This window comes from Enterococcus sp. M-BR2, assembly GCF_056612775.1.
Window position 1 is genome coordinate 1,570,172 of record NZ_CM152743.1, and the last position, 115,343, is coordinate 1,685,514.

Here is a 115,343-nt window from a genome sequence, read left to right on the forward strand (position 1 = left end):
GACCAAATAATCGGTGCGCATTTGACCATGTTTGGGCAGCCACTTCTTCTGTTGGCAGATTCCGAAGTTCAGCAATCTTTTCTACTGTATAACGAGTATAGCCTGGTTCATTTCGCTTTCCTCTAAAAGGAACTGGTGCCAGATAAGGGGCATCTGTTTCCACAAGTAATCGTTCGATTGGTACATTTGTTGCAGCCTCTTGGACGTCTAATGCTTTTTTGAAAGTGACGACACCGCTAAATGATATATGCATCCCTAAGTCAAGAAATCGTTTTGCCCATTCATAATCACCGCTGAAACTATGCATGATTCCACCAATATCTCGAACATCTTCTTCTTTTAGGATTTGATACGTGTCTTCAAGTGCTTCTCTAGTATGGATACTGATTGGAAGGTTCATTTCTTTTGCGATAGCAATCTGTCTGCGAAATACTTTATCTTGGACTTCTTTCGGGTCTTCCATCCAATGATAATCCAAGCCAATTTCCCCTAATGCTACAACCTTTGGCAAAGTCAATTGTTCTTGTAATTTATTTTCGATTTCTTTCGTATAACTGCCAGCCTCTGTCGGATGCCAGCCGATAATACTGTAAATATTTGGATAGTCATGGCTTAATTGCAAAGACTTTTCAATCGTTGGCGTATCGAAGCCCACGACCGCCATTTTCGTTACCCCCATTTCTTGTGCTCGCTGAATCGTTTCTGGAATATCTTCATTGAACTGCTCAGCATTTAAATGGGTATGAGAATCAAATATCATGTTTATCTCTCCTTTTCATTCTTACTTTAGCACATAAGCACTGCTTGCAGAAGTAGCAAAAATCAAAATAGAAGAACTTGTTTTGTTGAAATAGAAAAAGCACGAAGATCCAGAGAACTTAGTTCGTACTTTTTCTGTCTGTTGTTGAAATATTTTACTCTTCTGAGCGTTTTTTCTTTTTTTGATAATAGACTGGAATACCAATCAAGGTAACACCTATACCGATCAATGCTAATTTCGTTTGCGTCATCATCGTCATACCTAAAATGAAAATAGCACCGAGAATCGCAATAATCGGAACGATTGGATAAAGTGGTACTTTATATGGGCGTGGCAATTCCGGCGCTTTTTTTCTTAAAATAAAGACACCGATAAAAATCAGTAAACTGAATAGCCACATCACAAAAATCAACATGTCGGTTAAAAAGTCGAAAGAACCAAGGCTCATCATAATACAAGCTACTGCTAACTGGAAAATCGCAGGAACATAAGGTACCGTAAATTTCTTTGAAAGCTTTGTCAGCTGTTTGCTGAAAGGTAGCTCGTCTTCCAAAGCCATCGCATAAGGCACACGAATCCCAGTTAAGGTATACCCATTCAATGCCCCGTATACCGAAATCAAAATCCCAATAGTGACCAGTTTTCCGCCGATTTCTCCAAAAATGACGTCTGATGCTTCAGAAGCTGCGTTCAAATTACCGGCAAGATGATCAATCGGCAGAGTTTTCAAGAAAACAAAATTGATCAATAAATAAACGACAGTGACAAAACTCAGCCCTAGTATAATCGCTTTAGGCAAATCTTTTTCCGGCCGTTTCATTTCACCAGCCATTGCGCCGACGCCTAACCAGCCGTCATAAGCAAACAATGTTGCTAGCAACGCACTGCTCAAGCCTTCGACAAAAGTAACCTCTTTTCCAGCTTCGATTGGAAATAGCTGAACAGTTCCTTGTCCTGGTGTCAATAATCCCCATACGACAATCACGGCAATTGGTATCAATTTAACAATCAGCGTCACTGATTGTACAGACGCACCGACTTTTGTTCCTAATAAATTCAATCCTGTCACAGAAACAGCGGTAATCACTGCAATCAACAAAAGATAGTCGGTAGATAATTGTAATAAGTTCGTCAATTGTGTCGCAAAGATAATCGATAATGCAGCAATATTAGCGGGGAAATAAATCAAGCTTTGCGCCCACCCTAATAAAAAGCTGGGCAGCTTTCCATAAGCTGCTTCAATATATTTGACAGCTCCACCAGTTTCTGGGATCGCTGTAGCTAATTCAGCCACTGTCAATCCAGCACAGATCGTTAAGAAACCACCCAAAAGCCAAGCTAGTAATGTCAAACTTGTAGACTGCGTGCTTGCAGTAACAGCAGCGGTTTTAAAGAAGACCCCTGCGCCGATCACGGTTCCCATAACGGTAGCTAATGCGCCAAACAGATTGATTTCTCGTTTTAGTTTGCCTTTCATTCCCATCCTCTTTCTTCTTTGAAATTTGGTATAATTTTCAGTATAACTGAGAATATTTTAATTTACCATTCTTTTTTCTCCACTTTCAATGAAAAACTCCCTCTTAAGACGGATGTATTTCCTCTTTATTTTGCGTATACTAAACCTACCTTTTCCACGAAGGAGGAACAGTTTATGGATTTTAAGCGTTCTTATCCGAAATTAGCAGATTATTTATCCAACCGAATCGATTTTTCTCGTAAAGAACAGCAGCAGTCCCGTTGGCATTGGTTCACGTTGATTTTATTTGGATTATTGACCATTGCGACATTATCACAAAAATTGATATTGCTGACGGTGTTCATCGCAATTGTTGCATTGATCAAAGGTCCCGTGATGATTTTGTGGGGGATGTTGTATTCCTTTCTAGTGGGGCTATTCCCACCTATCGGTATTTTGCTTTCAGCGATTTTCTTTTTGTTGAACATTGGAACATTTACAAAGAATTGGCGGATGACCTTAGTAGGAATCTATTTTTATTTTTATCCCTTCGGAGTGATGGCACTTCGTGAAATCATGCATTGGAATAATCATTGGTTTTCAGCTGGTGCCTTGCTTTTAGGATTGATCTTGCTTCATGTGATGTTGACGAAACTGTATCAGCGTTATGGTATTGGAAGAACGATTTTCTGGTACGTCTTTTCGATTCCATTTGCACTGCTTACTGCTCTCTTGCCAAGCCGTTTGAAGACAAAAATAAAAGGTTATCATAAAATCAAATAATAGGATTTTTACAAAATAAAGAAAACAATCATCGATTTTGACCTCGATGATTGTTTTCTTTATTTTGAATACTATTAGTAGATGTAAACAAATTATTGCTTTCAAAATCCTTGGATGTAAGAGACAATAAAATAAAAAGGAGTACCCAGATGAATCAATTAAAAACCGCCCGTCCACTTATCATTATGTTGCTTCTTTCTGTCTTTACGATTCCTATTAGCCTTTTTCTTAATTGGCAGACAGATGAAAGAATCACAAATATTTTATTCAACTATTCGCAGCCACTTTTTCTTTTGTTTTTAGGAAGCTGCAGATTCCATCGGTGGGTAAAGCTCGTCCTTCTTTTTATAGGATACATTTTATATGGTTATATGTGTCTTTATTATATGATTGGCTTCCATAATCACCATTGGGGCAATTGACAGGAATAAAAAAAACTCGCAAGCAGCATTGTCTTGCGAGTTTTTCTTATGATTTTATGCGATCTCTGAGCCATTCGGCATGGATTTTGGTGCTTCAATCACTTGTAAAGAGCCATCTGGTGCTTCTGCGGAAAGGATCATTCCTTGACTGATCTGTCCACGCATCTTTCGTGGTTTCAGATTTGCGACGATCACTACTTTTTTCCCAATCAGTTCGCTTGGATCAGGATAGAATTCAGCGATTCCTGACAAAATTTGACGATCTTGGCTGTCTCCAGCATCTAGTCGGAATTGCAACAACTTATCTGCCCCTTCTACTTTTTGGCAGTTGATGACTTCTGCTACTTTTAGTTCTACTTTTTCAAATACATCAAATTTGATTTGTTTTTCTTTCGTTGAAACAAGTTCTGTTTCTTCTGGATCCCATTTGACTGTATCTTCGTTTGTTTGAGTACCTTCAGACATTTTTTCTTGGATAAAAGCAACTTCTTCTTCCATATCCAAACGTGGGAAGATTGGTGTACCTTTTGCAACTACTTTTGTTCCTGAAGGGAATTCGCCAAAATGCAATCCTTCAAGATTCATCGTTTCAGAGTCCAATCCTAGTTGATTGAAGATCTTCTCTGGCGTTTCTGTCATGATTGGTTGAAGTAAAATCGCGGCGATACGCAAGGATTCAGCTAAATGGATCATGACACTATTCAATTCAGCTTTCTTTTCTTCGTCTTTTGCTAATACCCATGGTTCTGTTTCGTCAATGTATTTGTTTGCACGAGAAATCAGCACCCAGATTTCAGCTAACGCTGTATTGAATTCCATTTTTTCCATTGCATCATGGTAACGTCCGACAACGTTAGCAGCCGTCGTAGACAGTTCACTGTCAAATGGAGTGACAAGTGAGGCATAATCAGGAACGAGACCATCACAATATTTGTTGATCATAGCAATCGTACGATTCAATAAGTTCCCTAGATCATTTGCCAGATCATAATTGACACGAGAAACAAAATCTTCTGGTGTAAAGACGCCATCTGACCCAAATGGCACAGCACGAAGCAAATAATAACGGAGTGCATCTAAACCATAACGTTCCACAAGCATTTCAGGATAAACGACATTTCCTTTTGATTTAGACATTTTTCCATCTTTCATCAATAACCAGCCATGACCAAATACTTTTTTAGGTAGAGGCAAATCAAGAGCCATCAGCATGATTGGCCAATAAATCGTATGGAAGCGAACGATTTCTTTACCGACCATCTGAACATCTGCAGGCCAGTATTTTTCGAATAGACTTTCATCCTCGGACCCGTAGCCTAGTGCAGTGATGTAATTGGACAATGCATCGATCCATACGTACACCACATGTTTCGGATCACTCTTGACTGGTACCCCCCAAGTAAAGGTTGTTCGTGAAACTGCAAGATCTTCTAATCCTGGTTTGATAAAGTTGTTGATCATTTCATTTTTACGAGATTCTGGTTGGATGAATTCGGGATGTTCTTCATAGTATTCCAACAGACGATCTGCGTATTTGCTCATGCGGAAGAAGTAAGATTCTTCTTTTACCAATTCTACTTCGTGTCCGCTTGGCGCTTTACCGCCGATCACATTACCTTCATCATCTTTGTACACTTCTGCAAGTTGTGTTTCTGTAAAGAATTCTTCGTCAGAAACAGAGTACCAGCCTTCATATTCACCTAAGTAAATATCTCCCTGTTCTAATAAACGATCAAATATTTTTTGAACAGCTGCTTTATGGTAATCATCTGTCGTACGAATGAATTTGTCATAACTGATATCAAGCGTTTTCCATAATTTTTTGACATCAGCCGCCATTTTATCTACGTATTCTTGCGGTTTTACACCTAATTCTTCTGCTTTTGTTTCGATTTTTTGACCATGTTCATCCACTCCAGTGAGATAAAACACATCAAAGCCCATCAACCGTTTATAACGAGCAATTGCGTCACATGCAATCGTAGTATATGAGTTGCCGATATGAAGTTTGCCGCTTGGATAATAGATTGGCGTAGTGATATAAAAAGTTTCCTTTTCTGCCACGGGGCTCTTCCTCCTTTATCGCATGATGCGAATTCGTTTCCTTGCTAGTATACCATAAAAAAAGCATGCTGTTAGCTTTTTTTCAAAATGAAAAAGTCTGGATAAATGACTTGTTCTCTACGATGACTCCCTCCTTCAAAAGGAAGGACAGAGGGAATAAATGCTATTTTTCATCTTGTTTCATGTTTAGTCGGAAACGGCTTTTTATTTCTTTCCTGACTCGTGGTATAATAAAGACTATCTATTTTAGTAAGGGACTGGAACGATCATGCAGAAGAAACATCTTTTTTTTACACTTAGTATTGCTTTTCTTTCATTAGCACATTTGATATTCAGCTATTTTTATATTCGTATGTATGGTTATTTTAACCTTCATGGGCATTTGAACAGTTTCATGACAGTCGCATGGCTTTTACGTTTTGTCATTGACGCATATATCGTTATTTGCGGCTTCTTTGCCGTTCGTGAAGAGCGGTATAAAGTATTGCCGTTTTATCTGCTTTTCTTTTTATTCAATCTAGTACTTCCATTTATTTTTCATATTTAAGGAAGAACCAAGGATTTTTCAAGTAAATCCTTGGTTTTTTTTCAGAGTCTGCTACAATAAGGTAAAAAGTACTTTTAATGTCAACGGAGGTGGTCTGATGAACCGATTTGCTTCTAAAGAAGAAGAAAAATTATATTATGAACATGAAGCAAGTGAAGAAGATTTTCTTAACTGGTATCAAAAACAGGAACGTCCAGAATATGACAAGCCCTCTTTGACTGTTGATATCGTACTGATGTGCTATAACAAAGAAGAAGATCAGCTGAAAGTATTGCTGATCCAAAGAAAAGGGCATCCTTATCGAAATTCATGGGCATTACCTGGTGGTTTTGTTCAAAAGGATGAGTCAACTGGAGAAAGTGTCTTAAGAGAAACAAAGGAAGAAACTGGTGTAGTTATCTCTAAAGAAAACATTGAACAACTGCATACATTCAGCACGCCTAATCGAGATCCGCGCGGTTGGGTCGTCACAGTCAGCTACTTAGCTTTCATTGGAGAAGAACCGCTGATTGCCGGAGATGATGCTAAGGAAGTACGCTGGTTCACATTGGAACGTCACGGCAACAAGATCAATTTATCGAGCGGAGAAGTGGCTATCTCACTTGACTTAGTCACTGGAGAGTCTTCTGGCAAAGATACTTTAGCTTTTGACCATAGTCAAATCATTTTGAAAGCATTCAACCGTGTAGTCAATAAAATGGAACACGAACCGCAAGTTTTGCAAGTTTTAGGTAAAGATTTCACGATTACAGAAGCTCGAAAAGTATTTGCAAAGTTCTTAGGAATCGATTATAAAACGATCGATCATTCCAATTTTAAGAAAGCTATGCTCCAATATTTCGACGAGATTGGCGAACGTCCTGTAGGAATCGGTCGCCCTTCAAAAATCTATCAGCTCAAGCCGGGACATCATGAGTAAGGATTGTGAAGAAAGGGCTCCGTTCTGAACACTCAAGATAAATGGAAAGCCGCTCTTTGTGTTTTGCGTTTTTCGCTCCATACTTTGGCATATCAGTAAAATTCTTCGAATAAAAAAATAACAATAGCAGAAAAAACTCGTACGAATTTTTTCTGCTATTGTTTTATTGGTTTGTCATAATTAGTGAGCTTTTCTTCAAAAGAAAATTCCTAGAAACAAAAGTCAATCAGACTTTTTATTAACAAGGCGAACCCTAACGCTCCTGTCAGTTTCATTCATTTTTTATTCCTTAATGACCGAATGCCTGCCTAGTTGTTCTAACACTTGGCTCTTTCTTACAAAATTGCTTTCTTCTGCTCCGTCGGTATTGATCAAAAGAAATTTTTTATTATACCATTGGGACTTATAACGCAATTTTGTTATTAATTTATGCCAGTCATGAATAGAAAAATCAGCATGTGCATCTTCTTTTGGAAAAGATTCTACAAATAAGTAGTCATATTGTTTGACCAATTTCCCAGATAATTGTTCAAGATAATCTTCTCGCTGGTTCTTTTGTTTCAGATAAAGATCCATTACTTTTCTCTTTTGTTTCTGATAATTGCTTGCCTGATCTAACCTGGTCTTTCTATGGTGAGCGGAGCGGACTTTTACGCTTAATTTCCGCTGTGCATGCTGAAGTTTTTCTTCTGTCTGGTCAAATTTTGGTAAAGTTACTTCTATGGGATGCGATGTTTCGATCAATGTTTTTGGATGATAGGCAATCCCAATCCATTTAGCTGACGATTCTTTTTTTATTGATGAAACATCACAAAGTAGTGCGACATAGAACTCTTCATTATATCGAGCAGAAATCGTAGCGGAACGAATCGTGCCTTCGACTGGACGGTGCTGGTTTATCTTGATTAGTTCTTTTTGTTTTGGTAATTTTAAGTGGCCGTTTTTCAGATAGACCGTATGAGTTTGATTATTCGTCGTATAAGATTGCCACATACTTTTTTTCGTTTTAAGCTTTGGGAAGCTGGCACGTCCCTTGAAATAATTGCGAAAAGCTCGGTCCAAATTAAGCTGTGCATTTGCTAAAGCAAGACTGTCTACCTCTTTTAAGAATGGGTATTCTTTTTTTAACGTAGCAGGCGTGAGCGAAAAATCGACCACTCCTGTTTGTTGCCAACTTTTCTGCCGTTCTTTCAGCAAATGGTTATAGGTAAATCGAACACAGCCAAAAGTACGGATCAATTGCTGTTTTTGTTCTTCTGTCGGATACATACGGAATTTAAAAGCTTTTAGCATCTATGTTCCTCCTAGTTAGCAACCAGAAGAGATTCCTTTTGTCGTTTTAATTTTTTTGCATAATATGGGACTTCCTGCTCAGTTGCATAGACAAAATGTTCTGGTGCGATTTCACGAAGCTGACGTACTTGTCCGTCATCTGGTTCGGGTTGATATTTGATTCTTCTGCGCTTTCTCTCATGATCTGGATCTGGCAGAGGAATAGCAGATAACAAACTTTCTGTATAAGGATGGACACCGTGATTATAGATTTCATCACTTTTTCCCATTTCTAATAACAAACCGTTATGCATTACACCGATTCGGTCGCTGATATGTTTAACCATTGATAAATCATGCGCAATAAATAGATAGGTCAATTGATGTTCTCGTTGGAGATCTTGCAATAAATTGACAACTTGGGCTTGGATGGAAACATCTAATGCAGAAATCGGTTCATCGCAAATGATAAATCGCGGTTTTACTGCTAATGCTCGTGCAATACCAATACGCTGGCGCTGTCCGCCTGAAAATTCATGGGGATAACGAGTGCCGTGGCTCGGATTCAATCCAACGGTTCTTAATAGATCATCGACTTTTTTGGCACGTTCCTCTGGTGATTTAGCTAACCCATTGACATCAATTCCTTCCGCAATGATATCTCTGACTTTCATCCGAGGATTCAACGAAGCGTATGGATCTTGAAAGATCATCTGAACATCATGTCGGAATTTCGTCAATCCTTTTTTGTCTTTGATCTTCGTTACATCTTGACCGTCGAATAATATCTCACCGTCAGTAGGTTCATTCAAACGAATGATCGTTCGGCCAGTAGTGGATTTTCCGCTTCCAGATTCGCCTACTAAACCAAATGTTTCTCCTTCATAGATGTGAAAGCTGATGTCATTTACAGCATGTACTTCATTCTTTTTTCCTACATTGAAATACTGTTTCAGTCCTTTAACTTCAAGTAGTTTATTTGGCATCAGCAATTCCTCCTTGACCATAAGTATGTTTTTGTTTCTCTTTAAAAATAGCCCAGCGACGTTGGATTTCTCCTGGCGGCGTCACTTTAGGCGCTTGTGGAGCAAGTAGCCAAGTTGCTGCCTTGTGTGTTTTTGATAGTTCAAAAAATGGCGGTTCTTGTTCTGCATCGATTTTCATCGCGAATTCATTTCTTGGGTAGAATGCGTCTCCTTTTGGTGGATTCAGTAAATCCGGTGGAGAACCAGGAATGGCATACAATCGGTCGTTCGCACTGTCTAATGTCGGCATTGACCCAAGCAGTCCCCAAGTATAGGGATGTTGCGGGTTGTAGAAAATTTCTTCGGATGTTCCAACTTCAACGATTCTTCCCCCATACATAACAGCTACACGGTCAGCAACGTTCGCTACTACACCAAGGTCATGAGTGATAAAGATGATTGATGTATCGATTTTTGTCTGAATTTCTTTCAGTAGTTCCAATATTTGTGCTTGGATAGTCACATCAAGTGCTGTTGTAGGTTCATCAGCAATCAGAATTTCCGGATAACATACCAGTGCGATCGCAATCACGATCCGTTGGCGTTGACCTCCTGAAAACTGATGGGGATAACTATTGATACGTTTCTCAGCTTCAGGTATACCAACTAATTTAAGCAGTTCTAACGCAGCTTTTTGTCCCCTTTTTTCGAAACTTTATTATGCTTTCTAAGTGACTCAGCAACTTGTTTCCCAATAGGCATCGTTGGATCTAAAGAGGTCATTGGATCTTGGAAAATCATTGCTATTTCTTTTCCGCGGATTTTTTGCATCTCTCTTTCTGTCTTTTCAACGATGTCTTTACCTTTAAAAAGGATTTGCCCAGCATCTATATTGGCATTGCTCGACAGCAAGCGCATGATGCTTCTGGTTGTCACTGATTTTCCGCTTCCAGATTCCCCAACGATCGCCAATGTTTCTCCTTTATTTAAATGAAAATTGACACCGCGAATCGCTCGTACCTTTCCAGCATACGTATCAAAAGAGATTTCTAAGTCTTTCACTTCTAAAATTTTCGTCATCGTCCTCACTCTTTCATTTTAGGATCAAAGGCATCACGCAATCCATCAGCAAGTAAGTTAAAGCCAATCATGATAACCGATAAAGTTACTGCCGGAATCCATAATAGATAAGGCAGATACAGGAATGTCTTGTACCCTTCGCTCAACATCGTTCCTAATGAAGCTGACGGAGGCGTAAGACCTAAACCGATAAAACTTAAAAAGGCTTCGAAGAAAATAGCAGATGGGATGCTAAACATCATTTGAATAATAATGACACTGGAGATATTCGGCAAAATATGTTTGAATGCAATTTTCATTCTTGACTCACCTAATGTCAATCCAGCTAGAACATATTCTTGATCTTTTAATTTCATTGTTTGTGCACGAACGATACGTGCCATTGGTATCCAGTTTGTGATGGCCATAGCAGCCACGATGGAAAAAATTCCTGGTTCGAAGACGACCAACATCAAAATCATGACAACGAGGTTTGGAATTCCTGACAAGATTTCCAAAAAACGTTGCATCGCATTATCGACACGTCCGCCTAACAAACCAGATATTAACCCGTAAGCTACCCCAATCGTTACATCTAGTAATGCAGCAATAAATGCGATCAGCAACGAGATTCTCGTTCCCATAAATAAACGGCTTAATACATCACGGCCCAAACCGTCTGTTCCTAAAAAGAAACTTACGTTTGAAGGAACGTTTGCTTGAGCATATTTATCAACCAGTTCTCCGCCGACCATTGCTTTTCCATTCAATCCATCGATATTGATTCCCGGAATACGAGGAGGCAAATTGATATAAGCCACGTTTTGGGCAGTTGGATCATGTGGCGAAACAAAGATCGTGACCACAGAGATCAAAATGATGACCAACAGTAAAAACATTGAAATAACGGCAGCTTTGTTTTTCTTTAAACGGCGCCATGAATCTTGGATAAAATTCAAAGAAGGTGCAGTAATCTGCTCACGTTCTTCTTCGGTATTTTTTTGTAATGGAAGAAACTCATCCGCAGGAATATCTGCGACTGTTTCATAACGCTTGGGTGTCATTTCCATTTATCCTCGGCTCCCTTCTGAAACACGAATTCTTGGATCAACTAGACCGTACAGCAGATCAACGATCAAAATAACAAAAATCAACATAAATGAGTAAAGAATCGTTACAGCCATGATCGTAGGATAATCATTTGTTGTGATCGACTTAACGAATTGTTCACCGATACCAGGAATAGCAAAGATATTTTCTACCACCAGTGATCCGGTCATCAATGCGACAGCCAAGGGTCCTAATAAAGTCATCAATGGGATCAAACTATTTCGAAGACCATGTTTAAAGGCGATTTCCCAACGGCTCAATCCTTTTGCTTTTGCTAATTCCACGTAATCACTATGCAGTACTTCCACCATTTCCGTCCGGATAAATCGAGCAGAATCAGCAAGCGGCGACATGGCCAATGCAATTGTCGGCAAGATCGTGTACACAAATCCATCCCATTTTGCGATTGGTAAAACTTGTAATTTGATTGCAAAGATATATTGTAGTAAAACAGCAAATACAAAGTTTGGAATGGAACGACCTAATATTGCTACAAGTGTAGAAGATGTATCTGCCCATGTATTTTGCTTCATGGCAGAAATCGTTCCTAAAATCGTTCCTAGGACTGTTCCAAAGATAATTGCCTGTAACCCTAATTGCAAAGACGGTCCGATTCTTCCAGCTAACAAATGTGCGACTGGCTGGTTTTTAAATTGGAAGGAAATTCCAAAATCTCCTTGAAGCAAATTAGAAAGATAAATCCCATATTGTACGATAACTGGTTTATCCAAACCGACTTGTTTATTTAGCATCTCGATTGTTTCAGGACTCAAACGTTCCTGATTCGTATATGGCGTGCCCGGCAGCAATTGCATCAAGAAAAAGGTGATTGTTGCAATTAACCAAAGCGTGATGATCATGAAAAAGACACGTTTTAATACATATTTGATATAACTATTCACTAATGTTTCCCCCTAGCTTTTGACTTCTGACAGATGTTTCGCTACATTATTAGATAATGAACCAAAAATAAAGGAGCAATCAAATGAAAAAAAAATCTATCCCCTACGCAGTAGCTTTTCTACTGATTCTGGTTATTTTAATAAAAAACGTCATCAACCATGCCTTTACACTCATTCAATTATCTAATGATCTATTCTTATGGTCATTGCCGTTTCTGATTATCGGCGGTTTTTTATGGGTCTTTTCTTCGGGTTTCTTCGATCATTTTCAGCGATCGGTCCATCTTGCACGAACAAGGAACCGAAAGAAAAAACCAGAATTTTCCTCGCTCTCGTCTGCCAGCTACGGTATGTACAGCTTTTGGCTGATCATTGCCGGAATACTAATTGCTCTTTCTGCTATTTTCATGCTTTTTTCTTTGTTAGGATAAGTGAATATGAGAACGAGGTTGCGACATTTGCCGCAGCCTCGTTTTTTCTCATGCTCACGGTATTAACGATTATTCTTCAACGTATGTCCATTTGTAATCCCATGAAGCGCCTGCAGCATGGTGAACGATACCTTTGATTTTTTCATTCACTAGGTGACCTTCTGCTTTTTGGTACACCGGAACGACACCCATATCATCAGAGATGATCTTGATTGCTTTTTGGAAATCATCCCAACGGGCTTGTTCATCGCCAGCATCTGTTGATGAAGCTGCTTTAACTGCTTCGTCATATTCTGCATTGCTCCAACGACCACGGTTGTATGAATTACCTGTGACAAACAAATCAGTAAAGCTGCTTGGGTCTGCATAGTCAGCAGCCCATCCGCCTAGTACTGCGTCAAAGTCACCCGAAGTTGAGCGGTCAAGACGCACAGAGAATGGAACAGGTGTTGGTTTGACTGTTACGCCATCCAAGTTTTCTTGGATTGAGTTTTGAACATATTCGATTACTTTTTTCGATGAATCATCATCAGAAGCCATCAAATCAAATTCTAAAGAATCAACGCCCAATTCTTTTTTCGCTTTTTCCCAATATTCTTTTGCCTTATCTTTGTCATAAGAAACTAATTTTCCAGCTTCTTTTGCAAAGTCTTCGTTCGTTGTTGGACTTTTTACCATATCTGATGGGATCAATCCTGTAGAGACAACTGATCCGTCACCTAGTACTTGTTTTACTAAAGCTTCACGATCGATTGAATAAGAAATAGCTTTTCTTAGGTTCACATTGTTGAATGGTGAATTCTTTTCACGTTGGTTGAATTCGATATAGCTTGTCCGTGCTTCTTTAACAGAAGTATAAGCTGGATCGTTTGCGTTTTGCTGTGCTAATTCACCAGACAAGATCACATCATCTGCTTGGCCATCTTTGAATAAGTTCAACGCAGTAGAAGATTCTTTTACTACACTGACTTTGATTTCAGAAAGTTTTACTGTGTCTTTGTCCCAGTAATGGTCATTTTTCTTATAAGTCCATTCTGTATCTGTTCCTGGTCCATCGAAATCTTCTAATGTGAATGGTCCATTATAAACAGCTTTATCACTTGCAGATGCATAGGCATCCCCATTTTCTTCCACTACGGATTGTTTTTGTGGGAAAAATGATGGGAAAGCAAGCAGGTATTGGAAATATGGTGTTTGTTTCGTCAATTTGATTTCTAATTCATAGTCGCCAACTGCTTTGATCCCTAGTTCTGATTTATCTTTCTTTCCAGCTGTGATGTCTTCTGCGTTTTCAACTGGCGCATACAGGTAAGCATATTCAGAAGCTGTAGCTGGGTCTACTGTTCGTTGCCAGCCATAAACATAATCCGCTGCTGTAACAGGATCACCGTTTGACCATTTTGCATCTTCTCGTAATTTGATTTTGTAAGTTAATCCGTCTTCACTGACTTCTGCCAACTCGCTAGCTCCTGCCGGCTGTGGTTTGCTGTCTTCATCAAGACGGTAAATTCCTTCATAAACGTTATTCAATGCTGTAAAACTGATTGTATCTGTTGCAACTGATAAGTCAGCTGTAGGCATTTCTTGAGGCACGACTAAGTTAAATACGCCTCCTCCATCTGCAGAACCGCTTTTTGCTGAACTACTGCTTGTGGCTGAACTGCCGCCATAACATCCAGCAAGTACAAGGCCGCATACCGCAACCAAACCAAATGTAAATTTCTTTTTCATTTTACGTACCCCTTTATTGGAATTTTCAGAATAATTAATATTTTCTGAAGTTGTTTAAGAGTTTAATGAATAATTATTAAAAAATCAACACTTTTTTTTGTCTTTTACATAAAATAATGATTTTTTCGTGAGGTTTCAAGGAATTTTTCAGAAAAAATAGCTTTGTACAAGGTTTTCTATTGCCTTCCAGTAACCATTAAATAATTTTTGTTATATTGTCTATTATTGCCATACAAAGATAAAAAAGAATAAAAAAAAGGAACTGTGACAAAAGTCTTTTCACAGTTCCTTATCCGAATAAACGGTGTTCTCCTGCCAACTCCTCGGTCACAAGTCACAATAGTCATCAAACATGAGAAGCTGTTTTTTGAAATTACTCCTTGTGACTCAGAGTGAAACGGCAAGTTCCCGACCTCTGGGTAAACGGTGTTCAATCAGCTGACCCTCGGTATTAGCTCAACAAATGGCAAAATATGAGGAACTATTTTTCCATTTGTTTCTCTAATACTCAGGTCAAACCGCTGATTTCGCAACCTCTTTCTTAAACGGTGTTCAAAAGCTTGCATCTCCGGCAATAAGCCCAACCAAATGAAAAATAGGAGGAGCTATTTTTGTTTGGCTGCTCTTATTACTTGATGCAGGACAGCTTTTTCACAACCTCTCCACTAAACGGTGTTCAATCAGCTGACCCTCGATATTCGCTCAACAAACGGCAAAATATGAAGAACTATTTTTCCGTTTGTTGAGCTAATACTCAGGTCAGGACGCTGATTTCACAACCTCTTTTTATTATTGAGAATCTGGTCGAGGAATAATCGTTTTTGCCATCCAAATATCCGGTTTGTCCCAACCATTTGCATTTGGTAAGACACCTACGATTTTATAACCTAATTTTTCATAGAACTCATACGGATGTTCACGAAGGTTCTGGATGGAAGCCACTTTATCAAACGTATGCTCATACAGGTCCGTTTGACTTAACGTTGTTCCATGGTCTAAATCATCCGTACCTAAATAAATCGTTATTCCTCCTCTGGAAGCTACTTCTTTTTCTAAGTAATTGACTAATCGAGTACCTATTTGGTTCTTTCGTCGAGAGCTTTCTACAACTAATGGATGCAATTCCCAACCTGTGATACCGTATTGAGGGATTGCACCAATAAATCCTACTAACTCATCTTGGTCTACCGCTGCTACCGCGATTCGTTCTGGATTCATCATTTCTTCTACTTCTTCTGCCGAGCTGTCTCCATATTCTTCCGGCCAAGTCAGTCTCAGTAAATCAGAAAGCTGGTCTTTCAATACTGGATTATTACGGTCAAATTCACTGATTATCATACGTCTTCCCCCTTGTTCTTGCTTATTCTAACAGTCCTTTTGAAAAAACGAAATGTTCTCGCTCAAATTCTTTAGCAGTCAATTATTTCTCTAGCAAACTAATCGGCTGCCCTGCTTATAAAGCAAAAAAAACTCCAGAAATACTATTTCTGCTAAGGTACACATATTCTATTGCAGTACGACCTCTAAAAAAAATGGAGGGATACCTTCACGGAGCATCTGTCAGTTATGGTGTACTGACCTTATTGATGATGGATCAGCAGTTCGATTTGTTTGATAAAATCTATGTGTTTATGAAAAAAACAACTTCCAGTATCGTTAACCGACATGAATCTCAATATCACGACCGATTTAGAAGCAATCTTAGATAAAGCCATGACCACAAATGATATCAAACACGTGCCTTATGAAATCTCCCGAGAAAAATTTAAACAGGCCATTCTTGACGTAGAAACTTATCATGCTACACAAGAAAGCCAGCAAGGATATAAGAAAATCAGTTAAATAATTGCTAAAACCCCCATCAAGCAGGCTGTCATCAAATTGACGACATTTCTTTGCTTGATGAGGGCTTTTCTTGTCAAAAAACGCTTTATAACTTTCGCTATAGAATCTTTTCACTTATTTAAGTTGGACAGTTCCTTAATTAATAAAACTGCTCCTTTTATGGTAATTGAAAAAACAAAGCAGGCTACGATTATTTGGCAGCTGTTTTTTTCATTTGCTTGCTTCGCAATTGTCCGCAAGCTGCATCAATATCTGTACCATGTTCTTTACGTATCACACAGTTTACGCCGTTTTTATTCAATACATCATAAAATCTCAATACATCAGCTTTTGGACTGCGAGAATATTGATCATGTTCACTGACTGGATTATATGGAATCAAGTTGACATATGCTAACTTTTTCTTATCTTTTAATAGATCTGCTAATTGTTGCGCATGCTCTGGTCTATCATTTACTTGATTCAACATGATATATTCAAACGTGATTCGACGGTTTGTTTTCTCTAAATACTCATCCACAGCTTCCATCAATTTCTCAATTGGGAAACTTCGATTGATCCGCATAATCGATGTTCGCACCTCATTATTCGGCGCGTGCAAGGAAATAGCCAGATTTACTTGCAAGCCGTTATTAGCGAATTCCTTGATTTTGTGTGCTAAGCCACTAGTAGAAACTGTAATATGTCGCGCACCAATCGCCAATCCTTTGGCATCATTAATAATATGCAAAAAGTCCATTACATTGTCGTAATTATCAAATGGCTCACCGATTCCCATTACGACGACATGGGAAACACGTTCGCCAAGATTGCGCTCATCAAAATAATGTTGAACCATCATGATCTGCGCGACGATTTCTCCAGCGGTCAAATCACGGTTCTTTTTAAGCAACCCGCTTGCACAAAATGTACAGCCGATATTACATCCTACTTGTGTGGTCACGCAAACGGACAAGCCGTATTCTTGTCTCATTAGTACGGTCTCGATCATATTTTTATCAGGAAGTTCAAACAAATATTTTACTGTACCGTCCGAAGCTTCTTGGACGACCATTTGTTTCAGAGGATTGATGATAAAATGTGCCGATAATTTTTCTATCAATTGTTTTGATAGATTCGTCATTTCTGTGAAGTTACTTACACGTTTTTGATACAACCATTCCCAAACTTGGGCAGCTCGGAATTTTTTCTCACCGTTTTCTATAAACCAATTGATTAATTCTTCATTCGTCAAGCCATAGATGGATTGTTTTTCCAAAGTATTTTCCCTCTTTTTCTCAAAGTTTCGCTACATACTATACATGATTCGTTTAGTTAATGCAATACTTCACAAATAAATCGAATAGAACTTTCATCTCATAAAAATCAAAAAAGACAAAACATCGTACCGTATTAGAAAAGATGGGAAAAAAGCCATTTTTTCTCTTGGTATCATCATGTCTTGTCTTTTTTATATAGTTATTCGTTTTTCAACCGTTCATTGAACAAGTTTTACATATCATTATCTTCCGGCAGTGGTTCTGATGTTTCCTCTTGATCAATGAATACTTTCCGAGGCTTACTTCCTTCTGATGGGCCAACAACTCCATGAGCTTCCAGTTCATCTACGAGTCGAGCGGCTCGGTTGTAACCGATTCGAAATCTTCTTTGGAGAAGGGAGATACTTGCTGTTTGCATTTCAACAACAAGTGCTTTTGCTTCCTCAAACAGCTCATCTTGTGGCTGTTCTGGGGCACCTGCCGTTTCAACTTCATCTGTCGGCATCATTTTCTCTTCATAATGAGCTTCTTGCTGATCTGTAACAAATTGAACGATCCGCTCCACTTCATGGTCAGAGATGAACGCTCCTTGCACACGGATAGGTTTATTCTCACCCATTGGCAAGAACAGCATATCTCCTCGCCCTAAGAGCTTTTCTGCTCCATTAGAGTCGATGATCGTCCGAGAATCTGTACCACTTGATACAGCAAATGCCATTCTAGAAGGTACATTTGCTTTGATGATCCCTGTGATAACATCCACACTTGGACGTTGAGTAGCTAGGATCATGTGGATGCCCGCTGCCCGAGCCATTTGCGCTAAACGAATAATCGCATCTTCGACTTCGTTGCTAGCTACCATCATCAAGTCAGCTAATTCATCTACGATTACTACGATGAATGGTAAGGTTGGATGTTTCGTTCCGTTTTCTAAGTTTTTCTGCTGAACAAATTCATTGTAACCAGAAATATTTCTTACACCAGTTGCCGCAAATTTTTCATATCGTTCTTCCATTTCTTGTACTACTTTTTGTAAGGCTTGTGCCGCTTTTCTAGGGTTCGTTACGACCGGCGTCAACAGATGAGGTATCCCGTTGTACATATTTAATTCAACCATTTTCGGATCGATCATCATCAGTTTTACTTCATGGGGCTTAGCACGCATCAATATACTTGTAATGATCCCATTGATTGCTACTGACTTCCCACTACCAGTCGAACCAGCTACAAGTAAGTGAGGCATTTTCGAAAGATCAGCCGTTTGTACTCGTCCAGAAACATCACGTCCTAAGGGTACTTCCAGTAATTTATCTGGATGGTTTGGCTGAGCTTCGATGATTTCTCTAAAGGAAACCATACTGATCTTTCCATTTGGTACTTCAATACCAATCAGTGATTTACCTGGGATCGGCGCTTCCATCCGAACATCTTTCGCTGCTAAAGCAAGTGCGATATCATCTGTTAAGTTCACGATTTTACTTACTTTTACCCCTACAGCTGGTTGGACTTCGAATTTTGTGACGGATGGGCCTAAACTAGCTTTGACGACCTTAGCATCCACACCGAAACTTTGGAAAGTTTGTTCCAATACACCGATATTTTTTTCAATTTTTTTATACTCATCACTTTGATCCACAGTTGGTATAGAATCAAGCAAGTCAACTGTCGGCAATTCATAATCTTGATTTTCCTGTTCTGCTTCGATCTCAAATTCTAATGAGGTACCGTCATCCTCTGGCAACTCATTAGCATAACCTTCTGCTGTATTGGTCTGTTTTGGTGTATCTGGGACTGGTTTTTCTAGATTCGCAGGATGGATATTTTCTTGAAAACTGTCAATTGGAACAAAACTTAACTGCTCAGGTTCGGCATTTTCTTGTTCCTGCCATTCATCAGGAGTATTTTTCCTTTGCTGGTTCACAGCTTTTTTCTTCTCATATTCTACTGCTTCTTTTTCTGCTGCTTCTTGTGCCGCTAAGCGTCTCGCTTCTTTCGCTTCTGCACGCTGTTTCATTCTTTCTTCCTTTGCCGCTTGCTTTTGAGCTTGCTTGGCAGGATCACCTTCCAATAATTCCTGTACCCGTTCTCCAATTGATTGGATACCATTCAGCAGCTGATAGCCTTCCAAATTACTGAACAAGAATGCTCCACCCGCCAGTAATAGAATGGCTACTAAATAACTTCCAGGCTGTGCAATCAAGAAATAAGTGAAATGATAAAGAATTGCTCCGATCATCCCTCCGCCAACGTTATTATCTACTTGACTTTGTTTTATATCGCTAGCCAATAAGTCCCATGTCGTCCCCATGATATTTGGTTCCCCAGTATGGAGTTTGCCGAATAAATGGGCATGTAGCAATAATAAGATACCGAAATAAAAGAGTATACCGCCAAACCAGCGTCGGTTTTTGCCAATTGAAAACTCTGTATTCTTAATGACAATCCAAAATCCTAATACGGCTAATAAAAGACAGAGGATTTGGTAAGTATTTCCTGCAATGATCCGAAAGCCGTTTGCAATCAATATTCCTAAAAAACCTAATTTTAAAAAGCCGAATACAGCAAATAGAACCAAGGCAAATCCAACACCAATCGTCAGCATTTTTTCTTGCTGCTGTTTTTGCTTTTTCGTTTTTTTCGTCTTTTTCCTTTTCTTAGTAGGCCGTTTCTTTTGTGCCATTTATTATCCCTCATTTCATCAAGTTTCATTATACAAAAAAAAGCAAGGGAACTAAAGTTTTGTTTGAAAGAACTGACGCTTTCTTTCATTTTTCAGCTTATTTTACAGTTTTTCTTAATTTCTAAATGATTTTATCAAAAAAAGGCACGGCCATATCCAGCCGTACCTTCTTGTTTTAAGCATGAGAACTAAAGGTTCTCTCCATTTTCTTCAATCAGTTTTTGGTACCAGTAATAACTGTCTTTCTTATATCGTTCCAAAGATCCTTCTTGTGTTTCATCTTGATCGACATATACAAATCCATATCGCTTTTGATAACCGTTCAGCCAACTCAGCAAATCTGTATAAGACCATGTACAATAGCCTAATACTTCTGCGCCATCCGAAATTGCTTCTTTGATTGCTTTGACATGGCTTTGTAAGTAATGGATTCGATAGTCGTCATGGATTTGTTTGTCTTCTGTCAACTTGTCATATTCTCCTAAGCCATTTTCCGTGATCAGTACCGGCATGCGGTAACGGCTTGTGATACGACGCAATCCGATCCTTAAGCCTTCTGGGTCGATCTCCCAGTCCCAATTTGTTCGTTCGACAAATGGATTCTCAACTTTTTTATACATTCCAGGAACCCCTGTTTCTTCTGATGAACCTTTTTTCCCAGTCGTATTCATTTTTCCTGCTCCAACTCCATCTAATGGATTGAATGCATTCGTCGCTGTTTGATAGTAATTGATCCCAAGGAAATCTGGCTTGGCTGATTCTAGCAATTCTGCATCGCCAGCTACAATCGTTGGCGCCCATCCTTTTTCTTCTAAGAATCTCATAGCAGCAATAGGATATTTACCCCACATGTAGACATCCATCCAATAATTGGCCATCAGATCTTCTGCATTTTCGGCTGCCAGAACATTTTCAGGATTACTGTCGATTGGATAATTTGGCGTATACGCAAAGCTTGGTCCGATTTTTCCAGGCATTTCTAACTCATGGAATTTGTTGATGACAGATGCATTTGCTAGATTTGCGATATGGTTGACTTCATACATTCGTTTTGGATCCGTCACGCCTGGCGGATGTGCTGCTAATAAATAGCCTAATGAAGTAAAGATATTTTGTTCATTCAAACTAATCCAGTAATGGACTTTCCCACGGAATGCCTCAAATAATGTTTCTGCATAATTAGTGAAATCTTCAATGATTTGACGTGATTCCCAACCATTATATTCATCTTGCAATGCTTGTGGAAGATCCCAATGATACAAAGTCAACATAGGCTCGATACCGTTTTCGATCAATTCGTCGATCAATCTCTCATAAAAAGCGAGCCCTGCTTGATTGACTTCTCCTCTTCCATTAGGAAAAATCCGTGTCCAAGCTACAGAGAAGCGGTAAGCTTTCAGACCTTGTTCTTTCATTAAAGCAATATCTTCTTTATAACGATGATAGTGGTCTACTGCCAGATCACCGTTTGTTCCTTTAAATGTCTTTCCTGGAATCCGAACAAATCGATCCCAGACTGATTCGCCTTTCCCATCTTCTTGCCAAGCTCCTTCTACTTGATACGCTGCAGATGCAGAGCCCCACAGAAAATCTTTTGGAAATGAGGTAAGTTCTTTGTGTTCCATTCATCTCTTCCTTTCCTATAACCTTCAATCGTTCCTCTTTTAGAATAACACGAAACCCCTTCCACAACAAAATAAAATTATGTAAAGGAAGTTGTGAAAGAAGTGGTCAGCTTCAAGAAATAAGAAGGAATTTACGAAAATTGCTTCTCAAATTTTTGTGAAATTTCGGCTTATTTTTCGAAGAAGGTACTTCTGGAACACCGTGTATAAGAGGTTGTGAAATCAGCGCTTTGTCCTGAGTATTAGAGAAACAAACGGAAAAATAGTTCCTCATATTTTGCCGTTTGTTGAGCTAATGCCGAGGGTCAGCTGATTGAACACCGTTTAAGAAAAAGGTTGTGAAAAAGTCGCTTAGTTTCGAGTATTAAGAAAAATTTTGTGGAAATGGCTTTCTACATTTTTGCATAAATTTGGCTTAATACCGAGAAACTGGCTTTTGAACACCGTTTAAGGAAGAGGTTGTGAAATCAGCGCTTTGTCCTGAGTATTAGAGAAACAAACGGAAAAATAGTTCCTCATATTTTGCCGTTTGTTGAGCTAATACCGAGGGTCAGCTGATTGAACACCGTTTAAGAAAGAGGTTGTGAAAAAGTCGCTTAGTTTCGAGTATTAAGAAAAATTTTGTGGAAATGGCTTTCTACATTTTTGCATAAATTGGACTTAATACCGAGAAACTGGCTTTTGAACACCGTTTAAGGAAGAGGTTGTGAGCCTGCCGTTCAGCTCCGAGTCACAAGGAGCAATTTCGAAAAACAGTTTCTCATGTTTGTTGAATATCGTGACTTGTGACCGAAGAGTTGGCAGGAGAACACTGTTTATTCGGAAAAAGGAACTGGGACACGTCTTTTGTCACAGTCCCCTATTTGTTAATTTCTCGGCGTGACATCTTCACCAAACCATTTATTGGAGATTTTTTGGAATTCCCCTGTTTTTTCTAATCGATCAAATGCTTCATTTATTTTCTTCACTAACGTATCATCTGACTTACGCACACCAACCGCAAAATCCTCACTTTCGTAAGAGCCTTTTGTCATGTTGAAGTCTTCTAGTTCGTTTCTTTGTTTCAAATAATAGTCCGCATATACTTTATCCATCAGCAAACCATCAATCCGTCCGCTTTTCAGATCAATCAGTGCTTCATTAAAACTATCGTACAAAACAGCATCTTGGTTTTTGACTCTCTCTTTTAACACTTCTGGTTGTTTCGTAAATACATCATAACCAGATGACCCATTTTGCGCACCTAATCTCTTATTTTTCATTTGCTCAAAGCTTGTGATTCCTGATTCTTTAGGTGTGATCAGCACTTGATCATTTTCCATATAAGGTTTTGTAAACTGCACTTTCTTTTCTCTTGCCGGTGTCTTGGAATAGCCATTCCAGATCAAGTCGATTGTTCCATTGTTCAGTTCAAATTCCTTCATCGACCAGTCAATAGGCTGAAAGTCTACCGTAATCCCATATTGTTCAAAGACTGCTTTGGCTAAATCAATATCGAATCCTGTAAGCTTCCCATCTTTATCTCTAAATCCCATAGGAACAAATGTATCGTCCAAACCTATAACGATTTTTTTCTCTTCGTTGATAGCCGCCCAATTATCTGCTGAAGCCTTTTTATTCGAACAGCCTGCAAAAAGAAGAAGACCTACGAGCAAAGCGAATAGAAAACTGATTTTTTTCATCTCTATCTTCTTCCTTTCTTAATGAATTGGGGAAACTTTTAATAGTTGATCACCGACATTTTCTGCAAATACGAGATCATGGGTGACAATGATTTGGGTTACCCCGTCTTCTTTCAATGATAGGATCAAACGCTCGACTTGCTGACGCAACTCAGGGTCTAAAGCACTCGTTGGTTCATCATAAGCCAATACCCGTGGATTCATGGCCAATGCTCTAGCAATCGCTACCCGTTGTTTTTGTCCGCCAGAAAGCTGATAAGGATAGTTATTCAATAAATCGCTAATCCCTAATGAAGCCGCTAATTCTTCTGCTTTTTTGGTGTATTCTTCTTTTGTCTGTTTCAATACCATTTTCGGTGCTAAAGTAATGTTTTCAAAAATATTCAGATGTGGAAATAGCTGGAAGTCTTGGAATACGACTCCTACAACTTGTTCTTTCATTTTAAGTTCGAATGGATTGAACGGTACACCGTCTAAATAAAATTCTCCGCTATCAGAGCTTTCTAAGCCAGCCAAGATACGTAAAAGTGTGGTTTTACCGCCACCGGAAGGACCTACGATAGCTAATGTTTTCCCATCTGGAATGATTAGATCCAAATCTTTGATTATTTCTTTTTCACCAAATGCTTTGTTCACTTTCTTCAATTCAATCATACTTCTTCCTCCTATCAGTTAGCGGTAATAATTTAATTTTCCTTCAATTTGTTTCATTACGATTGTTAGAATACCAGTCAATGTAAGATAGATGATTGCCACTCCTAGCAAAGGCAGTAAAGTCGCGTCGCGTTCCATCGCGATTTTCCCGGCACGCATTACATCACCCAAACCTAATATATAGATCAAGGAAGAATCTTTGACCAAGTTGATAACTTCATTACCTACAGAAGGTAAAACAATCTTTGTCACTTGCGGGATGACGATTTTCGTTACCGTTTGGAAGGGACTTAATTGCAAAACTTGCGCTGCTTCATATTGACCTTGAGGAATCGATTGTATCCCTCCACGGAAGATCTCTGCAAAATAAGCGGCATAGTTCAAGATAAAAGCAATGAGCGCTGCTTCGAATCGATCAAAAACGATCCCAATCGTCGGCAAACCATAAAAAACAAAAATCAGCTGTAACAATAGTGGCGTTCCCCGCATGATCCATACATATGTTTGAAGAAAGTAGCGTAGCGGCTTAAAATGCAAGGACAATCCTAGTGCTAAAATAATCCCTAATGGCAACGAGCCAATCAAGGTAAATAAAAATAATTTCAATGTTGTGAGTGCTCCTACTAATAATTGCGGCATAACTTCAATTAAATACTCCATCTTCTTTTCCTCCTTTAAAATAAAAAAATCCTCTTGGCAAATGCCAAGAGGACGTATTATACGTGGTTCCACCTCTGTTTATTTTTTCCTTGCAGAAAAAACCTCACACAGTCGTTGCAAATCAGATGAAAACAAAACGTCCTTTGATCCGAAGATCAAAGGACGTTAATCACGTGGTTCCACCTTTTTTTACCGACTCCTCACGGAAAAGCCAGCCTTACCTGGTCATCTAGCAACGACCGCAGCTGTAACGGGCTCCCCGGATTTTCCTACTATACGCTTCAGAAAATCGACTCCAAGATGTGTTTCACGGTTAACTGCTGCCTCTTTCCACCAACCAGAGACTCTCTAAAAACACCTAACTGCTACTCTTCTTTTCGATGTCATTTGTTTTAACTTTACGTGTAATTTACATGATTATTTTTCATTTGTCAACTCTTGTCAACTCTTTTTTATGATACACTAATAAAAAAAGGAGGGTGATGCGCGATGAATCGTGCAACCGAACAAGAAGCTTATGAACTACTAAGAAAACTAGGTATCTCTTTTCAAAAAGTTGATCATCCTGCGATTACGTCAGTCAAAAATATCCCTTTTTCCCTACCTGGTCCGCAAGTAAAAAATCTATTATTGAAATCAAGAAAAGGAAAAAAAATCTATCTTGTCATCTTGCCTGATGAAAAGCATGCCGATTTAAAACAACTAGCTGAACAATTAAAAGAAAAGCGCTTATCTTTTGTTTCTGAAGAACAGCTTCCTGACCTTCTAGGAATTCCAGCAGGTACAGTGACTCCATTAGCATTGATGCACGACACAGAGAAAAAAATCCAAGTCGTGATCGATTCTGCTATTGATCGTCAAGATACCGTAGGCTTTCATCCAAATATCAATACCACTACGTTGATCATGGATTTTTCCGACTTTGAAAAGATACTTGTTTACTTAGAACATCTGCCAGTTTATGAAAATTTGTAATGATAGAGTAGTTTTCTTAATTCCCAATTCAAGCGTCTTTTTCTTTATTTAGCACAAAATATATCAGAAATTCTTTTAGCCAATCAAACAATGTAACAACTAGTATGAACGCTGAAAACTAGAGTATTCTTCCATAGTTAGCCAAATCCATATTTAATGATTCTACGAAAAGAGGCTGGGACAGAAGCGTTTAACTCCAAGAGATAAGAAGAAATTCACGAAAATTGCTTTTCAAATTTTTGTGAATTTCAGCTTATTTCCGAAGGAGTGGCTTCTGCTTCCGCCGTTTATACGTGTTTAGAGCGTGAGACAAAAGTGTTCTTTACTATTGTCCCATGCTCTTTTTGATTATAAAGCGGAATTTTATCCTTTTGCTTTCAGTCATATTTAACAAAAAATATTATATTCTGAATAACAAAAATTATTCTATCTAAACTTTTTTATATTTTTGTAAGAATATCCCTGTACAGATAGTTACTATCAATAAACCAATGATTACAGCAAAACTAGATTTTTTACTACTTGTTTTAGGAAGAATGTTTTTTGATTTATTTGTTATCTGTTTAGGTACAGCTCTCTTACTAATATAATTGGTTCTTTGTTCGCTAGATTCTCCTGTATGAGCAAATATTTGCAATTTTTGAGAGAATAGATTTCTAATTTTCTCTCTCTATGTCTTCTCTGGAAAATTTTTCCACGGTGTTATATGGCTACCTGGTATAGATATATTTGTTTTGCCCGGTGTATAACTGTTTTTGATGTTATACCCGTCAATTGTCGTACTGTATTCTGGTACATTGTCTTCCGTTACAGTATAGATGATTTCTTGCCCGTCTTTGTATTTTGGCAGATTTGTGAAACGATAGTGCCAATCATCTTTTTCACTTACTTCTTTATGTTGGATTGGTTGACCGTCGGCTAATAGATTCACTGTGATCGTTGTCGGTCGTTTACCGTCTTGATTCTCATTGTCTTCCCATGTTTTTTGTCCTGAGACCGAAATGACTTCTCTATTCTCATTTGTAACGACTAGCCCGTTTTCAATTTTTTGATAACCTGAAGGGACGTAATCATTTCCGTTTTGGTCTACTTCTTGCACTTTAAACGTATATTCGTTTCCACTATCATCATACTGTTGGATATCTTCCCAAGTCACTGAAGTTATTCCATTATCTAATCGCTTTGTTTCTGCATCAGGAACTGGTTCCCAATTGTTTGTACTTTCTCTGAATAATTTAAAATAAATACTTGGTCTGGGAGTGGTTCCACCGTTCCAAATTTTAGTTGCTGTGATGTTCGTAACCTTTTTCTTGTTATAAATAGGTAAACTGACTCCCTCTGTATCATTTTCATTTATGGAGAATTTGAGTTCATTTGAACTTAGTGGATCAAAATCAATCCAATTGGGTGCTTCTTTTTCTTTTACAACATAATCTCCTACTTGCAGACCTTTGATACTAACTTCTCCCTGTTCATTCGAAGTCAACAGGATACTAGACTGTCCTTGAATAGGCTGTTCATCTGCTCGTCTTAATTCGAAAGTCACATTTGGGATACCAATCTCTGTGCCATTGATATATTTGAAAATCTTCAATTCGCCTCTAACTGTACCGTTGACTCCACCAGAAGCTGAAATATTTTTAACCGTATGATTGAAACCTTCTCCATCAACAGCAGGTTTATTAACTTCTTTAAACCAAGCTTTCGAATGATTCTCAAAACTTGTTTGTTCTGGGGTTTCTATAATCGTCTTATAACTCACCATTATTTTCCTAAGATTGACAAAGTTTTTTGGTATAGTTATTTCAATGTAATTATCATTTACTGAAAAATCAAATGTAGCACCGGGGAAATCTTGTAAAAATTGTTGGATTCCCTCTTCTCCTCTGTAAACTTTCTGTTCACCTAAGTGTATTTGATTAATTTCAAACGTACTTGGATCTAATCTTTGTCCACTTTGGATTTCATCACTGATTTTAACTGGTTGTTCAACGTAAGTGCCGTCATTGTTAATATTCAAAAACCATCGAATGTGCTCAGTATCTTCAGGAAGCATGTCTCCTGTTTTATAATAAAAAACGCTAGAAGAAGAACCAGAAGCTGGCTTTGTCACATTTACAGTAGCCGTTTTGTCACCACTCATCACGGTGAATGGCCCCGTATTTTCTTCACCAGTATCGGTTACGTTTCTGGCCTGGATCTCAAATTGCCCCCACCCTTCTACTGAGTCTATGTTTTTAATATTTTCATTAAATACAACCTGTGCAGAATCTTTTCTGACCGTTAAAGTTCCAACATTTTTATTTTCAATCATTAATGGGATTTCTTTCTGGAATCCTTCACCGCGAATATTTCCTTCACTTGGCCAATTGATCCAAAGATAATCACCTGGCTGGATATCTTGTTTTTTTTCGTCAAACGAGAATTTTACTTTTATGTTTCCTCCATCTGTAATATTCGTTGGGTCCACGGTCAACGAAGTGACGTTACTGCTGATATCTCTGCCTGCATCCGCATAGACATGAACAGGAATCAGTGATGTTATATTAGTAATAATAAATAACATTGATAAAATAATATTTCTACACTTTTTCATTTTTTCTATCTCCCCTATTCTAACTAAAAATAAAACCTACCATATCATCTCTCGAAAATCCTTTCTTCAATTCCTCCCCTACTCATTTCCAATCTTTTAACTAAAAAATTGATAGGTATTTTACAAATATTTATAAAAAATAAATATGCCAAAAAACTGTTTTTACAAGGTTTTTCCTAATGTAAATTATTTTTTCGCATATATTCATTTTATTTTACTTATTGCTTTCATTTTTTCAATCTATATTTCCAATTTTTAACTTACAAAAATGGAACGTGCATAAATAACTATAGTTGCATAAAATATTCTTTTAATTAGCATTATTATTTTATAACAGCTGTTTTTATATTAAATAAAGAATAAAACACAATATAAAAAATACAGACTTTGTTCAAATAAACGAACCTAGCCTGTATTCTGTGATTGACGCTACTTTTTAATTCATTGAGATGAATAATCCATTTTTATAAATGCCCAAAAGTAATCGATGCCGAAGCCATTCCTCGACCTAATTCTTTTTCAAATTTTCCTATTGTTGATATCTCCATATAAAACGGTGAGACTGCTTTAGACAATTCTCCCTTGATTGCTAACGGACGTAAACTACGTTCCAAATTATTCATGACTTTAGGATAATACTGACCTTTTTCTAAGCCTGTTTTTGCTTCTATCAGAAGTATACGTTCCTTTTCATTGATCTCTGGATTTAAAACGAGATCATATAATTTTAGTACCATGTTTTCTATTTCTTCACTTTTAGACATCACGATTTCCTCCCAGAAATATATTTCTCCCCACTACATTCTATACACAAAGTATACGCCATTTTTAGTGGTTTTTAAATCACACAGACATAAAGAAAAAAGACAGATACCCAACCAGGGTATCTGTCTTTTGCTTTATGCCAGCTATAGGGATCGAACCTACGACCTACGCGTTACGAGTGCGTTGCTCTACCAACTGAGCTAAGCTGGCCTTATCCAAAAGAAATTATATACTCTATTTGGCTGATTGTAAAGAGTTCGATGGAAAATTAGTTTAATTTCATGATATTTTTCATAAAACGTGGTATAATTGATGTGAAAGGCAGGTTTTATGAAAATGGCAACTTTTGGAAAATTTAATACAACTATCGTACCATCGGAAATTGGTGAAAAATTCAAGATCAATACTCACGTAATGTTCACGATTCACGGCAAGCCGCAAACTGGAACGATTTCAAAACAATTGAAAAATTCCGCTGTTGTTGAGATTGATGAAACTGCAGAAAATGCGAACTTGATGACGCAAAGCAAAGGTGTAGTAATCGTTAACTACAAAGAACTTAAAAAGATTTGAATTTGACCATCTCTGCATTTTTGGGATGGTTTTTTTATATACAAACGAAAGCTGTGAAAAAGCTGTTCTGCCTCAAACATTAAAAATGACCAAAAAAGGATGTGACAAAAGTTGTGTCACATCCTTTTTCATTTTACTTATTTTGTACCAAACAAACGGTCACCCGCATCCCCTAGTCCAGGAACGATATAACCATGTTCATTCAATTTTTCATCTAGAGAAGCTGTATAGATATCAATATCAGGATGCGCTTCTTGCAAAGCTTTTACTCCCTCAGGTGCTGCTACCAAACAAACAAATTTGATGTTCGACGCGCCACGTTCTTTCAATGCATCGATTGCCATGATTGCTGATCCACCTGTTGCCAACATTGGATCTACTACGAACAACTGACGTGCATCAATGTCTTCTGGAAGTTTGACGAAATATTCATGTGGCTCAAACGTTTCTTCATCTCGATAAAGACCGATATGGCCCACTTTAGCAGCTGGAATCAATTCCAAGATACCATCAACCATTCCGATACCTGCACGCAAGATTGGAATAATCGCTACTTTTTTACCTGACAACGTTTTTTGTGTTGTTTCAGTGATCGGTGTTTCGATCACGATGTCTTCCAACGGCATATCCCGTGATACTTCATATGCCATCAACATAGCGATTTCATCGACTACTTCACGAAAAACCTTTGTTCCGCAGTTTTTGTCCCGAATAATAGTTAGTTTGTGTTGAATCAATGGATGATCGATCACTTGAAATTTGCCCATTTTTTTTAAGCTCTCCTTTGTTCTGTCGTTTCTTTTTAATTGTAAAACAAAATCAAGTGATTGACTAGTCAAACTCGCCATTTTTCCTAAGAAAATCCTTTTTTGAAAAGAAGTTTTCCTGCTGACAAGCAAAGCTTATTCTTTTTCCATGATCCAAGAAGTAGATAATGCCATTGCTGCACGCGTTGCCTTTGTCTGATCCATAGCATTTACCATGACGAAATCATGGATGATTCCTTGGAAGCGTACTTGTGTAACAGGAACCCCTGCATCACGAAGTTTGCGTGCATAAGCCTCGCCTTCCTCTCTTAATACATCCGCTTCTCCTGTCAAAATCATTGCCGGAGGTAGATCTTTTAGTTCATTCAGTTCTGCTCTCAAAGGCGAAGCTGTGATCTCAGCACGCTCTTCCTCATTCGTCGTGTATTGATCCCAAAACCATCTCATTCCTTCTCTTGTCAAAAAATAGTTTTCTCCGAATTCATGATAGGAATCTGTATCAAAATCAGCGTTGGTAACTGGATAATACAGCAATTGTTTAGATATTGGGAGCCCTTTTCGTTCTTTTGTTAAGATCGTCATGACTGTAGCCATGTTACCACCAACTGAATCTCCTGCAACGATTAGATTCTCGAGATCCAGATTTTTTGACTTGGCTAATTTATTCAGCTGTTGCAACACAGCATAATTTTGTTCAATTGCTATTGGATATTTCGCTTCAGGTGATCGACTATATTCTGGAAAGACAACGACAGAATTCGTGCGGACCGAAAGTTCTCTGATCAATTTATCATGGGTTTGAGTACTGCCAAAGACCCAACCAGCTCCATGGATATAAAAAATAACTGGTAATTTATCTATATTTCCTTCCGGTCGTACAAAACGAATATTGATTTTTCCCCATTCGCCAGTATCTACCATCAAGTCTTCAATATCAACGGAATATTTGTTCACAGGTGATTCTTGTACTTCTTCCAGTAATGCTCTTCCTTCTTCCGGTGCTAGTTCATAGATTCGCGGATGAGGTGCATTTGCATCACTGAATGCTATGGCTTCCTTTTCTAACGAGATACGATCAGTCATGACTTTTCCTCCCTGAGATTTAATGTGAAGACTAAAATTACACCTCATATACTAGAGAGCATCATCAATATTGTCAAAGAATCCGTTTTCCATAAAAAAATAAAATAGAAAAAAACAGAAAAGTCCGGTATTGAACTTTTCTGTATTATTGTATTATATTGAATTTAAATTTTTATTTTTTATGCAATGGAAATTTTTCAGTTAATTCGCGTACACCTGTTTTGACTTCGTCTAATTGAGCATTGTCGCCTTTTGCTTGTAATGCTTTAACAACTAATTCAGCCACTTTTACAGCATCTTCTTCTTTAAGCCCGCGAGTAGTGATTGCTGGTGTACCGATTCGGATGCCGCTTGTTTTGAATGGACTTAGCGTTTCAAAAGGAATCGAGTTTTTATTTACCGTGATATTCACACTGTCCAAAATACTCTCTGCTTCTTTTCCATTTATACCTAACTCACGAACATCGATCAGCATCAGATGATTATCTGTCGCTCCTGAAACGACTCTTGTTCCGATTGCTTGATTGAATACTTTGACCATTGCTTTTGCATTGGCAATGATTTGTTCACTATATTCTTTAAATGCAGGATCTAGTGCTTCTTTGAATGCCGCTGCCTTCCCAGCAATCACATGCTCTAGAGGTCCGCCTTGAATACCAGGGAAGACCGCACTATTGATTTTTTTCGCTAATGTTTCATCGTTTGTCAAAATCATGCCGCCTCGAGGTCCGCGCAATGTTTTGTGAGTGGTAGTCGTTGTGATATCTGCATAAGGAACTGGATTAGGATGAAGTCCTGCTGCTACTAATCCTGCGATATGTGCCATATCTACCATCAGTTTTGCGCCTACTTCATCTGCGATTTCTCTGAATTTCGCAAAGTCGATCGTTCGTCCGTAAGCACTGGCACCTGCTACAATCAATTTTGGTTGATGTTTTCTAGCTAAAATACGTACCACATTATAATCAATAACTTCTGTTGTCGGATCAACACCGTAAGCAACAAAGTGATAGGTTTTGCCACTGAAGTTGACTGGTGATCCATGTGTTAGATGTCCGCCTGCGGAAAGATCCATTCCTAAGATCGTGTCCCCTGGTTCTACCAAAGCGAGATAAGCAGCCGTGTTGGCTTGAGAGCCGGAGTGAGGTTGGACGTTCGCAAATTTCGCTCCGAATAATTCTTTTGCACGGTCAATCGCTAAATTTTCAACGATGTCGACAAATTCACATCCTCCATAATAGCGATGCCCTGGATAACCTTCTGCGTATTTATTTGTCAAAATACTTCCTTGCGCAGCCATCACTGCTTCGGAGACAAAGTTTTCAGAGGCAATCAGCTCCAAATTATGTTCTTGTCTTTCTTCTTCTTTGGCGATCGCAGCCCAAAGATCAGGGTCAAACGTTTTGTAATCTACCACAAACAACAGCTCCTTTTTATTTTCCTACAATTTTATTTTTCCCATCAAAAACAAATTGCCAAATATTCGTATCTCTTCTATTTACACTTCGTTTTTCGTTCACTGATAGAAGATTTACTTGATAGCATTGTATCATACTAAAAGAATGCGGCAATAACCAATTGATCATTTTTCAAAATAATTTTGTCCAGCTGCTTTTTTCAAGCGATTCATATAAGCATTCCCCAATCCAGTTTCTGGATATACTTGTACAAAAATCAAATCTAACCCAAGTGTTGGTTCATCTAATCCTCTTAGACCTGCAAACAATCCTTTAGCCGCCGCTTCTACTGAGTTGTCGTTATACATATAAACAGCTGCAGTATCTGTCCGCACTTGATCCGAAATTTCGGGGCTTGCTATGACACCTACACGGATCTTCTTATTTTTTGCCCATTGAACTGCAGTTGACCAATCGCCCTCTCTGACCATCAGAACACGTGTATCGGGTGAGTAGTGCTTGTATTTCATCCCAGGCGCTTTTGGTGTTTCATTTTCTTTTACAAGATGCTGATCAATAGCAACAGGAGATTCGATGACTGCTTCGATTTGTTCTTTCGTTACTGCACCTGGTCGTAAGATCATAGGCATGGCTGTTGGATCACTTAAATCAAGAACAGTGGATTCTACTCCAATTCGCGTAGCTCCATCATCAATGATCCCGGTAATTTTTCCTTGTAGATCATGGAATACATGATCTGCAGTTGTCGGACTTGGTTTTCCCGACGTATTTGCACTTGGACCGACAAGCGGAACCCCTGAAAGTTCGATTACTTCTAGTGTTTTTTTGTTATCCGGCATACGAAATGCAGCTGTGGATAATCCTCCTGTTACAACTGAGGGCAAGGTATCTTTTTTGATTTTAAATATCAAAGTTAGTGGTCCAGGCCAGAAGTTCTTCACAATCTTCTCTGTTTCTGGATGAAAGTTGTCCACATACTCTTTTACTTGTTCAAAAGAGGCGACATGGACGATCAATGGATTGTCTTGAGGTCTTCCTTTTACAGAAAACACTTTCTTGACAGTATTTGGCAATAGAGCATTGGCGCCCAATCCATACACTGTTTCAGTAGGAAAAGCAACAAGTTCTCCTGCTTTCAGTGCTTTGGCTGCCTCTTTTAATTCAGTTTCATCATAACGTTTCGTTTCCACAGTTTATCCACAACCCCTTTTTCATACGTTCTTGTTTTATCCAACTTTATCCTCAAGTTTTCCACTGACTGTGGATCATTCGTTTGTCAATAGTGGATAAACTTGTTGATAAGCCAAAAAGTCGTTTACATCCTTGTCAAATTAGTGTTTTTTTATAATAAAAAAACAAATAAAAATTTTTTCATCCACAGCTTCAACTGTAGACTTGGATCATTCGTTCATTACCAAAAAGATCCTTTTTTATCGCCACTTTTTTATCTGGAAATGCTTGCTGGAATATTTTTTTTACTGCTTCACCTTGGCGAAATCCGATTTCTAAAAAAATCTTTCCATTTGGTTTTAGTACGCTTGGTGCTTCAACTGCTATTTTTTCATAAACAGCTAATCCATCGTTCTCCGCAAAAAGGGCCATCTTAGGTTCGAATGACCGGACACTTTCATCCATCAGTTCCCATTCATTCCGACTGATGTACGGCGGATTAGAAATAATCACATCAAATCGCCGATCCTGTACTGGTTCCAATGTATTCCCATGGTAAAAACTGATTTTCGTTCCTTCGTGCTGAGCATTTTCTTTCGCGACTTCTAATGCTTCTTCAGAAAGATCTACGGCAGATACATGCCAATTTTTTCTTGCTGCTTTCAAACTAATAGCAATCGCCCCAGTCCCTGTCCCGATATCTATCACTTCCAATGGTACATCAGGCGTCTCGTCTAAACACCACTCCACTAACTCTTCTGTTTCTGGTCGAGGAATCAGTGTTGCTTCGGTTACCTTCAACCGATGATCATAAAAATCTGCATATCCTAGCAAATACTGAGGCGGATGATCTGCAAGCAGAAGTCGCAGATCTGTTTCGATCAACTGTTGTTCTTCTTCTGAAATCTCTTCGTTCATATGAAGGAGCCAATCAAGTTTTTTCCATTGTTTTCGTTCCAAAAATAAAAATTGGATACTGTATGCTTCTTTTCCATGATCCTCTAAAAAAGAAGAAGCCCGTGACAGGACTTCTCGATAGGTCATTTTACCCATTTTGCATAGCTTCCAGTTTTGATGTTTGATCATACATGATCAATGCATCAACGATTTCATCCAATTTCCCTGCTAAAATCTGATCTAATTTTTGGATAGTTAATCCGATACGGTGATCAGTCACGCGATTTTGTGGGAAATTATACGTCCGAATCCGTTCTGAACGATCCCCAGTTCCGACTGCTGATTTTCGATTGGCATCATATTCACTTTGTGCTTCTTGTTGGATCTTATCATACACACGAGCACGCAAGATCTTCATTGCTTTTTCACGGTTCTTGATCTGAGAACGTTCATCCTGCATAGCAACGACGATCCCTGTTGGTAAGTGAGTCAAACGTACCGCAGATGCTGTTTTATTGACGTGCTGTCCGCCAGCACCTGAAGCATGATAGATATCTGTGCGGATATCTTTGTCTTCAATATCGATCTCTACTTCTTCAGCTTCTGGCATCACGACAACTGTCGCTGTGGAAGTATGGATACGCCCTTGCGATTCAGTTGAAGGAACACGTTGGACACGATGTGCACCACTTTCATATTTTAATTTCGAATAAACATTCTCTCCGGTAATCATCATAATCACTTCTTTGTATCCACCGATCCCGGTAACATTTGCTTCCATCACTTCTGTTTTCCAACCTTGTGCTTCAGCATACTTTTGGTACATATTGAAAAGATCACCCGCGAATAAGGCTGCTTCGTCTCCACCTGCTGCTCCGCGGATTTCCATGATGATATTTTTATCGTCATTTGGATCTTTTGGTAAAAGCAAGATCTTGATTTTTTCTTCTAAGACTTCTTTTTCTTTTTTTAACTCAGATAATTCTTCTTTTGCTAGTTCAGCCATTTCATCATCCAGTTTTTCACCAAGCAGTTCTTCTGTATCGGTGATCCCTTGTACTACTTCTTTATAACGACGATAAACTTCGACTGTTTCGCGCGTGTTTGCTTCTTCTTTTGAAAGCTGCATAAAGCGCTTTGTATCAGAAATCACTTCTGGGTCACTTAAAAGTTCTCCAAGCTCTTCATAACGGTCTTCAATTGATTGTAATTGATCGTACATGCTTATTCTCCTTCTGTAATCATTGATGGATGAAAGTAATGTTTTCGACAAACGGGGTAATAAGCTTCATTTCCGCCAATTTGCACTTGATCGCCTTCATAAACAGGTTTCCCATCAATATAATGTAAATTCATGATTGCTTTTTTGTGGCAGAACCAACAGATCGTTTTCATTTCTTCAATCTTGTCTGCGTAAAGCAATAAATATTTTGATCCTTCAAATAACTCGTTTCGAAAATCATTTTTCAAACCAAACGCCATAACCGGAATATCCAATTCATCCACGATTCTCGTAAAAGCAATGACATGTTTCTTTTTTAAGAACTGCGCTTCATCGATCAGCACACAATAGGGTTTGCTTTCCATGTTCTGAATCACGTCAAATACGTCTGTTTCTTCAAATATCGGCATTGCTTCACGTTTCAGTCCGATTCGGCTTGAAACAACGCCTAAACCATCTCTCGTATCAATACCGCTTGTCATCAAGACAACTGGTTTATTTTGTTCTTCATAATTATGTGCGACTTTTAGGATCTCGATTGTCTTGCCGCTATTCATTGCGCCATACTTAAAAAATAGTTGTGCCATGCTCTTTTTCACCTTCCAGTTTGTTCCTATGGTATTATACTTGATTTTCAACATTTTTTACAGTGAGAATTTTCATCAAGCACAGATTATCGTTCAAATCCCTTGCTTACTTTTGTTCCAATTTTTTGACAAGAACTAAATAAGGCGATCCATTTATCTTATCTTTCTAGAAAAATTTCTGTCCTTGAAAATTCTTAGGATTTATAAAAATAAGTACATCTGCTAAATACTTTCTTTTTGAATTGAGTATAGCATGTTTTCTTTCTTTTCACGTGCTATAATAAGTTAAAATTCCAAAGTTTTATGTAAGGAGCTATTTGATGACAAAAAATATTTTTGATTCCATCGCTAATCATTATGATTCCCCTGACCGTCAAGCATTAGCCAAGATTATTCGCGAAGAACTAACAACTTATCTACCGCGCGACAGCCACCAAAAAGTCCTGCTGGATTACGGAGGCGGAACTGGGCTTGTGAGTTTACCGCTTGCGGAAAGATTCAAAGAACTGATCATTGCCGATGCTTCAGAAACTATGTTGAAAATGGTAGAAGAAAAGATCCAAGCAGCAGATCTGAAAAATGTCCGAACGATCCACGCTGATGCTTCTGTCGAATTTCCTGCTATCCAAGCAGATGTGATCCTTCTATCACTCGTACTTTTGCACATTCCTGATACGAAGACTATTCTCATGAAACTTTTCGAACTTTTAGCTCCTGGCGGTCAACTGATTATTGTAGATTTTGACAAGAATGAACAAATCAGTCATCCGAAAGTCCATAATGGCTTTATCCAAGAAGAATTGAACGATCGATTGAAAAAAACTGGCTTTGTCTCTACTGCTAGTCATACTTTTCATCGCGGAGAAAAGCTATTTATGAACAAAAACGCTTCGCTTTTCCTATCCATCAGCCAAAAAGCTTAAAAAGAAGCTGTGACAAAAATATGTCACAGCTTCTTTTTTCGTTTAAACGGTGTTCCAAAAGCAGTTTCTTATTTCTTGAAGCTGACCACTTCTGTCACAACCTCTTCTTTTTATTTTTTCATCAAATGATTTTGATTTCGGAAAGAGGCCAGTAGCGGAAAACAACTTTGCCTTGGATCATATCTTTGTCGACTAACCCAAACATTCGGCTGTCTTTTGAAATCAAACGGTTATCACCCAGAACAAGATACTTTCCTTTTGGCACAGTATATTCAAAATCGCTCGTAAAGGTAGAGGCACTTTCTGCTTGTGCTTGGAACCCTGAACTATAAGCATACTCTCCTTGTAACTTATCTTCTGAAAATTCTTTTTTGAACTTATCTAGATAAGGCTCATCATACTTTTTGCCATTAATGGTCAACTGGTCATTTTCCATCTTAACTGTGTCCCCAGGCATACCAATGATTCGTTTAACGATCATTCGTTCTTCATCCCCTGGTTCCTTCGTAGTAATGATGTCCATTCGTTCATAGTTCGAGATTTTAGATGAAATCAGTCGTTGTCCATCACTTAATGTAGGGTCCATCGAATGTCCGTTTACAGTGACTGGTGTAAACACGTACACTCTAGCTAATAAAATAGCCGCTAATACAAGGATCAGAATCCCCCAATTTTTCAAAAATTCTTTCACAGCTTACCTCCTACTTATATTTCCTCGTTATTTATTACATTTTTTTACGATATTTCATTGTACTCTCTTTATTCTACAATGTTTATAAATGAAAGGAAAGAATAAGTGACGTGTTCGTTCTATTTTTCTCGTTATATAAAAAAGGGGCATGACAAAAGTCATGTCACATCCCCTTATGAATGTCTTCTTCTTTGGCTCCGACTATAAACAACTTGTTCTTCTTGTGATTGTGCTTTTTTTGCAATTAATTTCAGGCGATAAGGCTCATGATAACGCAACCCGTCTTTGACAAAATCACCGCCAACGATGAACAATCCGACAGGTTCTAATGTGTCTTCTGTTGAGCTCAGCCGAATGGTCCCTACTTTTTCCATGTCCGAGTAGCTTCGTCCAATATTTAGAACATACTCTTTCTCTCCTGTTTTCTTGACATAGTAATAAGGATACAACGTATTTCTATCGACAAGAAATCCATCCATGCGACCGAGTTCATTTATTTTGATCTCACCATTTCCAATCAAGTACCGCATATTCTCGGCTAATTTCAATTGGTAATCTTCGTCATAAGAAACCATGACCTCTTGTGTATTAACTTTATCGATCGAATTTCCATTATTGATTGTTTCTTCTGTCTGGATGTTGAACGCTTCATCAGGCAAATACTTCACAAAAAGCTGTGTGACATCGGCTTTCGTGTTTTTATCTAAAAAGTAATAAAATACATTTAAAACAGTAAAATAAACAAGCACTAGAAATGCAAGTCCATATAAGAAAAATTGAAGATAGTTTTGGTTTTGCCAAAGTCCATAAACAATTCTCAATAAATAAAGCGTGGGGATCACACTTAAAATCGTATATCCACGGTTAAGATATTTAGGACTGATGTCTAAATAGCCAAGGAATTTATGCACCCCATTGATAAGGTCTAGTAAAAATGTCATTGAGAATCACCTGCTTGTTGGTTATACGTTTGGGTATTTCCTGAATCTTGGTTTTGCTGTGCTGTACGTGCTGCATCATCATTTTGCGTGTTATCATCTACAGTCGTACTGCTTGGTATCGTTTCGGAGCTAGCACTTGTATCCGGACTTGTACTTGGATTGGTTGAATCCGATGAAGTGCCATCTGGTACCGTATTGCTTGTTTCGCTTGAGCTGTCAGTTGTATATGTCTCATCATACGACGAACTAGTTGTTGTGTCGTCCCATGTACTTGTCGTAGTGGTTTCATTCAAACTTTCCGTTGTTGTTGGTTCAGATGTCGAGACTGAAGTAGTTGGTGTTGTTTCTTCTACAGTACTAGAACTTGAACTGGGTGCACGGTAGCTGGAACTATTCACAATACCTGTAGTAGTCGCGACAATCGTCGAGATTGTTAATACAGCGATTGGCTTCAAAATAGGTGCTACTTTTCGCATCTTATCTCTTCCTTCATTGAAATTTATTCTTGTTTTCTTACTTTACTACGGACAAATTATACAGTCTACCTTATTTCTACCATAAATTCTTTATTTTTTTCTTACGTTTTTCCGAAAGATTTCTTTAATTTTCATCAAAAACTACGGTCGATGTTTTTAAGTAAGCTTTTGCTTCCCGATTGATTTCTTTCAGATCACATCCTTGCTGCTTGGCAGCGAACACGCAACCACAATAACATTGGCGATAGATATCATACTCTTTGCACATTTGCAAAGAGCGTTCATAGCCTTTGTTTTTCTTGAAATCACTTGGCAAATATTGTGTCCCGTAAATCTTTTGGATATCCATTCCGATTTGATTGATCAAGGCTGCATTTTTCTTTGGTGAGATCGTCAGGGCACTTCCAAAGTAATCGTATCCTAGTTCTTGCGCTTTTTGCGCAACAAGATCTAATCGCATATTGAAGCATGCACTGCAGCGAGCACCACCTTCTTTTTCGTCTTCAAGATGGTTTGTTAAAACCATTTTGGTGAATTCACTTGGACGGTATTCATCAACAATCAGCGCTACATGATGGTCAGTTTTCTCATTAAATTGGTCTACAAATCGTTTTTGTTCATGTAACCTCCGCAAATACTCACTTTTAGGATGGATATTCGAATTTGAAAAAAATAACGTGATATCTGCATATTGAGACATGAATTCCAACGTGTGCGTACTGCAAGGAGCACAGCATGTATGTATTAATATCTTAGGCTTTACTTCTTCTTTCTCCCATTGCATGATCATTTTTTTTAGAACTGTATCATAATTTATTTTTTGATTTTTCATTTTTTCTACGATTTGTTGGGCATTGATCAATTTGTTATTCCTCCTCCTTCTTTTTTCTAGGATTTGCTTTATTATAAGCCATTTCTATTTTAATCGAAAGCTGTATTGTTATCTGTTCAATAATTTCTTTGAGTATTCCTGATTCCCCTTGTATACTGGTAGAAACGACTATTGTCAGGAGGATAGTACTGTGCATGTTGATTTATTCTTTCGAAGGCTGCAACAGCGAGGACAGAAGTTTGCTGCTAATCATTTCTCATCGATCCAAATCATCGTTTTTTATTATATATTGATGACGGTCTTATCACTCGTTCTATTTTATCTGCCGATTTTTCGCGAACCAGATAGCCATGTTTCTTTTGTGGACATGCTGTTCATGGCAATCAGTACAGTGAGCGTGACTGGACTATCGACTTTTGATATCAATTCTGTGTTCAATGATAACGGCATTATACTGCTGGAAATATTATTTCAAGTTGGTGGTTTGGGGATCATGATGATTTCTACTGCTTTTGTCATTTTTTCTAAACGACGAATCACATTGAAACAGCGGCAGCTGATCATGACGGATATGAATCAACCGCGTTTGTCTGGTATCGTCCGACTGATCCGGATTACTTTTGCTATTTTAATCTGGTTTCAATTACTTTTTGGGACATTCTTTTCTATTTATTTTTATTACAGAGGCTATTTTGATCGTTGGCGTGATGCCGTTTTTTACGGTTTTTATCAGGCGATATCGGCTGTCACGAACTCTGGATTTGACGTCACTGGGGATTCCATCAAGCCCTTTGCACATGACTATTTTTTCTTAATCCTAATCATGTTTTTGATTTTTGTCGGCGGAATTGGTTTTCCTGTATTGATGGAGTGTCGGGAGTGGCTATTATATAAACGTTCCAGTGCAAAGCTTCCATTTCGTTTTTCCTTGTTTACCAAATTGGCTGTGTTGGCTTTTGTCATCTTGTTTGTTTCGGGAACTATCTTAATTTATCTATTGGAAAAGGACCATTTATTCCAAGATTCCAGTATGAGTGTCAAATGGATCAATTCGATGTTTTATTCGATTACGACTCGTAATGCCGGTCTCCAGATTCACGATTTGGGTGATTTTCAGATTACGACACTGATCATTTTTTCTTTACTGATGTTTATCGGATGCAGTCCTAGTTCTGTAGGAGGCGGGATTCGAACAACTACTGTAGCAATCATCGGTTTGTATCTATACTCCTTCCTCAAGAGTGAAGATAATATCAATATTTTTGGACGGAGAATCGATCAAGATGATGTGCGAAAGTCAGTCGTTGTCTTTATGCTTTCTCTTGGTATGTGTTTCTTTTGTATCGTTTTTTTATCTGCTACAGAGGAACAAACACTGATCTCGATCATCGTCGAAGTAACTTCTGCTTTTGGAACAACTGGTTTGTCCTTAGGGATTACCGGCGACTTGTCTGTTGTAGGGAAAATCACGATTGCTGCCCTGATGTTTATTGGGCGGATTGGAATGCTGTATACATTGATGCTGTTCGTACCAAAAGAAACCCGAGATCTGGGCTATGAATATCCAAGTGAGAAAATCATTATTGGTTAATAATGAAAAGACTGATGAAGAGTAATAATAAAATCACACCAGCTTGAAACAATCATTTTGTTTCAAGCTGTTTTTTTTTAAATCATGCGGTTTTCTCCGATTTCATGCACTTTCAGCCGTAACCTTTTCTTAAGAATAAGAAAAGCAATTTAACCTTTTTTTCAACATATGGTATGATTAGTTGAATTTATTCGTCAGCAAATCGTTTTTGGAGGTTACATAATGGGAATACGCAGTCATTTTGCGATTGCAGTTGGGAAAACGTCGCAATGGGCATTAAAAACTTTTTTTAAAGGCGGATCAAGTTTACCAGGTAAACTAGCGCTGAAAGTCGATCCACATATATTGGATAGCTTGGCAAAAGACTACCAAGTCGTCGTTGTTACCGGAACAAACGGTAAAACATTGACTACCGCTTTAACAGTCAATATTTTGCGCCAGCAATTCGATGAAGTTCTAACCAACCCTACTGGTGCGAATATGGTACAGGGAATTGTATCGACTTTCTTGCAGGCAAAACCAAAAAAAGGACAGAAAAAATTTGCTGTCCTAGAAATAGATGAAGCAAGTTTGAGCAAAGTCACAGAATATATGAAACCAGAACTATTTTTATTTACAAATATTTTCCGTGATCAAATGGATCGGTATGGAGAAATTTATACGACCTATAAAATGATTGTAGACGGTGCCGCAAAGTCACCAAATGCAACGATTATCAGTAACGGTGATTCACCGATCTTCAATTCGATCGAAACAGTTAATCCTAGAAAATATTATGGCTTTGACCATGAAGAAGATCGTGAACAAATGGCGCATTACAATACAGACGGTGTCTTGTGTCCGAATTGTCATCACATCCTGCATTATAAAATGATCACTTATGCAAACTTAGGAAAATATTACTGTCCAAATTGTGACTTCAAACGTCCTGAACTGGATTACCGATTGACTGATATGGTACGGATGGACAATGTTTCAGCAGATTTTGTGATTGATGGTCATGAATATGGAATCGAAGTTGGTGGTATGTATAACGTCTACAACGCTTTAGCAGCTACTGCAGTGGCGGAGTACTTCAATGTCGATCCTGATAAAATCAAACAAGGTTTAGGATATGACGAGAAAGTGTTCGGCCGACAAGAAGTCATCAATATCAATGGAAAGAAATGTACATTAGTACTTGTCAAAAATCCTGTAGGCATCAATCAAGTAATCGATATGATTGGTCTAGCTCCTTATCCATTTTCTTTAGTAGCTTTATTGAATGCCAATTACGCAGATGGAATCGATGTCAGCTGGATTTGGGATGGTAATTTTGAAAACTTTGCCGATATGGATATCCCAGCCGTTATTTCTGGAGGAGATCGTCATACAGATATGACTTTACGTCTGAAAGTTGCCGGGATTCCAGAAAATAAATTGACAGAAACAAAAGAATTACCAGAAGTAATCGAAAAAATCAAAGAATTGCCAACTGAACATGTCTATATCTTAGCTACTTACACTGCTGTATTGCAGCTACGTAAAGAACTAGCGGCTCAAGGATTTATCAAAGGAGGAATGAATCATGGCTAATTATGAACTCAATATCGCCCACCTTTATGGAAATTTGATGAACACATATGGTGATAACGGAAACCTTTTGATGTTGAAATATGTAGCAGAAAAAATGGGGGTTTCTTGCCATACGGAGATCGTTAGTATACATGAACCTTTTGATGCTAATAAATATGACTTGGTTTTCTTTGGCGGTGGTCAAGACTTTGAGCAACTGATCATTTCAAAAGACATCCAGAAAAAGAAAGATTCTTTGATCAACTATATCGAAAATGATGGTGTCATGTTAGCCATTTGCGGTGGTTATCAATTGCTGGGTCACTACTACATGGGAGCCAACGGAGAAAAGATCCAAGGTATCAGTGCCCTGGATCACTACACATTAAGTCAGGAAAACAACCGGTTTATCGGTGACATTGTCATCCATAATGAAGAATTCAATGAAACTTATTATGGATTTGAAAACCACAATGGTCGGACTTTCTTAGGTAAAGGTGAACGGCCTTTGGGGAAAGTGGTACAAGGTCAAGGGAACAATGGGGAAGATCAATCCGAAGGTGTCATTTACCGAAATGTCTTCGGTTCTTATTTCCACGGACCTATCCTTGCAAGAAATGAGAAATTAGCAGCTCGCTTGATTCGCCTAGCTTTAGAACAACGTTACGGTGAAGAGTTGGACCTGCCCTATCTTGAAGGACAAACAGCCTAGTTATTCGAAAAAGGGGAATGTGACAAAAGTTGCGTCACATTCCCCTTTTTCGTATCCTATTTTAAGCGACTTGCTTGGCATAACGGTTCACGTTTTGCTTGATATTCCCGATTGTTTTCGGATCATTGATTCCTGTGACTTCTTGGATCAATTGTTCTAAGTTTTCATGGATCTTCATTTCATGCAGTTGACGGCTTTGTTCATCTTCAGGATCATAATAATTAAAAATAATACCCATTGTTGCCGTCAAATGTGGACAAGTCAAGTTATGTTCTTGCAGTTCTCTCATTGGCCGTGTAAACCGTTCTTGATAACCTAACTTACGTAATGGTGTCCGAGCGACACGTGTGATCGCATCAGAGATATATTTGTTTTGGAAACGATGGATGATTTTTTCAATATACGCATGATGCTGCTCTGAATCAAACCCCCATTTGGCAATCAGCAAACTTCCTGTTTCCTGCAGAACTGATTTTAATTGTGCTACAACTAACGCATCTTGCATTGCTTCATCAATGGTCTGGTAACCTAACAAGGCACCTGTATAAGCGACAGTCGCATGACCAGTATTGACACTAAATAGTTTGCGTTCGATATATGGTTCTAGATCATCTACATATAAAACCCCTTTTAATTGGATTTCTTTATTTTTTCTTTGGCTATCGTCAATGACCCATTCCTTGAAAGGTTCTACTTGGACGAATAAAGGATCTTCATGGTGTTGTAATGGGACGATTCGATCGACTGCTGCATTTGGAAAGCCGATATATTTGTCAGTAAATGATGTTTCTGGAAGATATTTATACACTTCTTTTTCTAGAAATGCTGAACCACCAATCATGTTTTCACAGGCAATGACATCTAAAGGTGTTGCGTTTCCTTCCATTTCTCTTGCTTGGATACCTTTTGCAATCAACTCGGCAATAAAAGGTAAGATATTCGGGCCAATGGCGGTAGTGACTAAATCTGCTTCAGCGATTTCTTGGATTACTTTTTCTGGATTTGTTTGATTGTTGATTCCTTTGACATTTTTCACAGTGATTCTTTCTTTTGATTCATCTGCTAATTCGATTTCGTATTCTTTTCTTTCATTTAAAGCATCAATGATCGTGTGATTCACATCTACGAAAGTAATCTCAAATCCATTAGTTGCCAAAATTTCTCCAATAAATCCTCGACCGATATTTCCTGCACCAAAATGTACTGCTCTCATTTTTCTCTCTCCTTAAGCAATTGCTAGATTTTCCGTTACTTCTTCTTTGCTGAGCGCGTCTGCTAGTTGGACAACATTGTCCATATCACTGCAATAAAGTGCGATTTGCTGTACAAGTTGCAGATGCTCATCGCCGACTCCTGCTATACCGAACAAAACAGTCGCAATCTTTTCTTCTTCTTCCGTACCAAAATTGACACCGTCTGGCACCTGTACGACACAAATGCCGGATTTTTTCACATATTTTTTTGCTTCATCTGTTCCATGAGGAATCGCGATAAAATTCCCCATGTAAACAGATAACATGTTGTCTCTTTCTACCATGGCATCGATATATTCCTCATCAACGCATCCTGCTTCTACAAGCTTTTGACCGCAATAGCGGATCGCTTCTTCTTTGGTTTTAAATGATCGATTGAGTTCGATCATGTCGAATGGCAAACTTTGCATGCTGTTTTCCTCCCTTAAGCTGTCTGTTTCAAATATTGTGCAATTGATTCAAATTTTTGTGGGTTGACCATGCTATTAACCGATAAATGAATGGATTGCGGTGCAGCCATCTGTGCTTTTTCTGCTAAACTTTCTTTGGCTACGATCAGTGAATCAGGCTCCCCTTTTAACTCCTGGATGTTGACTTTTCGTAACGGGATAGTTAAATGGTTCTTGTCTAATATATCTTTGAGCACAGTCATTCCCATTGTTGCTGATCCCGAACGATCATCGTGGACAAGTAGAATCTCTTTGATTTGTTTGATGTTTGCTGAAAGAAACTCTTCTGTTGGCTCGTTCTTAGTTTCAGAAGTTGATGGTTCCTGTTTGCTGCTCAATTCTTGAATGATTTCATCATATCGAGGTGAATTCAAAAAGTTTTCTACTGAAACAAAACGCGCGTTCGGTGCTTTTTGTTTTGCTCTTTCTTGTAGTTCGACCTGAGTAACGATCAATGTATTCGAGTCATCTGTCAGTTGGCTGATTGCTTGGTTAGTCACCGTTTGAGGCAAGTCTGCTTCCTGTACTTTTTTTCTCAAAATCGAAGCGCCCATCGCACTTGATCCCATCCCTGCATCACAAGCAAAAATGATTTTTTGTACGCCAGATAGCGCAGTTCCTTGAGGAATACCTTGGGCACCTTTAGATGCTTGTTTAGCTACTTTTGTCTCTTGCACAGACTTTTCAAAGTCTTCATTTGTATCTTTCGCATCCGCTTTCAAAATCACTGCAGAAATACCGAATGAAACAGCTGCGGCAACAATCACGCCCAAAATAACAGGAAGGTAAGAATTGAACGGTGTCATCGCTAGAATCGCAATGATTGATCCTGGAGAAGCTGGCGCTCTTAGTCCAGCATCCATCAATTGGAAAATGAAACTTCCTGACATTCCTCCGCCTATAACTGATAAGAATAATAACGGTTTCATCATGACGTAAGGAAAATAGATTTCATGGATCCCACCTAAAAAGTGGATGATCATAGCACCTGGTGCTGAAGATTTTGCTGCTCCTTTGCCAAACAAAGTAAAAGCAAGTAATACGCCAAGTCCTGGACCAGGATTTGCTTCAAGCAAGAATAGAATAGATTTTCCTGCATCTGCTACTTGTTCAGTTCCTAATGGTGTCAAAATCCCATGATTGATTGCATTATTCAAAAATAAGATTTTTGCTGGTTCAATAAAAATACTTGTCAATGGAATCAAATGGGCAGATAAAATGATCTCTACACCTTTTGCCATTGCTTGAGTCAATGTATCGACAACTGGACCTATCGCAGAAAAACCTAATAACGCTAATCCAAAACCGATAAGACCTGCTGAAAAATTATTGACCAACATTTCAAAACCGGATTTGATCCGTTTTTGGAACAGCTGATCAAATTTCTTGATAGCATATCCACCAAGAGGTCCCATGATCATCGCACCTAGCATCATTGGAATATCTGTTCCGACAATCACACCCATCGTTGCAATTGCTCCCACAACTGATCCGCGGTCACCAGCAATTACTTTTCCGCCAGTATAGCCGATCAATAAAGGAATCAGATAAGTTAGCATCGGGCTTACCATGGTAGCAAAAGCTTCATTTGGCAAATAACCATCTGGGATAAATAAAGCCGTTAACACACCCCAAGCAATCAGTGCTCCAATGTTTGGCATGACCATGCTTGATAAGGTACTGCCTAATTTTTGTACCCTCGCTTTTAGCGAAATGTTGTTTTTGGGAATCATCCGTTCCATTTTGTCTCTTCCTCTCTCCTTTTGATACTCTAATTGTATTCGCTTACTAAAAAGAGAAATAGTCGTACTTTGGCACGAAACTTTGTGCCAAAGGTTTGAGGATATCAGCAAAATAAAAAAATTTTGGGATCAGCAAACTTTACTTTTAAATAAACATGTTATTTTAACTTTTTTATAATATGTAAATAATAACTTTTGTCAGCATTTTATTTGGATGCTTTTTGTTTTATTATGATATTAAAATTTATATTGGAGACCTATCTATGACATTACTGATCAAAAACATGAACATGAAACGTGGTAAAAAACGTGTGATTCGACAATTGGATCTTTTAGTAGAATCAGGAGAAGTAGCTGCTTTGATTGCCCCGAACGGATTTGGCAAAACAACTTTGCTGAATGGCATTGCCCAACTGCTGCCAACAACTTATGATCAATTGTCCCTTCACAACATCTCTCCTACTGCTTATACAGATTATCGCCGGTCTTTCTTTTTTCTAGAATCAACGAATCAGTTATCCGACTATCTAACGGCTGTTGATTATTTGACTTTGATCAAATACTATTGGCAGAGCAAAGTAGAATGCCAAACTGTTTTCCAACGATTGAAGATGACTGAGTACCTTACTTTGCCGATTGGAAAAATGTCTCTAGGAATGAAACAACATGTCTTGCTTGCTGCTTACTTGATCAGTGATTCATCTGTCATGTTATTCGATGAACCGTTGAACGGGTTAGACCCAGGAAGTATTGATATCTTGAATAGGCTGATCAGACAATGGCAGGAAGAGGGGAAGACGATTCTTCTTTCTTCCCACGCTATCGCGAATATCCAATCGATTTGTTCTAAAGCATGTTTTCTAAAAAATGGAGAAATCGTCACAGAATCCTCAAATATGGAAGAGATTTTAGCTATTTATCGTCAATTGTATGAGGTGTAACTATGACTTTATTTACATTTGAACGCAATCTCTTACTAAAAAACAAAGTAAACTTTTTATTCCCTCTATTGTTGATCGTGCTCTTTGCATTCCCACTTTTTTTTGATCATGAACTTGCTTATACAGAATTCGATGAACTGAATCATAACTATGAAGAGACGCAACGTTTGATTGAAACGTTGAAAGAAGATGAGAATGAGAAAGAATTTGTGGAAAGTTTAGAGAAAAGCAACAAACTGATCGAAGCAATTTTACGTGCAAAAAACACAGGGAATGTCCAGGAAATGGTCGAAGCAACTTATCATTATGAAAAAGATATACTGGGCCGGCTGATTTCTGGTCAAAGACAAGGACTTCCAATCATTGAACAACAAAAACGTGTAGAGTTGCTCCGTTATATGAAAGAACATCAGATCCAAAGATATTCAATTTTTGACTTGCCAGCGCACCTCCCTTTAGCGAATTACTACGAAAATATTTTTTCAGGAATGATTTCTAGTTTTTTGATTTTATGTATAACCGCCTTGTTTCTTTCCTCGATCATCTCTTATGAAAAAAGAAAGCAGGTAATCTCTCTAGTCAATCTATTACCGGATAGTATGGTAAAGAAACATAGCATCCGTTTCACCGTTTATTATGGTGCAGCTATGCTAAGTCTCGTGATTCCATTTTTGTTCGTCTCTATACTAGTAGTAATCAAAAATGGTTTGGGCGACTTCCGTTATCCTGTAGGAACGATCATTGGTCAGGAGATACGAATCCTTCCGATGTATGCATATCTTTTCCAGAGTTTTCTGTTCTTGTTGTTGTGGGTGTTCTTTTTAAGTACGATCAGTTTTCTTCTATCTGCTTTATTTGAACATTCTCTAGTCAATCTTTTAGGTACACTTCTTTGTCTTTTCTTAGCAGAGTATCGCTTGTTTTCTTCGATTGGATGGATAGAATCAATCAGTCATTACTTGCCAACTTCTTATGTTGATTTTCAAAATGTGATCGTAGGAGGAGATATTTTCTCTCCACTAGCTTCAGAACAGGTTACTTTCATGAATGGTATCTTGACACTTGGTACATGGAGTATTGTTCTATTATTCATAGGTATGTGCGCTATCTATATAAAAAAGAGTTATTAAAACACAAAAATAATAGGAGCGGTGACAAAAATCTTGTCACCGTCTCCTATTTTTCACTTGGTTGAAGTTATTACTTGATGCAAGGCATCTTTTTTACTGAGAACATTGGTTATATATGTCCATGTTCAAAAATCATTTGGACTTCTTCAATGGTTTCCGCATCACTGAGTGCCATTACTTGGTCGATGTCTGAACAAAAAAAGGCTAAATCTTGTAGCACAGCTAACTGATGTTCTTTTTTTAAAGCCACTACAAATAAGAGTGTCGCGATTTTTGGTTCCTCTTTTGTTCCAAAGTCCACACCATCAGGTACTTGGACTAAATAGATCCCTTCTTCTACTACTTCTTCATCTTTGTCAGTCCCATGTGGCAAGGCTACGAAATTCCCGATATAGACACTCGCTTTTTCTTGTCTTTCGATCATTGATTGGATATATGCCGGTTTGATTCCCCCTTGTTGGGTCATCCACTGGCCGATCTCGGTCAACGCTTCTTTCCAATTTTGATAGGATTGATCGAGCAATATTTTTTCTGCTGGTAGCTGGATCATCTTTTCACCCTCATTTCTTTATTTCTTCAATCAGGATTTTCGCTAACAATTGATAAACGATTTCTTTATTTCCTGAGCGGAAGATCTCGGTGTTCAAATCGTTCATGATGATTGCTCCACTGATCTTTCCTAAAAGAATCCCGTCTTTTTCTTGGATTGGCGAAGGCGCCAGCATAACTAACATACGGGACAAATCGACTGGCTGTCTATCCATCCCGTCAATTGTCAACGGTTGTTTCAAATTGAAAATACAAAAGATCGGTTTAGAAACCAATGAGCTGGATGTATGGAATAACCCCATATTTGTATGAGGAATTCCGATAGGTGCTTGTCCATATCGCTTAAGCAGTCGGCGATGAACCACCTCTTCATCTGTTACTAGTCCTTCAGGAAAATAAGGAAATAAACTGCGAATCGTTTCAGAGACCGTATTAGGATTATCTAGTTCTTGAATAAAGAAACGATCAAGTAATTGATTGATTTGCTCCATGAAATGCATCGTTTCCTCATAAGTATCTTCTAGCATCCACTCGTTATTGCTGTTATACGTATTCTTTTGCCTTTTTTTCTTCTCAATATGCGAAAAAGCTTCTTTTAGCTGCTTGACTTCATCTTCTAGCAGTAGCGGGGAGACTAAAATATATTTTCCATCATATCCTGGTAGAATAGATGTAGAAATAACAATATCATATTCTTCTTGTAAATCAATTTTTTTCAAATCAGCGATCCGATAGAAATGAATCTGTTGAATGAAAGGAAAATACCGTTTCAAACGCAGTTCCAACATGCTAGTAGAAGCTAAGCCGCTTGGTGAGAATCCTGCGATACTGATATCGCTTTCTTTCGGGCTTCTTTCTAATGAATTTGCAAAATGAAGGACCATATATGCGATCTCTTCTTCTGATAATTTCTTTTCTTGAAAAATCCGCTCTACTGCTTTGCGGATTGCATTGGCAATTTCCTCATATTGAACCATGATTTTTTCTAAAATCGGATTAGTCAGTGTCTCTTCTTGTAAAACGGCTCTTGAAAACACACCAGACAAATGGGTCAAAAGCATTTTGTACAAGGTTTCATCTTCATAAAAATGGACATTCGTCTCTTCACTTACTTCTTGAATCAGTTGTTTTACTAAATAAGCAAGCTGTGTATCGAACGTTTCTTCAAAGAAATTCTGATCAAATGAGTTCGTGAAGTCATTTAATAATCCTGCAAAAAAGACGATCTCATTTACTGGGTAAAGTTGTTTTGTCTCAGAAGCAATCCGTGAGAATAATCGTTTAGCGGTCTGAAGCAATTCTTTGTTTGCCAGACCATTATACGTCTCATTTGTCAGTAAATGATTTTTCGTTACACGATCCATCGTCAATGTCAGCATCAAAACCAAATGTTCAAGTTTTCTATCACTTAGATTAGTCTTTTTTTGGATCAATTCTTCCCCGACTACTTGGCGTGCAAGAGACAGATGTTGCGGATCAACGAATCGAAAAAAGTAATTCAGCGATGAATCAAAAGGAATACTATGAAAAAGTTCATATTCATTGATTTCTAATTCTAATACATTCGCTGTTAGAAGCCGACGGTATTTTTCCGGTCCTACGATCTCATATCCTTGGTTCCGAATGATTTCCAAAGGCAGTTGGCGGATACTTTCTTCCAACTGTTTGATATCTGCATAAAAAGTAGTATTACTGATGCGGTATAATTCCATAAAATGAGCAAGACTCAACGGTTCTGTCGTTAGTAACAACTCGGCTAAAATTGCGTGTTGGCGTTTAGCAGTAGGCAAATCATCGCTTTTCCCCTCTGTATTTTCTTTTAATTGCTCCATTACTTCTTCCGATGCCTCAATGACAAACGAACCTCTTGCTACTTTTTTCAACGAAGCATTTACCGATTTCAATGAGACTTCAAGATTATCTAATTCGCGGTAAATGGTCCGCTTGCTGACTTTCAATAAATTCATCATTTTTTGGATAGTCACAGGTGAGGGACTGCTGAGAAATTCTGCTAATAATTGTTTTTCTCTGGGCGATAAGTACATCTTATTTTTCTCCCTTCACAAGTTTTTCGTATTCATTCGTAGCTACCCAATGTTCCACTAGGACTAGCTGAGGGATCTTTTCTTTTAGCTGTTCATTTACAGCTAGTTCTCTTTGGGCGATATAAATCGTTTCTTCTTGGATTTTGAGCTGTTCGATTGGTTCCTTTAAGATAACAAACTGTTTTTTCTCTTTTTTTGCTAATTGACTTAAAATCGCCATGCCCATGGTTTGTGAACCACGTCTATTATTTTTATACAAAAACACAACGTTGACGGGCGACTTTTTCTGTTCTATTACTTCTACTCTCTCTTTTTTTTCTTTCCAATTTGGTTCGTGGATTGCTTTTTTTATTCGTGACAGCAAGATATCTGTTTCCAAAAAGTGATTCAATACGAAAATTTGACTTTGAGGTACTTTTTCTCTTGCAAGATCCGCTAATTCATGTTGGACGATAACAAGCTGATTTACTTGATTGTTCAATTCATAGACAGAGCTGTATCCAACAGCGAGATCAATTTTTTCCGCTGCTAATTTTTTCTTCAGCAGGGCAGCTCCCATAGCGCTTGATCCCATGCCTGAGTCACACGCAAAAACGACAGAATGAATGGTAGATAGTTCCAAAATTTCTCCCCTTTCTTTGACCGTGTTGTCTCCTTCTTCTTTTTTCGGTAATTTCAATAGCAGCGTTGCACAAATGAAGGTCACAAATGTACTGATTGCTATCCCTATACTTACCCCAGCTAGTTGCGGATAAGGCGTATTGGCAAAAATCACGAGTAGTGACCCGGGCGATACAGGAGTAGCTAATCCCGCATCTAACCATTGGAATATCAACGTGCCACTTGCTCCACCAACCATTACAGCTAAAAATAGATACGGTCGCAGCAAGACAAATGGAAAATAGATTTCGTGAATCCCGCCAATCGCATGGATCATCAATGCTCCACTCGCATTTACTTTTTCCTGTTTTTCTGCAAAACAAAGGATAGCAAGTAAGATCCCTAAACCAGGTCCCGGATTTGCCTCCATCAAAAACAGGTAAGAGTACCCGACTGTTTGTGAGAATTCGATTCCTAAAGGTGTCAACACACCATGGTTGATTGCATTATTAAAAAATAGTACTTTTAGAGGTTCTAGGATCAAACTGACAAGCGGCAACAGATTCATTTTGACTAGCCAAGACACGACGGAGACAAGCAACAGGTGGAAACTATTTAAAGCTGGCTCAATAAAAACGATTCCAATTATACAAATAATACTACCAATCAGCCCTACTAGTAAGTTGCTGACAAGCATTTCATAACCACCTTTGAATTTCGCATGAAATCTAGAAACAAATTGTTCATACGAGATGCCGGCAAGCGGCCCTATAATCATCGCTCCTACGATTTGCGGGGCATCGGAACGAGCAATCAACCCTAAAGAAGCGATTGCGCCCGCGACTGCTCCTTTTTGTCCCCCTACCGATTTTCCGCCTGAATAGCTGATCAAGATTGGTAAAAGCAGTTGAATCATTCAGTGGCATACCTCTTCCAACGTGGCGTGCAAATCGCCAGACACACCTTTCATTACTAATGACAAGATTCCCCAAGCAATAAACAGACTTAGGTTTGGCATGATCATCTCATTCAAGTGGTGTCCGGCTTTTCTCAGTTGTTTCGTAAACACTCGACTGTTGCTGTTTGCTTTCCATTTGTATTCCATCTTTTTCACCATACTTCTATTTATTGATAGACGGATTTTATGTAGAAAAAGCAGCAAACGAAAACCGTCTGCCGCTTTCAGCTATCTGGGAACTATTTGCCTGGTTCAGACGCAATGATTGCTAGTTCACCTTGGACCGTCCACTCAGAAACGCCACTTGGAATGATACAGCTTGTTCCTTTTTCTAATGGATATGTTTTTCCGTCAACAACAAGGTCTCCTGCTCCTTCAATCACTGTCATCAACGTATAAGGGGCTTGTTTTTTGAAAGATGCGATTCCTTTAATATCCCACTCATATACATTGAAAAACTCAGTTTCTAAATAAGTGACGATCGATGAATTCCCTTTTCGAACTTCTTTGATTTGTAGTTCTGGTGTTTTGGCAGGGACAGTTGTTACATCGATCGATTGTTGGATATGCAGCTCTCTTGTTTGTCCTTGCGCATCTTTTCTGTCGTAGTCATACACGCGATAGGTCGTATCGGAGCTTTGTTGTGTTTCTAAAATCATGATCCCTTTACCAATAGCATGGATCGTTCCGCTTGGTACATAAAAGAAATCACCTTTTTTAACTGGTACTTTCTTCAAAAGATCATCCCAGCGCCCATTTTTGATCATCTCAGCTAGTTCTTCTCTTGTCTTTGCATGATGACCGTAGATGATTTCTGCACCAGGTTCAGCATCGATGATATACCAGCACTCAGTTTTTCCTAATTCACCTTCATGTTTCATCCCATAGGCATCATCTGGATGTACTTGTACAGATAGATCATCTTCTGCATCTAAGATCTTGATCAATAATGGAAACACTGGTTCTGAAGGATGGCCAAACAATTCCTTGTGTTCTGACCATAGTTCATCTAATCTTTTCCCTTTGAATTCGCCATTTTCTACTACACTGACACCATGAGGATGCGCACTGATCGCCCAATCTTCTCCGATTTTATCGTTAGGGATATCAAAACCGAAGACTGAACGTAAGCGGCTTCCTCCCCAAATTTTTTCTTGAAAAACTGGTTTTAAAAACATAGGTTCTTGCATAATTCAAACTCCTCTCATTTTTCATAGCTATTATAGCATTATTTCTGTAATACCGCTTTCTCTTTCAAAAAATTTTCAACAATTTCATCTCGACATATGAGATACTCCGCACGATGATCGACAGGATGTACGCGATTAGACAAAAATATCAACGCTTCTTGTGTTTTTATATCAATCAAGAAAAACGTACCTGTATAACCAGTATGAAAAAGAATCGCATGACCGTCTCCTACATCTTTTTTTAAATCCCACCCTAGAGAACGATAGCCATTTCTTTCTGGAGTTTGATCTTGTAGCAAAGAATCAATCGTTTCTTCTTCTAAAAACCGACCATTACTGATTTTTCCCTTGTTCAAATACATTTGGACAAAAGTAATGCTGTCGTTCAAATCGATAAAGAGCCCAGCATTTCCTGCATGTTCAGCTAAAACTCTTGCTTTCGGATCATGAGTTTGTCCACGCAAAACCTCACCCGAAGGCAGTTGTTCTGTGGGAACGATTTTTTTGGAAGGAAAAGGAAGAAATAAGCTGTTCATCATTTCTAATGGTTCCAATACTTGTTCTTGAAAGATTTCCACTGCAGTTTCTTGGTAAATTTTTTCCAGCATCAATCCAAGAAGAATCGTTCCGGCATCTGTATATTTTACTTCTTTTCCTAGTTGCTCACCTGGTTCTAGCTTCAAATAAGCGGCAATCAATTCTTCCTGAGATAGCTCATCTCTGTTTGGTATCCATGTTTTGATATCAGAAGTATGTGTCAGTAAATGACGCAAAGTGATTGTCTGATTTTCGAATTCAGAAAGATATTTATGCAGTGGTTGATCGAGTTCTATTTTTCCATCTTCTAATAGACGCAAAACTAATGAAGTGGTTGCAACGACTTTCGTCAGTGATGCTGCATCAAACAACAGATCTTCTGTCATCGGCTGTTTTTCAGGAACGACTTGGGCAAAGCCAGCTGTAAATGATTCTACTTGATTTTCTTTGATGAAGGCGGCTGCTACACCTGGATAAAATCCTTCTTCCATTTTTTTCAAAATAAGCTGTTTCGTTTGTGGGTACATCTTTTTCTCCTGCTTTTCTGTCAGATTCTTACAGTCCAAGCTTAAAGCTTAATCTATGAGGAATCAACCTTTTTACACAAAAAAACTGCGCGGAAAACCACGCAGTTTCATTCGGTATACTGTTTGCTCTTTCTATCTCTAGAACAAGTGATAGTATGACCGTTCATAAAATGACGAGACATGCGACAATCGTTAAGAAAGAAAAAGTTAAGCGTCGCATCGAATGTCAGTTTTATTCTTTTCTTTTGGCTCACTGACGAACCACCATTCGATTCCTATGGCATCATAGATTGTGAGTACTGTATGCTTTTTGTCCAAGAAGAAATCGACTGATAATTGCTGCAAGTGAGCAATCAGTCCTTCCATGCTTTCAGTATCAATCATGAATTTCAGAAAATCAAGTCCAATCACTTCATCTGTAGGCAAATCGATGGCACCACCACTTGCTTCTGTCAATCCAACATGGAAGTCTCCTTCATTCAATACATGGATGCCCTCTTCTTCATTATGTACCTTCAAACCAAGGACACGATTAAGAAATTGGCGTTCTTTTGCTAAATCAGTAACATTTAAATGGATTTTTTCAAAATAAGATCCTGCTGATAGTTTACTGAATTTTTCTTCAGATTTTCTTAACAACGCTTCTTGATCCATCGTCTCTGGAACTTCTCTTTGGTCATTCTTATTCTCTTCATGGTAAATTTCTAATTCATTCTCTTCTGGGTCTACGAGTAAAATCCCCATACGTCCATGATCTTCTAAAGCTTCTTTGATTGGATAATTCATTTTACGAATACGGCAAAGAATATCTGCCAGTTCTTCTGTGCTAGGGATAATCAATGAGAAACGGTTCAGCTTTTTGATCTTCCCCATGTGATCATTCGCTCTAGGACTTTCTTCCAGCAGCAACATTTCACTTCCAGCTTCTTCTGTTCCTAAAATGGCTAATTCGTTTTCTTCTCTTTTCAAATCAAAGCCAACAACGTTCTTGTAAAAATCAATCATTTTATCTCGGTCTTTCACCCGAATGGCTACACTTTTTAAATAGGTGGCAGCCCCCAATTGAAAATCTCTCATATTTCTTGCTCCCCTCTACGTCAAGCTTTATTTTAACGATGGATTCTTCTTCTTTCAAGCAATAACTTTGTTTTTGTTAAAAAAAGTGTGAGAAACTTCGCATTTTACTTGTTTTTTGTAAATAAATGAGTAAAAAACCACATGAAACTCATTTTCTTGAAATGTGCTTCATGCGGTAAAGAAAAATAATAAATTTGTACGTTTCTATGAAGCTTCTTCTTCAGAAAACTGACTGTTATAAAGATCTGCATAGAATCCGTCTTTTTCCATCAATGTATCGTGGTTTCCAGTTTCTACGATCGAACCATGATTCATCACAATAATGTTGTCTGCATCGCGTATTGTAGACAAGCGGTGAGCGACAACAAAACTTGTTCGGTTTTCCAATAGGCGGTTCATCGCTTTTTGAATCAGTATTTCTGTTCGTGTATCTACACTAGATGTTGCTTCATCAAGGATCAGGACATCCGGATTTGCTAAGAATGCCCGCGCAATAGTGATCAGCTGACGTTGCCCTTGCGAAATATTGCTTGCATCCTCGTTTAATACAGTGTTATATCCTTCTGGCAATTTACGAACAAAATCATCTACGTGAGCGGCTTTAGCAGCTTCAATGACTTGTTCATCTGTTGCATCGTCGTTCCCATATTTGATATTGTCATAGATACTTCCTGTAAACAGCCACGTATCTTGCAGTACCATTGAAAACTGTGCGCGCAATTCATCACGTGAAAGGTCACGGGTATCTACACCATCGTAACGAATACTGCCTCCAGAAACATCGTAGAACCGTTCAAGAAGGTTGATCAGTGTCGTCTTTCCTGCACCGGTTGGCCCTACAATAGCGACCATCTCACCAGGTTTGACATCCAAGTTGAAATCAGTCATTAGCAAGTTATCTGGTGTGTAGCCGAATTGAACATTTTCAAAACGAACTTTGCATGGTGTATCTTTTTCTTCTGGAAGGCCAGATTTTTCATTGGACATCTCTTCTTCATCCAACACTTCAAATACCCGTTCGGCTGAAGCAACCGTTGATTGGATAGTGTTCATCAAACTTGCAAGTTGAGTGATTGGTTGAGAGAACTGTGTCGTATATTGCAAGAATGCTTGAACATCCCCTAATGTCATGTTCCCATTTGCAACTTTTACTCCGCCTAGTACAGCGACGAACACATAGCCTAGATTTTTAACGAAATTCATCAACGGCATGATGATTGCCGAAATAAATTGAGCTTTCCAACCAGCGGCATACAGATTCTGATTTTCTTTTTCAAATACTTCCTGATCTTTTTCAGTATGATTGAATGTTTTAACGATCGTATGACCACCATATGTTTCTTCTACTTGGTTATTCAATAAACCTAAACTTTTTTGCTGATCTGCGAAAAACACTTGTGATCTTGGCGCAACGACCATAACGATGATCAAGCTTAAAGGGATCATCAATAACGCGACTAACGTTAATTGCCAGCTGATTGAAAGCATCATCACGATGACCCCGATCAATGTGACTGCACTAGTTACAAATTGAGTCAAATTTTGTTGCAGCGTGCTTGCGATGTTATCCATATCATTGATTGCTCGAGACATGATATCGCCATTTGTATGTGTATCATAATAGGAAATCGGTACACGATTCATTTTGGCTTCCAAGTCATGACGCAACTCATAAACTGTCCGCTGTGAAACACGTGTCATAATAAACTGCTGTAAAAAGTTGAATACAGCTGAGATCAAATACATCACGATTACTGTTGCAATGATTTGCGCAATTTTATCAAAATCTATCGGAAATTTTGTTACTTGTTGCCCTTGTTGCATCTGTTGCGCGCCAGCCATTACACCTTTGAATATTTCTGTAGTTGCTTTCCCCAAAACTTTTGGTGTTTGGATTTGGAAAATCACGGCTGCTATTGCTAGTACAAATACAGCGATGATTGCAACCATACGTTTAGACATATAGCCAAACAATCGGCGTACTGTTCCCCAGAAATTTTTAGGCTTTTCCCCTTTTACACCGAGATTCCTGCCAGGTCCGCCGTGTCCTGGACCGCCTGCTGGTCCGTGAGAGGGACGTGTGTTTGTTTTACTCATGCTAAGTCCTCCTCTCTTAGTTGTGAATGAACGATTTCTTGATAAGTTTCATTTGTTGCCAATAGTTCTTCATGTGTTCCCTTGCCAACTAGTTTTCCTTCATCTAGCACAAGGATCATATCTGCATCCATTACTGTACTTACTCGTTGAGCAACTAAAACCGTGATACTTTCTTTCATATTCGTTTTCAATGCTTGGCGAAGATTGGCATCCGTTTTGAAATCCAATGCTGAGAAGGAATCATCAAACACATAAATGTCTGCTGTTTTGACTAATGCTCGTGCAATTGCTAGACGCTGTCTTTGTCCGCCGGAGAAGTTTCCTCCTCCTTGTTCCACATGGCTATCTAATCCATCTTCCATCTCTGAAACAAAATCTTTAGCTTGTGCGATTTCTAACGCTTTCCAAATCATTTCATCTGTTGCATCCGGCTTACCATACTGCATATTGTCTCGGATCGTTCCAGAGAAAAGAACTGCTTTTTGAGGAACAAAGCCCATTAGCTCCCGCAAATTATATTGAGTCATTTCACTGATGTCCGTTCCGTTTATTTGGATCGAACCAGATTCGATGTCATATAATCGGGGGATCAAATTGACTAAGGTCGTTTTACCTGAACCAGTTCCTCCTATGATTGCGACGATTTCGCCTGACTTAGCTTGAAAATCAATATCTTCCAATGCAAGTTTTTCTGCTCCATGATATCGATAATTGACATGATTGAAGGCCAATGTTGCTTCTTTTCCAGCAAAAGAAACGGTTTTAGGATTTTCAGGGTCATGGATACCGATTTTTTCATCCAACACCTCATTGATACGATCAGCTGAAGCTTGTGCACGAGGTACCATGATAAAAATAGCGGAAAGCATCATAAAGCTGATCAAGATCTGCATCGCATAAGTCATAAATGCAATCAGATTACCGACTTCCAAGGTCATATCTGCTATGTAGTGTCCACCAAACCAAGTGATTGCTACGTTTGTACCGCTCATGATCAATGTCATCATCGGCATCATCAATGCGACAATCGTATTAACTTTGATTGCTGTATTTGTATAATCTTTATTCGCTAAATCAAAACGATTTTCTTCAAAGCGTGTCTTATCGAATGCGCGGATGACTCTGACACCTGTCAACCCTTCTCGAAATACCAAGTTCAAACGGTCAGTTTTCTTTTGCATGCTTTTGAATAATGGAACAGCAAAATACATGATTCCACCAATCAAAATAATCATTACTGGGATGACGACTAAGAAGATTTTTGTCAACTGATGATCTTTTTGATAAGCAAGTATGCTTGCGCCAATCAACGTGATTGGTGCATTGATCATCATACGTAAAAACATTTGTGTGACCATTTGGATTTGAGTCACATCATTGGTTGTTCTTGTGATCAAAGAGGCCGTTCCATATTTGTCAAACGCATCTTTTGTCAGGCTCTCTGATTTTTTATAGACATCCGTACGCAATTGCTTACCCAGTTTCTGTGATTCTCGAGTAGCAAAAAATGTATTTGCAATAGCAGCTAAGATACTGATCAAAGAAAAACCGATCATCACAAAACCTGTATGCCAAATATAATCGACATCTCCTTGCGCTACCCCTTTATCAATGATATTGGAGGTAAGTGTCGGCAAATATAAATCTGCCAGTACTTGGATCACCATGAAAACTGCAGCTGCAATTGCTGAAGTCAAGGAGATCCGTTTTACGATTTTTAGCATCTAGTTCCCTTCTTTCTATTTATATACTCCGTTTTTCAGCCAAGAAAGTTTCAAATTGAATTCACTGATTGCTTGCTCTACTGAGTAATCTTCAGATGTTGAAAATAAGCGATACGAATGCGCAATTGTTGTAAATACAGTATTCATCACTAATTGGATCAGTAATTCCAATTCATGATCATTTTTTACTTTCAGCTTCGTCCGATCAATCAATTCAAGCAACTCTTTTGCATCTTGTTTGTGTTCTTTATGTGGATCGTGAGGCGATTTTTGGCGACTCGTATGAGGAGCGACTTTTCTTGAGGCACGGTAATCCATGTTCATAAACAAGTTACGATAAAAAGAAGCATTCTCACCTTCCAAAATCTCATAAATCATTTTAGAAAAATAGGATTCGAATCCTTTGAATAGATCACCATCGGATTCTTTCATTAGTTGCAACATATCTTTAGAGCTGTCACGTCTCATTGTCTCAAAGTAATAAAAATAAAGATCCTCTTTATCTTCAAAATACTGATAGAAACTGCCTCTAGGGATATCCGCTAATTTGACGATATTAGCAATCGAGGCTTCTTTCAAAGGTACTCTAGAAAACTCGATTCTCGCCGCTTCAATTAACCTTTTTTGTTTTTCTTTCGGCAAATGGAAAAATGTCTGTGTCGGCATATGGATCCTCCTTTCTTCTAAGATGACACATTGTCATATGACGCTATGTCATTATAACACCTCCCACCTGTTTCGCAAGATATTTGCATAGTTTTTTTTCATTATTATCCGATACATTAAAAAAGTGATAAGAGGAATCCTTCCATTTGAATTAATGAGAGCTGCCCATTAAAATAGCCACATACTAAACAAAGGATGAGATAAATGGCCCAATCAATTAGTGTCCAAGACTTCAATAAATTGCCGCTCGATGCTGACAGCATCGTTTTAGATACAAGAAATACTTTAGATTACACAAAAAAACACTTAAGCCACTCGCTTTCTATCCCCGCTGCTATCTTGCCAAGACAATTAAAAAATCTAGATCCAAAAAAACTTTATTATATTCTAAGCTATACAGGCAGACGATCAGAAGCATTAGCCGATCAACTTACTGCTAGCGGATTTCGTGCTGTTTATATCATTGGTGGGATGGAAGCTCTTCAGTCAAGCGTTGCTTGAACATTGCTTGTTAGATTCAAAAGAGGCTGTGACAAAAATCGTGTCACAACCTCTTTTATATCCTGTCTTTTTTAGTTATTTATTCTTCAACCTTATCAATATGACTTGATAGCCTTTTCTTTTTCGAGTAAACTAATTTTGTTAGTCATAGTTATAACAATCATAGCAATAAAAGGAGAAGGTAAGCATATGGCATCTGTTTTAGTAGTCAAAGGTCATCCCCTAACTGCAGAAGAATCACGTACAGTTAAGGCGTTGACGTCTTTTTTAACAAGTTATAAAGAAACTCATCCAGATGATGAAGTGACTGTTTTGGAACTTTATCGCGATGATATTCCAGAAATCGATGAAGAATTATTATCAGGTTGGGAAGCATTACGTGCTGGTGCAGAATTCACTTCCTTATCAGAAAGTCAACAACAAAAAATCGCTCGTTTCAATGAATTGACAGAGCAGTTCCTTGCTGCTGATAAAATCGTTATCGCAAACGCCTTATGGAATCTAAATATCCCAACAAAATTAAAAGCTTGGTTCGATACTGTCAATGTAGCTGGAAAAACGTTCCGCTATACAGAAAACGGGCCAGAAGGATTAGTGACAGGTAAAAAAGCGCTGCACATCCAATCTAACGGCGGTGTATACAACGGACAAGACTTTGCCTCTCAATATGTAAAAGGTATTTTGAACTTTGTAGGCATCAATCAAGTAGATCAACTATTCATCGAAGGAATCGATTATGACCCTGACCGTGCAGATGAGTTGATGCAAAATGCATTAGATAAAGCTGCTGCTTTAGGTAAATCATTTTAAAATTGAGGTAAATGTATATAAAAGAGACAGAGGGAAAAATCTTCAAAGCAACATTTGTGCTTTGGAAATTTTCCTCTGTCTCTTTTTGTTATTCTTTCTGCTTTTTCAACGGATTTTCTTCATAAAGAGAAGAAATCGTTGTGTACCATTCAAAAACATGAGTAATCACTACTTTAGCTGCTGCATAAACAGGAATCCCTAAGATCACACCAACGATCCCAAACAATTTCCCTGACGTCAGCAGAACTAATAAAATCGTTACTGGATGGATTGCTAACTGATTTCCCAATACTAACGGAGAGATCAAGCGTCCTTCTATTGTCTGTTCTACTGCAAAAACGATTAGTACCTTGATGATCATGAATGGACCTGCCACAATAGCTAAAAAGATGGCTGGAATCATTGCTAAAAATGAACCTAAGTATGGGATCAGATTTAAGAACCCTGCAATGATCCCCAACGTGACAGCATATTCTAGACCAATGATTGCAAAACCAATCATAAACATGATTGCCACAGCAAAAGCCACAGTTAGTTGCCCTCTTATATATGAAGAAACTTGACTATTCATTTCACTCAGCACATTCAACGTCGGTTTTTGCATGCGCGTTGGTAAAAACTTGACGAAATAAGGGGCTAATCGCTTACCATCTTTCAATAAATAAAATAAGATAAACGGCATCGTCAGCAAAGCTACTAAAATAGTCGCTACCGCACCAACAAAACTCCCAAGACTCTGAACTGTACTCTTAGATATGTCTTGGATCATATCACCTGCTGAATTCATGAACTTATCACCTGCTGTTTCTAACTGTTCACGAAATTGGTTGAACAGCGGGTCTCTCAAGATCTCGGTCAATTTGTTATCGATCGTATCAACGTATTGAGGAAAGTTACTGATAAAGCTGACTGTTTGTTCCTGGATCTTAGGTATGATCACTACGCTTCCCCATACGATTAATGCAACGACCAAAACAAACAGCCCAATGATACTATAGAGCCTTGGTACTTTTCGCTTCTCAAAGTAATCAACTACCGGATTCATCAAGTAATACAAGATGCCTGCCAGAATAATAGGTAGTCCTACGATTGCTAAAAATTGCCAGATCGGTGCAAACAAATAAGAAACTTTTGTAAATAAAAAGACGATCAGCAATATTAACAATACAACAAGTAAAGCTGTGACCACTTGATTATTTAAAAACCAGCGCCAAAACCAAGACACCGGTCTGTTCTTCTTATTTTTCCCTTCCATAAGTCCTCCTGTTAGTTATAAATAATTTGGCTTCCCAAACCAATAGCAGGCAGTTCATGCGGATGGAGATAGATTCCGTTTGCAATTTGTCCTTCTTCTGGACAGGTATCAAAAATCAATGATACGTGAGCTACCGTCTCTAAATTTCCATTGGCCATCGGACCGACATAATCGATCGTATACGACTGATCATCAAAAGTAATCGTTCCGCCTGCTTTCAAAGAAAAAGGTTCGTCTTTCGACACCTCTTGAATCACCGAATATTTTCGCAAGGCAGCTGTTGCTGTTTTATCGAACAAAATCAGCATCGGTTCTTCCTTGTTTATTGCTTCTGTTCCAATTTCTGTAATCGTTGCCTGAATCATCGCACTCTCTCCTTTACTTGCTTTCAAAAACAGTATAACACATTCTCATTCTTTAGCCGTGGGGAATAATTATGTGATAGAATAAAAACGAAAACTATTTCATTACCATTAGGAGGAATCAGCTCATATGATCGAAAAGATAATTTTAGGAACCTATACACGCCGCGAAAGCAAAGGAATCTATACGATCGATCTTGATACAGAAAAAGAAGAATTATCCAGTCTTTCATTGGCTGTTGAAGAGAACAGCCCTACTTACCTAGCAAAAAGCAAAGCTGGCAATCTTTACACGGTTACCAGTGTAGACGGATTAGGTGGTGCCGGTGCGTACGACAAGGATTTTCATTTTTTGAATGCGGTAACAGAGTCTGGGGCTCCTTTATGTTATGTAGCGGTTGATGAAACACGGCAATTGCTCTATGGGGCCAACTACCATAAAGGCGAAGTAAATGTCTATCACCTATTAGGAGATGGCGAGCTGAAAGCAGCGGATTCAGTATTCCATCAAGAAGCGACAGGCCCTCATAAAAACCAAGATCATGCGCATGTCCATTATACGGATCTGACTCCTGACCAACGATTAGTCGTGTGTGATCTTGGTACAGATCGTGTGTATACTTATGATGTGTCCGAAAACGGCAAATTGAATCTTGTAACTACCTTCACTGCAGAGCCAGGAACAGGCCCTCGCCATCTCGTCTTTCATCCGAATGGACAATTCGCCTATTTATTTGGTGAATTAGACAGCACAGTCCGAGTGCTTTCTTATGATAAAGAAACAGGTGATTTTGAAGAATTACAGAAAATATCGACCTTGCCAGAAGAATTCGACGGTGAAAATGGAGGGGCTGCTATCCGCATTTCCAATGATGGCAAGTTCCTTTACGCTTCTAATCGGGGACACAACTCGATTGCCGTATTCGCAGTTTCCGAAGATGGTTCTCACATCCAAAATAAACAAATCATCTCAACAGAAGGCGATTTCCCTCGCGATTTCGCACTAGATCCAAGCAATGGTTTTGTCGTATGTGCTAATCAGAATACCGATAATCTGACATTATACCGCCGTCATCCTGAAACAGGATTACTGGAATTATTGCAAAAAGATGTCTATGCACCAGAATGTGTCTGTGTTTATTTTGATCGTTAGCAAGAAAAGGAGAATAAAATGAATCAGCAAGACGTATTAGACAGGTTGCGGGAAGAACTGAATATTCCTTTCTTTGATGGGAAAATCGAAGATAAAGAGTATAGCGAAGAGGAATATCAGAAACTCAAAGCCGATTTACAGAACTACTTTGAACAATATGTACGGAATGTAGAAAACTAATCAACCTTCCATACTATCTGAAAAGGACATCAGCGCAAGACTTTTTCGTCTGTTCTGATGTCCTTTTCTATAAATAAAAAAACCGCCGAGTTGGTTAGACTCTGCGGAAAAGGAGTATTTACTCAATTTTGAGTAAGTACAAGGTTGTTGGTTATAGGTATGTTCTTATCATAAAGGATTTTGTTCACTCTATCATAAAGACAATATTACATTTATATTAGATAACTCTAGTTTTTATTGTCATCAAATTTTTCTTTTATTTTTTCAATAACAAATTAGTCATTTTTTGGATGGCAGCTGTCAATTGGTCAGTCGCTTGGTCTTGTTTTGCTTCAGATGTATTGAATAAATCTTTATCTACCCCTGACTCAAGATCAATACTTTGAATCATTTCTTCACAGCCTGCTACATATGAAAGATAAGCTTTTTCAAAATTTTTATGAATGCCCATTGCTTTTGCTGGTGGGCGCAATGTACTGACTTTCTTAAGCATTGCCCGATATTTTTTTGTTCCTTCTTCAAATAACTGGACGGTCTCTTCAAGAGTCGATCTGTCCAGTTCACTTGTTTTTCCTTCATCGATTGCGTTTCTGATCACTTCATATTTCGGATGCATTCCTTCTCCAATTGCTTCGGTTTCCTTGACGATTTGATCGATGGACTGCACATAATAGCCAATATTCGGTAACATATTTGTTTTCCTACTTTCTCCATTGTTGTTATTATTTATTCTACTTGTTTTTATCCTCAAATGACAAGTACTTGAAAAAATTTAATGGTTTCTATACAGCTCGCCATTCTTATTCGTGCTCAAAGAAACCATCTGCTAAACTATATTGTTTCCCTGCGACAATGTCATATTGGATCAATTGATATTCGTCGTAAATCTCTTGTTGCGAGCGATTGAATTGCGCTTCTTTATACCACTGTCCGTTTTGATAGTACAGTTCTCGTTCAAACGCCGGAAGTTCTTGTTCTAATGATAAAAGCAGCTGATAAAAACCATTCGTTGTCTGATTCGTCTGTTCCATTAGATTCGCTGCAAAATAAAAAGGACTGGTTATTGCATCTTGAGTCGTTTTCTTTTCTAATTTTCCTTTACTGTCAAACATCAAGAATTGTGTTTCATGCAATGTTTGTTTATCATTTTTGGCTTGGATGGTATCTGAATAGATCCCTGGCAGATGATCCCCCCAAAAAACAACTAGAGTCCTTCTAGAAAGATTCTTCAGTTCTTCCGTGAATTGCTTCAGTGCCGTGCTGCTATAGGAAATATCTTGCAGATAATTCTCTAAGTCAAGCGTCCCACTTCCATCTGAAATCTCTGCAGAATAGCCCAGTCTATCATACTTTCCATTGTAAGGCATATGTGTCTGCATCGTGACTAAATGAATGAACTGAGGTGTTTTTTCTTCCTTGAGAAGTGTCATTACTTCTTTGTAAGCTGACTCATCAGAAATATATGGATTATTCTCTATCGTATCCGTGTAGGTCATCGTACGCTCGCTGATGAACTGGTCAAATCCTAATATCTGATAAACATCCTCTCTTTTATACATCGAAGTATTGTATGGATGGATCGCTGTCGTCTGGTATGATTGTGCGTTTAACGCTGAAACGATAGAAGGAAGCTGATCCATTTTTGGCACTAGCATCGTGTAAGGAGTGGTGAGTTGAGCATTAAACAACGCCATAGAAAAACCAGTCAATGCTTCGAATTCGATATTTGCTGTTCCACCGCCATAGTTTTGAGAAAGCATATTGCCACTATATGTTTGATCAGCTACTTCATAATAATCTGCCAATGGCTCACCAGATACTTCTACGCCGTTTAATCGACTAGGATCTGAGAAACTTTCACTCATTACGAACACGATGTTCGGCGACTCTTCCTCTACAGCTTTATTTTTTTCATCGGCTATCTTCTGGTATTTTTCAGTGATTTCTTTGATCTTTGCTTTCGAATATCCTTCAGGTTCATCCATTGGTTCTACCTTCAGATTGTACAAAAACCCACCGATAAAACCAGTGTTATAGTAGTTCATTTTCTGGCTGTAAGGTATCCATAGTGCCGTTTTATTATATGCTTTTCGCAACAAATTATCGGGATTGTTGAAATTACTGATATACCCTAGCAGTCCAATTGCCACAAGCAGTGTCGTTAATCGGATCAATTGGAATCGCCTTCCTTTTTTCAGGCTTCGAAACATGTACCAGCAGAACAATCCTAGCACGGTTCCTGCGGCAGCTAAGATTACTGTAAACAGCATAGTGCCGGTCATATCTTTCAGCAATCCGATTTCAGTGATCATCTTCAAATCGTCTGGATAAATCGGTTCTTGCCGATAACTCATTTTCATATAATTTGCAAAACCTAATACACCGATGGCTACGACATACGTAAGGGAACCTAAAGGGACAGATCCTGCTAGTGCAATCAGAAAAATAAGAATAATCAGCAAGACGAAACAGGCTAAGAAGAATTTTTCCGTATGCCAAGAAAAAGCAAATTTCAACGCAAGGTCTACGGATAGATCATTTTGACACCACTGCAAAAATAAATTACTAAAAACAACAAGAAAAAAGATACTGATGATCGCTACTGTTCCTTTTAAAATCTTTTTCTGTTTGGTTGAAAGTCTGCTTATATATCTTTTCAAATGCTTGCTCCTTCATTTCTATCAACAAAAGAATGTTGTTTCTCTTATTTTAGTTGTACGAAATTCGAAAGTAAAGAACGAAAAGAAGAATTAATGAAATCCAAATATTCTCTTTTTTTATGACCTTTCTGGTTTCTTTAATAAGCGGACTTTTCGTACTCCAGAAATTTTTTCTAGCTGTTGTTTCACTTGATTGAGCTGTTCAAAATCAGTACTGTCTATGTCAATCAATATGTAGACATGCTCATTCTTATGATTACGCGATATATCTGCGATCACTAGCTCGTTCTTATTCAGCAGAGAAAATATCTCTGCTAATATATTGGTTTTCTTTTGATAAAATATAGTGAATCGAAACGGCGCTTGGAAAAACATTCGTGCGGATGGATAATTGACCGCTTCTCTAACCGTACCGAACAAAAGATAATCTTTTAAGGCTTCAACTGCCAAACGTCCGCTGTCTGCCAAAGCTTCCTGAGTCGATCCCCCTAGATGAGGCAACATAAGTATACGGTCATTTTCTAAGAACTCTTCTTCTGGGAAATCAGTCACGTATTTGGCCAGATGTTGTTTTTCCAATGCTTGCATAACAGCATATTTATCAACGATTTCACTTCTTCCTACATTGATAAGTACAGCATCTTTTTTCATTTTTTCTATATTCGCCTGATTGATCAATCCTTTTGTATCTTCTGTCAACGGCAGCATGACTACGATGTAATCCGAGGTAGAAAGAACTGTTTCTAAATCTGCTTGCCGAACATAATCCAACTGGGCATCGCGGATAGAATAACCCAAGACATCCATCCCTAAGCCATAGCAACTTAGCGCTACTTTTGTGCCTATCGCGCCAAGACCAAGAAGACCGATGGTTTTGCCTTGCAATTCTCGTCCCACATAAGTACTTCTTTTGTTTTCTGCCTGTTCTAAAATATTAGGACCTGTTAGTGTTTGTACCATACGACTTGCTTCGATTATCGGACGGGAAGATAAGAGCAAACAGCACAAAACAAGCTCTTTTACTGCATTAGCATTTACGCCTGGTGTATTCATGACGATCGTCCCGTTTTCAGAAGCTTTTTCAACGTTGATCGTGTTCACCCCAACACCAGCTCTTGAAATTGCTAGCAAATCTGGTGTAAGCCATTCATCTTTCACTTTCGTACTACGAATGACTATTCCTTCGGCTGGCAAATCATCTATTATTTTGAAATATTCCCCTTGTAACTTTTCTATCTCTTGTTCTGGAATAGCATCAATCAAATGAACGTGATACATAAAACCCCCTCCTTACTAACAAGTATCTCGAAATTACTGCAATTAGACAACTGTTTACCATTTGACTTCCTAGAAGCAAAAATAGCAGCTAGAGCAGAGTAGGCTTAGCGATAAAAATAAGGCCATGGCAAGTTACTGCCATAAGCCTTATTTTTGAGAGCAAAATATTGTGGGTGAGATTTCTTGATAAATGGTGTTCAGTTAGCTAACATTGATAATAAGACAAAATTTCAAAAAAGTTGAAAAGCAAATTTCGTCAATCTCTTCTTTTTTCTTAAAACTAAGCGGCTTTTTCACAACCTCTTTTTATCTAATAACAACGGTTTCCAACTCAACTAATTTTGCCCATGTTTCAATTTGATCTGTTGTTAGATTTAGCGAGACAACGGTATGATGACCGCCACCTGCCTGAATCCATGAATGGACACCTTCATGGAAATTCGGTTTAGTTTTCCATAGCACACGTGCAACAGGCAAATTAGGTGCTTCAGTTGTGGGTTCAAAGGCTTCTACTTCATTGATCAGCAGTTTATAATGCGTACCGAAGTCTGCCATCGATACGACTACCCCTTCTCCTGCTTTCCCATCAAATACAAGACGCGCCGGATCTTCTCTATCTCCCATTGATAAAGGAGAAACAACGATTCTTGGTTTCGTCGCAGCAAGCGTCGGATCTACTTCCATCATATGGGATTCCAAGATTGCTTCTTGGCCACTAGCTAGCTCGTAAGTATAATCTTCCATGAATCCTGTATCTTTTCCTCGAGCCATGATTTTCAGCAACCGATCAATCGCTGCAGTTTTCCAGTCGCCTTCCCCAGCAAAACCGTATCCTTCTGCCATCAAACGTTGTACAGCTAGTCCAGGCAGTTGTTTCATTCCATAAAGGTCTTCAAAATTAGTCGTAAAAGCGTTATAGCCTCCTTCTTCTAAGAAACGGCGAATACCGATTTCCTGCTGAGCTTGTACTTTTACATGTTCTTCCCATGTCTTTTCTTCATAATTACCATAGTCGAAGGTATACAATTCCTTGTACTCTTCAAATAATTGTTCGACTTCTTCGTCTGATACGCGATCGATTACTTGTACAAGATCTCCGATACCAAAATAATCAACAGTCCAACCAAATTGAATCTGTGCTTCCACTTTGTCTCCTTCTGTGACACCCACGTTTCTCATGTTGTCACCAAAACGAGCCACTTTTATTCCAAAACTTTCATTATAGGCTACTGCAACATCCATCCAATCAGCAATCTCTTTTTGGATCTCAGGTCGTTTCCAGTAGCCAACGACGATTTTATTTTGTTTATTTAATCGAGCATTGATGAACCCATATTCGCGGTCGCCATGAGCGGATTGATTTAAATTCATGAAATCCATATCGATCGTTTTCCAAGGAATGCTTTCGTTATATTGCGTAGCTAAATGAAGCAATGGTTTTTGTAGAAGCTTTGTCCCACGGATCCACATTTTTGCTGGTGAGAAAGTATGCATCCAAGTGATCACACCTGCTACTTCTTCTCGATAATTGACCTCTTTCATGATTTTTGTGATCGTATCAGCAGTAACTGCTAATTCTTGAAGGCGGATAGGATAAGGCAATTGGCCATTTTCATTCAGTTCATCGACCATTTCTTGTGCATGTTTCTTTACTTCTCGCAGTGCTTCTTCCCCATATAAATGCTGTGATCCTACAACAAACCAAAATTCTTTTTCTCCAATATTCAACATAATTAGCCACTCCTTTTATTTGTTTTGTCCGTAATACGCATTTTTTCCGTGTTTTCGTAAATAATGTTTATCTAAAATCCGTTGAGGCAGCTCTTCTGAAAATGAATTGAGCTGTCTGGTAAATAAATTCATCTTGCATACTTCATCTAGTACGACTGCGTTCATTACCGCACTTTGCGCATCTTTCCCCCAAGTAAATGGACCGTGTCCGTGTAAAAGTACCCCTGGAATTGCTAAGGGATCAATTTTGCGTTCTTTGAATGTTTCTATGATAACTTTTCCTGTTTCATATTCGTATCCGCTGTCGATTTCCTGTTGTGTCAAAAATCGAGCACAAGGTACCGATCCATAAAAAGTATCTGCATGCGTCGTCCCCATCGCAGGAACATCCAATCCTGCTTGTGCCCAGATCGTCGCCCATGTCGAGTGAGTATGGACGATTCCTCCGATTTGAGGAAATGAACGATATAAAACAGCATGAGTAGGCGTATCCGAAGAGGGATTGAGTTTACCTTCAATGATATGATTGTCCAAGTCCACAACGACCATGTCGTCTGCTGTCATCTCTTCATAGCTGACCCCGCTAGGTTTGATAACGAAATATTGTGTATCAGGATCAAAAGCGCTCACATTTCCCCATGTATATTTGACAAGTCCGTGTTTAGGCAAGTCAAGATTTGCTTGATACACTTCTTCTTTCAGTTGTTCCAGCATTTTCTATCACTCCTTTTTCTTGCAATTGATGAATCGCTGTTTTTTCAATGTCGATCCCCTCACGGTAACGACTCATGAATATCTGATAGCCTGCTATTTCTTCTGCTGAAGGTGTGATGGTGATTCCTTGGTCTTGTCCAAACACGTCTTCTGCCAAGAAGTTTTCTAAAGATTTCCCATGTCGATCCATCATATAGGCTGCTAATAACGCGATCCCCCACGCTCCACCTTCTCCGGCTGTGTCCATCACTGTAACTGGCGCCTCCATAGCAGATGCTAGAATTCGCTGGCCAACTTCTGGTGTTTTAAAAATCCCCCCATGCCCCACTAAACGATCAATTTGGACATCCTCAGATTTCAATATATCCATTCCGATTCTCATTGCGCCAAAAGCACTGGCTAAATGGATCCGCATGAAATTCGCTAAATCAAAACGGCTACCTGGTGTACGTACAAATAATGGCCTTCCTTCATTTACTCCTGTAATGTTTTCACCGGAAAAATAACCATAAGAAAGTAATCCCCCGCAATCCGTATCGCCTTCTAGCGCTTTGTTGAATAATACCGTGAATAATTTATCTCTGCTTATCTCCATACCCAAAGAATTGGTAAATTCTTCAAAAATATTGACCCAAGCATTGATATCCGAAGAGCAGTTATTCGTATGAACCATACCTACTAGTTCTCCTGAAGGTGTAGTGACCATGTCGATTTCCGGATGGACATTTTCTAGTTCTTTTTCTAATACGATCATAGCGAAGGCGGAAGTACCAGCCGAAATGTTCCCTGTCCGTTTGGCTACACTGTTCGTAGCGACCATACCGGTTCCTGCATCTCCTTCTGGCGGACAAATCGGGATTCCTGGCTTCAGGTTTCCCGTAGGGTCGATCAGATAAGCCCCTGATTCGCTCAACTTGCCAGCTTCTTCTCCTGCTACTAGAACTTTAGGCAAAATGTGATCCAAATCAATCGCTATACGCTCTTTTTCGATTAATTGACCAAAAATATTTTTCATTTCTTGATGGTAGGTTTTCGTTGAAGGATCGATAGGAAACATGCCTGATGCATCTCCTACGCCTAGTACTTTCTCACCAGTAAGCTGCCAATGAACATACCCTGCAAGCGTTGTCAAAAAATCAATTTCTCTCACATGTTCTTCTTTATTCAAGATAGCTTGATACAAATGAGCGATACTCCATCTCTGCGGAATATTGTATTGAAATTTTTCCGTTAATATTCGTTCTGCTTCTTCAGTGATTGTATTTCGCCAAGTACGAAATGGTACTAGTAACTGTTCCTTGCTATCAAATGCTAGATAACCGTGCATCATTGCACTGAACCCAATCGACCCGATCGTTGTAAGATTCTCGCCATAGATTTCGAATACTTCTGCTGCCATTTTTCGGTAACTGACGCGCAGTCCTTTCCAAATATCTTCTAATGAATAGGTCCAGATACCATTTTCTAGTTTGTTTTCCCACTCATAACTACCAGCGGCAATAGGAGTAAAAGATGAATCAATCAATACAGCTTTGATCCTAGTTGATCCAAACTCAATTCCTAAAGATGTACGACCATCTATGACATCTAACATACTTTGCACATTTACTTCCTTCATAATGATCTAACTCCCTCCTTCTCGTCAAACCTGATCAAACCGTCTTTTTTAGTAGTGCTTACAATGATTATTGTATACTTTTGTACGTACATGTCAAGTGGTTATTTTCAAGAATATAATAAAAAACACTTGTTTTGTACGTACATAAGTTATAGAATGAAATTGCTTACAAAATCTGATCAACCGCCTTCTCGAAATTCTAGAAGGAGAGAATACTTATGAAAAAAGAAAAAAAAGTTTCCTCATCGTTTATTTATTTTTTTGGCGCATTTGGCGGCATTCTATTTGGATATGATATTGGTGTTATGACCGGCGCTTTACCTTTTTTACAACATGATTGGGGTTTGGCAGGTAAGGCTTCTTTGATAGGATGGATCACGTCTTCGGTCATGTTAGGTGCGATCCTTGGTGGCTCTTTATCTGGTCTTCTTTCTGATAAGCTTGGACGACGAAAAATGATTCTTCTTTCTGCACTTATTTTTATGGCTGGTTCTGTCCTTTCTGCATCTGCCCCTCACAATGGTTCTTATTTTCTGATTGCAGCAAGGATTCTTCTAGGTTTAGCTGTTGGCGCTGCATCTGCCCTAGTTCCTGCTTATATGTCTGAAATGGCTCCTGCTAGACTAAGGGGAAGATTGTCAGGGATCAATCAAGTGATGATTGCTTCTGGCATGCTCCTTTCCTATGTTGCAGATTATTTGCTAAAAGGGTTACCTGAAACGATGGCTTGGCGCGTGATGTTAGGACTCGCTGCTGTCCCTGCACTGATTTTATTTTTCGGCGTTTTAGCTCTACCAGAGTCACCGCGTTTTCTTGTGCAATCTGGTCGCTTGGAAGAGGCAAAAAGAGTATTGAACTATATTCGGACACCAAACGAAGCTGAACAGGAATTTGAACAAATCCAGCTGAATGTCAAACAAGAAAAGACAACCGTAACTTCTTGGCATACTTTATTTTTAGAAAAGTATCGTTCGTTAGTTATTGCCGGTATTGGTGTAGCAGTATTCCAGCAATTTCAAGGAGCTAATGCTATTTTTTACTATATTCCACTGATCGTAGAAAAAGCGACTGGGCATGCAGCGAGCGATGCATTGATGTGGCCGATCATCCAAGGAATCATTTTAGTTGCTGGTTCTTTGCTCTTTTTGGTTATTGCAGACAAGTTCAATCGGCGAACTTTATTGAAAATAGGCGGTAGCGTGATGGGACTTTCTTTCATCCTACCAGCTGTTTTAGGAACTGTACTGGATGCTCATACAAATTCGTTGTTGATTCTCTTGTTTTTATGTATTTATGTCGCATTTTATTCTTGCACATGGGCTCCACTGACATGGGTAATCGTAGGCGAAATATTCCCACTAGCTGTCCGCGGGCGAGCATCTGGCCTGGCCTCTTCTTTCAATTGGATTGGTTCTTTCCTAGTCGGCTTGCTTTTTCCTGTGATGACTGCTTCTATGTCTCAAGAAATCGTTTTCGGTATTTTTGGGATCATCTGCTTTTTAGGGGTTTTATTTATTCAAGAGATCGTACCAGAGACTCGTGGGAAATCTTTAGAGGAAATCGAACAAAGTGCATCTAAAAAAACTTATCCTAAACGTATTTCTATCCATCATTCTTAAAGAGGTTGTGACAGAAGTAGGCAACTTCAAGAAACAAGAGGAGCCGCTTAGTTCCGAGTCACAAGGAACAAGTTCAAAACACAGTTTCTCATGTTTGATGATTTTTGCCACAGTCTCAAATTGATATAAAAAATAAGAGGCGGTAAAAACCCGTCTCTTATTTTTCGTTTTCTTTTACTGTTTCCCGTTCAACTAGTACAGGCTCATAAAGAATATTGGGCTGTGCCTGTCCTTTTTCAATCGTTGTGACGATCCACCGTGCGGCATCTTGTCCCAACTTTTCTTTTGGATGCGTCAATGTTGTCAATTTTTTATTTCCTAAATGGCTTAAAGAAGAATCGTCTGTTCCTACGATCGATAGGTCATCTGGAATTTGATAGCCATTTTCTGTCAGCTTATCTAGCAATAAACTAGCTATTTGATCGTTATAGCAAATGATGCCATCTAAAGCTTGTTCTTCTTTCAACCGTTGTACTGTTTTTTCAGCAATCGTTTCTCGTGTTTCCGTGGTGAAAGTAATGATATCTTCTGTCAAAAATCGCACATTATACTGTTCACACGCGCTGATAAAACCTTTCATCCTGTATTTTCCTTGAAGATCGTCGATTTTTGTAATGAACAACAGACGCTGATGTCCTTTTTTTATCAAATATTCTGCTGCCATAAAACCGACTTTCACATCATCTAAACAAATATAAGAGGCATTTAACTCTTCATAAGCAGCATTGATCATCACCATCGGAATACCTTGTTCTCTTAAAGCAACATAAAGTGCTAAGTTTGGATTATACTGATTACTTTTCGTAGGCTCAACGATCAAACCATCTACCCCATAAGCAATCATTTTCTTCAAACACTCTTTCTCCAATTCGTGATCGTTATTCGTACTGGCTAAAAGCAATGAATACCCAGATTTTCGTAATTCATTTTCGATTCCTCGGATAATCGACGGAAAAATATAATCAGAGAGATATGTGGTGATGACACCGATCGTTTTTGTTCTGTTCAATGGTGCTTTTTCTGTCTTATAGCTGTCATCTACATATGTGCCCGATCCTTTTTCTTTACGCAGATAGCCCTCATTTACCAACACAGCGATTGCTTGCCGAATCGTATGTCTGCTGACGTCATATATTTCTTGCAGCTTGAATTCTGAGGGAATGGTTGTATTTACTTCGTATTCCTCATGAAGGATCTTTTGTTTTATCTCTTCTGCAATATCTTGATATTTTGCCATTTACCTTGCCCCTTTTTATTTGTACGTACATATGTATCCATTATACACAAGAAAGAGACAACTTGGAAATATCCAGTTGTCTCTTTCTAATTATTTCTTTCTCCTGTTTTTAGGAAACTATATTCCTTTTTCTAAACCAACTGGTGTTATTCTTTTATCTGGATTCTTTAGTCCAATCGCACCAACAACCGTCACTACGAGCACCAATACTGCTAGAAAAATATATGTTTCTTTAAATCCTATGCTGTCATACATTTTTCCAGCAATAGTAGAGAATGCAAAAACTGAGATTTGCTTGGAGAAATTAAACCCTAGAAGATAAACAGTTGCTGACAATCGCCAATCGAATGCGCCAGAAATATATTTCATAACGGAAACAAGAAGCAGTGGCATTTCTACGGCTGCAATCAATCGGGCACCTGACAATACGATCCAGTTGGGAGCCAATGCACTAAGCATCACTCTTATAAAAATCAAACAGCCAAACAGGATCATCCCTTTTTTCGCACCGATTTTATTGATAAGGCTCGGCATTGGGATCATGATCATCGCCTCCAATGCTACTTGGATTGAAAGCAATCGACTGTAGATGATTGTTCCCTGAGATACCTCATGGAAAAAAGTCCGATAGTAGATAGCAAATTGCTGATCTACTACATCATAGATAGCGGCTGTCCCAACAAAGAATAGACACAAGAGCCAAAAGTTTTTATTTTTAAACAAAGTGAAAATCTCTTTTCTGGTCACTTCATTTTTTTCCTCTACTGGTACTTCACTGCTTTTAAGATTTACTTTATCTCCAAAAATCACTAATCCAGTTAAGATTGTCGCCATAAATGAGCAAAGCCAAAAAATAGAATTAGGATTTTGCGTAAAGATAATTCCGCCTACGAATGCCGCAACAGCGCCAGCAATCGAACCGCCTAAACGCGAATGTCCGTATTCGAATTTATTCACTAAACTTGCCCGTTCAACGTAAGTCTCAACTACTCCTACGCCACCATTTAAAACAAAAGCTAGATAAATACTGCCGATGATCGCTCCAAAAAAAGTATTGATTGATAAAAGTGGAATAAAGAGCCATTGGAAAAATGGGCCAATGAACATTCCAGCTATCGTGATAGTTATCAATAGATTCTTTTTGAATGCTAATTTATCCGACAATATCCCAAATATCGGCTGGTAAAACAAAGAAACGAATGCCATGAACGAAAAGATGATACCTGCTTGCGTTCCGTCAAGATCTGCTACTTGCTGCAGCCATAACGACAAAAATCCGAAAACTGTTGCCCAGATAAAGAAATACGTAAAATGGGTTCCCGCAAAGCTCCAAAAATGATTCGATTCGTTTTTCATGATTCTCCCTCTTTCTCTTAGTCATTCAAATATGGAAGCGGCTTGCCAAAAATTGGGAAACCATCGTTACCCCAACCAAAAGCTTGTACTTTTGTGTGTCTGTTCGGGTCGTATAGCGGATCACCTTTGATTTCCGTATAGTCCCGACAGTGATAAACCAGGATATCTGTTTCTCCATCTTCTGCAATAGTAAAAGAATTATGTCCAGGTCCGTATTGTTGTGTAGAAAGGTCGCTCTGAAAAACAGGTTCTGTCACCTTTGTCCAATTTTCTCTTTTCAATAAGTCAGATTCCAAATCAGCATAAATCATTCCCATACAATAATTTTCGTCGGTAGCGCTTGCAGAATAAGTGATGAAAATTTTTCCATTCCGCATCAATACTGCAGGTCCCTCGTTCACTTTAAAGCCCTTACATTCCCACGTAAATTCTGGTTTTGTCAGCATAACTGGTTCTGTTTTCAATGTCCACGGATTAGTCATTTCTGCTATATATAAATTAGAATTTCCTTCAATAGCATTGTCTTTTTGTGCCCAAACATAATATAAATGATTATTATGTTCAAACACTGTGGCATCTAAACAAAAAGTATCTAAGTGCGACACCACTTGACCCTTTTCGTGCCAATTTTCGTCTACCATCGGATCTTGCGCTTCACACTCTAAACAATACATTCGATGAGTGAACAATCCATCAATAATCTCTTCTGTATGCGTTGCAGCAAAATAGATATACCATTTTCCAGCAATATAATGGATCTCTGGAGCCCAGATTAGTTTGCTCATCTCGCCCGTCTCATGTTTTCGCCAGATTGTACGGGGTGTTGCATAAGCTAGACCAGCAATCGTTCTTGAACGGCGTAATTCAATACGATCGTATGAAGGTACAGAAGCAATGAAATAATAATATCCGTCCTCATGTTTATAGATAAATGGATCTGCCCTTTGAATAATCAGCGGTTTTCGATAATTCTCATTCATCTCTTTGATTTTTACTTCTTCTTGTACTTCAACTGTCATTGTGTCTCCTCCTTAATTAATTTATAAATGAATGTTAACTCTTTGAGAAAGCGTTGTCAATAATATTTTTGTTAATTAAAAAATAAAAATTAGATATAATTAATATAAAAGTTAATAATAAAAGCTTTAATTTATAAAACGATTGACTATATTAATGTTAGTGTTAATATATAGTTAACAGAAAAATAAGCGAGGAAAATTATGCAACTACAAATAAACGAGGAATCCTTACCGGTATATGAAGCATTAGCTAGCAAGACAAGAATCAGGATCATTCAGTTGCTTTCCAAAAAGAAGATGAATGTCAAAGATTTGGCAAAAGAACTTGGAGTAAGCAGCGCGATCACGACGATGCACGTGAAAAAGTTAGAAGAAGCGAACATCATCAAAACAGAGAAAATAGGACAACAAAAAATTTCGAGCCTTCGTGTCGATAAAATAGATATCAGTTTCCCAGAAAAAATATTCAATGCTTTTGACACGAAAGAAACATCGATACCTATTGGTCACTATACGAATTATGCAATTGAACCGACATGTGGTTTAGCGACGATCCATGACTTTATCGGAAAAGTGGATGAACCACGCTATTTTGTGGATCCTCGAAGGATGGATGCTCGTATCCTCTGGTTTACCAGCGGGTTTGTCGAGTATCAGTCACCTAATTTTTTGAATGCAGAGGATACATTAGAAATGTTGGAAGTTTCTGTGGAAATTTCTTCTGAATTTCCTTTTTCAAATGACAATTGGCCTTCCGATATCACTTTCAGCCTAAATGGCGTAGATCTAGGAACATGGACGAGCCCTGGAGATTTTGCTGATATCCGCGGGAAATATACGCCTGATTGGTATCCAGATAATCTTAATCAATACGGCTTGCTGAAGACGATCCGAATCACCAAACATTTGACAAATATGAATGGGGAACCTTTGTCAGACATCACGATCAACGACATCCCTAAAGATCAAGATACTTGGCATTTGCGAATCGAAGTGAAAGAAGATGCCGAACATGTAGGTGGCTGTACTTTATTTGGTAAAGGATTCGGTAATTACGACCAAGATATCAAATTAAAAGTTTACTACAGCTGATAGTTTTCTTTTCTATTTTATAAAGCAAAAACAGCCAATCCCTATGAAGGGACGGCTGTTTTTTTATTTTATTGTTATTTCCAAAAATCATCCAAAACAGAAATTGGCAAATGACGTTTATGCTGCGTCTTGTTCCACCACGCTTCGATTTTTTCTTGTGCTTGAGCGGGAACTTCTTTTCCTTCTAGATAATCATCGATTTCGTTATACGTAACACCTAGTGCGACTTCATCCGCAATCATTGGTTTTCCATCTTCAAGATCTGCAGTCGGAATTTTTGTGTATAGCTTTTCCGGTGCATTCAATGCTTGAAGCAATTGTTTCCCTTGCCGTTTGTTCAAACGGAACAATGGTAAGATATCGGCTCCTCCATCACCAAATTTCGTGAAAAAACCAGTGATGTTTTCTGCAGCATGATCTGTCCCTAATACAGCTCCTGCTCTTTCTCCGGCTACGGCATATTGTGTAATCATTCGTTGTCGTGCTTTGATATTTCCTTTGTTAAAATCGCTGATTTCCACACCTGCTTCACTTAATACTTGTACTTGTGCATCAACAGCAGGTTTGATATTTACTCGCAGACTAACATCGGGCTGGATAAAGTCAAGAGCAGCTTTTGCATCTTCTTCATCTGCTTGTTCACCATAAGGAAGACGAACAGCGATAAATTGATAGCTTTCATCTTTCGTTTCTTCACGCATTTCTTCCATCGTTAGTTGCGCCAAACGACCTGCTAAAGTAGAATCTTGACCACCGCTAATACCTAATACAAAGGTTTTAAGAAACGGATATTTTTTCAAATAAGCTTTCATAAAATCAATACTTTTACGAATTTCTTCTGTTGGATCAATTGTTGGTTTGACACCTAATTCATGGATGATTTCTGTTTGCAGGCTCATTTATTCTCCTCCTATGCTTCTGTATGAAGTTCTGCTACACTTTTTTTCATTCGTTCCATCGTAGCCATTTTATGGTTCCAGCATTCAGTAGATAGATCGACCGGATATTTTTGCGGATTCAAGTCTCGTTTGTACTCTTCCCACAGTGAATCTAGATTTTCTTTTGTATATTCTTTGATTTCGTTTAGCACGGGTAGTTCGTATACTCTTTTTCCTTCGATAAAGATATCTTGTAAAACGGGGCGAGCGGTAAAATCCCGAACAGTTTTATTGATAAACGTATGCACTGGATGAAACATAAAGATAGCTTCTTCTTCTCGAGGATCCTCATCCCATAATGTGACATAGTCTCCTTCAGATTTCCCATCAGAGTTTCGAGTAATACGCCATACTTGTTTTTTTCCTGGAGTTGTCACTTTTTCCGCATTGCTTGATAACTTGATCGTATCCACCATATTTCCTTCGCTATCTTCGATTGATACTAGTTTGAATACTGCACCAAGGGCTGGCTGATCATAAGCGGTGATCAGTTTTGTTCCGACACCCCATACATCAATTTTAGCTTTTTGCATCTTTAAATTCAAAATCGTTGCTTCATCTAAGTCATTCGAAGCATAAATTTTTGCTTCCGTAAATCCAGCTACATCTAATTGTTCCCGAACACGCTTAGATATATAGGCCATATCTCCACTGTCGATACGTACGCCTTGGAAGTTGATTTTATCACCTAATTCTTTTGCTACGCGGATTGCACTTGGCACACCTGATTTCAACGTATCATAAGTATCGACTAAGAACACACAGTCTTTATGGGTTTTAGCATACGCCATAAATGCTTCATAATCATTTCCATAAGATTGGACTAACGAATGCGCATGAGTCCCACTAGCTGGTATCCCAAATATCTTTCCAGCACGTACATTGCTTGTTGCATCTGCTCCGCCGATATATGCCGCTCTAGTTCCCCAAACTGCCGCATCCAATTCTTGCGCTCGTCTAGTCCCAAATTCCAAGAGCGGATCTTCTCCGATCACAGATTTGATGCGAGCTGCTTTTGTCGCGATCAACGTTTGGAAATTGACCATATTCAACAGTGCTGTTTCTACTAACTGACAATGTGCCAAAGGACCTTCCACTTGGATCAATGGTTCATTTGCAAAAACTAATTCACCTTCACGAGCAGAACGAACCGTTGCTTTAAATTCAAAATTTTGTAAATACTCCAAAAAACCCTCAGGATAGACTTCTAAGCCACGTAAGTAAGCAATATCGGAATCACTAAACGTCAGATTCTCTAAATAATTGACTAACCGTTCCAATCCTGCAAAAACCGCGTACCCGTGGCTAAAAGGCATTTCTCGAAAATAACATTCAAAAACAGCATGTAAATCAGCTCGACCTAATTCCCAGTATGTCTGCATCATATTGATTTGATATAGATCCGTATGCAGCGTCAAACTGTCGTCTGGGTAAGTATTATTCATGTTGTATTACTCCTCTTGGCAAGTTTTCATTTCCTACCCATTATAACAAAAAAAATTGATAGGAAAAGAAATCTTCATTATTTTCTGAAAAAGAGGTTGTGAAAAAGCTGTCCTGCATCAAGTAATAAGAACAGCCAAACAAAAATAGCTCCTCCTATTTTTCGTTTGGTTGGGCTTATTACCGCAGATGCAAGCTTTTGAGCACCGTTTATCCGGAAAAAAGGGCTGAGACAAGACTTTTGTCACAGCCCCTACTCTTAATTTTGCTACTTCTTATAAACCAGATTTCACTTAATATTCGATATGAATCACCTTCTGCGGAATTTCTTTCCTCTGCGATATACATAGAAACCACCGACTAAAAGAACCGCTGCTAGGGCCCCGATAATGATATACAACAAAGAATTTGTATTATTTTCTACAGTAAAAACCTCATGATTGACTGAGTTTGCTTGTTCTTTCGTAATCGTAAAGTCTTTTGTCAGCAACCACTTTTGCCCTGTCTCATCTTGTGCTTCGACTAAAAGTTGATAATCCCCCGATTCTAAAGGTTTCGTATTTCCAGCTTCCCCATGATAAATAGGCATAGCAAAAACTGATTCAGGAGCAATACCACCATTTTCGATTTTTCGTGTCATTATCGGTTCTTCCTGTCCTTTTGAATGAACAGTTGCTTCAACGGTCACTCCCTTGATATTGATTGGTTGAGGATTTTCTAGCACAGCAACCACACCAGCATTGTTGGTGATCACTTCGGAACGTACCTCATTCAACTTCAGATCCGGCACAACTTCCTTGTCATTTGCGCTCATCATCAACCCAACCACATAAGCGTATTCGCTAAAAAAAGGCTGATTACTTTCTTCTTTTTCAGCTGAAAAATCTTTTTTCACTTGGATCCCGCCTAATAAGATTCAATCAAAGGAAGTATCAGGTGCTTGTACTTCTAAAGTAACGACTCCTGCTTTATTCCCTGGGATCACTGCTTCTTTTGGATAATCGACCAATGTGCAGATGGGTTGCTGAACGATTGACTCCTCTGGTAATTCATTTTGTCCGTAGTCAATCACTATGTTTCCGTTTGTCTGAGCTGTATTGACATTGATAAAATACGTTTGCTCCTGATCAGAAAAATTATTGATCTGGATCTGTAATGTCTGTTTTGTTCCAGGTTCTACTCGTAAATCAAAGAATGAACGTCCTTCTCGCTGATTGTCCGGTAAAATAGGATGGACACTATAGTCTGCTCCATGATTTTCATCAGCAAAAACGACGATTCCAGGAAAAACTAGCTGTATTAATAAAGTTATCAAAACCAATACTAAATGTCGTCTCACTTTTCATCCCTCCATTTTATGTAAAAAGGATGGAGTTAGCTTATCCGCTCCATCCTTTTGCGGTTGTTTACAAGTAAAACAAATTATTTTACTTGAAATACTGCTGTTAGATCGAATCCACTGCTGTGTAAGTAACTGTACCAGTATACTCTCCAACCGGTGTATTCGCTTTGACTGTTAGTGTTGGCGCTTCTGATGTGAGCTCATTTATATGATCAAATGTACCGGAAACATAAGATATCGGAAGAGTTGTTGCAGATTCTAATACATTTTCTCCATTGATCGTAAGAGCAGAAGCAATATCATCTGTTAAGTTTGTTGCACTGACTGTCAATACCCAGTCTCCCGCAACTACAGCATTCTCCCAAGCTGCTGTCAGCTCTGTTGTATCTTCAACACCAGTGTATTCGCTGATCAATTCTAAAGCTTCTGTTTTGCTGGCTTCTAGCGGACGAAAATCGGAAGCTTGCAATGCGCCATCAAAAGTACCATTGACAGTTGTATTTGCGCTGATTTGCGCCACCGTATGTTCACCAAAATCGATATCAGGAACATCATCGAGTGTAAAAATCCCTGGGTAAGTTGGAAGATCATCCACTACTAAAAAGTCAGTAATCTCCACTCTAGTCGTTCCATCCATTGGTTCACCAAATTCTGCTGCCATGACTGTTGGTGCAAAACATGTAAATAACATCGCACTTGTACTTAAAACCCCTACTAATTTTTTCATTTTTTGTCCTCCTTTTTTTCTCATCAAAATTCTGCATTCACAAATCGCCAATAATGTTTCGAGTAGTAATGACCACTAGATGTCCCCTCAGGAAAAGTGAGTGTTGACTGCTCGCCAGGAATCGTATATGTAACGATTCCACGTTCTTTGTTTCCTGTTGACTGGATGATCGTACGATACTCTTTTCCTGCATCTTGGTGATCATATTCGAAAGCTTCCAATCCTTTGACAGCTTCTTCGTTCTTTCCGCTGAACATTCCTCTGCCTAATTGATAATCGGCAGTCAAAAGATGACCATCTTTTTTACAACGGAAGTCTTCTGTTTTCAGTTGTAGTTGCCATTCTGTGCTCTCTTTTCGAGAATCAAGAAAGGTAATCGATAAATCGTTGCTCTCTCGATGGATTTGATTGTGTTCATCTGTATAGCGCGATACGAACAGTAAATCATCAATGTATAACATCCGTGGAAATTGTTCATTCAAAGGAACGATTTTCAGAGAAGTCGCACCCTCGGTCTGTCCGTGAACAGCAGAAGAACAGCTAAACATTCCTATGAATAATGCACTCCATAACGCTAGCGAAAATCTATTTTTCATGTTTTTCGCCTCCACGTATTTGATGACGATAGACTAAAATAACGCCGATAATCAACAGCGTCCCAACAAATGAAATCAATCCTGCCTTTGCTTCATTTGCCTCTGGAAAACTGCTTTTCTGTTTTTCTTCTCCCTTTTCAGTCTGCTTTCCTATCTCCCGTTCATTGATTTCTATGACTGCATGCGTTTCACCAGCTTGGGTAGCAGCATTCACCACTGGCATCGATAACGAGAACAGGAGTAGAAGAAGAAGAACAGAAATCATCCAGTATCGGTTTTTTGATTTCATTGTTTTCTCCTTTCCACTTTTTTTCTAGTATCTAGCCAGCCATACGATCCCCCCCTTTCAAAGCTAGCTTCTTGCTATAACACATCTTCAATTTTCCACGTGATCGTTCCAGAATATACTCCTGTTCTATCTTGACTGTTTAGGCGCAGTAACAAGCCTTCTTCTTGTGAAAATTCATAAACCTTATCAATTTCCAGTGTTAAAGCAGAAAGTGCGATTTCTCCCATTTCATTTTTGAACACAAGATACCCTTCACTAATCGCATGTTGCATATCCACATGATTTAGTTCTTCAGCAGATACGGTTACTTTATATGAATCCGATGTATTCAATGTGTTTCTAGTAACAACACGCATCCTTTCTTCACGTGCTTGTGCTTGTCTGTTCATTGGCAATTGTGATCGAGCATACTTCCAGCTGTATTCTTCTGTCACGAATTCAAATCCCAGATAACCTTCCACCTGAAAACTCTCTTCCAAAATAAGCGGTTCATCAATACGATTATCAGTGAGCGTTACAGTAATCGTATTTTCACCTCGTTGAAAGACCCCCTCTAGATCTTTTATGTCGATCGTGAATGCTGCTGATCTAAGTGTTTGAAGTTCTTCTCGTGCATTGAGGAGCATTTGATTTTCGGTAAGAACTTCTCCATTGATCCACACACTATAATACAAACGGTCCAAATCACCGTCACCATAATCAAAAGCAAAACGAAATCGCTCTTTGAAATCAGTAAACGTAGTTTTCTCAGCCATTTGTCCATCTACCGTTCTTAGATTCGCTAATTCCGGTGGGGTATTGGGCTCACGCTGGATCGCATATTGAACGGCTTGTTCCACCTGTGTATCATAGTAACTGCCTGTTGGAGAAAGACTTCTTCCCCTGAAGGATACTCGTTCATAGACATCATGATCCTCATACCCAGGGAATTCTGCTTTTACTTTTGTTTTATAATTCAACTTCAATACTGTACCTACTTCTATCTCGATAATTTCTATTGGATAAAAGCGTTGTAGAGAGTCATCATACATCGCATTTACTCGATGCTCTATGATCTCGTCATTATTACTTATAGTTTGATAAGTAAAATAAGGCTGATACTCACTTATCGGGACCATATCCGTAAATTTGAAAGGGTTCGATTTACTTTCTTCCAGATCAGAAGTTAAAATCGAGAGACCATTATCATTACTAGGAGTAAGGAATATACTACCGTCTCCCTCTTCGTTGTAAAAAGTAACCGTATGTTCCAACTCTGTATCCGCAGCAACTGTCTGACCACTCACATTTTCTGCTCCCCCTTGTCCTTGCATCATTATCTCATGGACTAGTTCACCTTGAATATCAAAATTTGGCTCTGTCATAAACAATGTCGTGTAATTATCTTTAGTATAAGTTGCCGTCGCAGCAAATCCCCAATAAAGATTTTTTGATTGGAGATTGGAAAAATAGTCATTGATATTGATCTCGCCTGTTGTTGTTCCATATCCGCCGTCTCGTAAATCTGTCATCAAAAAGCGAAGGATCCCTGTTGGAGTAATGTTGACATCCAATTGCCACCAACTACCTGTCACAAAGGCATTATTTGTTTCAAAATCTTTTATAAGAGTTTTGGTAGCAGGACTATCGGAAGGAGCCACTGCAATATGTGCACCAGAAAGACCTTGATCTCCAAATTTATCTCGATTTCCTAATGGACCTGTAGATACTTGATTATCGAACTCAAGGACCATTGCATTTGCCATGTGCCGATCAATGTCAAATAGACCAATAGGATCTTTATGTTTATAGGCACCCAGTGCTTTTGCGTCATGGTTCATAACCACAGTGGGATCATATTTGTTGTGGATTCCTCGTCGGCTGTGTAACAAACTCGTAGGATTCCCATCATGTAAGAAAAAGGAGATCCCTTCTGTGTCCGTATCAAAATACATATAGCTAGTGAACCGGATATCTCTTGTCAAGTTTGAAAATCTGATCGTATTTTGACTCTTTGAAACCATATGTCCTCGATTGTAAAGTGCAGTTAAAATATGATTTGGCGTCATCTGGATACTTTTGTTATTGTCCACAAAATTTGGAACATTTCGTACAATCGTTAAATAGTCAGGGATCGTAAACAAACTATTTAGCGGAATCGCATCATCGTAGGCCCCATTTAGAGTAGGATCTGACATATTAGGAGCTGCATAGACTCCGACTTCTTCCGCTTCTGCTTTTGATTCTTCTATTGAATCGTCTATTGGGATTTCTGCTGATTCTACTTCTTTAGAAATCTCTGGAGAAGGCTCACTTGTTTCTTGTGTTTCAGATGCTGTGATATTTTCTGGTAAAGTTACCACGACAGTATATTCTTCTTGGTCTCCGATCAAGACTTCTACTAATTCATCCTCTGTTTGTTTCATTAGCCTTGGCGTGATTTTTAGATGATATTGATTATACTCTTCTACTATGTGGCTTTTAAAAACGATTTCAATTCTCTCATTCTCCGAAGAAAAATCACCTGCGTAGTACCATTCCTCATCAACTGGTCCTACTTTTCCAAAGGTACGTTCGATTTCCTGAATGCTTTCTCTAAGTAATAATCCTTCGTGTTCAACTATTTCCAGCTTAAATTGCATTTGATATTCAGCTTCATCTTTTGCATGCTTCTCATATGTCATACTCCATTGTATCTGCTTCAGTTCCTCATCCATTTCGTAATCGATCACAATATTCGCATGTTCATCAGCTACTACTTTTTCAGATTCAGTCTTGGCAAAAGTGATCTGCGACAGTCCCGCAAGTTGCGATAAAAATAGGACAGCAACCATAAAAACTACACTGCCATAATGCGAGACAGTTTTCGTTTTTTTCATTTCCTCTCTTCCCCTTCTTGAATATTAGTGAGATTTTTTCAAAAAGCTCCGATATAGTCGTTCTCATCTTTTATCCGATAACTAAAATTTAACTTAATTAAAATAAGATTGCAAACACATTAGAAAGAGGGTGCTAAAAAATATAATAACAAAAAAAATACCGTAAACATCCATTAAAAACATAATAAAAGGTAGCAATCAACTTAATAAAAAAACATTAATCTATAAACAATGGAAGTGTTTTCTCAAATAAATTGTATTTATCGTTCAAATTTGAGACAATAAAAAGGAAATAAAACCAAAAAAATGAGAAAAATATAATTTAAGCGGATATAAAGAAAAATGAAGAGGTATCTAGAAATGATCTGGAGTTGAATAATAGTTTATAAAATATTTGTATTTTTAATTAATTAAAGAAATAAGCAATCAAAAAGGAGGTCCTATGTTTTTCAATATTGTGTTTACCCAGAAAGAACGCCGCAAGTTAGCAATTTTTCATCTATTGGAGGAGCAACATGAATTAACTATCAAAGAAATCAGTAAAAAACTTGATTTATCTTCTAGTGTCGTAAAAAATATATTGAATGAAATGGAGAATGAATTTGATGACTTTTGCTTTTCTGGATTCAAATTATTGTCAAAAAACAAGATCAACCAGAACCTGCCAACTGATTTAAACTATGATTATTATTATTCCTATCTTATCCAGCAGAGCCTCCCTTATCGCGCAATCAAATCTTCTCTTTTCTATCCAGAGAAAAATCTGATGGAATTCTGCCAAGAAAATTTCATTAGTCGTGCTTCTGCTATGCGGCATCTGCAGTCATTAGCCGATTATGTACAGGAATTCGATGTCATTTTTAATCGCAGTCAATTATCTTTCAAAGGAGACGAACGCTTGATTCGCTTGATATTATTCAATATTCTTTGGGCAGCTTCTCGTGGAAATGAAGATTATGCTTTTTACGTCTCAAAATCTGAGTTATTAAAAAAATTGGCTGAACTTACTAAGCATACATCTTTAAATTGGAGTTTCGTAGGAAAAAAAGAAGTTTGTCTTTTTGCTGGGATTACCACTCAGCGGATTGCACAAGGTCACTATGTAGAGGATGACCCTCGCTATAGCGAAGCAGTTTTTAGTAATGATCATCGAATAAAATGCCTTTTTGGTGAACATTTTTCTATTCCCTCCTCTCATCAAGATAGTGAATTTCGTTTTGCACAATTTATGGTGTTTTATGCACCGACCTTTCAATATGAGAATCCTACTCTTAATGAAGCTTTAGACATATTCGACAAAAAAGGACAGTTGCTTTCTTCATTATTGAAAGAACTTGACAATTATTGGCAAACTGAGATTTTTCCTGATGACCGTGTTTTTCAACACAATCAAATTGTTCACCTTCATTTATTTAATATTCTTTTTTGTTATTATCTTTTTCCAAAGCGTGTTCCGACACTCTTCTTTCTAATGAATTATTTTCATAAAAAGAAGTCATCAAGTTATTACTATTTAAAAGAGCATTTTACCTTCTTCTTGAATAAGATGGGGCGGCGACATAATTATCAATGGCTTTCTATTTGCTGCAACGATTTAGCTGAAATATTTGCATGGCTGACTTTGCAATGTTGCGAGGACAATGAAAATTCAACTAAGTTACAAGTTTCTTTAGTGATGGAAACGAATTATTTTTTTACCCAAGATATCAAGAATTTTTTAAAAGACTTGTCCTTTATCGAACTGAAGGAATTATCCTATGAAGAAATACAACCCATTGATTTTCTGATTGTCTCTTCTGTACATCTTATGCCCAAAGAAACGGATAGAAGTTATTATGTAGTGAATTTTTTGGAAGGAAAGACAGATTATGTCAAGTTGTACCTTGAATTGAAAAAAGCTCATGAAAATAAGAAGTTTCACTTGCTTTTAAAAAAAACTGAAAGAAAAAAGCTGCCGTCAATTAAACCACAATTGTTCGTATAATTGGATTGCAAAAAAGGGCTGCGACAAAAGTCTGTCACAGTCCCTTTTCCCAAATAAACGGTGTTCTCCTGCCAACTCCTCGGTATTAGCTCAACAAACGGCACAATATGAGGAACTATTTTTCCGTTTGTTTCTCTAATACACAGGTCAAAACGCTGTTTTCACAACCTCTTCCTTAAACGGTGCTCAAAAGCTTGCATCTGTTGTAATAAGCCCAACCAAACAAAAAATATGACGAACTATTTTTGTTTGGCTGTTCTTATTACTTGATGCAGAACAGCTTTTTCGCAACCTCTTTTTTACTGTATACATCATAAAGATGGAGCGATTTAGCATAAAGATGATTAGTCGTTAGGACATCAATCCATCGTATTTTTTTGTTCAACAACTACAATATCTTTATTTGGACGTTTGAATTGTATTCCGGCACGTTCCAGCTCCTGTTTCACTCCTATATGGACTTTGACATCTTCCCGTGTCATTTTTAAAACGTGATGAATCGCATAGTCGATTTCTTGCCTTGTGATTTTTTTCTTCGTATTGATCATCACAACTTGCTTTTTGTCATATGTGTCCACTAGCAGCAACTGTGTCCGATCTAACGAAAATAATTTGTAATAATTAATGGCCGTATTCCCAAAAAAGAATTCTACTACTTTAGGATAAAATGTCTTAATATTTAAATTACTATTCACAGGTGTTTCGATTAGCTTCATCTCATTCCTCTTTTCTATATAGTCGATTTAGATTCAATCCCATATATTCCCCGTTGTTCCCAACATTAAGGAATCGGTTACAATTGAACCTTTAAAAACAAAAGGATTTACCTTTTATCACTTAATAGTATAACATAATTTTATGAGAAAAAAATACACTTTTTTCTTGACCTTCTCGTTACGTAAAGGATTATGCTTACATTTGTCAGGAGGAAAAATAATGGAATACACGATAAAGAAAATGTCAGAGATATCAGGAGTCAGTCCGAGAACCTTGCGCTTTTATGATGAGATTGGACTGCTAAAGCCAGCTAGGATCAATTCCTCAGGTTATCGGATTTATGGCAAAAAAGAAGTCGATCGTCTGCAACATATCTTATTTTATCGAATGTTGGCATTCAAGTTGGAGGATATTCAAGAAATCTTAGATAATCCGCATTTTGACCACCAGAAAGCTTTAATCGAACATCAGCAGATGCTTCTAGAAAAACGGGCACAAATCGACATCCTCTTGGCAACTGTCCAACAAACACTTGATAGATACGAAGGAGGAAGAAAAATGAGTGATAAAGAAAAATTTGAAGGGTTCAAACAACAAAAATTGAAAGAAAATGAAGAAACTTATGGACAAGAGATTCGACAAAAATACGGGGAAGAAAAGGTTACAGCATCCAACGAAAAATGGATGAATATGGATAAAGAAACGTATGAAGAAATGCAAACTGTTGAAAAGCAGATTTTAGCTGATCTCACTCTTTATTTACAAGCTCCTACAGATGAAAACTTAGCAGATCGCATCTTTCAAGCTCATAAGAAGTGGTTATCTTACAGCTGGTCTGAATATCAGCCGGAAGCGCATAAAGGATTAGGGATGATGTACGAAGCCGATGAACGATTCACTGCATATTATGACGAACGAGGTGGTCATGGTGCAGCAAAAGCATTAAATGAAATCATCCAAAAAAAGGCATAACAGTTTACATGATCCGACAAAAACGACCGAACAACAAAACATCAGACACCAAAGTTAGATTTTTTATACTAACATTTGGTGTCTGATTCATTTTTTACAAGTGTTTTGCCAAAATTCAGCGCTGAATAAACGTGTAAGGTATTTTCACTTTATCCTTTTTTTCTGTAAGAAACAATTGAAAAGCCATTTCTCCGCAAGCTTCCAGATGGTGATCAATCGTTGGAAAGCCAAGAAGCTCGCTGATCAGCAAATTATCGCGTCCAATCACCACTGGTACCTTATCTTGCAGATAGCTTTGCAAGATGCCTGCTGCGACCATATCCGAATTTGTAAAGACCCCATCAACTCTATGGTCTTTAAAAAAGATACCTGCTTGTTTTCCTTTCTCTGCATCTATGCAATCCCAAAAAACAAGTGACTCATCAAAAAACGGAAAAAGTCGACGACATAGTTGCAAAGTAATCTTTGAATTATAACTCAGCCTGCCACTTCGCCCCAATGTGATGCCCAATCGTTTTACCCCTTGCTGCTTCAAATAAGAAAGACCTTCTGTAATCGATTGTTCTCGATCAATAAAGACGCAACTTGCCTGTTTTTCCTTGATTTCTTCACAAAAAACTAGAGGACCATATTTTTGATAATCTAGCAAATCTTCTAGTGTATTGGCACGAGATGTGATGATCAATCCATCAAACGCTTTAGCTGCAAATTCTTCAAGATAGCTTCGCTCTTTTTCTTTCTGATAACCCGTCGGTAAAAGCGTCACTTTGTAATCATAGTCAAACGCCTCTTCAATGATCCCACTGATCAGCTGATCAAAGTACGGATGGTTGGTATAAGGCAAGATTACTCCGATACTTTTCGTTTTTCCATAACTCAACTGTCTGGCTTTTGCATTAGGGATATAATCGACTTCTTTCATGACCGCAAGTATTTCTTTCCTTTTTTCCTCATCTACATATGGATGTCCATTGATCACACGTGAAATAGTAGAAACTGAATAACCTGTGAGCTTTGCGATATCTCGAATATTTGCCACTGCTGCTTCGCCACCTATACAAAAAGATTTTCTTGTAAATAGTCTACCACAGCTGGACCGCATTCAAAAAACTGATACATTTTTCCATCATGAGAAAAACTGATCCGCTGTCCACCCCAATATATATCTTTTGTCAACGTTTCGATTTCATTCATTGGTATTTCTTTTACTATATTCTTATTCAGCCCTTGAAAACTGTACAACGTTAATATGGATCCCTTAAACTCGACAAACGCATAAAAATATTTGTTCGTTGTGCCATCTGTTATCTCTACATAGGTATTCATTGCAAGCCCTCCTTTTGATACTTTGAGTATAGTGTATGAAACGCGTCTCATATCAAGGAGTTTGTTTTGCAATAGAAAAATTCTATTCCTCTGGTTCACCTAAATTTGGATCTAAGCGGTTTGCTGCTAAAATAAATGGCGCCCAGATTAAAGCAGCTACTATTAAATTAACGATTGTTAAAACGATGGCTCGCCAATCTCCCGCAGTAGCTAAAAATCCACTGATAATCGTTGGCATGACCCAAATCACATTTACTACAACCGGACGAACAAGCCCGGCCATCGTGGCAAAATAGGCGATCGTTGCAGTCGCAAGAGGTGCCAAGATGAACGGAATCATCAACAGCGGATTCAACACAACAGGAAGACCAAACATCACTGGTTCATTGATATTGAAGATTCCTGGTGCAATCCCTAACTTTCCTACCGTTTTATAATCTGCCCGTTTAGATAAAAATAAAATCATAACTATCAACACCAGCGTGACTCCAGCTCCTCCCGGCCAGACAAAAGCTTCAAAAGAACCTGCCACCCATTTGAAAGGGATGGGCTCATTATTTTGAAAGGCATTCGTGTTTTCGACCATCGCGGTACCATATAAGGTCTGCAAAACAGGTGACATGATATTTGTGCCGTGAAGACCAAAAAACCAAAGAACATGCACAAGAAGAACAATGATAAAGACCGCTCCATAACCTTGTGACAAGTTCATCAAAGGAGATTGTATGGCTTCAGAAATCCAGTCAATCAGCGGCTCACCAGCTGTTTGTCTAAAGATATAATTAATCACACCAACGACGTATAAAGAAACTAATGCAGGAATAATCGCCGCAAAAGCTCTTGCTACAGCAGGTGGCACAGCATCCGGCATCCGTATGATGATCTTTTTCTTGATCAGAATCGCAAAAATAATGACAGAAATAAATCCAAAGATCATAGCAGTGAACAAACCAGACCCACCCATATATTTACCAAAATTAAAATAGCCCCATGCGCCTACTGATAACGTTTGTCCTCCGTCTGGCGTTCCAGCAATCACACCACCTGCAGAAGTAATCAAATCTGCTGCGTCTTGCGAAAGCTTCTCGGGCAATGTCAACACCGCTGTTGCTGCATCGGGTAAGCCAATAATAAACGCAACCAGAGAAACAATACTTCCTGAGACAGGATCGACCTCATAGGCTTTCGCTAGATTCGCTCCTAGTGATAAGGCAAAGACCACTGCCATAATAGCTAAAGTACCATTCCAGATCAATCCATTTACGCCAATGACTGGGGTAAAAAATGTCGTGATCGCATTCCCTTCACCTAGATACGTATTCGGAAAATCCCGCATAAATGCGTTCAGTAAAACAGCAATTGCTCCTGCCATCGTAGCTGGCATCGTACTAATAAAAGCATCCCTCAATGCAACCAAGTGTTTCTCCGACCCGATTTTCGTTGCAACTGGCAAAATATACTTCTCCATCCAACTCATTAATCCATTCATTTTTTCTCCTCCTGTTTTTATTGTTACCGAAGCCCCGTTTTGAATACGCATACATTATAATGATATTATAAATATAGCATAGTTATTCCTATCTGGCTATCTGTTTTTAGCAGATAAAATAAATAACTATGCAAATTCAAAAAATATGCATAATCCTTTATAAATAGTATAGTTTCCAACTACTCGCAAAAGCAAATGATACCCTTTAAATAACGATTATTATGAATGGATATACAAAAAAAGTAGAAAAGGAAATATTTTGCTTCCTTTTCTACTTTTTTATCTATCTTCCTCAAATAATGGGCTACGCTAGATAAGCAAGGTGCTTTTCTTACATCATACCGCCCATCATTGATGGATCCATTGCAGGAGCTGCTGGTGCTGCTGGTTCTGGTTTATCTGCAACGACTGCTTCTGTTGTTAATAACAAGGCAGAAACGGAAGCGGCATTTTGCAAGGCAGAACGTGTTACTTTAGTTGGGTCTACGATACCTGCTTCAACCATGTTTACCCATTCTCCAGTAGCAGCGTTGAATCCAGTACCTAGTTCTACGTTCTTCAATTTATCAACAATCACTGATCCTTCATAACCAGCGTTTTCAGCGATTTGACGAATTGGTTCTTCCAAGGCACGAACAACAATCTTGATACCTGTTGCCACGTCTCCTTCTGCTTCTACAGCAGAAACTTTGCTGATAACATTCACTAGAGCTGTACCACCGCCTGAGACCATTCCTTCTTCTACTGCGGCACGTGTAGCATTCAATGCATCTTCAATACGTAATTTCAATTCTTTTAATTCTGTTTCAGTAGCTGCACCGACTTTAACAACAGCTACACCGCCTGCTAATTTAGCTAAGCGTTCTTGTAATTTTTCGCGATCAAAATCAGAAGTTGTTTCAGCAATTTGGTTTTTGATTAATTGCACACGCGCTTCGATGGCTTCTTTTTCTCCTGAACCTTCTACGATCGTTGTATTGTCTTTATCTACAACAACTTTAGACGCATTTCCTAAGTTTTCGATTGTTGCATCTTTTAATTCTAGACCTAGATCGTCAGTAATTACTGTACCACCTGTCAAAATAGCGATATCTTCAAGCATTGCTTTACGACGATCACCGAAGCCAGGAGCTTTTACAGCTACTACATTGAATGTTCCGCGGATCTTGTTCAAAACAAGCGTTGGTAATGCTTCGCCATCTACATCGTCAGCAATGATCAATAATGGACGTGATTGTTGCAAGATTTGTTCTAACAATGGCAGAATGTCTTGGATGTTAGAGATTTTTTTGTCTGTAATCAAGATATATGGGTTTTCTAGAACAGCTTCCATTTTGTCGTTATCTGTTACCATATATTGTGATAAGTAACCACGATCAAATTGCATACCTTCTACAACATCTAGTTCTGTTTCGATTCCTTTTGATTCTTCAATTGTGATGACACCGTCGTTTCCAACTTTTTCCATTGCATCAGCAATCAAATGTCCAACTTTATCAGAACCTGAAGAAACAGCTGCTACTTGTGCAATGGCTTCTTTTGAATCAACAACTGTTGAGATATTATGCAACTCTTCCACTGCGGCTTTTGTTGCCAATTCGATCCCGCGGCGAATGCCTAGAGGATTAGCACCTGCAGTTACATTTTTTAAACCTTCGCGAACGATTGCTTGTGTCAAAACAGTTGCTGTCGTTGTTCCGTCACCGGCAATATCATTTGTTTTTGATGCTACTTCTGATACAAGTTTTGCACCCATGTTTTCAAAATGATCTTCTAACTCGATTTCTTTTGCGATCGTCACACCATCATTTGTGATCAATGGAGAGCCGTAAGATTTTTCTAGTACGACATTTCGGCCTTTAGGTCCTAATGTTACTTTCACTGTATCTGCTAATTTATCTACCCCGCGTAACATAGCTGCGCGTGCGTCTTCTGCAAATTTCAATTCTTTTGCCATGATTGATTCACCTCATCGATTATTTTTGATTATTTTTTCTATCTTCAAAATTTACTCAACAATCGCCATGATATCTTTTCCTGCGACGATCAGATATTCTTTTCCTTCGTATTTTACTTCTGTACCGGCGTATTTTTCGAACATAACTTGGTCGCCTGCTTTCACAGCGGCAGGAACTTTTTCACCGTTTTCCAACAAACGGCCCTCACCGACTGCAACGACTGTCCCAGTTTGGGGTTTCTCTTTAGCTGCAGAAGCTAAAACGATTCCTCCGACAGTTTTTTCTTCTTCTTTTGCGACTTCGATAATGACGCGATCACCTAATGGTTTTAACACGATAAATCCCTCCGATAACTCTTTTTTTAATCCGTTAGCACTCTTAACCTTCGAGTGCTAACCTACATTTTTAATAATACTCATTCTCCCTCTTTTTTGCAAGCTTTTAAATCAAAGAAAAGAAATTTTATTCTGACAGTTGTTTATTGAAATTATGATATAATTAAAATCAATCGATAAAAGCTTGCCTTGCATGCTTGTTATCCCTTAAAGGAGGAATTACATGTCTTTAAAAAAATATAGTTTCCTCAGCATTTTTTGCTATGGTCTAATTTTTATCTCACCCTTGATCTTAGCTTCGATAGGACTTGTAAAATCTACGTCTGAATTGATCACAGCAACTGCAGTCATGTATATACTGGGCGCAGTTATCCTAGCTATTTTTTATTTTAAGCAACGTGAACCGTTAGCAATCGAATCAGCAGTAAAAAAAGCTTCTGTTCCAAAGATCGTTATTTATGGATTAGTTGGAATCTTTGTCGCATTGATTCTGCAAAGCATCGCTGTCATGTTGGAATCTATATTGTTTGGCGAAGCAACCCCTTCTGAGAATACACAAAATATCATCCAGATGATCATGGAAGCACCTGCTTTTATTTTGGCGACAACTGTTGCCGGACCAATCATGGAAGAATTCGTATTCCGCCGCAGCATACTGGGGATCATCAGTCGGTATTCAAATTTTTGGGTTGGGGCAGTGGTCAGCTCTTTGCTGTTTGCGTTTGCTCATAATGACGGTCATTTGCTAATTTACTTTTTCTTAGGTTTCTTCTTCAGCCTAGAGTACAAAGCGACTGGTCGGATCTGGACATCGATGATCACACACGTAGGAATGAACACATTAGTTGTTCTTGTTCAATTAGCTGTCCAAAAAGGACTGGTATAAACATGATTAAAAATACTCCTGTCATCCTAGATTGGTGATTTTTCCAATCTAAAGCGACAGGAGTATTTTTGTTTTTTTAGTCGATAATCTTTTCTGCTGTTCCATCATTTTTTGTCTGTCTTTCCTTTTTGAAGTTTGCAGAATCTATTTTTTTCAAAAATGGGAAATAAATGAAAAAACTAATTGCCAGCACGATACCTTGTAAAATCGCTGCAGGTACTCCGCCTACTAAAAAACCCGAGAGGATCGGCGGTGTTGTCCAAGGAACTTGGACCGCTGTAAATAAAGGAACGAATCCAAAATATAAAGCGGAATAGGTAATCAATCCTGAGAGGATCGGCGCGAAAATAAAAGGAGCAGCCATCATCGGGTTCATCACGATCGGTGTGGAAAAAATAATCGATTCATTGATATTGAAAAAGGCTGGTAAAAGTGAAAGTTTTCCTAATTCTCGGTATTTCCTGGATTTCGCAAAAAACGTCATAAAAAATACAGCCCCTAACGTCAAACCTGCTCCGGTAACAGTCATGAATTGATCAAGAAATTGCTGAGTAACGATATGTCCGCCATTTGCCACAGTCAATTCTTTTCCAGAGGCTAAGATTTCTGCATTTGCTAATGAGTTTGCTTGTAAGATCGGACTAACCAACCCATTGACCATCGCAGATCCATGAAGACCAAATAGCCATAAAAACGGGACAAAAAAACCTAATAAAAGCACACCGAATAACGTGTCTATCAACGATTGGATCGGAAGTTGGACGTACGTCCATATTCCTTGAATGACAGTCATCCCGAACAACTGTTGAAAAACCGCTGAACCTATAAGCGTAAAAGTGACTATAGCAAGTATTGGAATCAATGAAGTAAAAGACTGCCAAACATTTTCAGGAATCTTCCCATTTTGCCTCCACCCTTTCGCAAATCTTGCTAAACGTGCATAGCCCCATCCAATGAGGAGCCCAGTAGCAACTGCTCCTAGTATCCCTTCACCGCCTGTCCAAATATTATCTATCTCTACCTGAACATTAAGTGGCTGAATAAGTAGTAGGTAAGCAGACAAGGCTGTCATCCCGACTGGCAAGCGATCGATGTTTTCTTCTTTTGCATAAGCATACGCAATAGCAAAAACGATCCAAAAGGCTATCACGTCAAATGTAGCCTGGTATACTTGTATAAAATACATAGAAAATCCTGTTTTATCTATCCACTGAGCGATGTAATCTACAGGAAAATGAGCAAATAAGAAAAACAGTGAGCCAACTATAATTATCGGGATCGTATAAGTCATTCCATTACGTAAAGCAGTTAAGGGTCTAAGATTCACAACAGATGTTACCATTGGTAAAAAGGCACGATCTAACCACTCTTTCATTTCTTATCTCCTTCATCTTCTATTTGATCAACTAGTTTTCTTAATTTAACTATACCCAATGATCACGAACCATGAAAGGAATGCGCACTAAGCTTTTCAAAAAACGGATTCTTTGACGAATATCCAGTAACCTCTTACAATGGACAGGAATAAAAAAGGAGGTTTTTTTATGAAAATCGCAATCATTGGCGCTACTGGTCATGCAGGTTCATTTATTTTAGACGAAGCATTATCCAGAGATTTAGATGTGACGGCAATTGTGCGTCATCCAGAAAAATTACCATCAGATGTTCCGTTTATACAAAAGGATTTATTTGAGTTGACAGCTACTGACCTTGCATCTTTTGATGTTGTCGTTGATGCTTTCAACGCTCCTAAAGGAAAAGAAGAAATGCATCAAACTTCTTTGTCCCATTTGATTGAGATACTTGAAGGAACCGGTACACGCTTAATTGTCGTTGGGGGTGCCTCTTCGTTATTCTTAGATACAGAAAAGACGACTCGTATGATTGACCAAGTACCTAAAAATGCACCCTTCTATCCAACAGCTTTCAATATGTACGAAGGATTGTTAAAATTGAAACAATCTAAAAATCTACAGTGGACTTATATCAGTCCAGCTTCTTTATTTGATCCACACGGCAAGCGTTCAGGCACTTATTTATTAAGTGATGATTATTTAAAAAGAAACGCTGCTGGCGACAGTACGATCAGCATGGCAGATTACGCGATTGCATTAGTAGATGAGATACTGGATAAACAACATGAAAAACAGCACATCAGTGTAGTCAGCCGATAATACGATTGTTTTGTCAATGATCTGAAAAAATAAAAACAGAAGATAAAACCAACACTGATTGATTTTATCTTCTGTTTTTATTTTTTATTGACTACACTGTTTAAATCGAAAATAGCTCAGTTGCTTCATCTGGATCTGTATCATAGATTTCAAAATCATGTCCAACACCAAAATCTTTTTCTTTCAAAACATTTTCCATCGTTAAATGAGCAAGTTCTTTCATATTGTTTTCCTTGCTAAGATGACCAAGATAGATTCGTTTGGTCCGATTACCGATCACATCAGTCATGACAAGTGCACCATCTTCGTTGGAAAGATGCCCTCTATCTCCTAAAATACGCTGTTTTAGATTCCACGGATAAGGTCCCATGCGTAACATCTCAAGATCATGGTTACTTTCCATCAAATAACCATCGGCATTTTCAATGACACCTCGCATGTAATCACTGCAGTATCCGGTATCCGTCAACATGACGAATGAATGGTTTTCTTTATGGAAACGATAAAATTGCGGAGCTGCTGCGTCATGGGAGACGCCGAAACTCTCAATATCGATATCGCCGAATGTTCTTACTTTTCCCATCTCAAATAGATGTTTTTGTTCCACTGGTACATTCCCAATCAGTGGCTCCATCGCTTCCCAAGTCTGCTGATTGGCAAAAACATCCAAATGATACTTACGAGCTAAGACACCTACACCATGTATATGGTCTCGATGTTCATGCGTCACAAGTATTCCATCTAATTGGTCCGGTGTCCGATCAATTTGAGCCATCAAGGAAGTGATTTTTTTACCGCTAAGTCCTGCATCGACCAAAAGCCGTTTTTTTTCACTTTCGATATAAAGTGAATTACCCGAACTTCCACTTGCTAGGATACTGATTTTAAAAGCTGGTTTTTCTTCAGCCATTTGACTCCTACTTCCCTTCTTACTTTGTAAACTTTTTTCATTATACTCGCTTTTTTATTGATCTTCCACTTTTGGTACAGTGTTGTTTGTCACGATCGTATTGCTGAAAGCGTTGACGCTCTCGATTTGAACCACTTTATCACTTGTTTCAATCGCTACATGCCAAACAGGAACATACACATTTTTTTCCCGGACTTTCAGAATACAGGAATAAGCTAGTTGACGCCATAAGATTTTTGATCCTCTTGGTATTTTGTTATTGATGTACAATGTATTGATTGCTTCCTCTTCTGTATACAGTTCCGTCTTTTCACGCAGCTGTTCGATATCAGATAAATGCGTCTGCATGTATTTCGTGATACTATAATCGTTATCGTTTTTTTCTAAAGAAAGAACGATTTTTGCTGTATCATCATTGAACGGAATACCTTCATACTCTTGGCTTGCTTGGATTTCTAGTGGTTCTTCTTCTAAATGAGAAAAGTTTTTCGTATACACATACTCATTACCGAACAAAATATTGTCTTTGTTAGCTAAAAAATCTTCCAAAGAACTGCGGATCTTATCTGGATCAATCACGTTCTTTTCAGCTTCTGAGCTGGATAAGGATTTTGTCAAAACATCGCCGTCTAAAAACACGCCACTTTCCAACAATCCGCTTTTACCAGCCTTGCGATAATTTGCTAATGAAGTGCTAAGATTGGTCTGTTCCGCGCTAAGATAATAGCCTTGCTTGCTCTCAGAAGAAATCTTCCCCGTATAAGTGATATCGTCACTAGCCAGACGTTTTTGGATTGATTCAGTCTGATCAGAACGAATAACATTGTTTTCTTGGTATACCGCATCATGATAACTGCTGAATAAAAACACATTCAACCCTAAAAAAGCGACGAAAAATATCCATTCGATTTTTTTAAAATCCAATTAATTCGCCTCCAATCCAGGTAATTTTTCCAGAAGGTCGTTAGCTGAATACCAGTTATCTTTATATTTCACATACCATTCAGGTAAGAGATCAACGACGCGATTCGTTTCTTTAACATTTTGCCATGTATAGCCAACGATTACTGAACCAATCTTGTTGCTATCTGCTCCCTTAGCTTCCAGCTGCTGGATGATTTCATTCGTACTTGCAAGTTCTACTTCTTCATCTGAAGGTATCGGTACTTGAATCGTATTCAAACTGGTTTGGATATTCACTTGCACCGAACCGTTCGTTTCACCGCCAACTTCCACACCAATTTGTCCTCTGCTGTCCGTCCCAAAAACCGGGAAGCCTTCCACGAAGATCCGGTAATCGATGGTATTGTCACTGCGGTCAAAATATCTGAGATTCCCTAAAGAACTGCCTAATTTGCTAATATAGGGAAAACTTTCAGAAAATACACTAGCATTTTCTTTTTTCTCTGGCAGCTCTCCTCGAAAATCAACTACTTGCGTTTCCGAATGGATAGACATCGTTTCATTCCCACCGTAAAAAATCAATTCATTGCTTTCATCATTATTCTTCACGCTATCTGGTTTCTGGAAAAAAGCATTTCTAAAAAGTGTATAGGGTTGCTGCGAAAGGATATAGCTATACTTTTTCAACTTGATTGAATGTTTCGTAGCATATTGGGTGTCGATCGTCGACGGTTCTGTTGACATTTCTGTCCATTTCGTGTCGTTTGCTGTTAATTCTTTGTTGATATCCTCCCAATTCAATGAAATATTCGCTTCATATACAAGGTGGTTCGAATAATTCAAAAATCGGATTTTTTTGTTTCCTTGATCGAATTGTATTCTAGTAAAATACATATTTTCGCTTTCTTTTGCCAAATTCGAGACGTCTACATCTAAATCAAATGCTTCCTTATATTCTCTTAGCAAAAAAGGCGCATTATAGGCCAACTCGAAACCAGATGACAGATTTTTCACTTGTTCGAATTGTGATTCATCTCCCGAAACGACTTCAGAAAGCTTCCCGAATCTTGCTTTATCGATGATCAATTGCAATCGGTACACGAGATTTTCACTGTTGGTTTCTTGAATCATTCCCGAATGGTGCCATGTGACATGAAGCGGAAGAAAAACTTCAGAAGTTTTCCGATTGCTTTGAGACTCGATCATTTGAGTGTTTGTCTCATCGACGCTGATCGAACTTTTCCCTGCTGGACTCAGCCAGATGGCATAAGAGAAATATAAACTTAATGCAACCATCAAAATAAGTCCTACGCGAACGACTTTTTCAGAAATTCTCATTCCCACCATTCCTCCTCATAAGGTTCGTATGGCAGCGAGATATAAAAAGTCGATCCTTTTCCTTCCTTGCTCTCTGCCCAAATAGCGCCTCGGTGCGCCTTGATTACTTCTCTAGAAATAGCTAATCCAAGTCCTGTCCCACCTTGTGCTCTTGCACGTGCTTTATCTACTCGATAAAATCGTTCGAACACACGGTTTAGATCTTTTTTAGGAATCCCCAATCCTTGGTCGGTAATACTTAAAATCACGTTATTATGCGTTTCTAATAAGCGACAAGTGATTGTTCCCCCATCTGGTGAATACTTGATCGCGTTATTCATGATATTATCGACTACTTGGATGATTTTATCTGTATCTACTTCGACCCAAAGATCTCTTTGCGTGAATTCACGACGGATCTTATAATTTTTTTCTTGGTTTCCCACCATCATATCAAAACGGTCAAGAACAAAATTCACTAACTCGTTAAAATTGACATACTCTAATTGAAGCTGGGTATTTCCTGTATCCATGCGAGATAGATTCAGGAGATCATTGATCATTCGAATCATCCGATCTGTTTCATCCAATGTTACTTTCAAAAAATTTGGCGCTACTTCTTCATCTTTCCATGCACCTTCGCTCAATGCTTCGATATAACTGCGCATGCTTGTCAGTGGTGTACGAAGCTCATGGGAAACATTAGAAACGAATTCACGGCGTTCCCGTTCTGTTTTTTCTTGTTCTGTCACATCATGCAAGACAGCTACTAATCCGCTGATAAAACCTGATTCACGACGGATCATGGAAAAGTCTACTCGTAAGATCATCTGATCGCTCTCCAATGTACTGGTTGAACGGTCAAGTACCATTTCGTTTGGATCTTCTAATAATTTACGCAAGGTATATTCTTCTTCGATATCCAAAAGTGTCAAAATCGATTGTCCAATTGCTTCCTCATTTTTGACATCTAGCAAGGAAACAGCCATATCATTAATTGTAATGACTTTCCCCCTGCGATCTGTCGCGATGACGCCGTCTGTCATATGAGACAGCACACTATCCAACCGATTGCGTTCAGCCTCCATTGTATCTTGAGCTTCTTCGATACGTTCAGCTAACTGATTGAAGGTATCAGCCAACTGCCCTAGTTCATCTTGTCCATGCACTTTGACTTTCCGGCTGTAGTCTCCTCTAGCGATTCGAATGGCTTGTTCTCTCATTTCACCGATTGGCTGAGTAATCGAACGAGCCACTAAAACGGAGACGATCATTGAAATAAACGCAGCAATCAGTGAGGCAGTAAAGAAAATGACTGCTGTATTATTGATTTCCGAATATTTTTGTTCGATATTACTTTTGACGTAAAGAGCCCCGATAACGGCATCGCCGGTCGGGGACAGGATCGGTTGAACATTGATATTCACCCGTTTATCGTCGTTATCTAAAGCAACATACCGTTTAGTTGTGAAATCATTGATATCGACATAATCATTTTTCTTTCCCACAGCGCTTTGTTCATTGACATCGGTTGTTCCTCGGATGATCCCTTTTTCGTCAACGACCCGTATTTCGATTATATCGCTAGTCGCACTGTTTTCAATAAATCTCTTGATATTCGCATTTACCTCTTCATCATCTGCATTATCTTTTCGATTCAATTCCGGACTGATTGTTGTTGCTAATGATTCCACCGTTTGATTCATATCTTTAATAAATGTATTGATCGTGGAACGTTCTAAACCACGTATAAAGTAGGCACCAATAATTTCGATCGAGATCAATAAAATCAGAATAAAGGTAATAGCGATCTTAAAATTGACTGATCGAAAAAAGCGGACTTTTCTTTTCATCCAATTACTCCTGTTCTGGGTTACGCAAATAGTAACCGACACCACGACGTGTCACTAAATAATTTGGATGGCTTGGATTATCTTCGATCTTTTCACGTAAACGACGTACAGTTACATCCACTGTTCGTACATCTCCAAAATAATCATAACCCCAAACCGTTTGTAATAAATGTTCTCTTGTCATCACTTGTCCAAGGTGCTTCGCCAAGTAAAAGAGTAGTTCGAATTCGCGATGTGTTAACTCGATTGTTTCTCCTCGTTTCGTCACCATGTAAGCTTCTGGATGGATCGTCAAATCACCAATCGTCAATTCAGCAGGTGCTGCCTCTTCTGGTTCCTTCGCAGCCGTGGCACCACGACGAAGATTTGCTTTGACACGTGCAACTAATTCTCGGTTGGAAAATGGCTTGGTCACGTAATCATCGGCGCCTAACTCTAAGCCTAGGACTTTATCAATTTCAGAATCTTTGGCTGTTACCATAATGATCGGCATATCATAAGTTTTGCGTACCTCACGAGCCACTTCTAAGCCGTCCATTTTAGGTAGCATCAAATCAAGTAAAATCAAATCAGGTTCTACCTCAGCAACTTTTTCCAAGGCTTCTTCCCCATCATATGCAGTATAAACATCATAGCCTTCTTTGGCTAAATTGAATTTGACGATATCCGAAATCGGCTTCTCATCATCGACAACTAAAACTTTTTTCATAAAGAGCCACCTCTTATATATTATTGTCACACCTTTTCATTATACCGTATTTCTGGTTTTGTTTCATCTTTGCCTATAAAACAAAAGAGAAAATTAACATGGGAGTGCAAAATACTTTCTTTTTTTGTTCTAACTTCAATAAAAAAAGGAAAACACTGATTTTCACCTCACTGTTTTCCTTTTTTGATTTATCCTTCTAAAACTTGTACGCCGACACCTAATAATCCCGGACCAGTATGGACTACTAATGCCGGAGAAATTTGACCAAAGTAGATTTGGTTTGCTTGCGGGAACTCTCTTTTGAGCCTCGCTTCCATTTCAATCGCTTCTTCTTTCGCATCACCGTGGGCAACGGCTAAGTTAAAAACCTTGGCATTGCCGATTTTTTCTTTGACGTAAGCAACCGTCTTATCCAAACTTTTTTTACGTCCTCTAGCTTTTCCTACTGTGTAATAGATTCCTTCATCATTACAGGAGATGATTGGGTTAAGCTTTAAAGCGGTTCCTAAAATAGAAGCAACCAAACCAATCCGTCCACCTTTTTGGAGATATTCCAATGTCGCAACATTAAAGAAAACTTTTGTTCTTTCGACTAATTCATTCAAATTACTGATCAGCTGATTCCACTCGACACCGTCTTCTAACCATTTCGCTGCTTGTATTGCAGAAAAACCCGCACCAATACCGATATTTTTCGTATCTAGTACATACGCTTCCAATTCTTCTTGCTGTTCTGCAATCAAACGAACTACGTTATACGTCCCGCTCAATCCGCTGGAAATCGTTACCGCAAGTACTTTTTCATAACCATCTTTTTTGATTTGCTCAAAGATTTCTGCGATCGACTCGCCGTCAGGCAAAGATGTACCTGGAATTTCCTCTGGCAAACGTTGATAGATTTCTTCAGGTGTAATATCTATTTTATCTGTATATACCTGATCTTTATATATAATTTTCAAAGGAATCATGTACATCTCATATTTTTTTATCAATTCTTCTGGCACGTCCGTACCAGAATCTACTAAAATCGCGATTTTATCATTTTTCATTTGTTTTCTCCTCTTTTAAGTATTCGGATTCTAGAACAATCGTTTTTTCCGCAAGAAGTTTCATTGCAAACGATAAAGTTGCTGCTCTTACAGCAATATATTCTACAGGGGTCGCTTGGTCGAATTTTTTGGGATGGGATTTGCCTTGTGCTAATTGGCTGACCATCCATACAGCTGCTTCTTGTTCATCACAGAATAGATTATAAGCTTCACGAATCCCCACTGTTTTTCCTTGGAACAATATTCCTTCTTTGATTTCAGGAATAGTCAATACTTGTTTCAATGTAGTGATTGCAAGTAAAAATGCTACATGTTCTTTGTTGTATCTTTTTTTAACTGGTGCTGGTATCAATCCCAGTTTAACGTAGTTGTTTACCATAGAGGAGGTCAGCAATGGATGTTTTTCTCCTTGTATCACAGGTGAAAGATAACGATCAACTAACGTTCTGACTTGATCCATATAAAGTTCTAGGTCGGGGAGCTCTTCCCAGTGAGGCAGACGGAATGTTTCCAGTTCTTTTCCCCACTCCATTAATTGCTGACGCATTTTTTCCATCGTAACCGCTCCTTTTTCATTTCATTAACATGATACCAGAGTTATAATAAACATTCAATCTAGTTGTTTTAACTAGATGATTTAATTAATGGAATTTTATAAAAGCAAAAAAACAAGAAGGCCAAGCCTTCTTGTCTTTTATCGTTAAGAACAGGAGACCCGCCGGGGAGACGGCGGGAAAGGAGTAAAAAATGAAAAAAGTGTTAGGGTTTGTTCTCTTGCAAGAACTTTGTTTGTTGGTATGCTTATATAGTAACGAGCAAATGTGAATAATCTATGAATGATTTCCTATAAGGAAGTAAAGATTTTTCTGATTTTCTTTAAATGTAGTCTTGCATTTTAAAATTCTTAGTGCTACTATTATTAAGTACTTTTTGTATGGGCCGTTAGCTCAGTTGGTAGAGCAGCTGACTCTTAATCAGCGGGTCGCGGGTTCGAGCCCCTCACGGCCCATTGGGTGCCAAACCCACGAGAATGGTAGTTTGTCGGCGTCTTCGGACGTTTCGAAGATGAACTGCGCATTCTCTTTTTTTATAGACAAAAAAGAGACAGACGAATATGGAGCTTCCAAAACTGGATTTTTGATCCAATTTTGGAAGCTCCATTTATTTTGTTTCCGCCTTTTTTATTTTTTCCAGCTTTCGACTAATTCTTGGTTCTCTTTGATCCAGTCTTTTGCTGCTTGCTGTGGATCTTTTCCATTGTTGATTTCCAACATGACTTTTTCCATATCTTTTTCTGACCAATGGAAATTGTCTAATACTTTATAAGCTTCTGGCTGGTCTTCTTTCAATCCTTTTCGAACCATCGTATGGATCTGCTCTTCGCTTCCCATTCCGTTTTCAGGATCTTCCAAGTATTTCAGATCATATTTGGCAAACATCCAATGAGGTGTCCATCCTGTAACTACAATTGGTTCGTGTTTTTTGATTGCTTGTCCTAGTGCAACGGTCATTGCTCCTGAAGAAGATGTCTCGACTTTCCAGTCTTTCAAGTTGTCATATTTTTTGATTGTGTTTTCAGCAGCCGTAACTACCCCAGCTCCTGGCTCAATTCCTATAATTTTCTTACCTGCCTGATCGGTTAACTCATCGATCGAATTTACATCCATGTAGGCTGGTACTGCTAAACCGACTTTTGCTCCTGTCAAATTGGCACCTAGGTCTTCGACTTGATCTTTATATTGTGCATACTGTGAACCGTGAGTTTTAGGTAGCCAAGCTGAAACCATGGCATCTGACTCGCCATTTGAAACAGATTTCCACATGATTGAATTATCTAGCGGTGTCATCGTTACATCATAGCCCATTTGTTTCAATACTTCACCGACTACATTTGTTGAAGCAACTTCTGTATCCCATTCGACATAAGACAAGTTGATACGTTTTGTTTCTTTGGCAGAAGAAAAACTTCCTATACCAATCGCACCTAAGATCACTACTACTACAGCACCAATGATCAATCCTTGACGTTTTTTACTTTTTTGTGTTGCAGCTCCTGCAACTTTCTTATTGTTTGGCTGATTCAAATGCTGCGTAAAACGGTCAATGATGATTGCTAAGATAACTAATGCAACCCCGTTGACAAATCCATTCCCGACTTGTGCTCTTTGTAAAGCGGACAATACTCCCCGTCCTAAGCCGGGTGCACCGATCATAGAGGCAATAACGACCATTGAAAGTGACAGCATCGTTGTTTGATTGATCCCTGCCATGATCGTACTTTTAGCTAAAGGCAATTCTAGTTTGAATAGTTTTTGACGACTTGTGCTCCCGAATGAATCAGAAGCTTCTACCAACTCTTTCGGTACTTGTCGAATCCCTAAATTCGTAAAGCGAACGGTTGGTGGCAAAGCAAAGATGACTGAGGCAAATACCCCTGGCACCATCCCGATACCGAAAAATGCAACTGCTGGAATCAAATAAACGAATCCTGGCATCGTCTGCATAAAGTCAAGGATCGGCTTGATGATGCTTTGAGCTTTACTGCTTTTTGCCATCAAAATCCCTAACGGTACACCTATGATGATTGAGATCACACTAGATAAAAGAACAAGTGTGACAGTATTCATCAAGTCATTCCATAGACCTTGGTTATAAATAAACCATAGACCAATCAACGTGAACAACGTAAGTCCTGGACGTTTCTTAGAGATAAAGAAAGCTGCTATCGTCAATAACAAGATAAACAAAGGCGCTGGAATCACTAACAGTAAATTTGTAATCCCCGTCATCACTGCCTGTCCGATCGTTTGTAAAAATGAAAATAGGCCAGAAAAAGTTGTCGTAAACCATTCTGTGATATTTTCTACCCAGTTTGCCACTGGTAATTGATAGTTTAATAGATTATTCATGTTCACTCACCTCGCTTGTTTCTGCTAATGCTTCAATCACACTACCTCGGATGACGACACCTTTTAATTTTCCATCCTCTACAACTGCAAGCGGAGTCGGTGAATCATAAATAATATTGAAAATATCACTTACAACCATGTCTTTTCCGATCACCGTCACATTTTCATCTAAGAAGTCGATCAATGGACGTTTTTGCTTCCTAGCTTCTAACGCCTGATCTGCAGTAATGATTCCTTTCAGGTGTCTCTTTCGGTCAACAGCCATCAGCATGCTGACTTCTTCATTACGCATCCTTGTCAATGCGACATTTGGTCCATCAGATTCGATATTCGTCGTCAATGCAGGTACCATGATGTTTTGAGCAGTAAGCACTTTGGAACGATCGACTTCTTCCACAAATTCACGTACGTAATCATTTGCTGGATTGGTCAATATTTCTTCACCTGTTCCGATCTGCATGATTTCGCCGTCTTTCATTAACGCGATTCTGTCCCCGATCCGTAAAGCTTCATTCAAATCATGGGTAATGAAAATAATCGTTTTTTGAACATTGGCTTGCAAGTCCAGTAATTCGTCTTGCATTTCTCGTCGGATCAGCGGATCAAGAGCCGAGAACGCTTCGTCCATCAGCAAGATCTCAGGATCGTTCGCTAAAGCTCTGGCTAAGCCGACCCGTTGCTGCATCCCACCAGATAACTGATTAGGATATTGGTCTTTAAATGAAAGCAGACTAGAATTTTCTAATGCTTTTTCTGCTTTTTCTTGTCGTTCTTCTTTAGGTATACCACGGACTTCTAACCCGTATTCTGTATTTTCCAAGATCGTTCGGTGTGGAAACAGACCGAAGTTTTGGAAAACCATATTGATTTTATGACGACGGACTTCTCGCAATTCTTCTTTACTTAACTTCGATACATCTTCTCCATCAATATAGATACTGCCCGAAGTTGGTTCGATCAGACGATTCAATAGACGGATCAATGTGGATTTCCCACTCCCGGAAAGCCCCATGATCACGAAGATTTCTCCTTCTTTTACGTCAAAATTCACGTCATACACACCAACCGTCGCACCGGTTTTCTTTAAAATCTCCGTTTTCGGCTGGTGATCATTCATCATATCTAAAGCGGCTTGTGTCTTTTTACCAAATATCTTTGTTAAATGTTTTACTTCTACTTTTACCAAACAAATTCTCCTTTTTTATGTAAATTCATTTTTCTTTCTGAAAAAAGTGACCACACTATGTTAACATCATGTAGTCACTTTGTCAAAAATGAAAGAAATTTGCTTGTCTAAACAGAAAAAAACTTGGTTAAATCTTTATAAATAAAAGGTTTAGCCAAGTTAATATTTTTATAATATTTCACACAATCATTCTGCAAGCTGATGTTCCGGGTAAAAAAAGTTTGTCATACGCTGTAGCGTATACTCATTTCCAATAAAATGAACGATATCCCCTGCCGTAAATTTAGCATAAGGTCCAGGTGAAACAAGTAGTTCTTCGTTATGAGAAATTGCGATAACTGTAGCACCAGTCGCCTGCCAGATATTCAACTCGCTAATCGAACGGTCCAGATGCATTGCTTTTTCTGATAAAGACAATTCAAACGGAAGTAAAGGGTTCATCTTATGTATTCGCTTCGTTTGATTGACCAGCTGATCCAATAATTGAGAAAAATGATTCAGCTCATCTTGTTGCTTCTCCACACTCGCCATGATTTCTGCTTTTGTATCTTGGATAGATTGTACATCTTGATACTGCAATAGGAAATCTTTTGCTTTTTCTTTCGAGGCAACAAATGCCCCACTCCCATGCCGTACTTCCATGATCCCAAGATCTACCAGCACATTGATAGCCTTTCGGGTAGTCTCAGGAGAAGCATTGTACGTACTGGCAAGCGTTGAGCGAGCATGGATCTTCTCACCCACTTTATATCGGTTTTCAACGATACGTTCGGCTAAATCAACAGCAATCTGCTGATAGCGCGGGCGGACGATTTTTTTCTTTCCAGACATTTTCTTTCCTCTTTCTTTTTTTACTTTCCCTCATCTTACTATGCTCTAGCAAAATAAGCAAAAAAGGGGAGAACAGCCTCTTGCAACGACTGATCATCGCTTGATCTGTTCCTTTTTTACTGGGCAGGCTGTTTGACAGTCATCACAATTCTTTCCGGATTTTAAACGAGTATAGACAATCGCTCCTGCACTTCCAAAGATTAATACACTTAATAAGAATGTCGCCATCCTATTCCTCTCCTTCTAATGACAATATAGTATAAAACTGGTTCTTGGATTTTGGCTGGCGGAACAAAACATAAACGAGTCCTATCATCAGTAAAATAGCAAGATACGTCCCTGACGCTACCTGTCCACCCTCCAATAAGTGTCCCAACTGATAGATCACAAAACTAACTAAATAAGCTAAACCGCATTGATAGCCTATGGCGATCCAAGTCCATTTCTTGGCATTCATTTCCCGATGGATAGCCCCAATTGCCGCAAAACAAGGCGCACAAAGTAAATTGAAGGCTAACAATGAATAAGCTGATGCGGGAGTATATGTGTGTTGTAGCACTTGCCAGATTTCTCTACCATTTTCGGATACTTCCGCATGTCCAAACAAAATACCAAATGTGCCAATAATATTTTCTTTAGCAACTAATCCTGTAATCGCTGCGACAGTTCCTTGCCAATTCCCCCAACCAAGCGGCTGAAAAACAACAGCCAGGATTCGTCCGAAAAAGGCTAGGATACTTTGGTCTTCAGGAACAGGTTGAGCATAAAAATTATAAGAAGAGCTAAACCAGATCACGATACTAGAAACAAAGATAATCGTTCCTGCTTTTTTAACAAAAGACTTGCTGCGGTCATAGGTTTGTCTTAGGATCGTTGACCATTGAGGAAAATGATATGTGGGTAATTCCATGATAAACGGAGCTGTTTCTCCAGCAAACAAACGCGTTTTTTTCAAGCTGATTCCAGAGAAAATAATTGCAGTCATCCCAAGAAAATAGGCAGAAGGGGCTACCCAAGATTGGTGAGGAAAAAAGGCCCCTGCTACTAAGGCAATAATCGGCAACTTTGCAGAACAAGGCATGAATGTCGTGACCATGATCGTCAAACGACGATCTTGCTCGTTTTCAATCGTGCGAGTAGCCATGACCCCTGGTACGCCACATCCCGTGGCAATCAGCATAGGAATAAAGGATTTTCCTGAAAGCCCGAATTTCCGGAAAAGTCGATCCATGACAAAAGCGATCCTCGCCATATATCCGCAGTCTTCTAGAAAGCTCAAGCATAAAAACAATACGATCAATTGCGGTAAAAATCCTAATACTGCTCCCACGCCTGCGATGATGCCGTTCAAGATCAGCTCCTGCATCCATTCCGCTACTTGCCATTCAGCTAACAGTCTGCCAACATGTTCTGGTAGCCACGTTCCAAACAATGTATCATTGATCCAATCTGTCCCCATTGTTCCTACTGTTTGAATAGCCAAGTAATAAATCAGCCACATCACAAATGCAAAGATTGGCAAGGCTAACCAACGATTCGTTGCAATCTGATCGATTTTGTCACTCATCGATAATTGGAAAGAATCATTTGACACGACAGATAGTGCACATAATTGGGTAATAAATTCATAACGTTCATTGACTAGAATCGTTTCACTATCGTCATCCAATAGTTTCTCTGTCAACTGGATCAGTTGTTCGATTTCTTTTTGCTGAGAATTTGTTATCTCATCATCCTCATTCACCTTCTGATCTCTTTCAAAATATTTCATTGCATACCAGCGTTTCTTGCTACTTTTTTCTCCTAGTACATCTTCAATTTCATGTAAAGCTGCTTCTAAACGCGGATCGTATGTACAGGGAACAGGAATAGAAAGCCGTTTTTTTGCAGACTCCTGAATCTTTTCGATTAATTTTTCGATTCCTTGCTTTTTCAATACGCTGATTGGTAAAACTGGTACACCAAGACCATAGGAAAGCTTTTCTAGGTTGATTTTTTTTCCTTCTTTTTTGATGATATCCATCATATTCAGACCAATGATCATAGGAATGCCTAAATCCAATAACTGCGTAGTTAAATATAGATTCCGCTCTAAATTGGTAGCATCAATAATGTTGATGATCAGTTCAGGCTGTTCATGAACCAAATAATCTCTTGCAATCACTTCTTCGGGTGTATAAGGAGACAAAGAATAGATGCCAGGTAGGTCTTGAATATGAATGTTCGGATTTTTTTTCAACGATCCTTCTTTTTTTTCTACTGTTACGCCCGGCCAATTCCCTACATATTGATTCGAACCAGTCAAGAGATTGAACAAGCTCGTTTTTCCGCTGTTTGGATTTCCGACTAACGCGATATTCATTCGTTTTCCTCCCTTTGTACCAAGACTAATTCAGCCTCTGACTTTCGTAATGTCAATTCATATCCTCGCACTGTCAGTTCGATTGGATCTCCTAGAGGGGCTAGTTTTCGGATGACTATTTTTACATTTCGCGTCAATCCCATATCCATCAACCGCCGCTTCACTGCGCCTTGTCCGTGGATGGCTACGACGATCCCAGTCTCTCCTGCTTTTAATTGATCAAGAGAGGTCCAGCTTTCAGAGGAAGCAATCTTTTTATTGACAAAGATCTGACTTAGTATTTCCCGACTTACTGCCACTCGATGACTTTTTACCAGTAAAATGGCATTGTTGCCTGATAAATTGACGACGACGATTTTACTTCCGGCAACGACCCCAATATTTTGCAAATGGCGTTTTGTTTTTTCTTCTGTTTCGATTCGTTCGACTTGATAAACGAAGTTTTGCTTTGCCTGAGCTAAGGTCTGCATATTGATTCCTCTCTTGTGAAATAAATCATGTATTGAAATCTTTCATTCTATGTTCTAGTTTTCTCACGTATTACGCAAATAAATGAGAATCATTCTCACATAGAATACTCTCGGTAATTGAGAATGTCAATTACACTTGTG

102 protein-coding genes, 2 tRNA genes, 5 pseudogenes and 1 other annotated feature (1 of these 110 cut by a window edge) are annotated in these 115,343 nt (G+C 38.6%); of the genes and pseudogenes, 26 read left to right on the forward strand and 83 right to left on the reverse strand.

Translation table 11 applies throughout. From position 1 onward, the window contains the following. Together AC1F25_RS07680 and AC1F25_RS07685 are read right to left on the reverse strand one after the other, a co-directional pair. Window positions 1-760, reverse strand: the 5' portion of a protein-coding gene (locus AC1F25_RS07680; protein WP_002315759.1) for a TatD family hydrolase. 17 nt of this gene lie to the left of the window's left edge; the window shows 760 of its 777 coding nt (coding positions 1-760); its start codon is at window positions 758-760; the stop codon falls past the left edge of the window. 154 nt (window positions 761-914) lie between these two features. Beyond that, complete coding sequence (locus AC1F25_RS07685; RefSeq protein ID WP_002293587.1) at window positions 915-2,237, reverse strand: APC family permease; 1,323 nt, start codon at window positions 2,235-2,237, stop codon at window positions 915-917. Between the two features lie 174 nt (window positions 2,238-2,411). On the opposite strand from AC1F25_RS07685, the gene AC1F25_RS07690 reads away from it, so the two are divergent. Beyond that, window positions 2,412-2,999: a hypothetical protein gene (locus AC1F25_RS07690; RefSeq protein WP_002310140.1), complete on the forward strand. Its 588-nt coding sequence runs from the start codon at window positions 2,412-2,414 to the stop codon at window positions 2,997-2,999. 149 nt (window positions 3,000-3,148) lie between these two features. Further along, window positions 3,149-3,421 carry a hypothetical protein gene (locus AC1F25_RS07695; protein WP_002310138.1) on the forward strand — a complete coding sequence of 91 codons (273 nt, stop codon included), beginning with the start codon at window positions 3,149-3,151 and terminating at the stop codon, window positions 3,419-3,421. Window positions 3,422-3,475: 54 nt separating this feature from the next. Here AC1F25_RS07695 and metG read toward each other — a convergent pair whose 3' ends face one another. Next, on the reverse strand, window positions 3,476-5,485 hold the full coding sequence (gene metG, locus AC1F25_RS07700) for a methionine--tRNA ligase (RefSeq protein WP_002289325.1): 2,010 nt from the start codon (window positions 5,483-5,485) through the stop codon (window positions 3,476-3,478). A 268-nt stretch (window positions 5,486-5,753) separates the two neighbouring features. Between metG and AC1F25_RS07705 the strand changes: the two genes are divergently transcribed. Both AC1F25_RS07705 and AC1F25_RS07710 read left to right on the forward strand, forming a co-directional pair. Continuing rightward, window positions 5,754-6,032 carry a hypothetical protein gene (locus tag AC1F25_RS07705; protein WP_002293582.1) on the forward strand — a complete coding sequence of 93 codons (279 nt, stop codon included), beginning with the start codon at window positions 5,754-5,756 and terminating at the stop codon, window positions 6,030-6,032. A 97-nt stretch (window positions 6,033-6,129) separates the two neighbouring features. Further along, window positions 6,130-6,951: an NUDIX domain-containing protein gene (locus tag AC1F25_RS07710; protein ID WP_002293580.1), complete on the forward strand. Its 822-nt coding sequence runs from the start codon at window positions 6,130-6,132 to the stop codon at window positions 6,949-6,951. A gap of 282 nt (window positions 6,952-7,233) precedes the next feature. Here the strand turns inward: AC1F25_RS07710 and AC1F25_RS07715 are convergent, their stop codons facing one another. The 5 genes and pseudogenes from AC1F25_RS07715 to opp3b all read right to left on the reverse strand — a co-directional run bounded on the left by AC1F25_RS07715 (window position 7,234) and on the right by opp3b (window position 12,259). Then, window positions 7,234-8,244 (reverse strand): RNA-guided endonuclease TnpB family protein, encoded by a 1,011-nt coding sequence (locus tag AC1F25_RS07715; protein WP_002320387.1) that lies wholly within the window; start codon window positions 8,242-8,244, stop codon window positions 7,234-7,236. Between the two features lie 11 nt (window positions 8,245-8,255). After that, window positions 8,256-9,209, reverse strand: coding sequence for an ABC transporter ATP-binding protein (locus AC1F25_RS07720; protein ID WP_002310132.1), 954 nt, complete (start codon window positions 9,207-9,209; stop codon window positions 8,256-8,258). Then, window positions 9,199-10,268 (reverse strand): annotated as a pseudogene (locus AC1F25_RS07725) (ABC transporter ATP-binding protein). The gene AC1F25_RS07720 and the pseudogene AC1F25_RS07725 overlap by 11 nt, the downstream one beginning before the upstream one ends. 5 nt (window positions 10,269-10,273) lie before the next feature. Continuing rightward, entirely contained in the window at window positions 10,274-11,317 is a 1,044-nt protein-coding gene (locus AC1F25_RS07730; RefSeq protein WP_002293574.1) for an ABC transporter permease, read from the reverse strand. Next, window positions 11,318-12,259 (reverse strand): oligopeptide ABC transporter permease, encoded by a 942-nt coding sequence (gene opp3b / locus AC1F25_RS07735; protein ID WP_002293573.1) that lies wholly within the window; start codon window positions 12,257-12,259, stop codon window positions 11,318-11,320. 83 nt (window positions 12,260-12,342) lie between these two features. On the opposite strand from opp3b, the gene AC1F25_RS07740 reads away from it, so the two are divergent. Beyond that, entirely contained in the window at window positions 12,343-12,690 is a 348-nt protein-coding gene (locus AC1F25_RS07740; RefSeq protein ID WP_479994017.1) for a DUF3899 domain-containing protein, read from the forward strand. Window positions 12,691-12,759: 69 nt separating this feature from the next. Here AC1F25_RS07740 and AC1F25_RS07745 read toward each other — a convergent pair whose 3' ends face one another. Next, on the reverse strand, window positions 12,760-14,421 hold the full coding sequence (locus tag AC1F25_RS07745) for a peptide ABC transporter substrate-binding protein (protein ID WP_002289796.1): 1,662 nt from the start codon (window positions 14,419-14,421) through the stop codon (window positions 12,760-12,762). 789 nt (window positions 14,422-15,210) lie between these two features. Beyond that, window positions 15,211-15,759 carry an aminoglycoside 6'-N-acetyltransferase gene (locus AC1F25_RS07750; protein WP_002293989.1) on the reverse strand — a complete coding sequence of 183 codons (549 nt, stop codon included), beginning with the start codon at window positions 15,757-15,759 and terminating at the stop codon, window positions 15,211-15,213. Window positions 15,760-15,892: 133 nt separating this feature from the next. Here AC1F25_RS07750 and AC1F25_RS07755 point away from each other — a divergent pair. Further along, window positions 15,893-16,263 (forward strand): annotated as a pseudogene (locus tag AC1F25_RS07755) (iron-containing alcohol dehydrogenase family protein); the annotation flags it as partial. Here the strand turns inward: AC1F25_RS07755 and AC1F25_RS07760 are convergent. The 7 genes and pseudogenes from AC1F25_RS07760 to AC1F25_RS07790 all read right to left on the reverse strand — a co-directional run bounded on the left by AC1F25_RS07760 (window position 16,260) and on the right by AC1F25_RS07790 (window position 24,826). Continuing rightward, a pseudogene (locus tag AC1F25_RS07760) lies at window positions 16,260-16,467 on the reverse strand (hypothetical protein). The pseudogenes AC1F25_RS07755 and AC1F25_RS07760 sit on opposite strands and share 4 nt — an antisense overlap. After that, window positions 16,457-17,524 (reverse strand): dual-specificity RNA methyltransferase RlmN, encoded by a 1,068-nt coding sequence (gene rlmN / locus AC1F25_RS07765; protein WP_479994018.1) that lies wholly within the window; start codon window positions 17,522-17,524, stop codon window positions 16,457-16,459. The pseudogene AC1F25_RS07760 and the gene rlmN overlap by 11 nt, the downstream one beginning before the upstream one ends. 233 nt (window positions 17,525-17,757) lie before the next feature. Then, window positions 17,758-20,205 carry a DNA translocase FtsK gene (locus AC1F25_RS07770; protein WP_479994019.1) on the reverse strand — a complete coding sequence of 816 codons (2,448 nt, stop codon included), beginning with the start codon at window positions 20,203-20,205 and terminating at the stop codon, window positions 17,758-17,760. 188 nt (window positions 20,206-20,393) lie between these two features. Next, window positions 20,394-21,830, reverse strand: a complete 1,437-nt coding sequence (locus AC1F25_RS07775) for a glycoside hydrolase family 1 protein (RefSeq protein WP_002310127.1) — start codon at window positions 21,828-21,830, stop codon at window positions 20,394-20,396. 866 nt (window positions 21,831-22,696) lie between these two features. Further along, window positions 22,697-23,512 (reverse strand): amino acid ABC transporter substrate-binding protein, encoded by an 816-nt coding sequence (locus AC1F25_RS07780; protein WP_002310125.1) that lies wholly within the window; start codon window positions 23,510-23,512, stop codon window positions 22,697-22,699. Window positions 23,513-23,530: 18 nt separating this feature from the next. Continuing rightward, on the reverse strand, window positions 23,531-24,166 hold the full coding sequence (locus tag AC1F25_RS07785; RefSeq protein ID WP_002314089.1) for an amino acid ABC transporter ATP-binding protein: 636 nt from the start codon (window positions 24,164-24,166) through the stop codon (window positions 23,531-23,533). An 18-nt stretch (window positions 24,167-24,184) separates the two neighbouring features. Beyond that, entirely contained in the window at window positions 24,185-24,826 is a 642-nt protein-coding gene (locus AC1F25_RS07790; RefSeq protein WP_151668916.1) for an amino acid ABC transporter permease, read from the reverse strand. Between the two features lie 155 nt (window positions 24,827-24,981). Then, window positions 24,982-25,216: a binding site (T-box leader), on the reverse strand. 99 nt (window positions 25,217-25,315) lie between these two features. On the opposite strand from AC1F25_RS07790, the gene AC1F25_RS07795 reads away from it, so the two are divergent. Beyond that, window positions 25,316-25,801, forward strand: coding sequence for a prolyl-tRNA synthetase associated domain-containing protein (locus AC1F25_RS07795; RefSeq protein ID WP_002310123.1), 486 nt, complete (start codon window positions 25,316-25,318; stop codon window positions 25,799-25,801). Between the two features lie 430 nt (window positions 25,802-26,231). On the opposite strand, the pseudogene acm reads toward AC1F25_RS07795, so the two are convergent. The 3 genes and pseudogenes from acm to AC1F25_RS07810 form a co-directional block, all read right to left on the reverse strand. Further along, window positions 26,232-28,397, reverse strand: a pseudogene (acm, locus tag AC1F25_RS07800) (collagen-binding MSCRAMM adhesin Acm). Between the two features lie 464 nt (window positions 28,398-28,861). After that, entirely contained in the window at window positions 28,862-29,161 is a 300-nt protein-coding gene (locus AC1F25_RS07805; protein WP_002310121.1) for a bacteriocin immunity family protein, read from the reverse strand. Window positions 29,162-29,299: 138 nt separating this feature from the next. After that, window positions 29,300-29,372, reverse strand: a tRNA-Thr gene (locus tag AC1F25_RS07810). 120 nt (window positions 29,373-29,492) lie between these two features. Here AC1F25_RS07810 and AC1F25_RS07815 point away from each other — a divergent pair. Beyond that, window positions 29,493-29,735, forward strand: coding sequence for a hypothetical protein (locus AC1F25_RS07815; protein WP_479994020.1), 243 nt, complete (start codon window positions 29,493-29,495; stop codon window positions 29,733-29,735). 137 nt (window positions 29,736-29,872) lie between these two features. Here AC1F25_RS07815 and upp read toward each other — a convergent pair whose 3' ends face one another. The 8 genes from upp to AC1F25_RS07855 all read right to left on the reverse strand — a co-directional run bounded on the left by upp (window position 29,873) and on the right by AC1F25_RS07855 (window position 36,879). After that, window positions 29,873-30,502 (reverse strand): uracil phosphoribosyltransferase, encoded by a 630-nt coding sequence (gene upp / locus AC1F25_RS07820; RefSeq protein WP_002291540.1) that lies wholly within the window; start codon window positions 30,500-30,502, stop codon window positions 29,873-29,875. A gap of 135 nt (window positions 30,503-30,637) precedes the next feature. Next, complete coding sequence (locus AC1F25_RS07825; RefSeq protein ID WP_002314091.1) at window positions 30,638-31,585, reverse strand: alpha/beta hydrolase; 948 nt, start codon at window positions 31,583-31,585, stop codon at window positions 30,638-30,640. A gap of 172 nt (window positions 31,586-31,757) precedes the next feature. Beyond that, the gene (glyA, locus tag AC1F25_RS07830; RefSeq protein WP_151668728.1) at window positions 31,758-33,002 is read right to left on the reverse strand and encodes a serine hydroxymethyltransferase; all 1,245 of its coding nucleotides are present in this window, start codon (window positions 33,000-33,002) and stop codon (window positions 31,758-31,760) included. A gap of 16 nt (window positions 33,003-33,018) precedes the next feature. After that, on the reverse strand, window positions 33,019-33,171 hold the full coding sequence (locus tag AC1F25_RS07835) for a hypothetical protein (RefSeq protein WP_002291532.1): 153 nt from the start codon (window positions 33,169-33,171) through the stop codon (window positions 33,019-33,021). After that, on the reverse strand, window positions 33,168-34,193 hold the full coding sequence (locus tag AC1F25_RS07840; protein ID WP_002320384.1) for an L-threonylcarbamoyladenylate synthase: 1,026 nt from the start codon (window positions 34,191-34,193) through the stop codon (window positions 33,168-33,170). Before AC1F25_RS07840 ends, AC1F25_RS07835 begins: the two co-directional genes overlap by 4 nt. Before the next feature lie 193 nt (window positions 34,194-34,386). Beyond that, entirely contained in the window at window positions 34,387-35,226 is an 840-nt protein-coding gene (gene prmC, locus AC1F25_RS07845) for a peptide chain release factor N(5)-glutamine methyltransferase (protein ID WP_002310113.1), read from the reverse strand. After that, on the reverse strand, window positions 35,219-36,292 hold the full coding sequence (gene prfA, locus AC1F25_RS07850) for a peptide chain release factor 1 (protein ID WP_002291519.1): 1,074 nt from the start codon (window positions 36,290-36,292) through the stop codon (window positions 35,219-35,221). The genes prmC and prfA overlap by 8 nt, the downstream gene beginning before the upstream one ends. 2 nt (window positions 36,293-36,294) lie before the next feature. Then, the gene (locus tag AC1F25_RS07855) at window positions 36,295-36,879 is read right to left on the reverse strand and encodes a thymidine kinase (protein ID WP_002291517.1); all 585 of its coding nucleotides are present in this window, start codon (window positions 36,877-36,879) and stop codon (window positions 36,295-36,297) included. A 320-nt stretch (window positions 36,880-37,199) separates the two neighbouring features. Between AC1F25_RS07855 and AC1F25_RS07860 the strand changes: the two genes are divergently transcribed. Then, window positions 37,200-37,802 (forward strand): class I SAM-dependent methyltransferase, encoded by a 603-nt coding sequence (locus tag AC1F25_RS07860; RefSeq protein WP_002314093.1) that lies wholly within the window; start codon window positions 37,200-37,202, stop codon window positions 37,800-37,802. A gap of 121 nt (window positions 37,803-37,923) precedes the next feature. Here AC1F25_RS07860 and lepB read toward each other — a convergent pair whose 3' ends face one another. The 4 genes from lepB to AC1F25_RS07880 form a co-directional block, all read right to left on the reverse strand. Further along, window positions 37,924-38,493 carry a signal peptidase I gene (gene lepB, locus AC1F25_RS07865; protein WP_002316795.1) on the reverse strand — a complete coding sequence of 190 codons (570 nt, stop codon included), beginning with the start codon at window positions 38,491-38,493 and terminating at the stop codon, window positions 37,924-37,926. 173 nt (window positions 38,494-38,666) lie between these two features. Beyond that, window positions 38,667-39,434 carry a DUF6681 family protein gene (locus tag AC1F25_RS07870; protein WP_002310109.1) on the reverse strand — a complete coding sequence of 256 codons (768 nt, stop codon included), beginning with the start codon at window positions 39,432-39,434 and terminating at the stop codon, window positions 38,667-38,669. Continuing rightward, the gene (locus AC1F25_RS07875; protein WP_002310106.1) at window positions 39,431-39,910 is read right to left on the reverse strand and encodes a hypothetical protein; all 480 of its coding nucleotides are present in this window, start codon (window positions 39,908-39,910) and stop codon (window positions 39,431-39,433) included. Before AC1F25_RS07875 ends, AC1F25_RS07870 begins: the two co-directional genes overlap by 4 nt. Before the next feature lie 124 nt (window positions 39,911-40,034). Further along, window positions 40,035-40,772, reverse strand: a complete 738-nt coding sequence (locus tag AC1F25_RS07880) for an epoxyqueuosine reductase QueH (RefSeq protein WP_002310105.1) — start codon at window positions 40,770-40,772, stop codon at window positions 40,035-40,037. Window positions 40,773-40,932: 160 nt separating this feature from the next. Between AC1F25_RS07880 and AC1F25_RS07885 the strand changes: the two genes are divergently transcribed. From AC1F25_RS07885 to AC1F25_RS07895, 3 genes are all read left to right on the forward strand, one after another. Next, complete coding sequence (locus AC1F25_RS07885) at window positions 40,933-42,333, forward strand: TrkH family potassium uptake protein (protein ID WP_151668726.1); 1,401 nt, start codon at window positions 40,933-40,935, stop codon at window positions 42,331-42,333. A gap of 222 nt (window positions 42,334-42,555) precedes the next feature. Next, the gene (locus AC1F25_RS07890) at window positions 42,556-43,908 is read left to right on the forward strand and encodes a Mur ligase family protein (RefSeq protein ID WP_002310102.1); all 1,353 of its coding nucleotides are present in this window, start codon (window positions 42,556-42,558) and stop codon (window positions 43,906-43,908) included. Further along, the gene (locus tag AC1F25_RS07895; RefSeq protein WP_002310101.1) at window positions 43,901-44,599 is read left to right on the forward strand and encodes a type 1 glutamine amidotransferase; all 699 of its coding nucleotides are present in this window, start codon (window positions 43,901-43,903) and stop codon (window positions 44,597-44,599) included. Before AC1F25_RS07890 ends, AC1F25_RS07895 begins: the two co-directional genes overlap by 8 nt. Window positions 44,600-44,660: 61 nt before the next feature. Here the strand turns inward: AC1F25_RS07895 and AC1F25_RS07900 are convergent, their stop codons facing one another. From AC1F25_RS07900 to AC1F25_RS07910, 3 genes are read right to left on the reverse strand one after another with little or no spacing between them, the layout of a single operon-like run. Beyond that, on the reverse strand, window positions 44,661-45,812 hold the full coding sequence (locus AC1F25_RS07900; protein WP_061086264.1) for a mannitol-1-phosphate 5-dehydrogenase: 1,152 nt from the start codon (window positions 45,810-45,812) through the stop codon (window positions 44,661-44,663). Between the two features lie 12 nt (window positions 45,813-45,824). Then, window positions 45,825-46,262, reverse strand: a complete 438-nt coding sequence (locus tag AC1F25_RS07905; protein ID WP_002291499.1) for a PTS mannitol transporter subunit IIA — start codon at window positions 46,260-46,262, stop codon at window positions 45,825-45,827. A 14-nt stretch (window positions 46,263-46,276) separates the two neighbouring features. After that, window positions 46,277-48,043, reverse strand: coding sequence for a PTS mannitol transporter subunit IIBC (locus AC1F25_RS07910; RefSeq protein ID WP_002310099.1), 1,767 nt, complete (start codon window positions 48,041-48,043; stop codon window positions 46,277-46,279). Between the two features lie 263 nt (window positions 48,044-48,306). Between AC1F25_RS07910 and AC1F25_RS07915 the strand changes: the two genes are divergently transcribed. Beyond that, window positions 48,307-48,984, forward strand: coding sequence for an ATP-binding cassette domain-containing protein (locus AC1F25_RS07915; RefSeq protein WP_002316797.1), 678 nt, complete (start codon window positions 48,307-48,309; stop codon window positions 48,982-48,984). Window positions 48,985-48,986: 2 nt separating this feature from the next. Beyond that, complete coding sequence (locus tag AC1F25_RS07920; RefSeq protein ID WP_002310095.1) at window positions 48,987-50,114, forward strand: ABC transporter permease; 1,128 nt, start codon at window positions 48,987-48,989, stop codon at window positions 50,112-50,114. 109 nt (window positions 50,115-50,223) lie between these two features. Here AC1F25_RS07920 and AC1F25_RS07925 read toward each other — a convergent pair whose 3' ends face one another. The 9 genes and pseudogenes from AC1F25_RS07925 to AC1F25_RS07965 all read right to left on the reverse strand — a co-directional run bounded on the left by AC1F25_RS07925 (window position 50,224) and on the right by AC1F25_RS07965 (window position 62,084). After that, complete coding sequence (locus AC1F25_RS07925) at window positions 50,224-50,664, reverse strand: PTS mannitol transporter subunit IIA (protein ID WP_002287254.1); 441 nt, start codon at window positions 50,662-50,664, stop codon at window positions 50,224-50,226. A gap of 10 nt (window positions 50,665-50,674) precedes the next feature. Then, window positions 50,675-52,708: a BglG family transcription antiterminator gene (locus tag AC1F25_RS07930; RefSeq protein ID WP_104760288.1), complete on the reverse strand. Its 2,034-nt coding sequence runs from the start codon at window positions 52,706-52,708 to the stop codon at window positions 50,675-50,677. 1 nt (window position 52,709) lies between these two features. Then, window positions 52,710-54,413: pseudogene (locus tag AC1F25_RS07935) on the reverse strand (PTS transporter subunit EIIC). Between the two features lie 92 nt (window positions 54,414-54,505). Beyond that, the gene (gene manA, locus AC1F25_RS07940) at window positions 54,506-55,456 is read right to left on the reverse strand and encodes a mannose-6-phosphate isomerase, class I (protein WP_002314101.1); all 951 of its coding nucleotides are present in this window, start codon (window positions 55,454-55,456) and stop codon (window positions 54,506-54,508) included. Window positions 55,457-55,494: 38 nt separating this feature from the next. Then, window positions 55,495-56,520, reverse strand: a complete 1,026-nt coding sequence (locus AC1F25_RS07945) for a serine hydrolase domain-containing protein (protein WP_002310087.1) — start codon at window positions 56,518-56,520, stop codon at window positions 55,495-55,497. A gap of 207 nt (window positions 56,521-56,727) precedes the next feature. After that, entirely contained in the window at window positions 56,728-57,597 is an 870-nt protein-coding gene (locus AC1F25_RS07950; RefSeq protein ID WP_002310085.1) for a VOC family protein, read from the reverse strand. A gap of 204 nt (window positions 57,598-57,801) precedes the next feature. Continuing rightward, complete coding sequence (locus AC1F25_RS07955; RefSeq protein ID WP_479994021.1) at window positions 57,802-59,694, reverse strand: ABC transporter ATP-binding protein; 1,893 nt, start codon at window positions 59,692-59,694, stop codon at window positions 57,802-57,804. Beyond that, entirely contained in the window at window positions 59,691-61,418 is a 1,728-nt protein-coding gene (locus AC1F25_RS07960) for an ABC transporter ATP-binding protein (protein WP_002314103.1), read from the reverse strand. Before AC1F25_RS07960 ends, AC1F25_RS07955 begins: the two co-directional genes overlap by 4 nt. A 15-nt stretch (window positions 61,419-61,433) precedes the next feature. Further along, window positions 61,434-62,084, reverse strand: a complete 651-nt coding sequence (locus tag AC1F25_RS07965) for a TetR/AcrR family transcriptional regulator (protein WP_002310082.1) — start codon at window positions 62,082-62,084, stop codon at window positions 61,434-61,436. Window positions 62,085-62,288: 204 nt separating this feature from the next. On the opposite strand from AC1F25_RS07965, the gene AC1F25_RS07970 reads away from it, so the two are divergent. Both AC1F25_RS07970 and AC1F25_RS07975 read left to right on the forward strand, forming a co-directional pair. Beyond that, the gene (locus AC1F25_RS07970) at window positions 62,289-62,585 is read left to right on the forward strand and encodes a rhodanese-like domain-containing protein (RefSeq protein ID WP_002291478.1); all 297 of its coding nucleotides are present in this window, start codon (window positions 62,289-62,291) and stop codon (window positions 62,583-62,585) included. 189 nt (window positions 62,586-62,774) lie between these two features. Then, window positions 62,775-63,395, forward strand: coding sequence for an NAD(P)H-dependent oxidoreductase (locus AC1F25_RS07975; protein WP_002310081.1), 621 nt, complete (start codon window positions 62,775-62,777; stop codon window positions 63,393-63,395). Window positions 63,396-63,483: 88 nt separating this feature from the next. Here AC1F25_RS07975 and AC1F25_RS07980 read toward each other — a convergent pair whose 3' ends face one another. Then, window positions 63,484-64,650, reverse strand: a complete 1,167-nt coding sequence (locus tag AC1F25_RS07980; protein ID WP_002291475.1) for an AI-2E family transporter — start codon at window positions 64,648-64,650, stop codon at window positions 63,484-63,486. An 11-nt stretch (window positions 64,651-64,661) separates the two neighbouring features. Continuing rightward, complete coding sequence (locus tag AC1F25_RS07985) at window positions 64,662-65,015, reverse strand: PTS glucitol/sorbitol transporter subunit IIA (RefSeq protein WP_002291472.1); 354 nt, start codon at window positions 65,013-65,015, stop codon at window positions 64,662-64,664. Between the two features lie 127 nt (window positions 65,016-65,142). Between AC1F25_RS07985 and AC1F25_RS07990 the strand changes: the two genes are divergently transcribed. After that, complete coding sequence (locus tag AC1F25_RS07990; protein ID WP_002310080.1) at window positions 65,143-66,165, forward strand: lactonase family protein; 1,023 nt, start codon at window positions 65,143-65,145, stop codon at window positions 66,163-66,165. Window positions 66,166-66,183: 18 nt separating this feature from the next. After that, entirely contained in the window at window positions 66,184-66,345 is a 162-nt protein-coding gene (locus tag AC1F25_RS07995) for a hypothetical protein (RefSeq protein ID WP_002310079.1), read from the forward strand. Window positions 66,346-66,601: 256 nt separating this feature from the next. Here the strand turns inward: AC1F25_RS07995 and AC1F25_RS08000 are convergent, their stop codons facing one another. Beyond that, a complete protein-coding gene (locus AC1F25_RS08000; protein ID WP_002310078.1) occupies window positions 66,602-67,036 on the reverse strand; it encodes a hypothetical protein in 435 nt (144 codons plus the stop codon). Window positions 67,037-67,145: 109 nt separating this feature from the next. After that, window positions 67,146-69,005, reverse strand: a complete 1,860-nt coding sequence (locus AC1F25_RS08005) for an LTA synthase family protein (RefSeq protein ID WP_002310077.1) — start codon at window positions 69,003-69,005, stop codon at window positions 67,146-67,148. Here AC1F25_RS08005 and AC1F25_RS08010 point away from each other — a divergent pair, their 5' ends adjacent. After that, the gene (locus AC1F25_RS08010) at window positions 69,006-69,128 is read left to right on the forward strand and encodes a 3-phosphoglycerate dehydrogenase (protein WP_479994022.1); all 123 of its coding nucleotides are present in this window, start codon (window positions 69,006-69,008) and stop codon (window positions 69,126-69,128) included. Here AC1F25_RS08010 and AC1F25_RS08015 read toward each other — a convergent pair. The 4 genes from AC1F25_RS08015 to AC1F25_RS08030 all read right to left on the reverse strand — a co-directional run bounded on the left by AC1F25_RS08015 (window position 69,123) and on the right by AC1F25_RS08030 (window position 74,346). Then, the gene (locus AC1F25_RS08015) at window positions 69,123-70,283 is read right to left on the reverse strand and encodes an NAD(P)-dependent oxidoreductase (RefSeq protein ID WP_002310075.1); all 1,161 of its coding nucleotides are present in this window, start codon (window positions 70,281-70,283) and stop codon (window positions 69,123-69,125) included. The genes AC1F25_RS08010 and AC1F25_RS08015 overlap by 6 nt on opposite strands. Window positions 70,284-70,589: 306 nt before the next feature. Then, the gene (gene araA, locus AC1F25_RS08020) at window positions 70,590-72,014 is read right to left on the reverse strand and encodes an L-arabinose isomerase (protein ID WP_002343986.1); all 1,425 of its coding nucleotides are present in this window, start codon (window positions 72,012-72,014) and stop codon (window positions 70,590-70,592) included. A gap of 15 nt (window positions 72,015-72,029) precedes the next feature. After that, complete coding sequence (locus AC1F25_RS08025) at window positions 72,030-72,728, reverse strand: L-ribulose-5-phosphate 4-epimerase (RefSeq protein ID WP_002291461.1); 699 nt, start codon at window positions 72,726-72,728, stop codon at window positions 72,030-72,032. Continuing rightward, the gene (locus tag AC1F25_RS08030; RefSeq protein WP_479994023.1) at window positions 72,685-74,346 is read right to left on the reverse strand and encodes a xylulokinase; all 1,662 of its coding nucleotides are present in this window, start codon (window positions 74,344-74,346) and stop codon (window positions 72,685-72,687) included. The genes AC1F25_RS08025 and AC1F25_RS08030 overlap by 44 nt, the downstream gene beginning before the upstream one ends. A 218-nt stretch (window positions 74,347-74,564) precedes the next feature. On the opposite strand from AC1F25_RS08030, the gene AC1F25_RS08035 reads away from it, so the two are divergent. Then, the gene (locus AC1F25_RS08035) at window positions 74,565-75,965 is read left to right on the forward strand and encodes a sugar porter family MFS transporter (protein WP_002291459.1); all 1,401 of its coding nucleotides are present in this window, start codon (window positions 74,565-74,567) and stop codon (window positions 75,963-75,965) included. Window positions 75,966-76,122: 157 nt separating this feature from the next. On the opposite strand, the gene AC1F25_RS08040 is transcribed toward AC1F25_RS08035, so the two are convergent. The 3 genes from AC1F25_RS08040 to AC1F25_RS08050 form a co-directional block, all read right to left on the reverse strand. After that, complete coding sequence (locus tag AC1F25_RS08040) at window positions 76,123-77,202, reverse strand: GntR family transcriptional regulator (protein WP_002291458.1); 1,080 nt, start codon at window positions 77,200-77,202, stop codon at window positions 76,123-76,125. Between the two features lie 117 nt (window positions 77,203-77,319). Next, window positions 77,320-78,558 (reverse strand): oligosaccharide MFS transporter, encoded by a 1,239-nt coding sequence (locus AC1F25_RS08045; protein ID WP_002328937.1) that lies wholly within the window; start codon window positions 78,556-78,558, stop codon window positions 77,320-77,322. A gap of 17 nt (window positions 78,559-78,575) precedes the next feature. After that, complete coding sequence (locus AC1F25_RS08050; RefSeq protein ID WP_479994024.1) at window positions 78,576-79,577, reverse strand: glycoside hydrolase family 43 protein; 1,002 nt, start codon at window positions 79,575-79,577, stop codon at window positions 78,576-78,578. 201 nt (window positions 79,578-79,778) lie between these two features. Between AC1F25_RS08050 and AC1F25_RS08055 the strand changes: the two genes are divergently transcribed. Next, window positions 79,779-80,669 (forward strand): ArsR/SmtB family transcription factor, encoded by an 891-nt coding sequence (locus tag AC1F25_RS08055; protein ID WP_479994025.1) that lies wholly within the window; start codon window positions 79,779-79,781, stop codon window positions 80,667-80,669. A 74-nt stretch (window positions 80,670-80,743) separates the two neighbouring features. Here the strand turns inward: AC1F25_RS08055 and nadE are convergent, their stop codons facing one another. From nadE to AC1F25_RS08095, 8 genes are all read right to left on the reverse strand, one after another. After that, the gene (gene nadE, locus AC1F25_RS08060) at window positions 80,744-81,568 is read right to left on the reverse strand and encodes an ammonia-dependent NAD(+) synthetase (protein WP_002310056.1); all 825 of its coding nucleotides are present in this window, start codon (window positions 81,566-81,568) and stop codon (window positions 80,744-80,746) included. Window positions 81,569-81,579: 11 nt separating this feature from the next. Further along, on the reverse strand, window positions 81,580-83,052 hold the full coding sequence (locus AC1F25_RS08065) for a nicotinate phosphoribosyltransferase (RefSeq protein ID WP_479994026.1): 1,473 nt from the start codon (window positions 83,050-83,052) through the stop codon (window positions 81,580-81,582). A gap of 308 nt (window positions 83,053-83,360) precedes the next feature. Then, on the reverse strand, window positions 83,361-83,945 hold the full coding sequence (locus AC1F25_RS08070) for a DUF3324 domain-containing protein (RefSeq protein WP_479994027.1): 585 nt from the start codon (window positions 83,943-83,945) through the stop codon (window positions 83,361-83,363). Window positions 83,946-83,966: 21 nt separating this feature from the next. Beyond that, the gene (locus tag AC1F25_RS08075; RefSeq protein WP_479994028.1) at window positions 83,967-84,389 is read right to left on the reverse strand and encodes a DUF916 domain-containing protein; all 423 of its coding nucleotides are present in this window, start codon (window positions 84,387-84,389) and stop codon (window positions 83,967-83,969) included. Between the two features lie 106 nt (window positions 84,390-84,495). After that, window positions 84,496-85,119, reverse strand: coding sequence for a WxL domain-containing protein (locus AC1F25_RS08080; protein WP_002320369.1), 624 nt, complete (start codon window positions 85,117-85,119; stop codon window positions 84,496-84,498). 23 nt (window positions 85,120-85,142) lie between these two features. Then, complete coding sequence (locus AC1F25_RS08085) at window positions 85,143-85,715, reverse strand: hypothetical protein (RefSeq protein ID WP_002316807.1); 573 nt, start codon at window positions 85,713-85,715, stop codon at window positions 85,143-85,145. Continuing rightward, window positions 85,705-86,004, reverse strand: coding sequence for a hypothetical protein (locus tag AC1F25_RS08090; protein ID WP_479994029.1), 300 nt, complete (start codon window positions 86,002-86,004; stop codon window positions 85,705-85,707). Before AC1F25_RS08090 ends, AC1F25_RS08085 begins: the two co-directional genes overlap by 11 nt. Window positions 86,005-86,078: 74 nt before the next feature. After that, window positions 86,079-88,862: a hypothetical protein gene (locus tag AC1F25_RS08095; protein ID WP_479994030.1), complete on the reverse strand. Its 2,784-nt coding sequence runs from the start codon at window positions 88,860-88,862 to the stop codon at window positions 86,079-86,081. Between the two features lie 442 nt (window positions 88,863-89,304). Between AC1F25_RS08095 and AC1F25_RS08100 the strand changes: the two genes are divergently transcribed. Continuing rightward, window positions 89,305-90,846: a helix-turn-helix domain-containing protein gene (locus AC1F25_RS08100; protein ID WP_002310048.1), complete on the forward strand. Its 1,542-nt coding sequence runs from the start codon at window positions 89,305-89,307 to the stop codon at window positions 90,844-90,846. A gap of 359 nt (window positions 90,847-91,205) precedes the next feature. Here AC1F25_RS08100 and AC1F25_RS08105 read toward each other — a convergent pair whose 3' ends face one another. Beyond that, window positions 91,206-91,562 carry a DUF1827 family protein gene (locus AC1F25_RS08105; RefSeq protein ID WP_002310047.1) on the reverse strand — a complete coding sequence of 119 codons (357 nt, stop codon included), beginning with the start codon at window positions 91,560-91,562 and terminating at the stop codon, window positions 91,206-91,208. Between the two features lie 220 nt (window positions 91,563-91,782). Between AC1F25_RS08105 and AC1F25_RS08110 the strand changes: the two genes are divergently transcribed. Continuing rightward, complete coding sequence (locus AC1F25_RS08110) at window positions 91,783-92,535, forward strand: MerR family transcriptional regulator (protein ID WP_479994032.1); 753 nt, start codon at window positions 91,783-91,785, stop codon at window positions 92,533-92,535. A gap of 115 nt (window positions 92,536-92,650) precedes the next feature. Here AC1F25_RS08110 and AC1F25_RS08115 read toward each other — a convergent pair whose 3' ends face one another. The 5 genes from AC1F25_RS08115 to groES form a co-directional block, all read right to left on the reverse strand. Beyond that, complete coding sequence (locus AC1F25_RS08115; protein ID WP_002316811.1) at window positions 92,651-93,574, reverse strand: LacI family DNA-binding transcriptional regulator; 924 nt, start codon at window positions 93,572-93,574, stop codon at window positions 92,651-92,653. Window positions 93,575-93,588: 14 nt separating this feature from the next. Beyond that, window positions 93,589-93,861, reverse strand: coding sequence for a hypothetical protein (locus tag AC1F25_RS08120; RefSeq protein WP_002310043.1), 273 nt, complete (start codon window positions 93,859-93,861; stop codon window positions 93,589-93,591). Between the two features lie 82 nt (window positions 93,862-93,943). Continuing rightward, window positions 93,944-95,350 (reverse strand): PTS sugar transporter subunit IIC, encoded by a 1,407-nt coding sequence (locus AC1F25_RS08125; protein ID WP_479994033.1) that lies wholly within the window; start codon window positions 95,348-95,350, stop codon window positions 93,944-93,946. A gap of 331 nt (window positions 95,351-95,681) precedes the next feature. Then, window positions 95,682-97,307 carry a chaperonin GroEL gene (groL, locus tag AC1F25_RS08130; protein ID WP_002290607.1) on the reverse strand — a complete coding sequence of 542 codons (1,626 nt, stop codon included), beginning with the start codon at window positions 97,305-97,307 and terminating at the stop codon, window positions 95,682-95,684. Window positions 97,308-97,358: 51 nt separating this feature from the next. After that, entirely contained in the window at window positions 97,359-97,643 is a 285-nt protein-coding gene (groES, locus tag AC1F25_RS08135; RefSeq protein ID WP_002288862.1) for a co-chaperone GroES, read from the reverse strand. A gap of 223 nt (window positions 97,644-97,866) precedes the next feature. On the opposite strand from groES, the gene AC1F25_RS08140 reads away from it, so the two are divergent. Further along, window positions 97,867-98,529, forward strand: coding sequence for a CPBP family intramembrane glutamic endopeptidase (locus AC1F25_RS08140; RefSeq protein WP_002310041.1), 663 nt, complete (start codon window positions 97,867-97,869; stop codon window positions 98,527-98,529). Between the two features lie 76 nt (window positions 98,530-98,605). Here AC1F25_RS08140 and AC1F25_RS08145 read toward each other — a convergent pair whose 3' ends face one another. Further along, window positions 98,606-99,904, reverse strand: a complete 1,299-nt coding sequence (locus AC1F25_RS08145) for a PTS sugar transporter subunit IIC (RefSeq protein WP_002348297.1) — start codon at window positions 99,902-99,904, stop codon at window positions 98,606-98,608. A 169-nt stretch (window positions 99,905-100,073) separates the two neighbouring features. Between AC1F25_RS08145 and AC1F25_RS08150 the strand changes: the two genes are divergently transcribed. Further along, window positions 100,074-100,703: an NAD(P)-dependent oxidoreductase gene (locus AC1F25_RS08150; protein WP_479994034.1), complete on the forward strand. Its 630-nt coding sequence runs from the start codon at window positions 100,074-100,076 to the stop codon at window positions 100,701-100,703. Between the two features lie 100 nt (window positions 100,704-100,803). Here the strand turns inward: AC1F25_RS08150 and AC1F25_RS08155 are convergent, their stop codons facing one another. The 7 genes from AC1F25_RS08155 to AC1F25_RS08185 form a co-directional block, all read right to left on the reverse strand. Beyond that, a complete protein-coding gene (locus AC1F25_RS08155; protein WP_073490565.1) occupies window positions 100,804-101,613 on the reverse strand; it encodes an MBL fold metallo-hydrolase in 810 nt (269 codons plus the stop codon). A 54-nt stretch (window positions 101,614-101,667) separates the two neighbouring features. Next, window positions 101,668-102,537: a two-component system regulatory protein YycI gene (locus AC1F25_RS08160; protein WP_002310036.1), complete on the reverse strand. Its 870-nt coding sequence runs from the start codon at window positions 102,535-102,537 to the stop codon at window positions 101,668-101,670. Then, entirely contained in the window at window positions 102,538-103,854 is a 1,317-nt protein-coding gene (locus AC1F25_RS08165) for a YycH family regulatory protein (protein WP_002310035.1), read from the reverse strand. Beyond that, window positions 103,851-105,686 carry a cell wall metabolism sensor histidine kinase WalK gene (walK, locus tag AC1F25_RS08170; RefSeq protein ID WP_002310033.1) on the reverse strand — a complete coding sequence of 612 codons (1,836 nt, stop codon included), beginning with the start codon at window positions 105,684-105,686 and terminating at the stop codon, window positions 103,851-103,853. The genes AC1F25_RS08165 and walK overlap by 4 nt, the downstream gene beginning before the upstream one ends. Before the next feature lie 4 nt (window positions 105,687-105,690). Next, a complete protein-coding gene (yycF, locus tag AC1F25_RS08175) occupies window positions 105,691-106,395 on the reverse strand; it encodes a response regulator YycF (RefSeq protein WP_002288850.1) in 705 nt (234 codons plus the stop codon). Window positions 106,396-106,583: 188 nt separating this feature from the next. Next, the gene (locus AC1F25_RS08180; protein ID WP_002343969.1) at window positions 106,584-107,444 is read right to left on the reverse strand and encodes a DegV family protein; all 861 of its coding nucleotides are present in this window, start codon (window positions 107,442-107,444) and stop codon (window positions 106,584-106,586) included. Further along, window positions 107,434-108,000 (reverse strand): DUF1836 domain-containing protein, encoded by a 567-nt coding sequence (locus AC1F25_RS08185; protein ID WP_002310031.1) that lies wholly within the window; start codon window positions 107,998-108,000, stop codon window positions 107,434-107,436. Before AC1F25_RS08185 ends, AC1F25_RS08180 begins: the two co-directional genes overlap by 11 nt. A gap of 380 nt (window positions 108,001-108,380) precedes the next feature. Here AC1F25_RS08185 and AC1F25_RS08190 point away from each other — a divergent pair. Then, window positions 108,381-108,453: transfer RNA gene (locus tag AC1F25_RS08190), tRNA-Lys, on the forward strand. A 172-nt stretch (window positions 108,454-108,625) separates the two neighbouring features. On the opposite strand, the gene AC1F25_RS08195 is transcribed toward AC1F25_RS08190, so the two are convergent. From AC1F25_RS08195 to AC1F25_RS08220, 6 genes are all read right to left on the reverse strand, one after another. Then, complete coding sequence (locus AC1F25_RS08195; RefSeq protein ID WP_002310030.1) at window positions 108,626-110,353, reverse strand: ABC transporter permease/substrate binding protein; 1,728 nt, start codon at window positions 110,351-110,353, stop codon at window positions 108,626-108,628. Further along, window positions 110,346-111,539: a quaternary amine ABC transporter ATP-binding protein gene (locus tag AC1F25_RS08200; protein WP_002310029.1), complete on the reverse strand. Its 1,194-nt coding sequence runs from the start codon at window positions 111,537-111,539 to the stop codon at window positions 110,346-110,348. Before AC1F25_RS08200 ends, AC1F25_RS08195 begins: the two co-directional genes overlap by 8 nt. A 186-nt stretch (window positions 111,540-111,725) precedes the next feature. After that, complete coding sequence (locus tag AC1F25_RS08205) at window positions 111,726-112,370, reverse strand: GntR family transcriptional regulator (RefSeq protein WP_002287801.1); 645 nt, start codon at window positions 112,368-112,370, stop codon at window positions 111,726-111,728. Window positions 112,371-112,463: 93 nt separating this feature from the next. Beyond that, a complete protein-coding gene (locus AC1F25_RS08210; RefSeq protein WP_002290587.1) occupies window positions 112,464-112,598 on the reverse strand; it encodes a hypothetical protein in 135 nt (44 codons plus the stop codon). Between the two features lies 1 nt (window position 112,599). Continuing rightward, complete coding sequence (gene feoB, locus AC1F25_RS08215; RefSeq protein WP_479994035.1) at window positions 112,600-114,732, reverse strand: ferrous iron transport protein B; 2,133 nt, start codon at window positions 114,730-114,732, stop codon at window positions 112,600-112,602. After that, complete coding sequence (locus AC1F25_RS08220; protein ID WP_002310026.1) at window positions 114,729-115,202, reverse strand: FeoA family protein; 474 nt, start codon at window positions 115,200-115,202, stop codon at window positions 114,729-114,731. Before AC1F25_RS08220 ends, feoB begins: the two co-directional genes overlap by 4 nt. Window positions 115,203-115,343 lie beyond the last annotated feature (141 nt).

Bases quoted from the DNA above. Each gene is read 5' to 3' on its own strand.
- AC1F25_RS07965 (WP_002310082.1), bottom strand. From the start codon at position 62,084: ATGCCGACACAGACATTTTTCCATTTGCCGAAAGAAAAACAAAAAAGG.
- AC1F25_RS07750 (WP_002293989.1), bottom strand. From the start codon at position 15,759: ATGATAATCAGTGAATTTGACCGTAATAATCCAGTATTGAAAGACCAG.
- AC1F25_RS08090 (WP_479994029.1), bottom strand. From the start codon at position 86,004: ATGAAATCAAAAAACCGATACTGGATGATTTCTGTTCTTCTTCTTCTA.
- AC1F25_RS08155 (WP_073490565.1), bottom strand. From the start codon at position 101,613: ATGGCTGAAGAAAAACCAGCTTTTAAAATCAGTATCCTAGCAAGTGGA.
- manA (WP_002314101.1), bottom strand. From the start codon at position 55,456: ATGCAAGAACCTATGTTTTTAAAACCAGTTTTTCAAGAAAAAATTTGG.
- AC1F25_RS07855 (WP_002291517.1), bottom strand. From the start codon at position 36,879: ATGGCACAACTATTTTTTAAGTATGGCGCAATGAATAGCGGCAAGACA.
- AC1F25_RS07975 (WP_002310081.1), top strand. From the start codon at position 62,775: ATGGCATCTGTTTTAGTAGTCAAAGGTCATCCCCTAACTGCAGAAGAA.
- AC1F25_RS07955 (WP_479994021.1), bottom strand. From the start codon at position 59,694: ATGAGTAAAACAAACACACGTCCCTCTCACGGACCAGCAGGCGGTCCA.
- AC1F25_RS08185 (WP_002310031.1), bottom strand. From the start codon at position 108,000: ATGGAAAAAATGCGTCAGCAATTAATGGAGTGGGGAAAAGAACTGGAA.
- upp (WP_002291540.1), bottom strand. From the start codon at position 30,502: ATGGGCAAATTTCAAGTGATCGATCATCCATTGATTCAACACAAACTA.
- AC1F25_RS07685 (WP_002293587.1), bottom strand. From the start codon at position 2,237: ATGAAAGGCAAACTAAAACGAGAAATCAATCTGTTTGGCGCATTAGCT.
- AC1F25_RS07985 (WP_002291472.1), bottom strand. From the start codon at position 65,015: ATGATTCAGGCAACGATTACAGAAATTGGAACAGAAGCAATAAACAAG.
- AC1F25_RS07740 (WP_479994017.1), top strand. From the start codon at position 12,343: ATGAAAAAAAAATCTATCCCCTACGCAGTAGCTTTTCTACTGATTCTG.
- AC1F25_RS08165 (WP_002310035.1), bottom strand. From the start codon at position 103,854: ATGAGAATTTCTGAAAAAGTCGTTCGCGTAGGACTTATTTTGATGGTT.
- AC1F25_RS08055 (WP_479994025.1), top strand. From the start codon at position 79,779: ATGCAACTACAAATAAACGAGGAATCCTTACCGGTATATGAAGCATTA.
- walK (WP_002310033.1), bottom strand. From the start codon at position 105,686: ATGAAAAGAAAAGTCCGCTTTTTTCGATCAGTCAATTTTAAGATCGCT.
- AC1F25_RS08095 (WP_479994030.1), bottom strand. From the start codon at position 88,862: ATGAAAAAAACGAAAACTGTCTCGCATTATGGCAGTGTAGTTTTTATG.
- AC1F25_RS07990 (WP_002310080.1), top strand. From the start codon at position 65,143: ATGATCGAAAAGATAATTTTAGGAACCTATACACGCCGCGAAAGCAAA.
- AC1F25_RS08050 (WP_479994024.1), bottom strand. From the start codon at position 79,577: ATGACAGTTGAAGTACAAGAAGAAGTAAAAATCAAAGAGATGAATGAG.
- AC1F25_RS07905 (WP_002291499.1), bottom strand. From the start codon at position 46,262: ATGCAAAGTTTGCCATTCGACATGATCGAACTCAATCGATCATTTAAA.
- AC1F25_RS08145 (WP_002348297.1), bottom strand. From the start codon at position 99,904: ATGAAAGAGTGGTTAGATCGTGCCTTTTTACCAATGGTAACATCTGTT.
- AC1F25_RS07925 (WP_002287254.1), bottom strand. From the start codon at position 50,664: ATGATCCAGCTACCAGCAGAAAAAATATTGCTCGATCAATCCTATCAA.
- AC1F25_RS08025 (WP_002291461.1), bottom strand. From the start codon at position 72,728: ATGCTGGAACAACTGAAAGAAGAAGTGTATCAAGCAAATCTTGACTTG.
- AC1F25_RS08105 (WP_002310047.1), bottom strand. From the start codon at position 91,562: ATGAAGCTAATCGAAACACCTGTGAATAGTAATTTAAATATTAAGACA.
- AC1F25_RS08220 (WP_002310026.1), bottom strand. From the start codon at position 115,202: ATGCAGACCTTAGCTCAGGCAAAGCAAAACTTCGTTTATCAAGTCGAA.
- AC1F25_RS07695 (WP_002310138.1), top strand. From the start codon at position 3,149: ATGAATCAATTAAAAACCGCCCGTCCACTTATCATTATGTTGCTTCTT.
- AC1F25_RS07970 (WP_002291478.1), top strand. From the start codon at position 62,289: ATGGCCCAATCAATTAGTGTCCAAGACTTCAATAAATTGCCGCTCGAT.
- AC1F25_RS07715 (WP_002320387.1), bottom strand. From the start codon at position 8,244: ATGCTAAAAGCTTTTAAATTCCGTATGTATCCGACAGAAGAACAAAAA.
- AC1F25_RS07910 (WP_002310099.1), bottom strand. From the start codon at position 48,043: ATGGAACGGATGATTCCCAAAAACAACATTTCGCTAAAAGCGAGGGTA.
- AC1F25_RS08205 (WP_002287801.1), bottom strand. From the start codon at position 112,370: ATGTCTGGAAAGAAAAAAATCGTCCGCCCGCGCTATCAGCAGATTGCT.
- AC1F25_RS07720 (WP_002310132.1), bottom strand. From the start codon at position 9,209: ATGCCAAATAAACTACTTGAAGTTAAAGGACTGAAACAGTATTTCAAT.
- AC1F25_RS07890 (WP_002310102.1), top strand. From the start codon at position 42,556: ATGGGAATACGCAGTCATTTTGCGATTGCAGTTGGGAAAACGTCGCAA.
- AC1F25_RS07825 (WP_002314091.1), bottom strand. From the start codon at position 31,585: ATGACTGATCGTATCTCGTTAGAAAAGGAAGCCATAGCATTCAGTGAT.
- AC1F25_RS08210 (WP_002290587.1), bottom strand. From the start codon at position 112,598: ATGGCGACATTCTTATTAAGTGTATTAATCTTTGGAAGTGCAGGAGCG.
- AC1F25_RS07995 (WP_002310079.1), top strand. From the start codon at position 66,184: ATGAATCAGCAAGACGTATTAGACAGGTTGCGGGAAGAACTGAATATT.
- AC1F25_RS07960 (WP_002314103.1), bottom strand. From the start codon at position 61,418: ATGCTAAAAATCGTAAAACGGATCTCCTTGACTTCAGCAATTGCAGCT.
- AC1F25_RS08010 (WP_479994022.1), top strand. From the start codon at position 69,006: ATGCTTGCTCCTTCATTTCTATCAACAAAAGAATGTTGTTTCTCTTAT.
- nadE (WP_002310056.1), bottom strand. From the start codon at position 81,568: ATGAGCCTGCAAACAGAAATCATCCATGAATTAGGTGTCAAACCAACA.
- feoB (WP_479994035.1), bottom strand. From the start codon at position 114,732: ATGAATATCGCGTTAGTCGGAAATCCAAACAGCGGAAAAACGAGCTTG.
- prfA (WP_002291519.1), bottom strand. From the start codon at position 36,292: ATGTACGATCAATTACAATCAATTGAAGACCGTTATGAAGAGCTTGGA.
- AC1F25_RS07690 (WP_002310140.1), top strand. From the start codon at position 2,412: ATGGATTTTAAGCGTTCTTATCCGAAATTAGCAGATTATTTATCCAAC.
- AC1F25_RS07770 (WP_479994019.1), bottom strand. From the start codon at position 20,205: ATGGCACAAAAGAAACGGCCTACTAAGAAAAGGAAAAAGACGAAAAAA.
- AC1F25_RS07920 (WP_002310095.1), top strand. From the start codon at position 48,987: ATGACTTTATTTACATTTGAACGCAATCTCTTACTAAAAAACAAAGTA.
- AC1F25_RS07860 (WP_002314093.1), top strand. From the start codon at position 37,200: ATGACAAAAAATATTTTTGATTCCATCGCTAATCATTATGATTCCCCT.
- AC1F25_RS08150 (WP_479994034.1), top strand. From the start codon at position 100,074: ATGAAAATCGCAATCATTGGCGCTACTGGTCATGCAGGTTCATTTATT.
- AC1F25_RS08000 (WP_002310078.1), bottom strand. From the start codon at position 67,036: ATGTTACCGAATATTGGCTATTATGTGCAGTCCATCGATCAAATCGTC.
- AC1F25_RS07710 (WP_002293580.1), top strand. From the start codon at position 6,130: ATGAACCGATTTGCTTCTAAAGAAGAAGAAAAATTATATTATGAACAT.
- AC1F25_RS07870 (WP_002310109.1), bottom strand. From the start codon at position 39,434: ATGACATTTTTACTAGACCTTATCAATGGGGTGCATAAATTCCTTGGC.
- AC1F25_RS08180 (WP_002343969.1), bottom strand. From the start codon at position 107,444: ATGAAAAATGATAAAATCGCGATTTTAGTAGATTCTGGTACGGACGTG.
- AC1F25_RS07945 (WP_002310087.1), bottom strand. From the start codon at position 56,520: ATGTACCCACAAACGAAACAGCTTATTTTGAAAAAAATGGAAGAAGGA.
- AC1F25_RS07790 (WP_151668916.1), bottom strand. From the start codon at position 24,826: ATGGAGTATTTAATTGAAGTTATGCCGCAATTATTAGTAGGAGCACTC.
- AC1F25_RS07785 (WP_002314089.1), bottom strand. From the start codon at position 24,166: ATGATTGAATTGAAGAAAGTGAACAAAGCATTTGGTGAAAAAGAAATA.
- AC1F25_RS07775 (WP_002310127.1), bottom strand. From the start codon at position 21,830: ATGGAACACAAAGAACTTACCTCATTTCCAAAAGATTTTCTGTGGGGC.
- AC1F25_RS08030 (WP_479994023.1), bottom strand. From the start codon at position 74,346: ATGAAGGAAGTAAATGTGCAAAGTATGTTAGATGTCATAGATGGTCGT.
- groL (WP_002290607.1), bottom strand. From the start codon at position 97,307: ATGGCAAAAGAATTGAAATTTGCAGAAGACGCACGCGCAGCTATGTTA.
- AC1F25_RS08045 (WP_002328937.1), bottom strand. From the start codon at position 78,558: ATGAAAAACGAATCGAATCATTTTTGGAGCTTTGCGGGAACCCATTTT.
- AC1F25_RS07980 (WP_002291475.1), bottom strand. From the start codon at position 64,650: ATGGAAGGGAAAAATAAGAAGAACAGACCGGTGTCTTGGTTTTGGCGC.
- AC1F25_RS08065 (WP_479994026.1), bottom strand. From the start codon at position 83,052: ATGAATAATACTTACCCAGACGACAGTTTGACGCTGCATACGGATCTA.
- AC1F25_RS07950 (WP_002310085.1), bottom strand. From the start codon at position 57,597: ATGAGAGATTTTCAATTGGGGGCTGCCACCTATTTAAAAAGTGTAGCC.
- AC1F25_RS08035 (WP_002291459.1), top strand. From the start codon at position 74,565: ATGAAAAAAGAAAAAAAAGTTTCCTCATCGTTTATTTATTTTTTTGGC.
- AC1F25_RS08120 (WP_002310043.1), bottom strand. From the start codon at position 93,861: ATGAATACCTATGTAGAGATAACAGATGGCACAACGAACAAATATTTT.
- AC1F25_RS08140 (WP_002310041.1), top strand. From the start codon at position 97,867: ATGTCTTTAAAAAAATATAGTTTCCTCAGCATTTTTTGCTATGGTCTA.
- AC1F25_RS07730 (WP_002293574.1), bottom strand. From the start codon at position 11,317: ATGGAAATGACACCCAAGCGTTATGAAACAGTCGCAGATATTCCTGCG.
- AC1F25_RS07795 (WP_002310123.1), top strand. From the start codon at position 25,316: ATGAATCGTGCAACCGAACAAGAAGCTTATGAACTACTAAGAAAACTA.
- AC1F25_RS08080 (WP_002320369.1), bottom strand. From the start codon at position 85,119: ATGAAAAAATTAGTAGGGGTTTTAAGTACAAGTGCGATGTTATTTACA.
- araA (WP_002343986.1), bottom strand. From the start codon at position 72,014: ATGTTGAATATTGGAGAAAAAGAATTTTGGTTTGTTGTAGGATCACAG.
- AC1F25_RS07900 (WP_061086264.1), bottom strand. From the start codon at position 45,812: ATGAGAGCAGTACATTTTGGTGCAGGAAATATCGGTCGAGGATTTATT.
- AC1F25_RS08040 (WP_002291458.1), bottom strand. From the start codon at position 77,202: ATGGCAAAATATCAAGATATTGCAGAAGAGATAAAACAAAAGATCCTT.
- prmC (WP_002310113.1), bottom strand. From the start codon at position 35,226: ATGGGTAAAATGACCTATCGAGAAGTCCTGTCACGGGCTTCTTCTTTT.
- AC1F25_RS08195 (WP_002310030.1), bottom strand. From the start codon at position 110,353: ATGAATAATCTATTAAACTATCAATTACCAGTGGCAAACTGGGTAGAA.
- AC1F25_RS08085 (WP_002316807.1), bottom strand. From the start codon at position 85,715: ATGAAAAATAGATTTTCGCTAGCGTTATGGAGTGCATTATTCATAGGA.
- AC1F25_RS08100 (WP_002310048.1), top strand. From the start codon at position 89,305: ATGTTTTTCAATATTGTGTTTACCCAGAAAGAACGCCGCAAGTTAGCA.
- AC1F25_RS07745 (WP_002289796.1), bottom strand. From the start codon at position 14,421: ATGAAAAAGAAATTTACATTTGGTTTGGTTGCGGTATGCGGCCTTGTA.
- AC1F25_RS07835 (WP_002291532.1), bottom strand. From the start codon at position 33,171: ATGATCAATTGGTTATTGCCGCATTCTTTTAGTATGATACAATGCTAT.
- AC1F25_RS08125 (WP_479994033.1), bottom strand. From the start codon at position 95,350: ATGAATGGATTAATGAGTTGGATGGAGAAGTATATTTTGCCAGTTGCA.
- AC1F25_RS08015 (WP_002310075.1), bottom strand. From the start codon at position 70,283: ATGTATCACGTTCATTTGATTGATGCTATTCCAGAACAAGAGATAGAA.
- AC1F25_RS08110 (WP_479994032.1), top strand. From the start codon at position 91,783: ATGGAATACACGATAAAGAAAATGTCAGAGATATCAGGAGTCAGTCCG.
- AC1F25_RS07705 (WP_002293582.1), top strand. From the start codon at position 5,754: ATGCAGAAGAAACATCTTTTTTTTACACTTAGTATTGCTTTTCTTTCA.
- AC1F25_RS07780 (WP_002310125.1), bottom strand. From the start codon at position 23,512: ATGAAAAAAATCAGTTTTCTATTCGCTTTGCTCGTAGGTCTTCTTCTT.
- AC1F25_RS07895 (WP_002310101.1), top strand. From the start codon at position 43,901: ATGGCTAATTATGAACTCAATATCGCCCACCTTTATGGAAATTTGATG.
- AC1F25_RS07875 (WP_002310106.1), bottom strand. From the start codon at position 39,910: ATGCGAAAAGTAGCACCTATTTTGAAGCCAATCGCTGTATTAACAATC.
- yycF (WP_002288850.1), bottom strand. From the start codon at position 106,395: ATGAAAAAAGTTTTAGTTGTCGATGATGAGAAGCCGATTTCGGATATC.
- AC1F25_RS07915 (WP_002316797.1), top strand. From the start codon at position 48,307: ATGACATTACTGATCAAAAACATGAACATGAAACGTGGTAAAAAACGT.
- AC1F25_RS07930 (WP_104760288.1), bottom strand. From the start codon at position 52,708: ATGTACTTATCGCCCAGAGAAAAACAATTATTAGCAGAATTTCTCAGC.
- AC1F25_RS07805 (WP_002310121.1), bottom strand. From the start codon at position 29,161: ATGTCTAAAAGTGAAGAAATAGAAAACATGGTACTAAAATTATATGAT.
- AC1F25_RS07815 (WP_479994020.1), top strand. From the start codon at position 29,493: ATGAAAATGGCAACTTTTGGAAAATTTAATACAACTATCGTACCATCG.